This is a genomic window from Rhizobium sp. CCGE531, from assembly GCF_003627795.1.
GTDB lineage: Bacteria > Pseudomonadota > Alphaproteobacteria > Rhizobiales > Rhizobiaceae > Rhizobium.
Map to the genome: position 1 here is coordinate 726170 of NZ_CP032684.1, position 114559 is coordinate 840728.

General features: G+C 60.7%; 107 protein-coding genes, 1 tRNA gene and 1 pseudogene (2 of these 109 cut by a window edge). 83 read left to right on the forward strand and 26 right to left on the reverse strand.

The annotated features are described in order from the left end of the window. From secD to CCGE531_RS03615, 3 genes are all read right to left on the reverse strand, one after another. Positions 1-2433, reverse strand: partial view of a protein translocase subunit SecD gene (secD, locus tag CCGE531_RS03605; protein ID WP_120662958.1) — the 5' portion only. 126 nt of this gene lie to the left of the window's left edge; 2433 of the gene's 2559 nt are visible here — the first part of the coding sequence; the start codon lies at positions 2431-2433; its stop codon lies beyond the left edge, outside the window. A 93-nt stretch (positions 2434-2526) separates the two neighbouring features. Then, on the reverse strand, positions 2527-2946 hold the full coding sequence (locus tag CCGE531_RS03610; protein ID WP_120662959.1) for a hypothetical protein: 420 nt from the start codon (positions 2944-2946) through the stop codon (positions 2527-2529). 169 nt (positions 2947-3115) lie between these two features. Beyond that, entirely contained in the window at positions 3116-4612 is a 1497-nt protein-coding gene (locus CCGE531_RS03615) for a glycosyltransferase family 39 protein (protein WP_120662960.1), read from the reverse strand. Between the two features lie 725 nt (positions 4613-5337). On the opposite strand from CCGE531_RS03615, the gene CCGE531_RS03620 reads away from it, so the two are divergent. From CCGE531_RS03620 to CCGE531_RS03680, 13 genes are all read left to right on the forward strand, one after another. Next, on the forward strand, positions 5338-6984 hold the full coding sequence (locus CCGE531_RS03620) for a globin-coupled sensor protein (protein ID WP_120666447.1): 1647 nt from the start codon (positions 5338-5340) through the stop codon (positions 6982-6984). 62 nt (positions 6985-7046) lie between these two features. Then, on the forward strand, positions 7047-7343 hold the full coding sequence (locus tag CCGE531_RS03625) for an STAS domain-containing protein (RefSeq protein WP_120662961.1): 297 nt from the start codon (positions 7047-7049) through the stop codon (positions 7341-7343). Then, complete coding sequence (gene cheY1 / locus CCGE531_RS03630; RefSeq protein ID WP_004128526.1) at positions 7340-7705, forward strand: chemotaxis response regulator CheY1; 366 nt, start codon at positions 7340-7342, stop codon at positions 7703-7705. The genes CCGE531_RS03625 and cheY1 overlap by 4 nt, the downstream gene beginning before the upstream one ends. Before the next feature lie 16 nt (positions 7706-7721). After that, the gene (locus CCGE531_RS03635) at positions 7722-10007 is read left to right on the forward strand and encodes a chemotaxis protein CheA (RefSeq protein WP_120662962.1); all 2286 of its coding nucleotides are present in this window, start codon (positions 7722-7724) and stop codon (positions 10005-10007) included. Between the two features lie 4 nt (positions 10008-10011). Further along, on the forward strand, positions 10012-10479 hold the full coding sequence (locus CCGE531_RS03640) for a chemotaxis protein CheW (RefSeq protein WP_120662963.1): 468 nt from the start codon (positions 10012-10014) through the stop codon (positions 10477-10479). Beyond that, entirely contained in the window at positions 10476-11384 is a 909-nt protein-coding gene (cheR, locus tag CCGE531_RS03645) for a protein-glutamate O-methyltransferase CheR (protein WP_120662964.1), read from the forward strand. Before CCGE531_RS03640 ends, cheR begins: the two co-directional genes overlap by 4 nt. Beyond that, on the forward strand, positions 11381-12424 hold the full coding sequence (gene cheB, locus CCGE531_RS03650) for a protein-glutamate O-methylesterase CheB (RefSeq protein WP_120662965.1): 1044 nt from the start codon (positions 11381-11383) through the stop codon (positions 12422-12424). Before cheR ends, cheB begins: the two co-directional genes overlap by 4 nt. Further along, a complete protein-coding gene (locus tag CCGE531_RS03655) occupies positions 12424-12813 on the forward strand; it encodes a response regulator (protein WP_004128537.1) in 390 nt (129 codons plus the stop codon). Before cheB ends, CCGE531_RS03655 begins: the two co-directional genes overlap by 1 nt. Then, positions 12810-13364, forward strand: coding sequence for a chemoreceptor glutamine deamidase CheD (gene cheD / locus CCGE531_RS03660; RefSeq protein WP_120662966.1), 555 nt, complete (start codon positions 12810-12812; stop codon positions 13362-13364). Before CCGE531_RS03655 ends, cheD begins: the two co-directional genes overlap by 4 nt. A 16-nt stretch (positions 13365-13380) precedes the next feature. Then, the gene (locus CCGE531_RS03665; protein WP_120662967.1) at positions 13381-13770 is read left to right on the forward strand and encodes a hypothetical protein; all 390 of its coding nucleotides are present in this window, start codon (positions 13381-13383) and stop codon (positions 13768-13770) included. A 166-nt stretch (positions 13771-13936) separates the two neighbouring features. Next, positions 13937-15613, forward strand: a complete 1677-nt coding sequence (gene fliF, locus CCGE531_RS03670) for a flagellar basal-body MS-ring/collar protein FliF (protein ID WP_120662968.1) — start codon at positions 13937-13939, stop codon at positions 15611-15613. Between the two features lie 526 nt (positions 15614-16139). Next, a complete protein-coding gene (locus CCGE531_RS03675) occupies positions 16140-16877 on the forward strand; it encodes a LuxR family transcriptional regulator (protein WP_120662969.1) in 738 nt (245 codons plus the stop codon). A gap of 11 nt (positions 16878-16888) precedes the next feature. Next, positions 16889-17635: a helix-turn-helix transcriptional regulator gene (locus CCGE531_RS03680; protein ID WP_120662970.1), complete on the forward strand. Its 747-nt coding sequence runs from the start codon at positions 16889-16891 to the stop codon at positions 17633-17635. 53 nt (positions 17636-17688) lie between these two features. Here the strand turns inward: CCGE531_RS03680 and CCGE531_RS03685 are convergent, their stop codons facing one another. The 6 genes from CCGE531_RS03685 to motA form a co-directional block, all read right to left on the reverse strand. Beyond that, positions 17689-18129: a hypothetical protein gene (locus tag CCGE531_RS03685; RefSeq protein ID WP_120662971.1), complete on the reverse strand. Its 441-nt coding sequence runs from the start codon at positions 18127-18129 to the stop codon at positions 17689-17691. Positions 18130-18134: 5 nt separating this feature from the next. Beyond that, positions 18135-19214, reverse strand: coding sequence for a flagellar biosynthesis protein FlhB (flhB, locus tag CCGE531_RS03690; protein ID WP_120662972.1), 1080 nt, complete (start codon positions 19212-19214; stop codon positions 18135-18137). A gap of 93 nt (positions 19215-19307) precedes the next feature. Next, entirely contained in the window at positions 19308-20351 is a 1044-nt protein-coding gene (gene fliG / locus CCGE531_RS03695) for a flagellar motor switch protein FliG (protein WP_120666449.1), read from the reverse strand. Between the two features lie 48 nt (positions 20352-20399). Then, on the reverse strand, positions 20400-20930 hold the full coding sequence (gene fliN / locus CCGE531_RS03700; RefSeq protein WP_120662973.1) for a flagellar motor switch protein FliN: 531 nt from the start codon (positions 20928-20930) through the stop codon (positions 20400-20402). Positions 20931-20999: 69 nt separating this feature from the next. Then, complete coding sequence (locus tag CCGE531_RS03705; RefSeq protein WP_120662974.1) at positions 21000-21944, reverse strand: FliM/FliN family flagellar motor switch protein; 945 nt, start codon at positions 21942-21944, stop codon at positions 21000-21002. A gap of 5 nt (positions 21945-21949) precedes the next feature. Beyond that, positions 21950-22822, reverse strand: coding sequence for a flagellar motor stator protein MotA (gene motA, locus CCGE531_RS03710; protein WP_120662975.1), 873 nt, complete (start codon positions 22820-22822; stop codon positions 21950-21952). A 225-nt stretch (positions 22823-23047) separates the two neighbouring features. Between motA and flgF the strand changes: the two genes are divergently transcribed. From flgF to fliP, 13 genes are all read left to right on the forward strand, one after another. Beyond that, entirely contained in the window at positions 23048-23782 is a 735-nt protein-coding gene (gene flgF / locus CCGE531_RS03715) for a flagellar basal-body rod protein FlgF (RefSeq protein ID WP_120662976.1), read from the forward strand. Positions 23783-23793: 11 nt separating this feature from the next. After that, the gene (gene fliI / locus CCGE531_RS03720) at positions 23794-25179 is read left to right on the forward strand and encodes a flagellar protein export ATPase FliI (RefSeq protein WP_120666451.1); all 1386 of its coding nucleotides are present in this window, start codon (positions 23794-23796) and stop codon (positions 25177-25179) included. 85 nt (positions 25180-25264) lie between these two features. Next, a complete protein-coding gene (locus CCGE531_RS03725; RefSeq protein WP_120662977.1) occupies positions 25265-25810 on the forward strand; it encodes a flagellar protein in 546 nt (181 codons plus the stop codon). Between the two features lie 118 nt (positions 25811-25928). Continuing rightward, positions 25929-26321 carry a flagellar basal body rod protein FlgB gene (gene flgB, locus CCGE531_RS03730; protein ID WP_120662978.1) on the forward strand — a complete coding sequence of 131 codons (393 nt, stop codon included), beginning with the start codon at positions 25929-25931 and terminating at the stop codon, positions 26319-26321. A 16-nt stretch (positions 26322-26337) separates the two neighbouring features. Further along, positions 26338-26754 carry a flagellar basal body rod protein FlgC gene (gene flgC, locus CCGE531_RS03735; protein ID WP_120662979.1) on the forward strand — a complete coding sequence of 139 codons (417 nt, stop codon included), beginning with the start codon at positions 26338-26340 and terminating at the stop codon, positions 26752-26754. Further along, positions 26751-27101, forward strand: coding sequence for a flagellar hook-basal body complex protein FliE (locus CCGE531_RS03740; RefSeq protein ID WP_120662980.1), 351 nt, complete (start codon positions 26751-26753; stop codon positions 27099-27101). Before flgC ends, CCGE531_RS03740 begins: the two co-directional genes overlap by 4 nt. A gap of 97 nt (positions 27102-27198) precedes the next feature. Then, complete coding sequence (gene flgG, locus CCGE531_RS03745; protein WP_120662981.1) at positions 27199-27987, forward strand: flagellar basal-body rod protein FlgG; 789 nt, start codon at positions 27199-27201, stop codon at positions 27985-27987. A gap of 19 nt (positions 27988-28006) precedes the next feature. Beyond that, positions 28007-28507 carry a flagellar basal body P-ring formation chaperone FlgA gene (flgA, locus tag CCGE531_RS03750; RefSeq protein ID WP_120662982.1) on the forward strand — a complete coding sequence of 167 codons (501 nt, stop codon included), beginning with the start codon at positions 28007-28009 and terminating at the stop codon, positions 28505-28507. Then, positions 28504-29622, forward strand: coding sequence for a flagellar basal body P-ring protein FlgI (locus CCGE531_RS03755; RefSeq protein WP_120662983.1), 1119 nt, complete (start codon positions 28504-28506; stop codon positions 29620-29622). The genes flgA and CCGE531_RS03755 overlap by 4 nt, the downstream gene beginning before the upstream one ends. Continuing rightward, positions 29619-30170, forward strand: a complete 552-nt coding sequence (locus CCGE531_RS03760) for a MotE family protein (RefSeq protein WP_120662984.1) — start codon at positions 29619-29621, stop codon at positions 30168-30170. Before CCGE531_RS03755 ends, CCGE531_RS03760 begins: the two co-directional genes overlap by 4 nt. Beyond that, entirely contained in the window at positions 30167-30880 is a 714-nt protein-coding gene (gene flgH, locus CCGE531_RS03765) for a flagellar basal body L-ring protein FlgH (RefSeq protein WP_120662985.1), read from the forward strand. The genes CCGE531_RS03760 and flgH overlap by 4 nt, the downstream gene beginning before the upstream one ends. A gap of 157 nt (positions 30881-31037) precedes the next feature. Continuing rightward, positions 31038-31529, forward strand: coding sequence for a flagellar basal body-associated FliL family protein (locus CCGE531_RS03770; RefSeq protein WP_120662986.1), 492 nt, complete (start codon positions 31038-31040; stop codon positions 31527-31529). Beyond that, positions 31526-32284 (forward strand): flagellar type III secretion system pore protein FliP, encoded by a 759-nt coding sequence (gene fliP, locus CCGE531_RS03775; RefSeq protein WP_112343820.1) that lies wholly within the window; start codon positions 31526-31528, stop codon positions 32282-32284. The genes CCGE531_RS03770 and fliP overlap by 4 nt, the downstream gene beginning before the upstream one ends. A 72-nt stretch (positions 32285-32356) precedes the next feature. On the opposite strand, the gene CCGE531_RS03780 is transcribed toward fliP, so the two are convergent. Continuing rightward, positions 32357-34300, reverse strand: a complete 1944-nt coding sequence (locus CCGE531_RS03780; protein ID WP_120666453.1) for a glycosyl transferase — start codon at positions 34298-34300, stop codon at positions 32357-32359. Between the two features lie 334 nt (positions 34301-34634). Here CCGE531_RS03780 and CCGE531_RS03785 point away from each other — a divergent pair, with 334 nt between their 5' ends. Beyond that, positions 34635-35546 carry a flagellin gene (locus CCGE531_RS03785; protein WP_120662987.1) on the forward strand — a complete coding sequence of 304 codons (912 nt, stop codon included), beginning with the start codon at positions 34635-34637 and terminating at the stop codon, positions 35544-35546. A gap of 255 nt (positions 35547-35801) precedes the next feature. Continuing rightward, entirely contained in the window at positions 35802-36713 is a 912-nt protein-coding gene (locus CCGE531_RS03790; protein ID WP_120662988.1) for a flagellin, read from the forward strand. A 111-nt stretch (positions 36714-36824) separates the two neighbouring features. On the opposite strand, the gene CCGE531_RS03795 is transcribed toward CCGE531_RS03790, so the two are convergent. Further along, the gene (locus CCGE531_RS03795; RefSeq protein WP_120662989.1) at positions 36825-38087 is read right to left on the reverse strand and encodes a tetratricopeptide repeat-containing protein; all 1263 of its coding nucleotides are present in this window, start codon (positions 38085-38087) and stop codon (positions 36825-36827) included. Next, positions 38081-39568, reverse strand: coding sequence for a pyridoxal-dependent decarboxylase (locus CCGE531_RS03800; protein WP_120662990.1), 1488 nt, complete (start codon positions 39566-39568; stop codon positions 38081-38083). Before CCGE531_RS03800 ends, CCGE531_RS03795 begins: the two co-directional genes overlap by 7 nt. 340 nt (positions 39569-39908) lie before the next feature. Between CCGE531_RS03800 and CCGE531_RS03805 the strand changes: the two genes are divergently transcribed. The 24 genes from CCGE531_RS03805 to folD all read left to right on the forward strand — a co-directional run bounded on the left by CCGE531_RS03805 (position 39909) and on the right by folD (position 62785). Next, the gene (locus tag CCGE531_RS03805) at positions 39909-40829 is read left to right on the forward strand and encodes a flagellin (protein ID WP_120662991.1); all 921 of its coding nucleotides are present in this window, start codon (positions 39909-39911) and stop codon (positions 40827-40829) included. A 257-nt stretch (positions 40830-41086) separates the two neighbouring features. Then, entirely contained in the window at positions 41087-42067 is a 981-nt protein-coding gene (locus CCGE531_RS03810; protein WP_120662992.1) for a flagellin, read from the forward strand. Positions 42068-42323: 256 nt separating this feature from the next. Next, a complete protein-coding gene (locus CCGE531_RS03815) occupies positions 42324-42953 on the forward strand; it encodes a hypothetical protein (RefSeq protein ID WP_120662993.1) in 630 nt (209 codons plus the stop codon). Then, positions 42950-44380 (forward strand): MotB family protein, encoded by a 1431-nt coding sequence (locus CCGE531_RS03820; RefSeq protein WP_120662994.1) that lies wholly within the window; start codon positions 42950-42952, stop codon positions 44378-44380. The genes CCGE531_RS03815 and CCGE531_RS03820 overlap by 4 nt, the downstream gene beginning before the upstream one ends. A gap of 3 nt (positions 44381-44383) precedes the next feature. Then, positions 44384-45688 carry a chemotaxis protein MotC gene (gene motC, locus CCGE531_RS03825; protein ID WP_120662995.1) on the forward strand — a complete coding sequence of 435 codons (1305 nt, stop codon included), beginning with the start codon at positions 44384-44386 and terminating at the stop codon, positions 45686-45688. A gap of 2 nt (positions 45689-45690) precedes the next feature. Further along, positions 45691-47316, forward strand: a complete 1626-nt coding sequence (locus CCGE531_RS03830) for a flagellar hook-length control protein FliK (RefSeq protein WP_120662996.1) — start codon at positions 45691-45693, stop codon at positions 47314-47316. Continuing rightward, a complete protein-coding gene (locus CCGE531_RS03835) occupies positions 47228-47851 on the forward strand; it encodes a lytic transglycosylase domain-containing protein (protein ID WP_245458966.1) in 624 nt (207 codons plus the stop codon). Before CCGE531_RS03830 ends, CCGE531_RS03835 begins: the two co-directional genes overlap by 89 nt. Before the next feature lie 278 nt (positions 47852-48129). After that, positions 48130-48801 (forward strand): winged helix-turn-helix domain-containing protein, encoded by a 672-nt coding sequence (locus CCGE531_RS03840; RefSeq protein WP_120662997.1) that lies wholly within the window; start codon positions 48130-48132, stop codon positions 48799-48801. Between the two features lie 290 nt (positions 48802-49091). Then, positions 49092-49304 (forward strand): hypothetical protein, encoded by a 213-nt coding sequence (locus tag CCGE531_RS03845; RefSeq protein WP_162943843.1) that lies wholly within the window; start codon positions 49092-49094, stop codon positions 49302-49304. Positions 49305-49328: 24 nt separating this feature from the next. Next, positions 49329-50819 (forward strand): flagellar hook-associated protein FlgK, encoded by a 1491-nt coding sequence (flgK, locus tag CCGE531_RS03850; RefSeq protein ID WP_120662999.1) that lies wholly within the window; start codon positions 49329-49331, stop codon positions 50817-50819. Between the two features lie 3 nt (positions 50820-50822). Further along, positions 50823-51875, forward strand: coding sequence for a flagellar hook-associated family protein (locus CCGE531_RS03855; protein ID WP_120663000.1), 1053 nt, complete (start codon positions 50823-50825; stop codon positions 51873-51875). 37 nt (positions 51876-51912) lie between these two features. Continuing rightward, positions 51913-52260, forward strand: coding sequence for a flagellar biosynthesis regulator FlaF (flaF, locus tag CCGE531_RS03860; protein WP_120663001.1), 348 nt, complete (start codon positions 51913-51915; stop codon positions 52258-52260). Continuing rightward, a complete protein-coding gene (gene flbT, locus CCGE531_RS03865) occupies positions 52257-52709 on the forward strand; it encodes a flagellar biosynthesis repressor FlbT (RefSeq protein WP_120663002.1) in 453 nt (150 codons plus the stop codon). Before flaF ends, flbT begins: the two co-directional genes overlap by 4 nt. Then, a complete protein-coding gene (flgD, locus tag CCGE531_RS03870; protein WP_120663003.1) occupies positions 52697-53194 on the forward strand; it encodes a flagellar hook assembly protein FlgD in 498 nt (165 codons plus the stop codon). Before flbT ends, flgD begins: the two co-directional genes overlap by 13 nt. A 32-nt stretch (positions 53195-53226) precedes the next feature. After that, positions 53227-53493, forward strand: coding sequence for a flagellar biosynthesis protein FliQ (gene fliQ, locus CCGE531_RS03875; protein WP_004114921.1), 267 nt, complete (start codon positions 53227-53229; stop codon positions 53491-53493). A 150-nt stretch (positions 53494-53643) separates the two neighbouring features. Further along, a complete protein-coding gene (gene flhA, locus CCGE531_RS03880) occupies positions 53644-55731 on the forward strand; it encodes a flagellar biosynthesis protein FlhA (RefSeq protein ID WP_120663004.1) in 2088 nt (695 codons plus the stop codon). Beyond that, on the forward strand, positions 55728-56480 hold the full coding sequence (gene fliR, locus CCGE531_RS03885) for a flagellar biosynthetic protein FliR (protein WP_120663005.1): 753 nt from the start codon (positions 55728-55730) through the stop codon (positions 56478-56480). Before flhA ends, fliR begins: the two co-directional genes overlap by 4 nt. 101 nt (positions 56481-56581) lie before the next feature. Next, the gene (locus CCGE531_RS03890; protein ID WP_120663006.1) at positions 56582-57001 is read left to right on the forward strand and encodes a hypothetical protein; all 420 of its coding nucleotides are present in this window, start codon (positions 56582-56584) and stop codon (positions 56999-57001) included. 131 nt (positions 57002-57132) lie between these two features. Further along, complete coding sequence (locus CCGE531_RS03895; RefSeq protein ID WP_120663007.1) at positions 57133-57729, forward strand: rod-binding protein; 597 nt, start codon at positions 57133-57135, stop codon at positions 57727-57729. A gap of 14 nt (positions 57730-57743) precedes the next feature. After that, positions 57744-58112 carry a hypothetical protein gene (locus CCGE531_RS03900; protein WP_120666456.1) on the forward strand — a complete coding sequence of 123 codons (369 nt, stop codon included), beginning with the start codon at positions 57744-57746 and terminating at the stop codon, positions 58110-58112. After that, positions 58109-58636, forward strand: coding sequence for a hypothetical protein (locus CCGE531_RS03905; protein WP_120663008.1), 528 nt, complete (start codon positions 58109-58111; stop codon positions 58634-58636). The genes CCGE531_RS03900 and CCGE531_RS03905 overlap by 4 nt, the downstream gene beginning before the upstream one ends. Positions 58637-58879: 243 nt before the next feature. Further along, positions 58880-59719: a WecB/TagA/CpsF family glycosyltransferase gene (locus CCGE531_RS03910; RefSeq protein WP_120666458.1), complete on the forward strand. Its 840-nt coding sequence runs from the start codon at positions 58880-58882 to the stop codon at positions 59717-59719. A gap of 132 nt (positions 59720-59851) precedes the next feature. Next, complete coding sequence (locus CCGE531_RS03915) at positions 59852-61768, forward strand: succinoglycan biosynthesis transport protein (protein WP_120663009.1); 1917 nt, start codon at positions 59852-59854, stop codon at positions 61766-61768. A 117-nt stretch (positions 61769-61885) separates the two neighbouring features. Beyond that, a complete protein-coding gene (gene folD / locus CCGE531_RS03920; protein WP_120663010.1) occupies positions 61886-62785 on the forward strand; it encodes a bifunctional methylenetetrahydrofolate dehydrogenase/methenyltetrahydrofolate cyclohydrolase FolD in 900 nt (299 codons plus the stop codon). Positions 62786-62791: 6 nt separating this feature from the next. Here folD and CCGE531_RS03925 read toward each other — a convergent pair whose 3' ends face one another. Beyond that, positions 62792-63823 (reverse strand): substrate-binding domain-containing protein, encoded by a 1032-nt coding sequence (locus CCGE531_RS03925; RefSeq protein WP_120666460.1) that lies wholly within the window; start codon positions 63821-63823, stop codon positions 62792-62794. Positions 63824-64130: 307 nt separating this feature from the next. Here CCGE531_RS03925 and CCGE531_RS03930 point away from each other — a divergent pair, with 307 nt between their 5' ends. From CCGE531_RS03930 to CCGE531_RS03955, 6 genes are all read left to right on the forward strand, one after another. Continuing rightward, the gene (locus tag CCGE531_RS03930) at positions 64131-65492 is read left to right on the forward strand and encodes an ABC transporter substrate-binding protein (protein ID WP_120666462.1); all 1362 of its coding nucleotides are present in this window, start codon (positions 64131-64133) and stop codon (positions 65490-65492) included. A gap of 124 nt (positions 65493-65616) precedes the next feature. Next, on the forward strand, positions 65617-66633 hold the full coding sequence (locus CCGE531_RS03935) for a sugar ABC transporter permease (protein WP_120663011.1): 1017 nt from the start codon (positions 65617-65619) through the stop codon (positions 66631-66633). A gap of 1 nt (position 66634) precedes the next feature. After that, positions 66635-67789 (forward strand): carbohydrate ABC transporter permease, encoded by a 1155-nt coding sequence (locus CCGE531_RS03940; protein ID WP_120663012.1) that lies wholly within the window; start codon positions 66635-66637, stop codon positions 67787-67789. Between the two features lie 35 nt (positions 67790-67824). Beyond that, positions 67825-69477, forward strand: a complete 1653-nt coding sequence (locus CCGE531_RS03945; protein ID WP_120663013.1) for an alpha-glucosidase — start codon at positions 67825-67827, stop codon at positions 69475-69477. Positions 69478-69497: 20 nt separating this feature from the next. After that, a complete protein-coding gene (gene ugpC, locus CCGE531_RS03950; RefSeq protein ID WP_120663014.1) occupies positions 69498-70586 on the forward strand; it encodes a sn-glycerol-3-phosphate ABC transporter ATP-binding protein UgpC in 1089 nt (362 codons plus the stop codon). Positions 70587-70777: 191 nt separating this feature from the next. After that, on the forward strand, positions 70778-71131 hold the full coding sequence (locus CCGE531_RS03955; protein ID WP_120666463.1) for a hypothetical protein: 354 nt from the start codon (positions 70778-70780) through the stop codon (positions 71129-71131). A 47-nt stretch (positions 71132-71178) separates the two neighbouring features. On the opposite strand, the gene CCGE531_RS03960 is transcribed toward CCGE531_RS03955, so the two are convergent. Continuing rightward, positions 71179-71775, reverse strand: a complete 597-nt coding sequence (locus CCGE531_RS03960; RefSeq protein ID WP_120663015.1) for a TetR/AcrR family transcriptional regulator — start codon at positions 71773-71775, stop codon at positions 71179-71181. Between the two features lie 309 nt (positions 71776-72084). Here CCGE531_RS03960 and CCGE531_RS03965 point away from each other — a divergent pair, with 309 nt between their 5' ends. Continuing rightward, positions 72085-72903: a DUF3313 domain-containing protein gene (locus CCGE531_RS03965; protein WP_245458970.1), complete on the forward strand. Its 819-nt coding sequence runs from the start codon at positions 72085-72087 to the stop codon at positions 72901-72903. Positions 72904-72944: 41 nt separating this feature from the next. On the opposite strand, the gene edd is transcribed toward CCGE531_RS03965, so the two are convergent. The 5 genes from edd to CCGE531_RS03990 all read right to left on the reverse strand — a co-directional run bounded on the left by edd (position 72945) and on the right by CCGE531_RS03990 (position 80013). Further along, positions 72945-74768 (reverse strand): phosphogluconate dehydratase, encoded by a 1824-nt coding sequence (gene edd, locus CCGE531_RS03970; protein WP_120663017.1) that lies wholly within the window; start codon positions 74766-74768, stop codon positions 72945-72947. A gap of 177 nt (positions 74769-74945) precedes the next feature. Then, positions 74946-75644 carry a 6-phosphogluconolactonase gene (gene pgl / locus CCGE531_RS03975; protein WP_120663018.1) on the reverse strand — a complete coding sequence of 233 codons (699 nt, stop codon included), beginning with the start codon at positions 75642-75644 and terminating at the stop codon, positions 74946-74948. 15 nt (positions 75645-75659) lie between these two features. Further along, entirely contained in the window at positions 75660-77135 is a 1476-nt protein-coding gene (zwf, locus tag CCGE531_RS03980; protein WP_120663019.1) for a glucose-6-phosphate dehydrogenase, read from the reverse strand. Between the two features lie 131 nt (positions 77136-77266). Then, positions 77267-78565 carry an FAD-binding oxidoreductase gene (locus CCGE531_RS03985; RefSeq protein ID WP_120663020.1) on the reverse strand — a complete coding sequence of 433 codons (1299 nt, stop codon included), beginning with the start codon at positions 78563-78565 and terminating at the stop codon, positions 77267-77269. A gap of 11 nt (positions 78566-78576) precedes the next feature. Beyond that, positions 78577-80013, reverse strand: coding sequence for a glutamine synthetase family protein (locus tag CCGE531_RS03990; RefSeq protein ID WP_120663021.1), 1437 nt, complete (start codon positions 80011-80013; stop codon positions 78577-78579). 137 nt (positions 80014-80150) lie between these two features. Here CCGE531_RS03990 and CCGE531_RS03995 point away from each other — a divergent pair, with 137 nt between their 5' ends. The 4 genes from CCGE531_RS03995 (at position 80151) to CCGE531_RS04005 (ending at position 85086) form a co-directional block, all read left to right on the forward strand. Beyond that, positions 80151-81332, forward strand: coding sequence for an NAD(P)/FAD-dependent oxidoreductase (locus tag CCGE531_RS03995; RefSeq protein ID WP_120663022.1), 1182 nt, complete (start codon positions 80151-80153; stop codon positions 81330-81332). Positions 81333-81404: 72 nt separating this feature from the next. Continuing rightward, on the forward strand, positions 81405-81917 hold the full coding sequence (locus tag CCGE531_RS04000) for an ankyrin repeat domain-containing protein (protein WP_120666465.1): 513 nt from the start codon (positions 81405-81407) through the stop codon (positions 81915-81917). Positions 81918-82077: 160 nt separating this feature from the next. Next, positions 82078-82221, forward strand: a complete 144-nt coding sequence (locus tag CCGE531_RS34120; protein ID WP_162943844.1) for a hypothetical protein — start codon at positions 82078-82080, stop codon at positions 82219-82221. A 327-nt stretch (positions 82222-82548) separates the two neighbouring features. Continuing rightward, complete coding sequence (locus CCGE531_RS04005) at positions 82549-85086, forward strand: HAMP domain-containing methyl-accepting chemotaxis protein (protein ID WP_120663023.1); 2538 nt, start codon at positions 82549-82551, stop codon at positions 85084-85086. Here CCGE531_RS04005 and CCGE531_RS04010 read toward each other — a convergent pair. Continuing rightward, positions 85062-85319, reverse strand: a complete 258-nt coding sequence (locus CCGE531_RS04010) for a hypothetical protein (protein WP_120663024.1) — start codon at positions 85317-85319, stop codon at positions 85062-85064. The two genes, CCGE531_RS04005 and CCGE531_RS04010, sit on opposite strands and share 25 nt — an antisense overlap. 87 nt (positions 85320-85406) lie before the next feature. On the opposite strand from CCGE531_RS04010, the gene CCGE531_RS04015 reads away from it, so the two are divergent. The 5 genes from CCGE531_RS04015 to CCGE531_RS04035 all read left to right on the forward strand — a co-directional run bounded on the left by CCGE531_RS04015 (position 85407) and on the right by CCGE531_RS04035 (position 90669). Further along, complete coding sequence (locus CCGE531_RS04015; RefSeq protein WP_120663025.1) at positions 85407-86279, forward strand: LysR family transcriptional regulator; 873 nt, start codon at positions 85407-85409, stop codon at positions 86277-86279. A 193-nt stretch (positions 86280-86472) separates the two neighbouring features. Further along, positions 86473-87561 (forward strand): polyamine ABC transporter substrate-binding protein, encoded by a 1089-nt coding sequence (locus CCGE531_RS04020; protein ID WP_245459066.1) that lies wholly within the window; start codon positions 86473-86475, stop codon positions 87559-87561. A 232-nt stretch (positions 87562-87793) separates the two neighbouring features. Next, complete coding sequence (locus tag CCGE531_RS04025) at positions 87794-88936, forward strand: ABC transporter ATP-binding protein (protein ID WP_120663027.1); 1143 nt, start codon at positions 87794-87796, stop codon at positions 88934-88936. A gap of 2 nt (positions 88937-88938) precedes the next feature. Beyond that, positions 88939-89850, forward strand: a complete 912-nt coding sequence (locus tag CCGE531_RS04030) for an ABC transporter permease subunit (RefSeq protein ID WP_120663028.1) — start codon at positions 88939-88941, stop codon at positions 89848-89850. A gap of 3 nt (positions 89851-89853) precedes the next feature. Further along, positions 89854-90669 (forward strand): ABC transporter permease subunit, encoded by an 816-nt coding sequence (locus CCGE531_RS04035; protein WP_120663029.1) that lies wholly within the window; start codon positions 89854-89856, stop codon positions 90667-90669. Between the two features lie 30 nt (positions 90670-90699). Here CCGE531_RS04035 and CCGE531_RS04040 read toward each other — a convergent pair whose 3' ends face one another. Continuing rightward, complete coding sequence (locus tag CCGE531_RS04040; protein ID WP_120666467.1) at positions 90700-92604, reverse strand: AsmA-like C-terminal region-containing protein; 1905 nt, start codon at positions 92602-92604, stop codon at positions 90700-90702. Between the two features lie 166 nt (positions 92605-92770). On the opposite strand from CCGE531_RS04040, the gene CCGE531_RS04045 reads away from it, so the two are divergent. Continuing rightward, on the forward strand, positions 92771-94723 hold the full coding sequence (locus CCGE531_RS04045) for an acetoacetate--CoA ligase (protein ID WP_120663030.1): 1953 nt from the start codon (positions 92771-92773) through the stop codon (positions 94721-94723). A gap of 355 nt (positions 94724-95078) precedes the next feature. Beyond that, positions 95079-97004 (forward strand): DEAD/DEAH box helicase, encoded by a 1926-nt coding sequence (locus CCGE531_RS04050; protein ID WP_120666469.1) that lies wholly within the window; start codon positions 95079-95081, stop codon positions 97002-97004. Between the two features lie 88 nt (positions 97005-97092). Here the strand turns inward: CCGE531_RS04050 and CCGE531_RS04055 are convergent, their stop codons facing one another. Both CCGE531_RS04055 and CCGE531_RS35290 read right to left on the reverse strand, forming a co-directional pair. Beyond that, positions 97093-98115 (reverse strand): class I SAM-dependent methyltransferase, encoded by a 1023-nt coding sequence (locus CCGE531_RS04055; RefSeq protein ID WP_120663031.1) that lies wholly within the window; start codon positions 98113-98115, stop codon positions 97093-97095. Positions 98116-98254: 139 nt separating this feature from the next. Next, positions 98255-98365: pseudogene (locus tag CCGE531_RS35290) on the reverse strand (EamA/RhaT family transporter); the annotation flags it as partial. Between the two features lie 111 nt (positions 98366-98476). Between CCGE531_RS35290 and CCGE531_RS04065 the strand changes: the two are divergent. From CCGE531_RS04065 to CCGE531_RS04075, 3 genes are all read left to right on the forward strand, one after another. Beyond that, positions 98477-99289 (forward strand): sulfurtransferase/chromate resistance protein, encoded by an 813-nt coding sequence (locus CCGE531_RS04065; RefSeq protein ID WP_120663032.1) that lies wholly within the window; start codon positions 98477-98479, stop codon positions 99287-99289. Between the two features lie 6 nt (positions 99290-99295). Then, positions 99296-100699 carry a chromate efflux transporter gene (gene chrA / locus CCGE531_RS04070; RefSeq protein ID WP_120663033.1) on the forward strand — a complete coding sequence of 468 codons (1404 nt, stop codon included), beginning with the start codon at positions 99296-99298 and terminating at the stop codon, positions 100697-100699. A gap of 98 nt (positions 100700-100797) precedes the next feature. Further along, the gene (locus tag CCGE531_RS04075; RefSeq protein ID WP_120663034.1) at positions 100798-101196 is read left to right on the forward strand and encodes a GFA family protein; all 399 of its coding nucleotides are present in this window, start codon (positions 100798-100800) and stop codon (positions 101194-101196) included. Between the two features lie 20 nt (positions 101197-101216). Here CCGE531_RS04075 and CCGE531_RS04080 read toward each other — a convergent pair whose 3' ends face one another. Next, positions 101217-104864 (reverse strand): ATP-binding protein, encoded by a 3648-nt coding sequence (locus tag CCGE531_RS04080; protein ID WP_120663035.1) that lies wholly within the window; start codon positions 104862-104864, stop codon positions 101217-101219. 221 nt (positions 104865-105085) lie between these two features. Between CCGE531_RS04080 and CCGE531_RS04085 the strand changes: the two genes are divergently transcribed. Together CCGE531_RS04085 and CCGE531_RS04090 are read left to right on the forward strand one after the other, a co-directional pair. After that, on the forward strand, positions 105086-105532 hold the full coding sequence (locus CCGE531_RS04085; RefSeq protein WP_120663036.1) for a phasin: 447 nt from the start codon (positions 105086-105088) through the stop codon (positions 105530-105532). 217 nt (positions 105533-105749) lie between these two features. Further along, positions 105750-105826: transfer RNA gene (locus tag CCGE531_RS04090), tRNA-His, on the forward strand. Between the two features lie 50 nt (positions 105827-105876). Here CCGE531_RS04090 and CCGE531_RS34125 read toward each other — a convergent pair. Beyond that, positions 105877-106023 (reverse strand): hypothetical protein, encoded by a 147-nt coding sequence (locus CCGE531_RS34125; RefSeq protein WP_162943845.1) that lies wholly within the window; start codon positions 106021-106023, stop codon positions 105877-105879. A gap of 191 nt (positions 106024-106214) precedes the next feature. Between CCGE531_RS34125 and CCGE531_RS04095 the strand changes: the two genes are divergently transcribed. Beyond that, a complete protein-coding gene (locus tag CCGE531_RS04095; RefSeq protein ID WP_120663037.1) occupies positions 106215-106424 on the forward strand; it encodes a hypothetical protein in 210 nt (69 codons plus the stop codon). A 52-nt stretch (positions 106425-106476) separates the two neighbouring features. On the opposite strand, the gene CCGE531_RS04100 is transcribed toward CCGE531_RS04095, so the two are convergent. After that, positions 106477-107358, reverse strand: coding sequence for a LysR family transcriptional regulator (locus CCGE531_RS04100; protein ID WP_120663038.1), 882 nt, complete (start codon positions 107356-107358; stop codon positions 106477-106479). 125 nt (positions 107359-107483) lie between these two features. Here CCGE531_RS04100 and CCGE531_RS04105 point away from each other — a divergent pair, with 125 nt between their 5' ends. From CCGE531_RS04105 to CCGE531_RS04135, 7 genes are all read left to right on the forward strand, one after another. After that, positions 107484-108980, forward strand: coding sequence for a CoA-acylating methylmalonate-semialdehyde dehydrogenase (locus tag CCGE531_RS04105; RefSeq protein WP_120663039.1), 1497 nt, complete (start codon positions 107484-107486; stop codon positions 108978-108980). A gap of 144 nt (positions 108981-109124) precedes the next feature. After that, positions 109125-109472, forward strand: a complete 348-nt coding sequence (locus CCGE531_RS04110; RefSeq protein WP_120663040.1) for a VOC family protein — start codon at positions 109125-109127, stop codon at positions 109470-109472. Between the two features lie 229 nt (positions 109473-109701). Continuing rightward, positions 109702-110769: a DUF898 family protein gene (locus tag CCGE531_RS04115; RefSeq protein WP_120663041.1), complete on the forward strand. Its 1068-nt coding sequence runs from the start codon at positions 109702-109704 to the stop codon at positions 110767-110769. Then, positions 110741-111844 carry a M48 family metallopeptidase gene (locus tag CCGE531_RS04120; RefSeq protein WP_120663042.1) on the forward strand — a complete coding sequence of 368 codons (1104 nt, stop codon included), beginning with the start codon at positions 110741-110743 and terminating at the stop codon, positions 111842-111844. Before CCGE531_RS04115 ends, CCGE531_RS04120 begins: the two co-directional genes overlap by 29 nt. Positions 111845-111964: 120 nt before the next feature. Beyond that, a complete protein-coding gene (gene rirA / locus CCGE531_RS04125) occupies positions 111965-112453 on the forward strand; it encodes an iron-responsive transcriptional regulator RirA (protein WP_120663043.1) in 489 nt (162 codons plus the stop codon). A gap of 340 nt (positions 112454-112793) precedes the next feature. Next, positions 112794-114389: an ABC transporter substrate-binding protein gene (locus tag CCGE531_RS04130; protein ID WP_120663044.1), complete on the forward strand. Its 1596-nt coding sequence runs from the start codon at positions 112794-112796 to the stop codon at positions 114387-114389. 89 nt (positions 114390-114478) lie between these two features. Then, a protein-coding gene (locus CCGE531_RS04135; RefSeq protein ID WP_120663045.1) for an ABC transporter permease subunit crosses the window boundary here: on the forward strand, positions 114479-114559 show its 5' end (the start). It continues 924 nt past the right edge of the window; 81 of the gene's 1005 nt are visible here — the first part of the coding sequence; it begins with the start codon at positions 114479-114481; its stop codon lies beyond the right edge, outside the window.

Consider the following 114559-nt stretch of genomic DNA (forward strand, 5'->3'; position numbering starts at 1 on the left):
GATGAAGATCGACGAGGCGCCAGCGACAAGTATGCCGAACACCATCGGGATCGCGAAGCTGGAGACGGCGCTGCCGCCCCAGATCGCCATCGGCACCAGCGCCAGGAAGGCGGTGGCGTTGGTATAGAGGCTTCGCGCCAGGGTCTCGTTGATCGACTTGTCGATGATATCGCGCAGCGGCATCGACTTGTAGAGCCGCATGTTTTCACGCATGCGGTCATAGACCACCACCTTATCGTTCACCGAATAACCGACGAGCGTCAGGATCGCGGCGATGGCCGTCAGGTTGAAATCGAGGCCGGTGATCGCAAAGAAGCCGATTGCCTTGGTGATGTCGAGTACCAGCGTGACGATCGCGCCGACCGCGAACGGCCATTCGAAACGATACCAGATGTAGAACAGCATCGCCAGGCTGGCGATCACGACCGACAGGATGCCGGCCCAGGCAAGCTCGCCCGAGACCTTCGGACCGATGACATCGGTGCCTTCGATGGTCGCGCTCGGGTCGATCTTGATGATTTCTGCCTTGAGCTTGGTCACTGCCGCCGTCTGAGCCTCTTCGCCGCCGTCCTGGCGCTGGGCGCGGACAAGAAGGCTGTTATTATCGCCGAAGGACTGCAGTGAAATTTCGCCGAGGCCGAGCGTGTTCAGGCCCTCGCGGAACGTCGCCAGATCGGCCGCATCCTTGGTCTTCACCGACATCTGGATGCCGCCGCGGAAATCGACGCCGTAGTTGAGGCCCGGATGGATGAATAGCACCACCGAGGCGATCGACAGGATCGCCGAGACGGTGACGCCGAAGAAGCGGGCCTTCATGAACTGGATGTGCTTGTCATAGGGGCTGAAGGGGATCAGCGGCCTGATGTTGATCACCTTCAGCTTGCGGCGACGGGTGATGGCGATCATCACGACGCGCACGAAGGCGACGGAGGTGAACATCGAGATGATAAGGCCGAGACCCATGGTCACGGCAAAGCCGCGAACCGGGCCGGAGCCAAAATAGAACAGGATAGCGGCGGCGATCAGGGCTGTCATGTTGCCGTCGATAATCGTCGAATAGGCCTTCTTGAAGCCGTTATCGATGGCGGCGAAGGCGCCGCGGCCCTTGCGGGTTTCTTCGCGGATGCGCTCGTTGATGAGAACGTTGGCATCAACCGCAAGGCCGATACCGAGGACGACGCCGGCGATGCCGGGCAGTGTCAGCGTGGCGCCGACCAGCGTCAGGGCCGAGAAGGTCAGGATCGTGTGGATGAGCAGCGCAACATTCGCGAGAATCCCCCAGGCGCCGTAGAGCACGAAGATGAAGGCGGCAACCAAGGCGAAGCCGATCAGGCCGCTATAGATGCCTTTCTGGATCGCGTCGCTGCCGAGGTCGGCGCCGACGGTGCGCTCTTCGATGACCGTGAGCTTGGCGGGCAGGGCGCCGGCGCGCAGCAGGGCAGCAAGCGTGGTGGCGCTGTCTGCGGTGAAATTGCCGGAGATCTGGCCCGAACCGCCGGTGATCGCCTCGCTAATATTCGGTGCGCTCAACACCTTGTTGTCGAGGACGATGGCGAAGGGCTTGCCGACATTTTCGCGGGTGATTTCGGCAAAGCGGTTGGCGCCGGCGCTATCGAAGCGGAAGGTGACGAGCGGCTGGTGCGTGTTCGGATCGAAGCCGACGCGAGCGTCCGTCAGCCGGTCGCCGGACAATTCGATACGGTCGAGAACCGGATAGCTGGTGCCCCTATCGTCCTTGAGGATGGTGACGCCGGGGCCGGGATTGTTCGGATCGGCGTTGTCGGCAAGCAGGTGGAAGGACATCTTCGCGGTGGAGCCGAGAAGTTCGCGCAGGTGCGACGGGTCTTGCGCGCCCGGAAGCTGGACGAGAACGCGGTTCGGGCCGACGCGCTGGATGGTCGGCTCGGCGACGCCGACTTGGTCGACGCGCTTGCGGATGACTTCCAGGCTCTGCTGAACGGCGGAATCGACATTGGCGGAGATGCCCGCCTTCGAGAAGGACATCGCGATGGACGCGCCGTTCGGCGTGATGTTCAGGTCGGATTGTCCGGCCGAAAGGCCCGCGGTGATCGTATTGGCGAGCGTGTGCAGCTGCGTCACGGCATCGTTGCTCTGCGTGGCGTCATTGAGCGTCACGACGATCTGATCGCCGTTGCGGACGACCGAACGGACCTGGATATTCTTGTCGCGCAGTACGCGGCGTGCATCCTGCTGCAGCGACTGCAGCCGTCCGTTGGTCAGATCCTTCTCGTCGACTTCGAGCACGAGATAGGAACCGCCGCGAAGGTCGAGGCCGAGAGACACCTGGCTATGCGGCAACCAGGATGGGATTTTGCTGAGAGCCGCCGGCGGCAGCACATTCGGCAGGGCGATAAGAAGGCCAAGCAGGATGACGACTGTATAAAGCGCCACGAGCCATGGTGAGGTGCGCATGGGTATTATCCTTGAAAATACGCTGATGCCGGCGGTCGGGCCGCTGGCGGACTTAAGGTCATGTCGGAGATACGGCGCGTCCGCGCCGACAGCTTACGCGAAGTCGCTCGGAGGGCCGCGCGCGAAATAGGCGCTAAATGCCAGGGGTTCGAGCCGAGCAGCATCGCCGGGATGGCGTGGCTGCCAGGGCGTGGCCAGATAGCCGAGAGAGGGGAGGGGCGCGAGTATCGCCGGTCCGATATCATGCCAGGTGGCCTTCGGCGTTACCAGGCGGTCGGCAACGACGATGCCGCGCACCGGATCGCGCAGGGAAAGGTAGAGCGGTCGGCTATCCTTGCCGGAGGAGAGAGCATCCGCATCCGCGCGCGCGGCCAGATTGATGCCGCCACCGAGCGCCAGTCCGATATAGGCGAAAAACGCGACGAACAGCGAGGCGATCACGCGCGCTCCGGCGCGGTGCGTCCTGTCGTCTCTATCTTCGCTGTCGGCGGCGCCGAATTCGAGCGGGCTCAACGGTCGGAAATGCCTTTATTCCTTTGCCGGCGCGAACGCCGGCGGTTCGGTCATGATATCAGGACGCCTCGCGTCTTCATAGTGCGGCCTGTCATGATGCACTTGTGCGAACGGGTCAACCGTTGCGCTGGCGATTTCTTGCCGTCCTACGACAATGGTCTCCAAAGGCTCAGGGCTTGGGCGCAAGGCATGATGCTTCGACGCGATAGGCATGAAGCGTCTTGCCCTTCATGTCGCCGAACGGCGGCGACCAGCTCTTGATGAGGTCCACCTGGCTACCCGGACAGTCGAACGAGCCGTTGTCGATATACAGCACCGGCCCGGTCACATCGGCCGGCAGGGAGAAATTCTGCTCGTAGTAGTTATTGGGAAAACCGGCGAACTTGCGGGCATAGATCCGGAAGGGCTTGCCCTTCAACGTATAGTAAAGATCGGCGAGGATATCGCGATCCTCGGCCACGATGACCGGTGTCTTCGCCTCAGTCGCTATGTCGGCGATTTCCTGGCTGATGATGGTGCGGCCGACATAGCGCTTCATGACGAGATCGCCGTTCGGCAGCTTGATGTCATAGGCAAAGACCGTCATCACCGGGATGACGAAGGCGACGACGGCGCCGATGATCAGCGAGGTGCTCAATCCCTTCTTCGTCAGGCGGTAAAGCAGCCAGACCGCGAGTATGGTGCCGGCGGCATAGGCTGAGACCGCCCAGTTGGCATAGGCCTTGGCAAACAGGGCCTGCAGCGTGATCAGGGCCACGACGGGCACAGATAGCCAGAACAGCAGCTTTTCCCGGTCGTCGCTCTGTCCGCGGATCAGCCGCCATGTCGCCCACAGCAGGGCATAGAAGATGACCGGGCCGACGACGCCGAATTGCGCGCCGAAAAAGCCGAGCCCGTTGAGCACATGCTTCAAAAGGCCGTTGCTGCCACCATCCTTGCTCCATTGGGCAATGTTTTCGGTGTGCTTTATGGTCGCCGCATCATGAGCGAAGTTCCACCAGAGATTGGGGGAAACGACGATGGCGCCGACGATGGCGGCAATGGCAACGTCCCGCCAGGCGATGCGCGCCGAGCGCATTGTCAGCATGGCGATGCCGACCCCCGGCAAAAGGAAGAGCACCGAATATTTCGTCAGGAAGGCGATGCCAAGACTGGCGCCGAGGATGAAAGCCTCGAGCGCCGAAGACCGCTTGGTTAGGCCGAGAAAGGCCCAGACCGCGATCGTCACGAACAGGATCTGGATCGTGTCGGTCGATACCAGCACGGCCGAAAGCGAAGCGGCCGGAAGGGTGATGAAGATGACGCCGACCCACGGGGCAATCTCGCGTCCCTCCTCGCCGTCGATCAACCGCCGCGTGGTGCACATGAGCATCAGGGCGGTGGCGAGATGGAAGAGCGGCGCCGATATGCGGATCCAGAATGTCGAGTCCGACCCGGAGATCGTGTTGAAGAAACGGATCACCCAGGCGATCATCGGCGGCTTGGAATAGTAGCCGAAATCGAGATTCTGGCCCCAGAACCAATATTGCGCCTCGTCGACGAAGAGGTCGGTCCTGTTGACCAGCAGCATGAGGATACGCCAGAGCGTCCCTCCGAAGATGATCGCGAGGGCCACCTGCAGGGAAAGTTTCCGGGCAGTCGTTCGGGAATGGGTCGTGTCGAGCATTAACGGATGGGTCTCGGTGCCTGATCGTGAGGCTTAATACGGAACTATTGAGACCAAAGCTAGCTCCCGGTCATCCGGAAGACGGCGGCACACACCGACGTGGCCGCGAAGCGGCACGCATCCGATTTTGAAATCCGAGATCTGTTGCAGCGTGCCTAAAGGACGCGCGAAGCGGCTTTGCCGCGCGTCTCCTCGATGCGGCACAAAAGCATGAAGGCCGCAAGCGTCAGGCTGGCCATCAGCGAGGCGGTCAAACCAAGAACAATCATTGCTCTCTCCGTATCGACATCGAAGCTGTCTCTATCCCCTGAAGAGTAGGATATGAAGCTTGCTCGTGACTTGCGATCAGCGTCCTTACCGGTCGAAAAACTATATCTGAAAGTAATGCCTAATTTAGGATGAAATATTACCGAACGCCCCTTCTTCCGTCATTAACCTTCGGGCAAGGAATTAACCATAAATATTGAGCCTGAACGTCGGAATGGGAAAATTGTGACTCGTTCTCACCAGGCATGAAGCCGCCCCGTCGTACCGGGTCCGATCCGGTATTCATTTCATCAAACAGGTCCGCAGCAGACTTTGATGAACGAGCGAGCTTCAGCGCCGCGATCGATCGATCGAAGGCGATGACAGCCTTTCCTCGCCTCCTCATTGCGCCTGGCGCGGATCATCAGCGGTTTCGCCGGCGCTTGGGCGCGCGGCAGTTCGGCGGGGACGGGACGATATTGGCGCAGGATTCGCCATCAGATCAGGCAGGCAGGGCGCAGGCGGGCAGCCTTCGCGACCGCTTGCGTTTTGCTGGTCTCGATGCCGGACAGTGCGATACCTTGCGCCGCAACCGGCCGATGCTCGAGGCGCATCTGAAAGCCGGCCTGCGCGATCTCTTCCATCGTTTTCAGACGCACCCGGACGCGGCGCGCAATTTTTCCAGCGAAAATCAGCTCGAACGCCTTCAGGATCTGCAGTCCTCGCACTGGGATGTGCTGACGGACGCACGGTTCGACAGCCTCTACGCCGAACGCGTCAAGGTTCTTTCCGACAGCGAAAGCAAGATGGGTCTCGACCCGCGCTGGCATGTCGCGGGCCACGGCGTGATGCTGGAACACATTCTTGCCGGTCTCCTCGACGAAATGGGCGGTCGCGCCATCCTGCCCGGGGCCAAGCGCCGCGCCCGGGAGCTCGGCGAGCTCGTGACATCAGTCGTGCGCCTCGTCATGGTCGATGTCGAGATTGCGGTATCGCTGCGCTTCAACGAATTACGGGTCGGTCATCAGCGGGCGCTGGTCGAACAGCGGGCCGCCGATCGCGGCGAGGCGGCGGCGTTCATCGCCGAGCTCGCCAACGGCCTTGCCGATCGTGATCTGACGACCCGGATGACGACCGATTGTCCTGAAGCCTATGCCGAGGTCGCGGAAGCCTTGAACGCGGCGCTGGCGGACATCCAGCAACAGTTTTCGGCTTTGTCCGGCGGCGTACAGGCGGCGGAGGCGGCAAGCGACGCCCTTTCCCGTGCCTCAAACTCGCTGGCGGAAAAATCGTCCGAACAATCGCGTGCGCTTGCAGTCTCCGCGCGGCAGCTCGCGGAACTTGCCGAGCAGGTGCGCGGCAATGCGGCGAATACCCGCTCGGCCGAGCGGGTCACGGCATCGACCCGCGTGGCCGCGGAAGACAGCGGCCGGATCGTCGGCCAGGCGATCTCGGCCATGTCCGATATCGAGACATCAGCCGAAAAGATCGGCCAGATCATCGGCGTCATCGACGAGATTGCCTTCCAGACCAATCTGCTCGCCCTGAATGCCGGTATCGAGGCTGCCCGTGCCGGCGACAGCGGCCGTGGCTTTGCCGTCGTCGCGCAAGAGGTTCGCGCACTTGCGCAGCGTTCCGCCGATGCCGCGCGCGAGATCAAGGTTCTGGTGACGGGCACCAAGGCGCAGGTGGATGCCGGCGTCCAGATGGTCGGCCGCACCCAGGATGCGATCGGCAGCATCGTCCGCCAGGTGACCGATATCAACGAGGCGATCTCCGGGATTGCGGCGGCCAGTGACGAGCAGGTCGCCGGACTTAAGACGCTGACATCAGATATCGGCGGCTATAGCGAGCGTGCGGCAGCCGCCGGGAACGAGGCAAGCCGCTCCGAGGAAGGCGCCGATCATCTGCATAGCGTCGTCGTCGAGCTCGGCCGGACCATTCGCGAGTTCCGTATCGAGCGCGAGCGGCGCCACGCGGCATCTTCAGCGCCGGTGAAAGCCGCTCAGCAGCGACAGATTCCCACCCGCGATGAGCCCGGCATCGGGCGGGACGAGGACGAGATGGCGGATTTCGACTTCCCGCCTCGCAGAACCGCAGCGGGAGGCGAGCGCAATGCCTATTGATCTTTCAGTTTCATGCACATGCGGACCGGTTAGTCCGATTTCAGACAACGAGGAATGAAGCGATGCCGAGCAAGAAAGGCGAAAAGACAATCAGTCTGGCCGCGGTGCTGGACCTCAACGAGGCTTCTGCCCTTCGCGGCACGTTGATGGGGATGCGCGGCAGCAATGTCGCCATCGATGCGTCCAGCGTCGAAAGGATCGGGGCCTTGTGCGTTCAGGTCATCATGGCCGCCGCCAAGACCTGGGATGAGGACAAGCTCTCCTTCACCTTCTCCAAGGTGTCGGATGCATTTCAAAAAACAATGCAGGTGATCGGGGTGGATATCTCCCATCTGCTTGCCAAGGAGATCCGGCAATGAAGAAAAAAGTGCTGACCGTGGATGATTCACGAACCATCCGAAACATGCTTCTCGTCACCCTCAACAATGCGGGTTTCGAGACCATTCAGGCCGAAGACGGCGTCGAGGGCCTGGAAATTCTGGAAGAAGCCAATCCCGACGTCATCGTCACGGACATCAACATGCCGCGCCTCGATGGCTTCGGGTTCATCGAGGGCGTGCGCCGCAACGACAGATACCGCGCGGTTCCGATCCTCGTGCTGACGACCGAAAGCGATGCGGAGAAGAAGAACCGTGCCCGCCAGGCTGGTGCGACCGGCTGGATCGTCAAGCCGTTCGACCCCGCCAAGCTGATCGATGCCATCGAGCGCGTAACCGCCTAAACAGGATCCACCCCTCATGGATATGAACGAAATCAAAGAGATTTTCTTCCAGGAGTGCGAAGAGCAGCTCGCCGAACTGGAATCCGGTCTCCTGAAAATGAATGACGGCGACCGTGATCCGGAAACCGTCAATGCCGTGTTCCGCGCCGTTCATTCCATCAAGGGTGGGGCAGGTGCCTTCGGTCTGGATGACCTGGTCGCATTCGCCCACGTCTTCGAGACCACGCTTGATTGCGTTCGATCCAACAAGCTGGAGCCGACCCAGGATGTCCTGAAGGTCATGCTCAAGGCCGCCGACGTTCTGGCGGATCTCACCAATGCCGCACGCGATGGCGGCAGTGTCGATCAGGCCCGCAGCCGCGGCCTGGTCAAGGAACTGGAAGCGCTGGCAAATGGCAATCCGCCCGCGCCCTCTGCCGCGGTCGTCATCGAGGCCGCTCCCAAGCCCGCGACACCGGCTGCGACGGACGAAAGCGGTTTCCAGCCGATCCCCTTCAGCTTCGATGACGATTTCGGTGGTGATGAGCCGGCCGGCGACGGCGTGCCGGCGTATGAAGTCGACTTCATGCCGCGCTCCGAGCTCTACGCCAAGGGCAACGACGCGACGCTGCTGCTGCGAGACCTCGCGCGGCTGGGCGAAATGAATATCTTTTGCGACATGGACATGTTGCCGGGTCTTCCCGATCTCGATCCCGAAAGCGCCTATTTCAGATGGACGATCTCGATCAAGACGGACAAGGGCGAAGACGCCATTCGCACCGTCTTCGAATTTGCCGAATGGGATTGCGATCTCGATATCAGGCAGGCCGAAGGCGGCGCCGGCTCCTCTGGCAACGACGAATTGCCGATGGTGCCTGTACCCTTCGATCTCTCCGCCCTTGATGATGACGGCGCCGCACCGGCCGCCGGACAAGTGAAGGAGGCAGCGGCTCCGAAGAATGATGTCGCCGCCGCCGTGGCCGCCGCGGAAATCGCGAGCAACGTCACCCAGCTGGCCTCCGCTACGGCGCGCGTCGAAAAGAAGGAAGCTGCCCTTGCCGCCGCCGCTGCCGCCAATGCGGCCGCCGCGCAGAACAACGCCGCCGCCGCCGGCGTCGGCCAGACGATCCGCGTCGACCTCGACCGCGTCGATCGCCTGATCAACCTCGTCGGCGAGCTCGTCATCAACCAGGCGATGCTGTCCCAGAGCGTCATCGAGAACGATAACAACGGCGCATCCTCGATCAACATGGGTCTCGAAGAGCTGCAGCAGCTCACCCGCGAGATCCAGGACAGCGTCATGGCGATCCGCGCCCAGCCGGTGAAGCCCGTCTTCCAGCGCATGTCGCGCATCGTTCGCGAAATCGCCGACATGACCGGCAAGTCGATCCGCTTGATCACCGAAGGCGAAAACACCGAAGTCGACAAGACTGTTATCGACAAGCTGGCCGAACCGTTGACGCACATGATCCGCAATGCCGTCGACCACGGTATCGAAACGCCGGAAAAACGCGCGACGCTCGGCAAGAACCCGGAAGGCACGGTTCGCCTGACCGCGAAGCACCGTTCCGGCCGCATCCTGATCGAACTTGCCGACGATGGCGCCGGCATCAACCGCGAGAAGGTGCGCCAGAAGGCCATCGACAACGACCTGATCCCGGCCGACGCCAATCTTTCGGACGAAGAGATCGACAATCTGATCTTCCTGCCGGGTTTCTCGACCGCCGACAAGATCTCGGACATTTCCGGCCGTGGCGTCGGTATGGACGTGGTCAAGCGCTCGATCCAGGCACTCGGCGGCCGCATCAACATCAGCTCCAGGCCGGGGCAGGGCTCGGTCTTCACCATGAGCCTGCCGCTGACGCTCGCCGTCCTAGACGGCATGGTGGTGACGGTTGCCGGCCAGACCCTGGTCGTGCCGCTGACGGCGATCGTCGAGACGCTGCAGCCCGAGGCTTCCGCCATCCATTCCTTCGGCTCGAACCATCGCCTGATCTCGATCCGCAACAGTTTCTGCCCGCTGGTCGATGTCGGCCGCATCCTGAACTTCCGGGCCACCCAGGCCAATCCGGTCGAAGGCGTCGCGCTGCTGGTGGAATCGGAAGGCGGCGGACAGCGCGCCCTCATGGTCGATGCCATCCAGGGCCAGCGTCAGGTGGTCATCAAGAGCCTCGAGGCCAACTACACCCATGTGGCGGGCATTGCGGCCGCGACCATTCTCGGCGATGGCCGCGTGGCGCTGATCCTTGATGTTGATGCCGTGGTCGGCGCTTCGCGCGGCCAGTCGCTGAAGCCCGAAATGTCTTACGCAGCGGTGGGGTGAGTTTATGTCCTATGCCGTCAAGAACCTGACCCAGGGGGTCCGCGAGCTGATCGCCTTCCGCATCGGCGACCAGGAATTCTGCGTCGACATCATGTCGGTCCGCGAAATTCGCGGCTGGACGCCCGCGACGACCATGCCGCATGCGCCTGGCTATGTGCTCGGCGTCATCAATCTGCGCGGAGCGGTCTTGCCGATCATCGATCTCTCCGCGCGGCTCGGCATGAAGCGCACGGAGCCGACGGCGCGGCATGTCATCATCGTGGCCCAGGTCAAGCGCAAGGCGGTCGGTCTTCTCGTCGCCGCGGTGTCGGACATCCTGACGATCACCGACGACAGCATCCAGCCGACACCGGAAGTCTCCTCCGATCACGAGCGGCAGTTTGCGCGCGGCATCGTGGCGATCGATCGTCGGATGATCTGCCTGATCGAGTTGGAAGCCCTATTCCCTGAAAGCGAAAGCGAGGCTGCATGAGCATGATGGGAGCTATGGATTTCAAGGCGTCTCCGGACGAGGTGCTGGCAAGCGGCGAATATCCGCTGACGCGGCGCGACCTCATGGAAATCGCCGCCATGATCTATGCGGATGCGGGCATTTCGCTCAACGAGAGCAAGGCGTCGCTCGTCTATTCGCGACTGTCGAAGCATATCCGCGCGCTGGGTCTCGCCGGTTTCCGCGATTACTGCATGCTGGTTTCCTCGCCGGCGGGAAGTGCGGCCCGACGTGAGATGCTGTCGCATCTGACGACCAATTTCACGCGCTTTTTCCGCGAAAACCATCATTTCGATCATCTGCGCGACGAGGTTCTGCCGGGCCTCTTGGCGCGGGCCAAGGCCGGCGGCCGGGTGCGCATCTGGTCGGCCGCCTGCTCCGATGGGCAGGAGCCCTATTCGATAGCGTTGACCGTGCTGGGGCTGATGCCGAATGCCGCGGACTTCGATTTCAAGATCCTGGCGACGGATATCGATCCCAAGATCCTCGGGCTTGCCCGCGCCGGCGCCTATGATGACACCGCGGTCGAAACGATCTCGCCCGCCATGCGCAAGCAATGGTTCCAGGAGGTCAATGTCCAGGGCAGGCGCAAATTCCAGATCGACGATCGCGTCAAGCGGCTGATCACCTTCAACGAGCTGAACCTGCTGGCGCAATGGCCCTTCAAGGGCATGTTCGACGTCATCTTCTGCCGCAACGTCGTCATCTATTTCGACGAGCCGACACAGACGAAGATCTGGTCGCGCTTTGCCGGCCAGCTGCATGACAGCGGCCATCTTTATATCGGTCATTCCGAGCGGGTCTCCGGCGACGCGAAGCACGTCTTCGACAATATCGGCATCACCACCTATCGCTATCTCGGCAAGAACGCGGGGAGGAAGCCATGAGTGCAGCTGCCCGTGTTCTTGTGGTCGACGACTCCCCGACCATGCGCGGCCTGATCACGGCCGTATTGCGCGCCGACCCGGAAGTCGACGTCGTCGGCCAGGCCGGTGACGCGCTTGAGGCGCGCGCCGCGATCAAGGCGCTCAATCCCGACGTCGTCACCCTCGACATCGAGATGCCGAACATGAACGGCCTCGAATTCCTCGAAAAGATCATGACGCTGAGGCCCATGCCCGTCATCATGGTCTCCACGATGACGCATCGCGGTGCCGATGCGACGCTCGCAGCCCTCGAGATCGGCGCATTCGACTGCGTCGGAAAGCCTTCGCCGGGCGAGCCGCATCCTTTCGGCGACCTGGCGGATAAGGTAAAGGCGGCGGCCCGCTCCCAGCGGCAATATGTCAAGCCGGCCGCCCAGCGCGTGCCGCCCCCGGCCGTTTCGGATTTCCGCGTGGGACGCAAGATCGTCGCTATCGGCTCCTCCACCGGCGGTGTCGAGGCACTGATCAATGTGCTGCAGAAATTCCCGGCCAACTGCCCGCCGACAGTCATCACGCAGCATATGCCGCCGACCTTCACGCGCAGTTTCGCGGAACGGCTGAACCGGCTCTGCGCGCCTGTTGTCCAGGAGGCGACCGATGGCGCGCGGCTGGAAATCGGCAAGATCTATCTGGCGCCGGGCGGCGAAAGGCACCTGCGGGTTGCCAACGCCTCTGCGCCCCATTGCCGTCTTGTAGACGGCGGGCCGGTGAACGGACATCGCCCTTCCGTCGACGTGCTCTTTGATTCGGTTGCCGAATTGGCAGGCCGCAATTCCGTCGGCGTAATCCTGACCGGTATGGGGCGCGATGGCGCCGCCGGTCTCCTCAAGATGCGCCACGCCGGTGCGCGCACCATCGGCCAGAACGAAAAGACCTGCGTGGTCTACGGCATGCCGAGGGTCGCCCACGAGCTTGGCGCCGTCGAACACCAGTTTCCGCTGAACGCCATTGGCGAGGAAATTTTGAAGATAACAGCCGCCCGAAAGGAAGGGAGCGAATAATGTCTCTAGCGGAGAAAATCAAAGTTCTGATCGTCGACGATCAGGTCACCAGCCGCCTGTTGCTGAGCGATGCTCTGACGCAGCTCGGCTTCAAGCAGATCACGGCCGCCGGCGACGGTGAGCAGGGAATGAAGATCATGGAGCAGCAGCCGCACCATCTGGTCATCTCCGATTTCAACATGCCGAAAATGGACGGGCTCGGTCTGCTGCAGGCAGTCCGGACAAACCCGACGACGAAGAAGGCGGCCTTCATCATCCTGACGGCGCAAGGCGACCGCGCGCTGGTCCAGAAGGCGGCGCAGCTCGGGGCCAACAACGTGCTTGCCAAGCCCTTCACCATCGAGAAGATGAAAGCCGCCATCGAGGCTGTCTTCGGAGCGCTGAAATGATCGTCGAGGGTGCTGCCCGTCGCGTGCATATCATTCAGGGCGAGTACAAGGTCATCAGCGATCCCGAAGTGGTGCTGACGACCATCCTCGGCTCTTGCGTGGCGGCTTGCCTGCGCGATCCCATCGCCGGCGTCGGCGGGATGAACCATTTCCTCCTCCCGGGAATGGCCAGCTCGCCGATGAGTGGCGGCGATGCGACGCGTTACGGCGTGCACCTGATGGAGCTTCTGATCAACGGCCTCTTGAAGAAGGGCGCACGGCGCGATCGGCTGGAGGCAAAAATCTTCGGCGGTGCCAAGACGATCGCGACCTTCTCCAATGTCGGCGAGCAGAATGCTGTTTTCGCCATGCAGTTTTTGAAAGACGAAGGCATACCGGTCGTCAGCTCCAGCACGGGCGGCGAGCATGGACGCAAGATCGAATTTTGGCCGATCTCCGGAAGAGCCAGGCAATACCCGCTGACCGGTGCGGAAACGCAGAAGACCGTTGCGCTGGAACAGCGTCCGGTCGTGGCTCCCAAGCCGGTCGACAATACGATCGAATTTTTCTGATCAGCGAGGCTTCCGCATGACCCCCTTCCAGCGCATTGAAACGGCAGCCAACGAGGAGACGCTTCCCGCCATCCTCCTGCGGGTCGTTTCCGAATTGCATGATGTCGCCTATCTGATCGAACGCATCGAGCCGCAGCTGCTCGATATCAGCGACGCCAACATGATGGCCTCGCCGGAGGCGATGAAGGTTGTTCAGGGCATCGACCTTGCGGTGCAGAAGACCCGCGGCATCGCCGAATTCATCGACACGATCGCCGGAACCATGCCCGAGGGCTGGACGGTCGATCTGGCAACGGCATTGAGCCTGGTCAAGCTGACGGAGATGCAAAAGGCGCTTGGCGGCGGCGGTTTCCACGCACATTCTCAGCCCATGGCGAAGGCTGCCGGCGATTTTGATTTCTTCTGATCCGGCCGGCGGCAATGGATACTGTTTTTCTTATATAATCCGCATCGTTTCCTACGACTTTTTCCTGGTTTTTCCAGCCGGACGAAACGCTCGCACAAGTTTCGATTTCTATTTTCGCCGCAGGGTGCAAAGCCATCAGGTCTTTGACGAATCGTGCGAGAACAGAATGAATCTGTTAAATCAATTAGTTCCCCTGCTTCGGAATATTCAGAATCTCGGGAGAACGCGGCTGATGATCCTGGGAGGTGTCGGCGCTGTCTCCATGCTGCTGATCCTTTTTGCGGCCCTTTACGTCAATAAGCCCGCGCAGGAGACGCTTTATGTCGGCCTGGATGCGACCGATCTCAACCAGATCAGCATCGCTCTCGCAGAGGCAAAGATCAATTTCCAGGTCGGCACTGACGGCACGAGCCTGACCGTTCCGGCCGGCATGACCGGCAAGGCCCGCGCCCTGCTCGCCGAGCGCGGCCTCCCCAATAGCGGCAAGGCCGGTTACGAGCTGTTCGATAATGTCGGTTCGCTTGGCCTGACTTCCTTCATGCAGGAAGTCACCCGCGTGCGCGCACTCGAGGGTGAAATCGGCCGCACCATTACCTCGATCGCCGGCATCAGCGCCGCCCGCGTCCATATCGTCATGCAGGACGTCGGCAATTTCCGGAAGGCGGATCAGAAGCCGACGGCGTCCGTCATGATCCGCGCCAGCGCGGAAGCGGCCCGCAAATCCGCGGCGGCTATCCGCCACCTTGTCGCCTCCGCCGTTCCGGGCCTGGAGGTCGATGACGTCACGATCCTCGACTCGACGGGGCAGCTGCTTGCATCGGGTGATGACGCGAGCAATGGCGCCCTGAGCCGCAATCTCGGCATCGTGCAGAATGTACAGAGCGAAGTCGAATCCAACATCAACAAGGCGCTCGCACCTTTCCTCGGCACGGACAACTTCCGCTCGAGCGTCACGGCGCAGCTCAACACCGACAGTCAGCAGGTGCAGGAAACCACCTACGATCCGGACTCGAAAGTCGAACGCTCGGTCCGCACGGTGAAGGAAGCGCAGAAGTCGCAGCAGAACCAGCCCGACACCGCCGCAACCGTGGAACAGAATATTCCGCAGGCGGCCCCGCAATCCGGCGGCAAGACGCCGACGTCGAACGACCAGTCCGACAAGCGCGAAGAGCAGACCAACTACGAAATCAACAGCAAGATGACGGCGACGACGCGCAACAGCTACAAGATCGAAAAGCTGTCCGTCGCGGTGGTGGTCAACAAGGGCCGCATTGCGAAGATGCTCGGCGAAGGCGCGGATCAGGCCAAAGTCGATGCCTATATCGCCGAGATGCAGAAGATCGTCGCGACGGCCGCTGGCGTCGACACGGCGCGCGGCGACATGGTCACAGTCAACGCAATGGATTTCCTCGACAACCAGCTGCTTGAAGATACATCTTCCAGCTTCAGCATCACGGACATGCTGAGCCGCAACATGGCCGGCATCATCAATTCGCTCGCCTTCGTCGCGGTCGCCTTCCTCATCGTCTGGATGGGCTTCCGTCCGCTGATCCGCTCGCTCGGCGGCTCCGCAAATGGCACGGCATTGCCGGAAGCGGCCGGGCTGGAATTGCCGGACTTCGCGCCTGCCGTGGGTGGTCCCGGCGCGGCGCTGATGGACGGCTTCGGCTCGGACTTCGGCTTCGACGGCACCGACGATATGCTGACGATGGGCGACGATGGCGGCACCTTCAACCGTCGCGTCAAGGAAGGGCCGGAGCGTCGCCTGTCGCGCATGGTGGAAATCAGCGAAGAGCGCGCCGCAAAGATCCTCAGAAAATGGGCTGTCGACCAAGCGGCCTGAACAAAGGACCGGGAGATCTCCCGGTCCTTTTTCGTTACAGCAACGGCGGCGCGTTAATCTTGCCGATATTTGCCGTTTCAACTGTGATCAATTAGCCGCTTCCAAGTAAATTGACGCGTTCGTAAGATGGAATTTCCCCGGATATCCAGTTGCTGGGTAGAAAGAATCGACTTACAAACGGCATGCCTATTGCGTAATAGCCGTGTATTGGGAGCCAATTGGCCCTGGTTTTCCGCGTTTCGCATGTTTAAAGCGTCTGCAGATTCCGGAGCGCGGAAAAATCAGTTCATGCTTCGTGGATCGAGTTGGCGGCGGTCCATGCCAGCACGATTGCCGACGTGAAATTCAGAGATGGGTGCGCTCATCTCCCCGCTTCCGCCGGGATGTATTTGTGTCGCGGTAGAGAATATCCGGCTTGGACGCTTATGGAGAATCCTTGTCGATTTTCCGGTGTGACCTGCCGGTTTCTGATGAAACAATGCTCTCGTTGACGGCCTATCGCCCAACAGTGGCAGGAAATGCAAGTATGGACATGCAGATATCGCAGGCGAGCAGAGGCGATAGGGATGTGCGACCAGCCGTGCCTGCCGGAGCCATGTCACGCGAGCAGCTCGTTCCGCACCTGAATGCCGTTTCGGGCCCGGCCTATCTACAGGCCGGCCTGCATGCGTTGGCCAGCTATGCCGGCGCCTCCCACTATCTGCTCGTGCGCTCCGATCTTATCCAGGAAAGCGGCCTCGACTTCGTCATTGCCTCCGATTGGCCCTTTGATCTCGTCAGGCGCCTGGCGGCCGAACTGACCAGCGGTTATAGCCGCATCGGCGAGCTGGAAAAATGCCTGTCGTTGTTTCAGCCGAACGTCGCGCTCTTGCCAGACGACGTCACCCTGCCTGATGGCGTCGGCCGGCAATATCATGCCCTGAGCTTCAATGTCGGGCGTACGCGTTTCTCTCTGCTGTTGCTGGCGCGTGAAGCAGCGATGCTTTCATCGGAGCGGTTGCGCGATGTCGGCCTGCTGTCGGGCTATCTCGCGAGCTCCACCCGGTGCGCCGAAGGCAAGCCGGAGCGCGATTTCGATCTGACCGAGCGCGAGCTGGAATGCCTGTCCTGGATCGCCGAGGGCAAGACGAGCGACGAGATTGCCATGATTCTCGGGATCTCGCGCAACACCATCAACAATTACATCACCAGCGTCATGCGCAAGACCGCCACCAAGACCCGCTCGGAGGCCATCGCCTTCGCGGTGCGAAACAATCTCGTTTAAGGGCTTACCGGATGCGCTATCAGCCAGACAGGACGACGGATAGGCCGAACGAATCGCGGCTTAGCCGTTCCGGCAGGATTTCTGGCCGCTCCGATCTCTTTCCGAAGCTGGTGTCGATGCAGAAGCTGATCGATGCGCAGCATTTCGCCGTCTATCGCCTTCATGGCTCCGGCCTGCCGCACAAGCAGCGGCTGGTATGCGAACTCGACAACTGGGGCTCGGCCAATTCCGTCGTCGGCAAATCCTTCGTGGAAGCCTATGGCGAGGCCATGATCGAGCATATCGACAAATCGCTGCTTCCGCTCATGTGGAATGGGCGCGATAGCGACAGCACGGCCGAGACGCCGGACTTTGCCGTTTTCACGCAGCGCTTGAAGCCGCATCTTCTGCCCTTCGCCGGCGTGGCTTTTCCGGTGCGGCTGGGCGCGGTCGGCAACGGCTATATCGTCTTCACGGCGAAGTTCATGGATCTTGCGAGCGACATGATCATCGAGCTGCATGGCCGCAGCTGCCAGATCATGATGGAGCTTCTGTCGCTGGATGAGCGCCGCTCGCAGACCACCGAAGCATTGAGCGAGCGTGAGATTGCCTGCCTGCAGCTTGCCGGTGACGGGCGCATCAGCGAGGAAATTGCCGAAAAGCTGGGATTATCGGTCCATACCGTCAATGCCTATCTCGGATCGGCGACGATCAAGCTCGACAGCGTCAACCGGATCCAGGCAATCGCAAAGGCGATCCGCTTCGGCTACATAAGCTGACATTGCAGCGCCTCGGCGAATCATCTCTGCAAATTTCGAAATGGTGAATCTCTTCAGATTGCGTAGGCCGCTTCGCCGCGAATGACGTAGCACGCTTCTTTCAGGCTGCGTGCGAGCAGCGCCGTGTTCTCGTCCGGATCGGCTGATGCCCTGTCGAAGGCGATGTGATTGATCTCGATGCCGGCATAGTGCTCTGTCAGCGCCAGCTTGGCGTAGATGGTGACGCCCTGTGGCTTGATTTCCAGGTCGAGCGTGACCTCCGCCGGCCCGCCCCAATCGAGCTTGTAGTCACCGCCAAGCCCGAAATTGATGGTGCCTGGAAGGAAGTAGAGCTCGGCGGCCGAGGCTACGAGGTCACCGAGATTGCCGTATCGTTCGAAGCGCAGCAGCGAGATCAGGTCAGCTGCGTCGAGAAGGCGCAGCTCGCTGGCGACGGGGCTGATGGCTTCGGCTAGTATTTGTTCGCGCTGGGCAGAGTAGGGGCATTTTTTCATTTGGTTTATCGTACCCGTTTTCTATTCGACTGCGCGGCGTAGATCCGATGGATGAGCTCGGCGACAGCCTTGTAAAATACTGACGGTATGACGCTATCAACCGAGACTTGCGCAAACATGGAGCGCGCGAGCGGCGGATCTTCGAAAACGGGAATATTGTTTGCCTCGGCTATCTCTCTGATCTTCAAGGCAATCAGATCCTGGCCCTTGGCGACGACGACAGGCGCATCGTTTTCCGCTTGCACATAGCGCAGCGCAACGGCGAAGTGAGTCGGGTTGGCGATGACGAGGGTGGCGCGGGGCACCTGCTTCATCATGCGGCGGCGGGCGCGGTCGCGTGCGACCGAGCGCTGGCGCGATTTAACGATGGGGTCGCCCTGGGACTGCTTGTGTTCGTCCTTGACCTCCTGCTTGGTCATTTTCAGCTGGTCGAACCAGTGGTAGCGGCTCCACAGCAGGTCGGCGATGCCGACGATCGCGGTTGCCATCAGCACGATGACGAGGATCCGCTGAACCACCGTCGACAGGCGCACGAAGATGGTCTGCGGATCGGAAACCATCGAATCGATTGCGTGGAAGAACTGGCCGCGCAACACGAAAAACATGACGATGCTGACGAGCACGATCTTTGCGAGCGATTTGCCGAATTCCACCAGGCCGGTCGCGCTGAAGATGCGCTTGAAACCCGACGCGGGCGATATGCGCGAAAACTGCGGCCGGATTCGCTCAAGGACAGGTGTGGGCAGATTCTGGAATATCGAGGCGCCGACGCCGAAGACGAGGAACAGCACCACGGCGGGCAACACCATGTTTCCGGCCTCCCAGCCTATGCGGGTAAACAGGGAGATGGCGTCGGGACCCGTATCGAGCCGCCATTGATCCGGCTTTTCGAAAAGATCGCGCAATACCTCGCCCATGCGGCCCATGCGCGCCGGCAGGAAGAAGGTGACGTAGATGACCGTTGCCAGCATGGAGGCAAAGAGCGTCGCCTCCCTGGATTGGGGCACATTGCCCTTCTCGATGGTATCGCGGAGTTTCTTCTCCGTCGGTCGTTCTGTTTTACTGTCCTTGTCTTCGTCAGCCAAAGCAGCCGCCCTTTGCGAAACTGAAAGGGGCCGCGCATCATACGCGGCCCGGTTCTGAACAGTTTAAGACGATTTAGCTGAGTCGCGCCGAGGTCACGCTGCTTCTTCCACAGGCGTATTTTCCTTGGGCTTGAGCTCGATCTGGCCGGAATTGGCAAGCCGGATGGCTTCCTGGGCGATGGCGCGCCGGGCAATGGCGATTTCGCGCGGATTGATGCCGGTATTGCCCATCTGCAGATCGGATTCGATCATGCGGCGCTGACGCGGGCTGATCGAGGACAGAACGACCTCGCGAATCTCGTTGCCGGATCCCCGCAGCGCCATCGTCAGAATGTCGGAGGCGATGTCGTTGAGCAGCAGCACGCGGCTCGGCTGCGGCATGCGCATGAGATCGTCGAAGAGGAAGATCTTCGGGCGGACCTTCTCGACCGATTCCTTGTTGATCGATTCCAGCGAGGTCAACAGGGTATCGACCTGCGGCTTGTCGAGCTCGTTCATCAGGTCGGCGACCTTCGCGGAGCCGGACGTGCTGCGTTCGGCATCGATCTCGGCCATCAGTCCGAGCACGCGGTTATCAATGATCTGGGCGGCCTTGGGGCTGACGTCCTTGATATTGACGGTGCGGTTCATGACATCGGCGCGCTGGGCTTCGGGAAGCTGCAGCAGGATCTTCGCGCCGAAGGCCGAAGGCATCATGGACAGCACGTAGGCGATGGTCTGCGGATGCTCCCGCAGGAAGAACTTGGCGACGAAGACCGGGTCGGCTTCGCCCAGGCGATCCCAGATGGACGTCTCATAGGCCTGGAACGCGGTGCGTCGGCCGAGCAGGCTGTCCACCTCGTCGGGCGTAAGGCCCTCCTCGAGAATGCTCTCGATGGCCTTGGCGTTGTCCATGAGACCGGCGCCCTCGGTGAAGAGGTCTTCGAATTCCGCCACGAGCTGCGCGAGCTCGTCCGGCGGAATGAGCCTCAGCGATTGCGCCGAGGCAATGATCATCTGCAACTCGTTCTGCGTGAAATATTTGAGCAGCCGTCCAGCTACCTGCTTTCCCATTGCGAGAAGGACGGCCGCTGCTTTTTCAGTCTGAGTCAACGGTTTCTCGGCTAGTGCGCCGCTGAAATCGTCAAAGTCCATCATGGTCTTCATCTCCATCCCGCAGGGGGAGTGGGCTCATCCTGAGCCGGTTCAGCTTTTCTTCGTGTTGTAGATTTCCGTGAGCTTGATACCGAACCTGGTGTCATCATGTTCCAGAACGGTAATTTCGCCCCGGCCGATCTTGCGGCCGTTCACTGTGATCTCGACGGGTTCGCCGATCTTCTTGTCGAGCGCGATGATTGCGCCCTCGGTCAGATTCATCAGGCCCGACACCTGCATGCGGCTGCTGCCGAGCACGATCTGGACGTCGATCGGGATATCCATGATCAGGTCGAGATTGGCCGTCAGTGCGCTGCCGGGGGCCGCAGGCGCCGCGGAAACGCCGCCGAAGTCACCATCATCGAAGGCGGGACCGGAATTGTCGTCGCCGAAATCGCCAAAGGTAGAAAGGTCGGTGCTCGTTTCCGCGCCGAACGTATCGGCGTCGAAATCAGGCAGGTCGCCGTCGCTATCCTTCTTCAGAACGCCGCGAAGACCGTCGATGGCCTCGTCCAGGGCGGCGTCGCTGCTTGAAACTTCCAGCGATTCCTCGCTGCTTTGCTGTATCGTCTTCGTAGCCATGAAATCACTATTCCAGTTGAAACTTGCCTCAAGCTGCCGTGGGTGGACGATCGACCACCCGCCAGCCGGTCAATTCATCAGGTGCCGAAGAAGCTCGTCGTCGGAATTGACGTTATCCTTGACGCGCACCGTATAATTTTCGCCAGAACGGCCGAATTCGCAGATGTAGAGATCCTTGCTGTTGGCGCTGACCTCGACCCGGACCTCGTCGGTATCCATGAAGGGGATGACATCGCCGACCGCGAGCTTGGAAATGGTGTCGAGCGTCAGTGACTGCAGCCGGACGCGTGCCTCCAGAGTCACCTGCGAGCGGCGTACCTGCTCGCTGAGCTGATCGGACCACGCCTGGGAGGCGGTCGTCGGGTTCTTGGCGCGCGGCGCGCTGACGACGGTGCGCAGCAGATCGCATTGCGGCACGATAATGACGATGTGGGAAATCGATTTGCCGAGCGAGATCGCCATGGTGATCGCGGCCGCGAAATCATTGCCCTCGTCGCCGACGGTTTTCGGGCGATCCTCGACGTTGTAGGGCGGGTCGAGATAGGGTTCGAAGCCGCCGGGCGCATTGACGGCCGAGCGCAGCACATTGGCGATCTTGTCGAACATCATGACGGAGAGGTCGAGCTCGATCACGGAAAGCGGCCGGGCGACGGCGGCTTCCATGTCTTCCGGGCGGGCGCCCAGCATGTGTTCCATCAGCGTCATGATGAAACCGGCGCCGCAGCCGAGGACGAATTTCGGCGCCCAGTTGCGCAGCGAGCCGTTTACGAGGGCATGGTTGCCGCCCAGTCCGGCGATCAGGTCGCTCATCGGACCGGACTGACAGCCGGCATAGGCGATATTGACATCCAGACCGGTCTCGCTCTTGACGATGTCGGGCAGGAATTCGGCATAGACTTGGGTGAAGGTGGCGCCGAGCTTGGCAAGCGCTGCCTGATCGCCGAGATTGCCGGTGAGCCTGGCAAAGAGGGTGCGGTCCATCGTCTGTGCCTTATACGCGGGTTGCTGGCTCATGATCGTCAGGCTGCCTTGCTTTCACCGCCGGGGTTCATCATTTCCTGCTCGACGGCGTCGATCGAGGGACGCTCGTAGGAGGAGATGGTCTTGCGGCCGTATTCGAGCGCGACCTGTGGCACCGATCCGTTCATGTAGGCGAGCAGCGTCTGCTTCACGATCACGTAGAGGCGATGCTGCTTGTTGCGCACGACCTTGATCTGCGAAACCAGCGGCGCGCAGACCGAATAGGACAGGATGATGCCGAGGAAGGTGCCGACCAGCGCCGAGCCGATGAGATGGCCGAGCACTTCGGGCGATTCGTTGATGTGGCTCATCGCCTTGATGACGCCGAGAACGGCGGCGACGATACCGATCGCCGGGAAGGAATCGCCCATGATCGTGATCGCGTGATAAGGCTTCATCTTGTCGTGCTGCATCGTCTCGAGCTCTTCGTCCATCAGCGCCTCGATCTCGTGCGAGCGGGCGTTGCCGATGATGATGAGGCGGACATAATCGCAGATGAAAGCCGTCAGATCCTTGTTCTTCAGAACCGTCGGCGCGGCCTTGAAGATCGTCGATTCATCCGGATTGTCGATATGGGCCTCGATCTCGTTGCGCGACTTGGTGCGTAGGTCGCGCATCAGGGCATAGAGCGCGCCGAGCGTGTCGAGATAATCGCGCTCCTTCGGCACCTTGTGGCTGAAGGCTTCTCCGAGCGCTTTGCCCGAATCCTTCACCACTTTCATCGGATTAGCCATGATGAAGCCACCGAGACCGGCGCCTGCGATAATGACAAATTCGAAGGGCTGGAACAGTGCCCCCACGTCTCCGCCCATGGCCATGAAGCTGCCTATGATGCAGCCGCAGGTCACTACAAATCCGATAATAATATTCATCGCCGGTCCACACACCTGAACGTTGCTTCATATGATGAACTAGGGGAGCTGCCTTGCGTGAGGCTGTTCGATGGGCCTGCGGAAGCGCTTTTTGCCTTGTCAGCTTCGCACAAGCCAAGCCCTGCAGGATGACGGCTAAGGGCATCCATGCCCCGCTAACGAAATGTAGGAGCGCCGGTGGCGTTTCCTTTCCCGTTATTCTCCAATGTCCGGAGGGCGTTGAAAATGCAGTCTGGTATCTATGTCGCGCTATCGTCCCAGATGGCGCTCGAGCGGCGCCTGACCACGATCGCCGATAATTTGGCCAATGTGAACACGACGGGCTTCCGCGGCACGGAGGTCAAGTTCGATCAGGTCCTCAGCAATACCCAAAACAAGCTCAACGCCAAGGTCGCCTTCGTCTCGCAAGGCAATGATTACCTCTCCACCGACAATGGCGAACTTCAAAATACCGGCAATCTCTTCGATTTCGCGGTCAAGGGCGACGCCTATTTCGGCCTCAACACGCCGGCAGGCCTGGTGATCACGCGCGACGGCCGTTTCACCATGACCGACAGCGGTGCGCTGGTCTCCACGCGCGGCTTTCCCGTGCTCGATCCCGGCGGGGCCCCGATCCAGCTCGATCCGGCGGGCGGCGCCCCGACCGTTGCATCGAACGGCGTGATCACGCAGAACGGCCGGAGCATGGGTCAGATCGGCCTCTATAGCGCTGATGTCGGCAAGGGCTTCCTGCGCTACGAAAACAGCGGCATCCTGCCGACCGATACGCCTCAGCCGGTGATCGACCGTTCGAATATTGGCATCGCCCAGGGCTACCTGGAAAACTCCAATGTCAACGGCATGCGGGAAATGACCAACCTGATCGAGGTCAGCCGCGCCTTCGACAATATCAGCACGCTCACCAGCAGCAGTGAGGGCACGCTCACCGACGCCATCAAGACCCTCGGCGGCAGCCAGTAAAGAGGCGGATGATGGTCGAGGATCGGTTGCCGGAAGGCGCATTGTCGCCGAAGCTTTCGCATATGGCCGTTCTGGCGGGCCAATATGCGATGGCGGAGAATGCCGTGGCCCATGGCGGCCATGTGCGCACCATCGCCGCCGGGCACTACACCGTCGCGGGCCTTTCCAGGCAGGTGCGTCTCGGCGATTTCGTCGCGCATCGTTCCCAGACCGGCATTCACCTCGGCGAAGTCGTCCGCGTCGAGCCGGAACTCACCTATGTCTGTCCGATCGAACCGGGCGAGCCGATCGGCATTCAGGACACCATCATCCGCAAGGGCGCCTTCCGTATTGCGCCCGACGAAAGCTGGTGCGGCCGCACGATCAATTCGCTGGGCGAACCGATCGACGGGCTCGGGCCGCTGACGGCGGGTCTGGAATCGCGCTCGATCTCGAATACCGCCCCGCCGTCGATGACGCGCAAGCGCGTCGAAACCGGGTTCAAGACCGGCGTGCGCGCTATCGATATCTTCTCGCCGCTCTGCCTCGGTCAGCGCCTCGGCATCTTCGCCGGCTCCGGCGTCGGCAAATCGACGCTGTTGTCGATGCTGGCGAGAGCCGAAGCCTTCGACAAGGTGGTGATCGCGCTCGTCGGCGAGCGCGGCCGCGAGGTGCGCGAATTCATCGAGGATACGCTGGGTTCGCACATGCAGAAATCGGTGGCGGTCGTCGCGACGAGCGATGAAAGCCCGATGCTGCGCAAGATGGCGCCGCTTTCGGCCATCACCATCGCCGAGCATTTCCGCGACCAGGGCGACAATGTGCTGCTGATCGTCGATAGCGTCACCCGTTTCGCCCATGCCATCCGCGAGGTGGCGACCGCATCCGGCGAGCCGCCGATCGCGCGCGGCTATCCGGCTTCGGTCTTCACCGAGCTGCCGCGCCTTCTCGAGCGCGCCGGCCCGGGACCGGAGGGCACCGGCACGATCACCGCCATCATTTCGATCCTTGTCGATGGCGACAATCACAACGATCCGATCGCCGATTCCACCCGCGGCATTCTCGACGGCCACATCGTTCTCCAGCGCAGCCTTGCCGAGGAAGGTCGCTACCCGCCGATCGATCCGCTCGCATCCGTATCGCGTCTCGCCCGCAAGGCCTGGACATCCGATCAGGAAAAACTGGTTTCGCGGCTGAAGGCCCTTGTCCACCGCTACGAGGAGACGCGCGATCTGCGCCTGATCGGCGGCTATCGCCAGGGCAGCGACGCCGATCTCGATATCGCGGTGCGCCAGGTGCCGATCATCTACGACATTCTGAAGCAGACGCCGGGCGAAGAGCCGTCGGCGGATGCCTTCACCGATCTTGCCACCGCTCTCAGGAACGCCTCGGGCGGCGTTCCGGTCAGGGGCAAGTGATGATCGCCAGGACGCTTAGCTCGATTGTTCCTTGCCCGCATCCGGCCGGGCATTGCCGAATTTCGTGCCGGAAGAGGGGCCAGAAGTGAGAGAATCCGACGCAGACGATCCGGTCGCCCCGCCGAAGCAGGCAAGAAAGCGAACCGTTGCGGACAAGGCGCTGGCCTTTACGGGGCTGGCGCTTGCCGGCGCCTCGGCCTTCTTTCCCTGGTACGTGTTTCTCAATCCGGACAAGTTCGGCATCCACGTGGCTGAAGGCGATCACACGCGCGATCTGCCGAATTGGCCCGGCCGCGAGATCGTCAGCGTCTCGCCGCTCGCCATGGTCAACAAAAACCCAAGCGCGCCGAAGGATCTTATTCCCGATCCGCTGACGACGGCGACGGTCAGCAATGCCGGCCGCGAGGACGACAAGGGGGAACCGGCCGACCAGCAGCCATTCCCCGGCAAGTCACCGTTCCACCTGCTGCACGTCGCAAATGGCCGCGCGCTCATCGAGGATGATACCGGCATGTATGTCGTGCGGGTCGGATCGGTTCTGCCCGACAACAGCCAGCTGGCTTCGATCGAACAACGAGACGGAAAGTGGGTCATCGTCACGTCGGCGGGCGATGTCTACGGCAACAATTGAAAGACCCGCAAACGCCGGGATTTCAGGCATTTCGAAGACCTTTACAGGAACGCATTTCCCGCAAGTCCCACGCAAGATTATCCCGCTAGGTTTCAAGTGTAAGAACGGAGAGAAGGCCATGCAACCCATACAGCTCTTTGACCTGGCCTCGCGGCAAGCCGAGTGGCTCCAGGTGCGTCAGGAGGTTGTTGCCGGCAATATCGCCAATGCCAATACGCCGAAATATCGCGCCAAGGATGTGACGCCGTTCCAGGCCGTTCTGGATAATCAGAACGCCAACATGGTCCGGACCGATCCCGCGCATCTTTCGGGCAATGAATTCAGCACGAGCGGCAACGTCAACGTCGATGAGGCGCCGCTCAGTCAGGAAATTGGCGTCCAGGAATCGGGTAACACCGTCGGCCTGGAAGACGAGCTCGCCAAGGCCGGTGACATCAAGCGCCAATACAGCTTGAACACCGCGCTTATAGGCTCCTTTCATCGCATGATGTTGATGGCCGTAAAACAATAGATGAAGTGAAGATGTCATGGACCCCTTATCAGCCGCATTGAAAATTGCAGGCTCCGGCCTGGAGGCTCAATCGACTCGTCTGCGAATCGTCTCCGAAAATATCGCCAACGCCCGTTCGACGGGCGATACGCCCGGCGCCGATCCCTACCGGCGCAAGACGGTGACCTTCGGCGCGGAAATGGATCGCGCCAACGGCCTCACCACGGTTGGTGTCAAGAAACTCGGTGAAGACACGGGCAAGTTCGTCGAAGAATACGACCCCGACAACCCGGCGGCGGATCAGAAGGGCTACGTCAAGATGCCCAATGTCAATGTCCTCGTCGAGATGGCCGATATGCGCGAAGCCAATCGCTCCTACGAGGCCAATCTGCAGACGGTCCGGCAGGCCCGTGATCTCATCTCCTCCACTATTGATCTCCTGAAGAACCAATGATCGACACGATTAAGAATGTAGCCTCCCTCTCGGCGACCCGCGGCCTCGGCAGCATCGCCACGGATCTGACCTCCGCCGCCTCCAGCGCGATGAACGCCTCGCCGGCCGTCGCCATGGGAGCGGATGCCGGAATGAGCTTCGCGTCGGTCATGTCGAACGTCGCGAAGGATTCCGTCAATTCGCTGAAGGAAGCGGAAAACGCCTCCTTTGCCGGTATCAAGGGCACGATGAGCACCCGCGAGGTGGTCGACAAGGTCATGCAGGCCGACCAGACCCTGCAGACCGCGATCGCTTTGCGCGACAAGGTTGTCTCAGCGTTTCTCGATATCACGAAGATGCAGATATAGGCCGGGTCTGCCCGTTCTAATTACCTGATTTGGCGAGTGTCTTTCAAAAGCCCTTCCGCGGCTTCGAAGGTTCCGCCCTAGATCCAAGGACGAAAGCATGAGAGCGCTCGCAATCGCCGCGACGGGCATGGACGCCCAGCAGACCAATCTCGAAGTCATCGCGAACAACATCGCGAACATCAATACGACGGGTTACAAGCGCTCGCGCGCCGAGTTCTCCGACCTTCTCTACCAGACGGAGCGTGCCAAGGGCATTGCCAACAGGCCGAACCAGGCGGTGGTGCCGGAAGGCGCCAATATCGGTCTCGGCGTGCAGACGACCGCGGTCCGCAACATCCAGATCCAGGGCCAGCTTTCGCAGACCCAGAACGATCTCGACGTCGCGCTCGTCGGCCGTGGCTGGTTCCAGATCAAGATGGCCGACGGCACGACCGCCTATACCCGCGCCGGCTCCTTCAACAAGAGCGACACAGGCCAGATCGTCACGCCGGATGGCAATGTGCTGCAACCGGGCATCACCGTCCCGAACAATGCCAGCAGCCTCACCATCAACCAGTCCGGCCAGGTGTCCGCGATCATCGGCACCGCGACGACGCCGACCGTGCTCGGCCAGCTGCAGATCGCCAATTTCGTCAACGAAGCGGGCCTGCAGCCGATGGGAAGCAACCTCTTCGTTCAAACGCCGGCTTCCGGCGATCCGGTTGTTTCCGATCCGAACGAGAACGGCTTCGCCTACATGAAGCAACATTACCTGGAATCGTCGAACGTCGATCCTGTCAAGGAAATCACCGATCTGATCACGGCGCAGCGCGCCTATGAGATGAATTCCAAGGTCATCACGACGGCCGACGAAATGGCGCAGATCGTCAGCAAGAACCTGAAGTAACGAGAGGGACGGGCCGAACATGAGGTTTCGCCGGATGAAAAGCTTGGCAATGGCATGGTTCGCCGCGGCGAGCCTTTCCGTCGTATTTGCTTCGGCCATGCCCGTCTGGGCTGTGAGCGCCGATGGTTCCGCGCTCGGTACCGCCGTGGTGCCGACCGAGACGATCTATCCAGGCGATATCATCGGCAGCGGTCAGCTCGAAGAGGTCGAGGTCACCAACCCCAACCTGAGCGGCGACTATGCCAAGCGGCTTCGCGATGTCACGGGGTTGGTATCGAAGCGGACGCTTCTTCCCGGCCGCACGATTTCCATTTCCGCCCTGCGCCAGCCCTATGCCGTGACGCGCGGTTCCAATGTTCGCCTGGTGATGAGCATGGGCAGCATGACCATCACGGCGGCGGGCACGCCGCTGGATGATGGCGCCGTCGGCGACAGTGTGCGCGCCCGCAACATGGACTCGGGCATCATCGTCAACGGCACGGTTCTCCAGAACGGTACGATCCGCGTGGTCGCGAAATGAAACGGCTTCGTCAACTTCTCGCAGTCCTCCTCGCATTGCCAAGCCTGATCGTCGCCGATCCGGCCGCGGCGATGCAATCGCGCATCAAGGACATCGCGTCGCTGCAATCCGGCCGCGACAACCAGCTTATCGGCTATGGTCTGATCGTCGGCCTCCAAGGGACCGGCGACGGCCTGCGTTCCTCGCCGTTTACCGAGCAATCCATGCGCGCCATGCTGCAGAACCTCGGCATCTCGACCCAGGGCGGTCAATCCGCCGCGAAGAATACGGCCGCCGTCATGGTGACGGCGAACCTGCCGCCCTTTGCAAGCCCGGGCAGCCGCATCGACGTGACGGTGAGTTCGCTCGGCGATGCGACGTCGCTGCGCGGCGGCACGCTGATCATGACCTCGCTGAGCGGCGCGGACGGGCAGATCTATGCCGTGGCGCAAGGCTCAGTCATCGTCTCCGGCTTCCAGGCGCAGGGCGCCGCCGCAACGGTGACCGAGGGCGTTACGACGGCAGGCCGCGTGCCCGGCGGCGCGATCATCGAGCGCGAGCTGCCGTCCCGCTTCAAGGATTCGGTCAACCTGGTCCTGCAGCTGCGCAATCCGGACTTCTCCACCTCGATCCGCATTGCTGACACGGTCAATACCTGGGCGACCTCGCGTTTCGGTGCCCCGATCGCGGAGGCGAAGGACTCGCAGGAAGTGACGGTCGCCAAGCCTAAGATGGCGGATCTGACGCGGCTGATGGCCGATATCGAAAACCTCAACGTCCAGACCGATACGCCGGCCAAGGTCGTCATCAACGAGCGCACCGGAACGATCGTCATCGGCGCCGATGTCCGCGTCTCGCCCGTCGCCGTCAGCTATGGAACGCTGACCGTGCAGGTGAGCGAGAATCCGCAGGTGATCCAGCCGGAACCCTTCTCGAACGGGGAGACGGCCATACAGGACCAGACCGACATTACCGCCACCAAGAGCGGCGGCCGGGTCGCGGTGCTGGAAGGGCCTGACCTGAAGACGCTGGTCTCCGGCCTCAACAATATCGGCGTCAAGCCGGACGGCATCATCGCCATCCTGCAAGGCATCAAGTCGGCCGGCGCCCTGCAAGCGGAGCTCGTGTTGCAATGATCTCGATCGTCAGCTCCAGAAAAATGCTGATCTCCTTCGGTCTTTCGGCCATCGCGGCAGCGGGCGTCCTGCTGTTGTCGCTCGGCGTCGGCGTGGCGCAGCAGGCACCGAAGCCCGTCGTCGATCCGGCATCCAGCCAGGACGAGATCCGGCAGTTCTGCACCAACATCGCCGATCCGGCCCGCGACCAGCGCTACCTGCTGCAGAAGCAAGAGCTGGAAAAGCTGCAGGCCGACGTCGATCAGCGCATCGCCACCATGGACAAGCGCAAGGCTGAATACGAGGACTGGCTGAAACGCCGCGACGATTTCCTCAAGACGGCGAATCTCGGCCTAGTCGATATCTACAAGAACATGAAACCGGATGCGGCGGCGGCGAGCCTCAACGACGTCAAGACCACGACAGCCGCCGCGATCATCATGAAGCTCTCGGCGCGCCAATCGAGCCTCATCCTTGCGGAAATGGATGCGAAGAAGGCGGCCGTCATCACCAATATCATCGCCAGCGCATCCGACCCGAATACATCGAAGTCGAAGGACCCCTCATGAACACGCGTCTTACGGCCGCCTGCGCAATCGTCGTCTTTCTCGCCGGTTGCCAGTCGCAGGCCCTCAGGGAAATCGGCAGGGCGCCTGCCATGAGTCCGATCGGCAGCGGCCTGCAATATGCGCAGACGCCGCAGATGCTGCAATATCCCAAGCGGCCGCACCAGGTCGCGCAGGGTTACTCGCTCTGGAACGATTCGCAGGCCGCCTTGTTCAAGGATTCGCGCGCGCTCAATGTCGGCGACATCCTGACGGTCACGATCAAGATCGACGACAAGGCGAACTGGGACAACGAGACCAACCGCAGCCGCGTGAACAAGAGCGATATGGGCTGGAACGTCACCGCCAAGATCTTTGGCTGGCAGCCGAGCACGAATGCGAACGCTACCTCCGGCTCCGACACCAGCACCGACGGCAAAGGCAAGATGCAGCGCTCCGAGCAGATCAACCTTCTGGTCGCTGCTGTCGTAACCGGCATTCTCGAAAACGGCAACCTGATGATCAGCGGCTCGCAGGAAGTCCGCATGAACCAGGAAATCCGCATTCTCAACGTCGCCGGTATCGTGCGTCCGCAGGACGTCACCGCGGATAACACCATTTCCTACGACAAGATCGCCGAAGCGCGCATCTCCTATGGCGGACGCGGTCGTCTGACGGAAATACAGCAGCCGCCGAGAGGCCAGCAGGCCGTGGACCTGCTGTCGCCGCTCTGACCGCTGACGGTATCGGCTAGCGCCGGATGATTTTAGGTCCATTCGACCTGAAATCTGAATCCGCGCTGGAATCAAATAGATAGAGCATGATGTCGTCCGAAAGCCGCTGACACTTTTTCGGCATCATGCTCCAGTAGAAAACGGACGGACAGGGACCATGGCAGCCACAGACGAACCGGCAAAGGGCAAGGGATCGCCGTTGATCATGACGGTCGTCGGGCTGCTGGTGCTCACCGTTCTTGGCGGCGGCGGCGGCTGGATGGTTGGAACCGTCGTCGCGCCGAGGATCAAGGCTGCTACCGCCGCCGTGCAATCGACGGTGCAGGTCGCCGGCGGCAGCAAGCAGGCGGCCGCCGCGGCACAGGCGAACGGCATCGTAGCGCTCGATCCGATCACCGCCAATCTTGCCTATCCCTCGCAGAGCTGGGTAAGGCTGGAGCTCGCCTTGATTTTCAAGGGGCCTGTCGATGCTCAGCTCGCCCAGGCGATCCATCAGGATATCCTTGCTTATATCCGCACGGTTTCCCTGCAGCAGATCGAGGGTGCGCGGGGCCTGCAATATCTTCGGGATGACATTCAGGAGCGTGTTGACCTACGCTCGGAAGGACGAGTATCGAAAGTTATGTTCAGAACTTTCGTGATTGAATGATTCGATTAATACTTGCCCTATCTATATTAGTGATTTCTGTATTGTCGCCTGAACTGGCGATGGCGCAGCAATTGTCGCAACAGCTTCCCACCGATCTTCTGAACGCGCCGGTCAACGGCTCGGTCGCCGCCTGGATCATCCGCACGTTCGGGCTCCTGACGATCCTGTCGATCGCGCCCGGCATCCTGATCATGGTGACGAGCTTTCCGCGCTTCATCATCGCGTTTTCGATCCTGCGCACCGGCATGGGCCTTTCGTCGACGCCGTCGAACATGATCCTGCTGAGTCTCGCCCTGTTCATGACCTTTTATGTCATGTCGCCGACTTTCGATCAGGCGTGGAAGGATGGCGTGCAGCCGCTGCTTGCCAATCAGATTTCCGAAGCCGACGCCGTGCAGCGCATTGCCGAGCCGTTCCGCACCTTCATGTCGAACAATACGCGCGACAAGGACCTGAAGCTTTTCGTCGATCTGGCGCAGGAGCGCGGCCAGACGACCGTGGTCGACAACAAGATCGATTATCGCGTCCTGATCCCGGCCTTCATGATCTCGGAGATTCGCCGCGGCTTCGAAATCGGCTTCCTTGTGGTACTGCCGTTTCTGGTGATCGACCTGATCGTGTCGACCATCGTGATGGCCATGGGCATGATGATGCTGCCGCCGACCTCGATCTCGCTGCCGTTCAAGATTCTCTTCTTCGTGCTGATCGACGGCTGGAACCTGCTGGTCGGCAGCCTGGTTCGCTCTTTCCACTGAAAAGACATGCGAGAATGAAAAGACAGGCGTGAAGCGATCGCCGGAGGTTTCCGCTCCGACGATCGCCGAGCGTCACTCGGCCGCGATCGCCGCCGAATTCTGGTCTTCTTCCATAAACGCTTCCGTGCGCGCTGGCAGCGCCGGCACATCCATATGGTCGGGTTCGAGCCCCTGCTTGGCCCGCGTCGCCATCATCTCGAAGGCGGTTTCCAGATGGTGCGTGAAGCGCTCCGCGTCGAAAAGCGGCTGGATGTAGCGATTGGCGGCGAGGGTTTCCTTGAACTGCGCGATACGCTCCGGCTGGCCGGCGAGCTCTACCGCCATGTCCTCATAGGCCTTGATGTCATCGGCCACCAGTTCCGGCAGACCGATGGCGTTCAGAAGGCTTTCGCTGACGCGAGAGGCGAAATTGGTGCCCTTCACGGTGAGAACCGGCAGACCGCCCCAGAGCTGCTCCGACGTGGTCGTGTGGCCGTTGACCGGGAAAGTGTCGAGGCCGAGATCGGCCAGCTGCTGGCGATCGATGTGATCCTCGTAGCGAATACGTGTGGTGAAGACGACGCGCTTGCGGTTGATGCCGTGGGCTTCCAGGCGCGACCAGATGTTGGCCTCCGCCCGAGGACCGTTGCAGAGCAGCCAGAGCACGCTGTTCTTGCTGCGCTTCAGGATGTTGCTCCACACGTCCATCATCTGCGAGGTGATCTTGCGGTTGCCGTTGAACGAGGCGAAGACGAAGGCGTCTTCGGGCAGCCCATGCTGCGCGCGGGTCGTCGGCCGCGGCTTCGGGCGATATAGCGGATCGTTCGGCTGATAGCACTCGGGCAGGCGGCAGAACTTCTCGTGGAAATGCGGCTTCGAATGATCCGGCAGCACATATTGATCGCCGATGATGTAGTCGAGGTCGATATTGACGACAGAGCCGGGAAAACCGAGCCAGGAAACATGGATCGGTGCTGCCATATGGTTGAGGATAGGCGCGCGGCTTCCTTTGGTGTGCCCCTTGAGATCGACAAGAATGTCGATATTCCGGGCGCGGATCGCCTCTGCCGCGCCCTGGTCGGACAGACCGCGAACGTCGACCATCGTTCCCCACTTCTGATGGTCGAACCCCTGTTCCTTCTGGGAAACGAGATCGGAATGGTCGAAGAGGGTGATCTCGAACCGATCCCTGTCGTGCAGCTCCAGGGTCCGCTGTATCAACTTCATCGTCGCGTGGCCAGGCCAGAAATCGGACGAGAGATAGCCGACGCGGATCTTGTTGCTCCAGGCGTGTGGCAACTTGCGACGAGCCTCGGCATGGCCGGCGGGCAGGGGTTTGGTGTCGTGGACCGCATGCTTGTTAATTGCTTCGTCGCCACACCAATGCAGGTGGAAGAAGGGGTTGTCCGGGATCACGTAGTCGAGATTGCCCTTTGCCAGGGCCGCTGAAATCGGCGCCATGTACCTGTCGACGGCAGCGAGATCGGATATTTCGCGAGCAAAGATCAGATGGAGAATGCGAGTGACGATACTGTCGGGATGTTTCTTGAACAGCGTCGTAACGAGGTGTCGGTTGCTTTCGTCATAGAGATCGTCGGTGAGCAGTTTCGCTGCCATGAGCCGATGCTTGAGCTCCGGTCCTTCGACCAGTACCGTCTTGAAGCCGGTCAGGAGCTCTTTCTGCTGTCGGCTCAGGAAAATGCGAACGAGGATGAAGGCAAGCTCTGGGTCCTTGAACGCCATTGGAAGGATCAGGCTTCCCACGGCAAGAGCCTGTTCGTCATTGCCGCAATCGTTGTGCAGCAACAGGGCTTCGCGAAGATAGTCGTCGCGCTGCGGCTTTTGCCGGCCCGCCAGCTCATAGGCGCTCGCCGCATCCGATCTGAACCCGAGCTTGAGCAGTGTTTTTGCCAGCAACGCATAGATCTTGGGCGATCTGTCGACGTTAAGCAACTCGTTCAGCGTTTCGAGTGCGCGTGTATATTGCCCCTTTTGATAGAAGCCGGACGCCGTCACAAAGGCATTTTTCGTATTCACGAGCAAGAACTCCAAGCGATATGTTGACCGGCTCCCGATTAAGGTCGAGGGCCCGGCATCATGGATTCGCCTGATGATCCCTCACGTAGCTTGCCTGAAACCGAAGCAACGATTGAAAACGCCTTTACGCATTTTTAGCCACGTTCAGGACATGCGGTTCCCGACGGCCCCGCGTTTAAGAAATTGGCAAGCAATGGGTGCGACCTTCCTCGCAACATGACGGGTTTGGTCCTCCAGGAAAATGGATCGAGGGGCATGAAGCTGCTCCGTCATCGCCGGTATTTCCAGTCCGGTATGTCCTCCTTTCGTATCCAGTTTCCAGGGGACACACTCAATGACCAGCATTATCACCAACAACTCCGCAATGGCCGCTCTCCAGACGCTGAAGAGCATCAGCGGCAACCTGCAACAGACGCAGAGCCACGTATCGTCCGGCCTGCGCATCTCCAAGGCTTCCGACAACGCCGCTTACTGGTCGATCGCCACCAGCATGAAGTCCGACAACAGCGCCATCGGCGCCGTTTCCGACGCTCTCGGCCTCGGCGCCGCCAAGGTTGACACGGCATCGACCGCTGTCACCAGCGCGATCGACATCGTCGGCCAGATCAAGAACAAGCTTGCCACCGCCATGGAAGGTTCGGTTGACAAGAAGTCTGTTCAGGAAGAAATCGGCCAGCTGCAGCAGCAGCTGCAGAGCGTCGCCCAGTCGGCTTCGTTCAACGGCGAAAACTGGGTCATGGCTCAGAGCGGCGACTCCGCTTCGGTCGTCTCGTCCTTCATCCGCGGCACCAACGGCAGCGTTTCGGTCAGCACGACCTCTTACGCCTTCGACTCCAGCGCAACCGGCAACGTTCTGTTCGGCTCAAGCGGTGGCACGATCGACACGACTTCGGGCATCCTGGGTACGTCGGATGGTTCGGTTGGCGCTTCGGTCTTCAGCCTCGACATCTCCAGCATGACTGGCGGCCAGATCTCCAGCGCCCTGAACATGGTTCAGACCGCTCTGAACTCCATGACCAGCATGGGTTCGAAGCTGGGTTCGATCTCCAGCCGCATCGACCTGCAGACGAGCTTCGCTTCCTCGCTCTCCAACTCGATCCAGTCGGGCGTCGGCAAGCTGGTTGACGCCAACATGGAACAGGAATCGAGCAAGCTGTCCGCTCTGCAGACGCAGCAGCAGCTGGCCGTCCAGTCCCTGTCGATCGCCAACTCCTCGACCCAGTCGATCCTCTCCCTCTTCCGTTAATAGGAAGCACCGGCGCTCCGCGTTGGTCGAAAATCCTAAACAACAAGTTAACCGCGCCTATCTAAGGCGCGGTTTTTTTTATATTTTCTGGCTCAAAGCGGTTCAGCTTTTCTTAACCATATTGCTGTTTCTTAGGACCATCGAAGCGGCGAGTTAACCTTAACGATTTTGGTTAATAGGCATGATGCTGAATGCCGTTACCGGTTTTAGGTCCGGAATGTCCCTTATTTAACCACTGCCAAAGGGGCAAATATCATGACGAGCATTCTTACCAACAACGCCGCAATGGCTGCTCTCCAGACGCTGCGCAGCATCGGCTCCAACCTGCAGCAGACGCAGAGCGCCGTGTCTTCCGGCCTGCGCATCTCCAAGGCTTCCGACAACGCCGCTTACTGGTCGATCGCCACCAGCATGAAGTCCGACAACAGCGCCATCGGCGCCGTTTCCGACGCTCTCGGCCTCGGCGCCGCCAAGGTTGACACTGCAACCACCGCCGTCACCAGCGCCATCGACATCGTCGGCCAGATCAAGAACAAGCTCGTCACCGCCATGGAAGCGTCGGTCGACAAGAAGTCTGTTCAGGAAGAAATCGGCCAGCTGCAGCAGCAGCTGCAGAGCGTCGCCCAGTCGGCTTCGTTCAACGGCGAAAACTGGGTCATGGCTCAGAGCGGCGACTCCGCTTCGGTCGTCTCCTCCTTCATCCGCGGCACCAACGGCACCGTTTCGGTCAGCACGACATCTTACGCCTTCGACTCCAGCGCAACCGGCAACGTTCTGTTCGGCTCAGCCAGCGGCGCGATCGACACGACTTCGGGCATCCTGGGTACGTCGGATAGTACGGTTGGCGCTTCGGTCTTCAGCCTCGATATCTCCAACATGACTGGCGGCCAGATCTCCAGCGCCCTGAACATGGTTCAGACCGCTCTGAACTCCATGACCAGCATGAACTCCCGCCTCGGCTCGATCTCCGGCCGCATCGACCTGCAGACGAGCTTCGCTTCCTCGCTCTCCAACTCGATCCAGTCGGGCGTCGGCAAGCTGGTTGACGCCAACATGGAACAGGAATCGAGCAGGCTGTCCGCTCTGCAGACGCAGCAGCAGCTGGCCGTCCAGTCCCTGTCGATCGCCAACTCCTCGACCCAGTCGATCCTCTCCCTCTTCCGTTAATAGGAAGCACCGGCGCATCGCGCCGGATGACAGCAAGAGACAAGACCTTCGCCGCGCCTTCCCCGGAAGGCGCGGTTTTCTTTTTGGCCCGGCGCATCGGTGCCGACCGGCTCAGGACGCCTTTGCCAGGGTCGCGGCAGCCCTTTGCCTGACGGCATCGACGAAGCCATCGAACAGTTTGCGCATGGCGACCTGCTTGTAGGGATAGATGATCGGATCATCCATGTCGTGGACCACCATTGCGACATCGAGCTCGAACACCAGCAGACGTCCGTCGGGAAGTTCCGCGCAGTCGATGCCGAAATAGTCGAGCTGGATATAGCGGCAAAGGGCTGCGAAGCTTTCCTTGTGGCGCACGGCGAAATCCTGATCGAAATTTTCCATCCATGCCTGCTCGACGGCGCGTTTTGCCGCGCTCTGCGCCATGCCGGCGCTCAGATAATGCACGATCCAATGGTCTGAGAGCGCCATGTGGCTTGCGAAAGCCTTGCCGTCGATGAACACGACGCGCTGCTTGTTGTAGAGGCCGTCAGTACCGCGAAAATCGATGAAGGGCGCGACGTAGAGTTCCGGAACGGGCTGGGCCTCCAGAAAGGCGGCAAGCTCGGCGGAGTCGGTGATGCGTTCCATGCCGTTGCCGGCATGCGTGCTGATCGGGCGCACGACGAGCGGGTAGGCGAGGCCGGGAGCGCAATCGTCCAGTCGCCTCGCGCGCGCTGCGACTGCCGTAAGATCGGCGTGCGATACGCGGTAGGTAAAGGGCGAGAGGATGGAGGGCTCATTCGCCAACATGCTGCTGACGCCGTCGCGCGTCAGCCTGGCGATCAGTTCCGGATTGCAATTCATCACCGGACCGTCGAATTTGGCAAGCAGCGCCTGCATATGGGCGAGCAGAGGGGCGTTTTCGGTCGATTCGCCAATCGCCATGAAGGCGACGTCATGGTCCGGCAGATCAGCGAGCACGGATGTCTCCAGGTCGACATAGCGCAGCCACAGTACGCAGTCGCTGCCCGCCAGCAGAAAATCCAGCGGTGTATTGGCCATGAAATCGCCCTCGGTGACGAAAGCCAGCAGCCGTGGTCCCGCTCCATCGCCATGAACTATGCAGAAGTCACGGCGCATCTGCACGGCGCTCTTCAGGATCTGGCGGGCCTCGTCGCCACGGGCGAGGGTTTGAAGGATGATCGCCATGTCCAACAGCGCGGCGGCGTCGGTTGGATCCGCCGTCACGCGTTGCATGAGCTCGCTCCAGAGCGGGGCGACGTCGTGGCCGGCATAGACGAGCGAGACTATTCTCTGCATGCCGAGAATTCGAGCGCCGACCGGCATGTTCAGTGGGGCCGGATCGGCCATGGGGGCTTTGGTCATCAGCATTGCGGAAGATCCTGTTGGGAGCCGATTGTCAAAACGCTCCGAACGAGCGCGTCGATATCCGTCTGTCGCGTACGGTGGTTTACGATCGCCGCGCGGATTGCCGGCTGACCGTTCAGATGGGTCAGGGACGGAGCGACCCGGCCTTCGGCGTGGAGACGCTCGACGATCTGGGAATTGACGGATGCCGGCATTGTTCCGTCGGCTCCGACATAGGCGAAGCAGACGATGTTGAGGGCGACGGGCGCGAGCAATTTCAGCGCAGGCTCCTGCTCGATCCGTCGCGCAAGCTCGCGTGCCAGCATGCAGTTGGCGCTCATTGCCTCCCCCAACGCTTTGACGCCATAAGTTTTGAGCGTGAACCAGGTCTTCAGCGCCCTGAAGCCACGCGAAAGATCCGGGCCGTAGTCGCAGGGCCACCAATCTCCGCCTGCAAGCCCGGTCGCCGCCCGGCTGAGATAGGCGGCATCCGAAGCAAAGGTTTGCCGCTGCCACTCGCTGTGGCGCACTAGGAGGAAGCCGGCATCATAGGGTACCTGGCCCCACTTGTGGAAATCGAAAGCAAGCGAATCGCAGGTTTCGATCCCCGCAAACAAAGGTGCGAGCTCGTCGTTAAGAATGCCAAGCGCGCCGAGCGCGCCGTCGACGTGAAAATGAAGATCATAGGTGTCGGCAATGCCGCGCAAGGCGGCGAGATCGTCGACGGCGCCGGTGTTGACCGTTCCCGCGCTGCCGATGAGGAGGAATGGCATGAAGCCGTCCTGTCTGTCGCGCAGGATCACCTGCTCCAGCGCATCAAGATCGATCCGGCCAAGGGCGTCGACCGGAATGCGCCGCAGCTGATTGCTGCCGATGCCGGACATTTCGAAGGCGCGCGGAACGCAACCATGCACCTCGCTCGACGCATAGGCGACCAGAGGGGATTCGTCGGACAGGCCGGTTGCGCGCACATTACGGCCGAGCTTGCGGCATCTGGCGATTTGCACCGCAACGAAATTGGCCTGCGATGCGCCGGTCAGGAATATGCCGCCGGCCGTTTCCGGGAAGGAGAAGATCTGGCGCGTCCAGCGGACGATCTGGCGCTCGACCTCGATCGGCATGTGGTCGCGTCCGCCGAGATTGGCATTAAGCCCGCCGGCCAGCATTTCGGCCAGCATGCCGGCGACGGTGCCTCCGCCCTGGACCCAGCCCATGAAGCCGGGATGGGTGTTGCCGCTGCCGTAGGGCAGGACGTTTTCCCGGAAGATGGCATGGACTTCAGCCAGATCACTGGCCTCCACGGGCAACGGCGCATCGAACAAGGCACGGGCGGAGGCGGGAGCATGTTGCCAAACCGGCTTCGTGCCGAGCGTCTCGAGATGATCGAGCATGTCGTCAAGCATCTGGTGACCCTGTTTGCGCAGGGCCTGCCAGTCGTCCGGGTCGAGGCTTGTTCGCTCATGGCGATCAACTGCCGCTCGTCCGGCGTCCTGCAAACTGAACATCTCAACCTCGTCTATGGCCGGCCGCATCGACGCTGCCGTCGGAATGCCCGTGAAGGGTGATCGGCCGCTTCCCATCCGACATCGGACGGATCGCCGCCATGCTACGACGTCCAAGGTGGCGCGAGGCTGACTTGCGAGCCTGCCGGTCATCATCAGCATGAATTCGTTAACTTTTGCTGGCGGCGTTAACCTTTTATTAACCCTAATGCTGTCAGTTGCAGCTAACGCAACGGTTGGTTAACCACTCCTAAGAGGCGGTTAACAAGCATGAGGCTGATTGCCGTTCCCGGCCGCAGACCGGAATGTCCCTTCCAAATTCAGCCACAAGGGGCACCATCCAATGACCAGCATTCTCACCAACGACGCGGCAATGTCCGCGCTTCAAACCCTGCGCGGCATCAACACGAACCTGCAGGATACGCAAAGCCGCGTTTCCTCGGGCTATCGCGTCGCCAAGGCAGCCGACAATGCCGCCTATTGGTCGATCGCGACCACCATGCGCTCGGACAACAGCGCGCTTTCCGCCGTGTCGGACGCATTGGGCCTGGGTGCCGCCAAGGTCGATACGGCCTATACGGCGATGGACAATTCCATCAAGGTCGTTCAGCAGATCAAGGACAAACTCGTCGCGGCAACTGAGAACAGCGTCTCCAAGGCGGACGTTCAAGAAGAAGTCACTCAGCTGCAGCAGCAGTTGGAAAGCATCGCGCAGTCCGCGTCCTTCTCGGGCCAGAACTGGATGTATGCAGCCAATGGCGCCTCCGCCTCCGTCGTTTCCTCTTTCGTGCGCAACAATGACGGAACGGTCGCAGTCAACAGCACCAGTTACAGCTTCGATACCGGTTCGCAAGGCAACGTCATGTTCGGCGCGACCGGCGGTGGCACGATCGATACCAGCTCTGGTATTCTCGGCACTGAGCAGAACATCAACGGCACATCCTATTCCGTCTTCAGCCTCGATATCACCAACATGACGAGCGGCGATATCGGCAATGCGATGAACCTCGTGCAGGGCGCCCTCAACGCCATGACAAGCACGGCCTCGCAGCTCGGCTCGCTTTCGACCCGCATCGATCTGCAGACCAGCTTCGTTTCCACGCTGCGCGATACGATCGATTCCGGCGTCGGCAAGCTCGTCGATGCGAATATGGAAGAGGAGTCGAGCAGGCTGTCGGCCTTGCAGACGCAGCAGCAATTGGCCATCCAGTCGCTGCAGATCGCCAACACCAGCGCGCAGAACGTTCTGTCCCTCTTCAAGTGAGCCTTGACCGGAGCTTGCGTTAGGACGGCGCGGCGGCATTTCCCTCTTGCCGCCGCGCATAAGCTTTTGTTAACGTTGCTACTGATTGATTTGCAATCTTTGCGCAGGGTCCGGCCTTCGATCGTCTTCGGAACGATAGCCGGGCATTGCTTTAGCGACGGGCCGCGCTGGGATATCTCCCGCTGGTGGGCATGAGGCCAATCGTTGCTACCGGATCGGCCCGGTTTGCCAGTTCCAATGGAATGACGGATTCTCAGATGAGCAATGTGACGACGAATCATGCTGCGTCCGCGGCGCTGACCGTGTTACGCGGAATCAACAAAGATCTCGGTGTCGTGCAGCATCAGGTCTCGTCCGCTTACCGCATCGAGACGGCGAGCGACGATCCGACCTACTGGTCGATGGCGACCACCATGCGCTCCGACCGGAGCAGCCTTTCCACGATCACGGATGCGCTGGGCCTCGGCTCCTCCAAGGTCGACATCGCCTCCACCGCCATGGATACGGTCGTCAACCTTTTGACCCAGATCCAGTCGAAACTGGTTTCGGCAAAGGAGTCGGGCACCAACAAGGATGCGATCAACTCCGATATTCAGCAGCTTAAGAATCAGCTGCAATCCGTTACCCAATCGGCGTCCTTCTCCGGCGAGAACTGGCTCTACAACACCGACCAGCAGCCCAGCACGCAGCATTCCGTGATCAGCAATTTCACGCGCGGCGCCGGCAGCCAGATCAGCCTCACGACGATCGGTTACGACAGTTCGCAGACCCTGATGATCGATACCGCCGATCCGAGCCGGGGATTGCTGACGAAGAATATCGACGCGAGCACGTTCGACACATCGAGCAGCGGCAGCCCCACGGCCCGTAACTACTATCTCCTGGCCGCCGATAGCGGCACGACGCCGACGGGCGGAACGGAGATCGCCATATCGAGCAGCACGACGGACAACGAGCTGACCGACATGCTCAATGTCACCAACTCGCTCCTGAAGTCCGCGACCTCGGCGGATTCGACGCTGGGTCTGATGAAGTCGAACATCGACGATCAGTCGGACTATATTTCCAAGCTCAGCGACGCCATCAAGAGCAGCGTCGGCGATCTCGTCGACACGAATATGGAAGAGGCGTCGGTGCGGCAGAATGCCCTGCAGACAGCCCAGCAGATGGGCATTCAGGCGTTGTCGATCGCCAACAGCATGGCAAGCAAGGTGCTGATTCTTCTTCAGGGGAAATGACGGGCGGGCGGCCCGGCTCGATAGGCCCTCGACCGGCAGGGCCGCCGCATTCATCTTCGCACAAGTTTGACTGCCTACGGTCCTTCGCAGTGGCATGGTTGCGCAATGTGCCGGTAACGTCAGTCGTTTCCGGAAAGCGTAGCCCGAGGACGGAAACCGGAAGCGTGATGATCGACGTTTTGAGAATGGGAATGGAGCTGCCCTCAGCCGGCATAGACGTGCTGCGTCTTTCCGATGCGAATGGGGAGATGCGCGCTTGAGCCTCGCCCTATCCCGATACCTCAAGGATTTCAGCGCTGAACAGGCCCCGCCGCCTGTAGACGATACAGCGTTTGCGGAGATGATGGAGTTTCCCGAAAGTCCGATCGAGCCGCCTGTCGATATCGAGGCCGAGCGCCGGGCCGCCTATGCGGAAGGACATGAGGCCGCAACGCGGGAGCTGTCGCAGAAACATCAGGCCGAGCTCGATGCCATGGCCGGTTCGTTTCGAGCCGAAACGGAGGCTTTGCGGACGCGCTACGAAGAGCAGGCGGCCGAGAAGATCGCGGCCGGTGTGACGCGCGTGGCCACGATGCTCGGGCAGGCGATCAGCGCGGAAACGGCGGCCATCCTTGCGCCGATCATGACCGAAACGCTGACAGCCAAGGCCGTTGCCGACCTCGCCGATCTGGTCAGGAGCGCGATTCTCGACGGCAGTGCCGGATCGATCTCCGTCAGCGGCCCGCATCGCCTCTTCGAGGCCCTGCGGGCACATCTCGGTGACGACGGCGCCCTGTTGCGTCACGTCGAGACGCCGGACGTCGATCTCACCGTCACCATCGGCGAGAGCGTTCTCGTGACCCGAATGTCAGCCTGGGCCGCTGGTCTGAAAGAGATATTGAAATGAGCGACGGCGATCAAAATCACGGCAAGCACGAGATCATCATCGTCAAGCGCCACGGCGGCGGCGATCATGATGCAGGCCATGGCGGTGCATGGAAGATCGCCTATGCCGACTTCATGACAGCCATGATGGCTTTCTTCCTGGTGATGTGGCTGGTAAACGCCGCCAACGAGGAGACGAAGGCATCTGTCGCCTCCTATTTCAATCCCATCAAGCTTGCCGACGAAAAGCCGACCGAGAAGGGGCTCAAGAAGCCCGTCGACCAGGCTAACGGTGAAAAGAACCAGCAAAAGTCGGAAAAACCGCAGGACAAGCCGAACGACGGCAAATCCGCCAAGACCGGCGAGGACCTGACATCGACCTCGGGCGACCAGACGAACTATTCCGAAGCCGATTTCTTCGAGAATCCCTATTCGGTCCTGGCTGAAATCGCACAGGAAGTCGGTCAGCAGGCCAATGTCAGCGCCAAGGGCGAGGGCGGTGCCGCCCAGTCCGGCCCTGCCACGGGCGCGGACGGCGGTCAGGCCTACCGCGATCCCTTCGATCCTGATTTCTGGACCAAGCAGGTTCGGGTTTCCAGCGCCTCGAAGAAAGCGAATGAGGAACAGTCCGCCAAGTCGGATCAAAAGGACAAGGGCGAAGTTATCGCGCTGTCGAAGGCAACGGCCGCCGATACCGGCCAGCCGGCCGAGCAGCCGCAGACGCCTGAACAGCAGCCGACCGTGAGCGCGCAGCAGGCGACCGGCAAACAGCAGGAAAAGCAGACGCAGGCCCAGCAAATCGCCAAGGCTTCCGGGCAAAGCGACGCGTCCATGCCTGAAGACAATGCCGCCCTGACTCAGGGCAAGGACGTGACGCCGACGAAGGCGCAGCAGCAGGAGGCCAAGGATCTGCAGCAGGCGATCCAGGCCGAGATCAACGGCGTTGCCGGGCAGCTCGCCGAGGGGCTGCAGGTCACCGCGGCCGAAGGCGGCGTGCTGGTCACGATTTCCGATCAGAGCAATGATCCGATGTTCAATATCGGCTCGGCCGTTCCGCGCCGGGAGATGGTGCTGGCGATGGAGAAGATCGGCAAGATCCTGGCCGAGCGCAAGGGATCGCTTCTGATCCGGGGCCACACGGACGGGCGCCCCTATATGGTCGGCGGCCGCAACGACAACTGGCGCCTGTCGCTCGATCGCGCCCAGAGCGCCTACTATATGCTGACCAGTAGCGGGCTGGACGAGAAACGGATCGCGCAGGTTTCCGGCTTCGCGGACCGACGGCTGAAGCTGCCCGAGGATCCTTTCAACGATGCCAATCGCCGTATCGAGATCCTGATTGCCAATCCTTCAGACCAAGCCGTGAAGCAAGGGGCCAGCCCGGATGTGCAGAGCCCGGCCAAGCCCGCTTCGGGGAAGGGCAAATCAGGCCAAGGCAAACAGGGCTAGTCCATGGCGCGCAAACAGCATCGTCGTCACCTCGCGCTCACACTCACCCTCGGCATGCTGATGCCGGCGGCTGCGAGTGCCGAGGGGCAGGACAGCCTGCCGCTCTACAAGATGCTGCGCTCGCTTGAATTCGTCCAGGATTCCGTCGCGGCGGGCGACAGCTCCGCCGGAGAGATGCAGCGCTTCCTGCTCGCCACCATCGACGAACGCCTGCGCAATGCGGATAAAGCCGTGTTCGAGGACAACCGCAATGTCGATGCCGCCCTGATCTACGCCATGAGCGGCGGCAACCCCGAAACGCTCGAATATCTGATGTCGCGCGACCTCAACGGCAATTTCGACAATCGCGTCGCGGATGTCCTGAGAAAATATCTGAACGGCAAGGGGCTGCTGGTCGTCAACACGCTTGCCGACATCGCCAGGGAATATCGCGACAAGCCGATCGGTCCCTATCTCTCGCTCGTTGCCGGCAATGTCATGTCCGGCAAGAACGCCAAGGCCGCCCTGCAACTTTACGATTGGGCGCGTTTGATGGCCCCCGGTACGATCGTCGAGGAATCGGCGCTGCGTCGCTCGCTGGCTTTGTGCGCAGATGCGGGAACTGTGCCGGCCGGGCTCGACTATGCGCGGCGCTATACGAGGCGCTTTCTGCATTCGCCCTACGCCAGTCAGTTTGCCGATCTTTTCGTGCAGCTTGTGGTGGATCACGATTCCGACGTCAAGCAGCAGGACATTGTCGATATCCTGTCCTTCATGGACCCTCCCAGGCAAAGGGAGATCTATCTGCGCATGGCGCGCCGGGCCGCGATCGCCGGCAAGGCCGATCTCGCCGCGCTGGCGGCCAACCGCGCCCAGGCGATCTCCACCGACGGCGGCGACGCCTTCGGCGCGCTGGCGAATTTCTATGGTGGGGTGGCGGGCATATCCACGCCGGAACTGAAGTCGGCGATCAACGATCTCAATCAGATGCCGGCGGGCGAGCTGAACGCGCGCGATCGTGCCCTGCGCGATGCAGCAAAGGCGGTGGCGCAGGAGATATTGCGTGTCCCCGATCCTGCAAGCCTCGGGCAAGCCAATGTTTCTAACCTGTCCAACCAACAGAATACTGAACACGATGCTGCTGTGACGAAGCAATCGGGAGGCCAATCTCCCGGCACGGCGGGTGTTGAGCAGGGGGCCTCGGCGAACGCGGCTCCCGCCCCGGAGGGAGGACGGCAGGAGGCCGGTTCTTCGTTCAATGCATTCGTCACGACGAGCCGCTCGAAGCTGGATGCCATCGACGGCCTGTTGAAGCAGGAAAGTCATTGATCATGAACGACATCGGTGTATCCAGCGCCTCATCCGGGGCGGATATTCTTGCTGCCGCCAAGGGCGCCCGCTCCGCGAAGCAGGACGACGGCAAGGGCTTTATCGATGCGCTGACCAGTTCGCTCGGCAACGGGCGCAAGCCCTCCGGCCCGAACGCCGGGACGGACGCGACGGCGAACGCAAACACGACAGCCGGTGGCGATGCGGATGAAGATACGAGTGCCGTAAAGACGGCAGCGAGCAACCCCGCGTCGATAACCCTAGCCATCGATGAAGGCGCCAACGCTGGGGTTGGGATGATCGATACGTCCGGAGCCAATCTCACAGACCTCGCCGGCCTGACCAAGGGGACAAAGCCTTCCCAGGGTGCCGGTGCAGCCACGCTCTCGAAATCGCTGATAGAGCTGCAGAAGGCGGTATCGGCAGCGGCGAAAGGCGACGCGGTTCCCGCGGAAGGCGATCAGACGGCGGCAGTCGCCGACCCGGTTATGCCGGCTGTCGATACGAGCAAGGCACCGGCACAATCGACCACGCTCGATCAGCTTGCCGAGCTCGCGCAGCAATTGGCCGACGTCACGGCGACCGACGGTCGAACCACGCCGGTGAAGGGCGATGGAAAAACACCTGTCGTGAAAGGCGGGAAGGACGCGCAGTCGACGGATGATAGTAAGTCTGCGCCGACGCAAGACAATCAGGCGACGACTACGATTTCCGATGCCCTATCGCTGCTGAACGTTCCGCAGCCCGTCGTTGCCGCGCAGCCGGTTGTTGCCGCGCAGGCGGGCACGGCGCTGGCGGGCAAGGCGACCGACGATGCGAAAATCCAGGGAATGCCGCTCGGCAACGCGGCTGTCACGGATGATGCATCGGATGCGACGGTGACGCTGCCCGACGGCGGCAAGGGATCGGATGCCGCGCAGACCTTCCGCCTGACGCGGTCGGATGGTCGCGGCAGCGCGCTCGACCTGTCGATCAGCAAGAGCGGAGATGATGCGGCGGACGTGAAAGTGGCGGCTTCCGCGGGCGGCGATACCCCGGCGATTACAGTCTTGGATTCCCGCCGCTATCTGGGGTTTGCCACCAACTCCAATTCGGCGCTCGTCGCCGGGGCACTGGCGGGCGATCGCGAATGGTCGGCCGCGTTGCAGCCGGGTTCGGCGCTTTCCAATGCCGCAACCCTGTCCAGCACGGGCAAGGTCGTCAACACGCTCAAGATCCAACTGCGCCCCGATAATCTCGGCGATGTCACGGCCACCATGCGGCTTTCGGGAGGTCAGCTGAGCGTCGACCTGAAAGTGCAGACGGGTGAGGCCTACAGGCAGCTTCATGCCGATCAGAGCCACATGGTCGAGGCACTGCGCGCCCAAGGCTACCAGGTGGACAATATCACCGTCACCCTGGCCTCCAACGCGGATCAGCAGTCGGATAGCGGCCGCAATTCCGGATCGAACCAGCAACAATCCCTGTTGAACCAGGGACAAGGGGGCGACGCGCGTCCCAGGGGCCAGAACTATTCGGGACAGCAGTCAGATGGAAACAATGGCAATCGCAGTTCGGGTGAGCGCGGTGTTGAAGACGGCGCTGCTGGTGGCGTTCAGCGTTCTGGTTCTGGGGCGGTTTACCTCTGAGGCGCTCGCGTCGGGCAATCCGGCACCGCCCGACAACGGTGCCGCGGGCCTTTGCGAACGTGAAATCCAGTCTGCTGCCGTGAAATATGGGATACCGGAAGGAATTCTCTATTCGGTCGGCCTGACGGAGACGGGACGCAAGGGATCGCTCTATCCCTATGCTCTCAATGTCGAGGGGCGGCCGATCTTCCCGCCATCGGAGGGCGCCGCCCTGCAGATATTCGCCGCGGCCCGGCAGAACGGCGCAAAGCTTATCGACGTCGGCTGCATGCAGATCAACCAGTATTTTCACGGTGAAAATTTTGCTTCCGTCGACGCGATGTTCGATCCCCGCAGCAACGTCGAGTATGCCGCGAAGTTTCTCCGCAATCTGCACGACAGGCATGAGACCTGGACGATGGCGGTAGCTAGATACCACGCCGGCCCGAACAATGACCCCGCCCAGAAGGTCTATGTCTGCCGCGTGATCGCCAATCTGGTTGCCACCGGCTACGGGAAATGGACGCCCAACGCGGCGACTTTCTGTCAAAACTAAGCTATCTGAAGTTGCATCGCGCTTCCGGTTAGCCAGCGCTAACTCAAAGGAAGCAATTGACTGCCGTTGATTAGCCAGAAATGCGCTTGTTAATGAAATGCTAACAAACAGTTTTTTATCGGTGCAAAACACAAGGTACCCACTACATCTAGTGCAAATCGCACCTCCAAAGTTAATCAATTATTAATTTCCGTCACTCATTTCCGACAGTTGTTCGTGATTCGCCCGATTCGTACCCATAGTTCATCGAAACACCACACTGATTCGGAGGCGGACGAATGATCGTAGTGGTTGATGAGCGAGAGCTCGTTAAGGACGGATATACATCACTGTTTGGACGCGAGGGCATCCCTTCCACAGGGTTCGATCCACGCGAATTCGGCGAATGGGTATCAACGGCGGCAGAGGGCGATATTGCTGCAGTTGAAGCCTTTCTGATCGGGCAGGGCCAGCATGTGCTCGAGCTTCCCAGGGCGATTCGCGATCGGACCACGGCGCCTGTGATCGCGGTCAGCGACCAGCCCTCGCTGGAAGCCACGCTTGCACTCTTCGATTGCGGCGTCGACGATGTCGTGCGCAAGCCAGTGCATCCTCGGGAGATCCTGGCCAGGGCCGCGGCGATCCGCCGTAGGCTGAAGGCGATCAACAACTATACCGATATCGGCCCGATTCGCGTCTTCGCGGACGGTCGTGATCCGGAAGTCAACGGTTCCGTGTTCGCCTTGCCGCGCCGAGAGCGCCGCATCCTCGAATACCTGATCGCCAATCGCGGCCGCCGGGTGACGAAGACGCAGATCTTCAACGCCATCTACGGTATCTTCGACGAAGAAGTCGAAGAAAACGTGGTTGAAAGCCATATTTCGAAACTGCGCAAGAAACTGCGCAAGAAGCTCGGTTTCGATCCGGTCGATTCCAAGCGCTTCCTCGGCTATTGCATCGACTGGAGCTGATGTCTCCAATCGGCATCCGCGATGCTAAATTCATGAATAGGCCCGAGAATCACTCGATTCTCGGGCCTATCCTTTTGTACCGTGCCGGATCGTCGCCGGCGCTATAGGTGCGTCGTTCCTTACGATTTTCGCCTGTGTCGGCCGACGATGAACCCGCAATGCGGCGCTTGCAGATGAGCTTTTCGCGATGATCGGTTTTTCGTCCTCTCAGACAGCTTCACGCAAGGCCCGCCACCTACTCTCAGTCGTATGAAGAATAACGAGGATTCCAGATGAGGAATTTCGGCAGCATGAAGACCGCATTTGCGGAAGTGGATGCACGGGCAGCTCGCCTGGGCGCTGCTTTTGAAGATGTTGCCGGTGTGATGCCGTCTCATCATGCCGGGGTGGCTGTCTCGCATATTCCAGCCGCCGGTCCCGATCTCCGCTGCAACTTCGCCGGCCTCGCTCCGACAGGCTATTCCGACACTTCCGGCGCGCCATCGGCCATTCTGCGGCGCTAAAACGAATAGGGTATCGAGTCAGTCATGTCGCTCACAACAGCTCTCAATAACGCGCAGGCAATATTCAACAATACCGGCACGCAGAGCAGCGTCGTGTCGAACAATATCTCCAACGCTAGCAATACGAATTATTCGCGTCGGCAGGCGATGGTGACCACCGACATGGCCGGCGCCCAGGTGGTGAAGATCGACCGCAGCAGTGAGCCGGCGCTGCAGAAGGCCTATCTCGGCTCTTCGTCATCGGATTCGGCGCAGCAGCTGCTTTTGAACGCCTACGGCAACCTGCAGTCGGCCACGCTCGGCGGTAACGACAATGAAATCGCTCCGGCGACCCTTCTTTCGGCGTTCCAGAAGGCGATGCAGACTTATTCCGGTTCTCCGTCCAGCACCACGGCGGCGCAGTCGGCGGTCAACGCGGCCCAGAGCCTGGTTACGTCGCTGAACAATGCGACGACTGCGGTGCAGAGTGCACGAACCGATGCCGACAAGCAGATCAGCTCCGACGTCGATTCACTGAACAGCCTGCTGAAGCAGTTCCAGGAAGCAAACGATACGGTGCAATCGGCGACGACGACCGCCGGACCGACGTCCAGCGCCCTTGCCGATGCCCTCGACCAGCGCGATTCGATCCTGAACCAGATCTCGAAGATTGTCGGCGTGACGGCGGTAACGCGCGGCAATAACGATATGGCGCTCTACACCACGAGCGGAACGACCCTGTTCGAAACCATTCCGCGCACGGTGACGTTTCAGCCGACGAATTCCTATACGGCCAGCACGGTCGGCAACAATGTCTATATCGACGGCGTCTCGCTGACCCCCGGCCAGAGTGCGAGCACCACCGCGCAGGGCAGCCTTCAGGCGGGGCTGCAGGTTCGGGACGATGTCGCGCCGACCTACCAGAAGCAGCTCGATGAGATCGCGCGCGGCCTGGTGACGACGTTCGCGGAAACGAACAGCAATCCCGCAAAGCCGACCCTGCCCGGCCTGTTTACCTGGAGCGGTGGCAGCGTTCCGACCGGTGCTACCGCTGTCACCGGCCTGGCCGGCTCGATAACCGTTAATCCGAAGTTAATCACGTCTCAAGGCGGCGATCCGACATTGCTGCGTGATGGTGGTATTAACAACAATGCCGCGACTGGAGAAACGGGTTACACGAAGAATACCAGCGGCGGCAGCGGCTATTCCACCCAGCTGGATGCCTTTATCACTGCCATGAATACGAAGATGAATTTCGATGCCACGGCCGGCTCCGATACCAGGGCCAGCCTCATGGACTATGCATCGAGTTCCATCGGCTGGCTTGAAGGGCAGCGCAGCACGGCGACGACCGCGGCCGAAAACACATCCGCGGCACTATCGCGCTCTTCGGGCGCTTATTCGAATGCGACCGGCGTCAACCTCGACGAAGAACTGACTCTGATGATGAATATCGAACAGTCCTATAAGGCTGGAACGAAGATATTGAACGCAGTCAACGAGATGCTTCAATCTGTATTGGATCTTAAGAGCTAAGCCATGAAACTTTCCTTCATTTCGAGCACGGCCATTCAGAATTCCATGCGTCAGACGATCCGTCAGGCGCAGAACGAGATGACCAGCGCTTCAACGGAAGCAACCACGGGCGTTTATGCCGACATCGGGGTTTCGTTGGGCAGCAGCACCTCACTTAACGTGAACCTGACGCGGGAGGTGTCCCGCATCGACTCCATTCTCAGCAGCAATTCCATTGCAAACCAGCGGATGACGTCGTCGCAGACGGCGCTGAGCGATATGGGTAGCCAGGCGCAAAAACTGATGGATCAGCTGGTGGCGCTTCGCGGCAATACGGATGGCAGCAGCGTCGCGCTGACGCAGTCGACGGCGACTTCGACGCTGTCGAGCGTCGTTGCTTCCGCCAATGTGATGGTCAACGGCGAATATCTCTTTGCCGGCACCAATACCGATGTTCAGCCGATGACGAATAATTCCGCCACGACGAACACGGCAATCCAGACCGCACTATCAGCCTATATGGCTGCTCAGACCCCGCCAGTAGCGTCGACAAGCAATCTGACGGGTGCCCAGATGAAGGACTTCATCACCACCAAGGTGGAGCCGATGTTTACCTCAGATAGCAGCTGGGCAAGCTGGTCGAGCGCGTCGGACCAGAATATGACGAGCCGCATCAGCAATTCGGAAGTGGTGGAGACGTCGACGAACTCGAATTCTTCCGGCATTCGCTATCTGGCACTTGCAACCAGCGTCACCAATGCGCTGATGAAGACGACGCCGGCCTTGAGTTCGGACGCGCTGAATGCGGTGACCGATCAGGCCATCAGCTATTCGCGGCAGGCTGTCGACGGCTTGAACAGCCAGGCAAGTCAGCTTGGCCTGTCGCAGTCGCGCCTCTCGGATGCGAACACGATGCTGAACGCCCAGAAGACCATACTCAACACCAGCATCGGGGATCTGACGGGAGTCGACCCTTACGAGGCGTCGACCAAAGTCAACAGCCTCGAAACCCAGCTCCAGACGGCTTATACTATTGTCTCCAAGATCCAGCAGCTAAGCCTTGTAAATTACCTTTGATGATCAAAGGGAAGTAATGACCAGGAAGGATGCGTGAATGTATCAGTTCTCATATGCGGAAGTCATGCAGGATGCGGTGGCCGACGCCAAGGAAAGAGAACGGCAAGTTCTGGACCGGTCGATAGCTCTCCTCTCCGCGGCCCGTGATGCGGCGAAATACGGCCGCGAAGCGATCGAGGCGCTCTTCTATACGCGACGCGTATGGGTCAGCTTCGTGGAGGACCTCAAAAGTCCGGAGAATCAGCTCAATGTCGAACTGCGTGCCAACCTTATCTCGATCGCCATCTGGATTTTGAAGGAATGCGATCGAATCCAGCGGCGCCAGTCGGAAAATTATCAAGGCATCATCGATGTCACCACCATCATCAGGGATGGACTTAAATGAAAAGTACGCTTCGCATATCGCTCAAAGCCGGGGAAAAGATCTTTATCAACGGGGCCGTCCTGCGCGTCGATCGCAAGGTCGCCCTGGAATTCCTGAATGATGTGACATTCCTGCTTGAGAACCATGTACTCCAGCCGGAAGATGCGACGACGCCGCTGCGCCAGCTCTATTTCATCGCGCAGATGATCCTCGTCAATCCGGAGGGCAAGGAGCAGTCGACGGCTATGTTCCGCAAGTCGATCGTCATGCTGCTTTCGTGCTTCCACAATGATGAAGTGCTGGCCGAGCTGAAACGCATCGACGGTCTCGTCGCAACCGGCCGCGCCTTCGATGCGTTGAAGGCGATCCGCGGTCTCTATCCGGTCGAGGACAATATCCTGAACAATCAGGAAATGCCGGCGGCGACGATCGAGCATATCCGTCGGGAGATCGCTCCATGGCAGCGGTAGGCGCCGTTGACAACACAAGCAACTCTTCCGCCACTGCCTCGAAAAATTCTGCTACCGCATCGACGAGCGCCAACCTGAACTATAACGACTTCCTGCAACTCCTCATTGCGCAGATGAAGAACCAGGACCCGACCTCGCCGATGGATGCGAGCCAGCAGATTTCGCAGCTGGCGAGCTTCTCCCAGGTCGAGCAGCAGATCCAGACGAATTCTCATCTGGAAACTGTGCTTCAGAACCAATGGATTTCGCAGGCGACCGACTATATCGGCAAGCAGATCATGAGTGCCGACGGTAAGACCACGGGCACGATCAAGGAAGTAACCGTCTATACGGACGGTGTTATCGCCGAGACCAATGCCGGCGACAAGATCCTGATTCAGGCCGGCGTGACGATCGCTCCCGCGGGCACGACCATTGATACGCCGCCCGCTTCGACGGATACTAGCAACACCGATTCGTCGAATACGGGTTCGACCGGCAGCTAATGAGTAGCTGCTGAACAAGGGATGACGTTGCCATGAATGAAGCCGATGCGTTGGATATCTTCCAGGCGGCGATCTGGACGGTGCTGGTGGCTTCCGGTCCGGCGGTTCTAGCCGCCATGGTCGTTGGTCTGGTGATTGCCTTGATCCAGGCATTGACCCAGGTACAGGAAGCGACATTGACCTTCGTGCCGAAGATCGTCGCCGTCATGGTGACGATCGGCGTCACGGCTCCCTTCGTCGGTTCGCAGATTTCGATCTTCACCAATCTCGTCTTCTCGCGTATCCAGTCCGGGTTCTAAACATCGGGTCCGATGGCCGAAACGGCTTTCGGATCATGAGCTTTGCCGGCATAAGCCATGCTCGCGCAAGCTTCGGCTTTTAAATCTCGGTTCCAATAGGGCAAGCGGTTCAGCCGTTTGCCTCCTCTCATGAAGAGACGGAACCGGTCGATGGCACAACCACCCGCAATAGCACTTCCCAAAGCCAATCCCAGCGTGCGTGATATCGGCTTCGCGCTCGGTATCATGGTCATCCTGTGCGTGCTGTTCCTGCCGATCCCGCCATTCCTGATCGACCTCGGGCTGGCCTTCTCGATCGCTCTCTCGGTCCTCATCCTCATGGTGGCGCTCTGGATCAAGAAGCCGCTGGAATTCTCGTCCTTCCCGACGATCCTGCTGATCGCCACCATGACGCGCCTGTCGCTGAACATCGCGACCACGCGCGTCATCCTTTCACACGGCTATGAAGGGCATGATGCTGCCGGCGGCGTCATCGCGGGCTTCTCCAGCCTGGTGATGTCGGGCGATTTCGTCATCGGTCTGATCGTCTTCCTGATCCTCATCACCATCAATTTCATCGTCATCACCAAGGGTGCGACGCGTATCGCGGAAGTCGGCGCCCGCTTCACCCTGGATGCCATCCCCGGCAAGCAGATGGCGATCGATGCCGATCTTTCGGCCGGCCTGATCGATGAAAAGGAGGCGCAGCGCCGCCGCCGCGAGCTGGAGGAGGAAAGCTCCTTCTTCGGCGCGATGGACGGTGCTTCGAAGTTCGTTCGCGGCGACGCGGTTGCCGGCCTCCTGATCACCTGCATCAACGTCTTCGGCGGCATCATCATCGGCTATTTCCGGCACAGCATGCCGATCGGCCAGGCCGCGGACGTTTTCGTCAAGCTCTCGGTCGGCGACGGTCTGGTGTCGCAGATGCCGGCGCTCATCGTCTCTCTTGCCGCCGGCCTCCTCGTTTCGCGCGGCGGTACGGCCGGTTCGACCGACCAGGCCGTCGTCAGTCAGCTGAGCGGCTATCCGCGCGCGCTCGCCGTCTCGGCGGTCCTCATGGGCATCCTGGCCGTCATGCCCGGCCTGCCCTTCCTGCCCTTCGTTTTCCTCGGTGGTCTGATGGCGGCCGGCGCCTGGTTCATCCCGCGCCAGATCGAGGCCGAAAACAAGCTTCGCCGCGATGCCGAAGAGCAGAAGGTGATGCAGACGAAGGAAATGGAAAAGGATTCGGTCAAGTCGGTTCTGAAGACCGCCGAGATCGAACTGGCGCTCGGCAAGATCGTCTCCACCCGCCTGCTCGGCGCGCATCAGGAGTTGGCCTTCCGCGTCGGCAAGATGCGCAAGAAATTCGCGACGCAATACGGCTTCGTCGTGCCTGAAATCAAGGTGATCGACGATATGGCGATTGCCGACAAGTCCTATCAGATCCGCATCCACGGCACGACCATCGCCTCCAACGTGCTGCGCGTTGGCGAAGTGCTCGTCGTCACCGGCTCGGGCCGCAAGCCGACCGTGCCCGGCGACGAGATTCGCGAACCCGCTTTCGGCATGCCCGCCGTTTCCGTTCTTGAGGCATTTACCGACGATCTGAAGCGCGAGGGCTTCCAGCCGATCGACAACGTGTCCGTCGTGCTCACCCATATGAGCGAGGTCATCCGCAACAACCTGCCGGCGCTTCTCTCCTACAAGGACGTGAAGATCCTGATCGAGCGCCTCGATCCGGAATACAAGAAGCTCGCCGACGAGATCTGCTCGTCGCACATGTCCTATTCGGGCCTGCAGGCGGTGCTGAAGCTGCTGCTCGCCGAGCGTGTTTCGATCCGCAACCTGCACCTCATTCTTGAAGCCGTCGCCGAACTCGCGCCGCATGTGCGCAAGACGGAGCAGATCGTCGAACACGTGCGCGTGCGCATGGCGCAGCAGCTCTGTGGCGATCTGGCCGACAATGGCGTGCTGCGCGTGTTGCGTCTTGGCAGCAAATGGGACCTGATCTTCCATCAGGCGCTGAAGCGCGACCAGAAGGGCGAAATCGTCGAATTCGACATCGATCCGCGCAGCCTGGAAGAATTCAGCGAGCAGGCGGGCAAAGTTATCCGTGAATATATGGATCGCGGCATGCCCTTCGTTCTTGTCACGTCGCCGGAAACGCGCTCCTATGTGCGCATGATCATCGAACGCCTGTTCGCGACGCTTCCGGTCCTGTCGCATGTGGAACTGGCCAAGGGGATCGAGATCAAGATTCTAGGTTCGATTTCATGATAACAGATCCCCAGGGGACCATTCTGGCGCTGTTCGTCGCCTTCTGCCGCATCGGCGGCTGCATGATGGTTCTCCCGGGATTTTCATCGGGTCGTATCCCGCCGCAGATCAGGCTGCTTCTTTCCGTGGCCCTGTCGATGGCGATTTTGCCGTTGCTCTGGAACACGATCTATCCCCAGGTATCGAAGGGCGACGCGAGTTTTATCGGCCTCATCTTCACCGAAACGGTCATCGGATTGATGTATGGCATGATGGCGCGGATTTATACGCTGGGGCTGCAATTCGCCGGCGCAAGCATATCGATGCTGATCGGCTTTAACGCGCCGGGCGGCGCGGATATCGTCGAAGAGTCAAGCGAGACGTCGCTCACGAGCCTCATCAGCTTTTGCGGGCTGATGATGCTCTTCATCCTCGATTTTCATCATTATATCCTGCAGGCGCTGGTCGATTCCTATTCCGTCGTTCCCCTGGGTGGTCATATCGAGCCGCGTGCCGCGTTGATCTCGATCACGGATACGCTGGAGACCACCTTCTTCATCATGCTGCGGCTGGCAAGCCCCTTCCTGCTCTATGGCCTGATGTTCCAGATTTCGATCGGTTTCATCAACAAGCTGGCGCCGCAGATCCCGATCTATTTCATTTCCACGCCATATCTGCTGATGGGAGGGCTGTTTATGCTCTATCTCAGCATCGCGGCATTGGTCAGCCAGTTTTCCAGTGCGTTTCTCACCGTCTTCAATGGGCACTAGAGCATGATGCCGAAAAGCGGAAGCTCAAGCCCGCGGGCGGCGAGATGATGAGGTCCGATTCGGACGCATCCGGGACCGGGCAGCCGGTGGGTAGGTAGGCGATGGCGGAAAAAAAACGTTCTGAAAAACTGAAGCGCCTGGTCGCGGTGCAGCGCCATCTGGAGCGGATAGCGGAAAACGAGCTTGCCGATACGACCCGCCAGCGCGCGGAAGTCACGGAATCGATGGAGCGGGTCATGGTTGCGATCGGCTCGGTCGATCCCGTGCACATGGCATTCTCGATCCACTATGCCGAACGCTACGGCCGTCTGATGATCAAGGATCAGCAGCTGGAAAGCATCCAGAGACTCATCCAGATGAAGGTCCAGCAGGAGCGCACCAAGGCCGACCGGCTCGAAGAGCATATGAAGGATGCCCGCGAGCTCGAAACGCGGGAGGCCGACGACAATGCGGTCTACGACATCATCGATCAGCGCTTAGCCGCCGCAACGCCAGCCTCCAGCAAGGTTCAAAAACCATAATCGCCGCGATCATGGAACAGGATGCGCATCGTTGGGTTGCCGGCCTGTTCCGAAGTTTTGATTCGATGCCCTGATTCGATTGCCGCACTGCGTGTGGCTTCAGGGTGTGCGATAGCAGAAGGAGACGTGACGTGGCTATTTCGCCTCCAAGTGATTTGGTCCTCGATGTCGTCAAGGCCGCCAATCCGGCCGATGTCGAGGCTGCGCAGGCCAAGCTTGCCGCCAACCGGGCCGCCTTTGCCGCCACGAGCCTCGCCGAGAACGGCACCGGCTTCGGCGCGACGGTGGATGCGATGAACAGCGCGGCCACCCAGGCAGGCCTTGCCAATGCCAACACGCATGTGGCCGGGACGAAGGTGCCGCAGGCCTATCGCAAGTTCGAAGCGATGGTGCTGCAGAATTTCGTGAAGAACATGCTGCCGAGCAGCGAGACGCTCTACGGCAAGGGTTCGGCCGGCGAGATCTGGAAAGGCATGATGGCCGAGCAAGTGGGCAATACGCTCGCCAAGAGTGGCGGCGTCGGCATTGCCGAGAAGATGTATAAGGAACAGGTCGACAAGATGCGCAATACCGGTGCCATCAACGCCGCGACCGATGAAAACGACAAGAAGATGGCTCTGAGCGCGGTTGCCGATTTTCAGCGCAAGACGCTCGCCGCCGCGGATGCCGATAATGACGGCAATGCCAGCATCACCAATCAGAATAATTTGACGTCCCAGAAAGCATGAGCGAGGTAGCAAACATGGAAATGATGTCGCAGGACTATCGGATCAAGTCTGTCCTTGGCCGCCTGGAGATGATTATCGACAATGAGAACAACCGGATCGGCACCGACCCGGAATTCGATCTCAAGGTATCGAACACCCATAAGAGCCGCTGCCTCTATGAGTTGTCGATGCTGTTTCGCGATACCGAGCCGGCCGATCTTGCCGCCGCGCATATCGAGCAGCTGCACGATCTGAAGAAGAAGCTCGTTCTGAACGCCCGCCGCGTCGAAGCCCATCTCGAGGCCGTGCGCGCCGTTGCCGACATTCTGAAGAACGCCGTGCAGAACGCCGATGCGGACGGCACCTATTCGCAGGAGCAATTCCGCGTCCGTGAGGCCGGATGATCAAGCTCGTTCTCACCGGCCTGTGGGTCTGCGCCGTGACATTGGCCTCGGTCTATTTTTCGGTGCAGGTGGCGACGGCGCCCGCGATCAGCCCTGACGACGCCAAGAAGGCGCAGCAGGAACTGATCAAGGGCGAATCGATCAACGTTCCCGTCATCGCCAACGGCCAGGTGACCGGCTATTTCCTGACGCGCATCTCCTTCATGATGGAGAAGGGCAAGGCGAATGCGCTTCAGATACCCCTGCCGGAACTGACGACGGACGAACTCTTTTCGCTGCTGATCGGCAACAAGGCGATCGACATTGCCCACACGCAGAACTTCGACGTTGCCGCCTTTCGCAGCGACCTGAAGAAGCGGATGAACGAGCGGCTCGGCGGCGACTATGTCGCCGACGTGCTGATCGAACAGCTTGACTATCTCTCCAAGGAAGAAACCCATGGTGGGGAGAGCATCGGCAGGAAAACGGTCAAGCCGGTCAAGATCGTGCAGGACGCGGCGAAGGATAAGGTGCCGCTGGAGTAGTGGCGTCCTGGCCTTGCGGGTGCCGCTCCATTCAAAGGCTGCAGGGCCGGCGATACCATTAATGAATTCTTGATTGTTTCCGATAAATCCCACTTTCCATCCTAACGGAAAGTTGGATTTATCTTGCTATAAACTCCTCCCAGTGACGCCTCGTAGTCGCCGCACCGATGAACGGTGAGAGGCATGAGCCTTGTTATTCCCGGCATCATGCGCATTTGCGATGTCGGGCAGGAGGTTGTTGGATTGAACCAGGTTGCCGATTTTGCCGCCGCAGCGTCACGCCGCATGATCTTCGATCTGCCGGTCTGCGATCTCGATTGGGACGATGCCCTGACCTTCGTCAATGAGCTTGCATCCCTGCCGGTCGGACAGACCGCGATCTCCTTCGTGAATGCCCATAACATGCTGGTGATGCTGCGTGACGAAAACTATCGCAACGTCCTCGAGCGCAATCTGGTGCTCCCGGATGGTGTTGGCCTCGATATCGCTTCGCGCGCCGCTCATGGTGAGCCGTTCCCGGCAAACTTGAACGGCACGGATTTCGTGCCGGCGCTGCTGACGTTCATGGAGCGGCCGAAGCGGATCGGCCTGTTGGGCGGCAAGCGCTCGGTTGTCGAAAATGCGGCGGAGAAATTTCGCCGGCATGCGCCGTGGCACGAGTTCATTGTCGTTTCCGATGGTTTCTTCGATCCCGCGAGAAGCAACGCCGTTGCCGCGGAAATCGGCCGGCAGAAGATCGATGTGCTGATCGTCGGCATGGGAACGCCTTTGCAGGAAAAGTGGGTCGCCGAACATGTCGGACCGCAGCATGCGCGGTTGGTGTTGACCGTCGGCGCGCTGTTCGACTTCGTGTCCGGAACCGTGCCGCGAGCTCCCTCGCTCGTGCGCGCGGTGCGCAGCGAGTGGTTGTTCCGTCTGGTTCTTGAGCCGGGCAGGCTGTGGCGACGCTATGTTCTGGGCGTGCCGCTTTTCCTCTATCAGGTCATCAGGCATCAGTTCGGCCGCGAGGGGCGTGTCCTTCACGCTGAACCGCAACAGCTGCCGCAGCGGCGTATCGCCCCTCCGGATAAATTAGCAAGTTAGAGCAATTTCAAGAAAAGTGCTAAGCCGTGCCGGTATTCGCGGGGCGCGGCGTTAACTCTTTCTTTGGCATGAAAGTTTAGAGTGGGTTAACCATTGCATTGGTCTCCGACCATGTGCGCGAGATAGCCCGCCATGTTTGAAAGCAAAGCCAGGCCCGGATTTTACCCAGACGATGCGGAAACCTTCGAGGTGTCGCGCGGGCCGGGCCGGCACGTCTCTCCCCGTCGGGGCGAAGATGGCTTGCGCCGCACAGCCCATTTGCGAGCCGCCAATTCGGACGACCCGCGCGATACTGAGCTGCGCGCCATTCTGCGCAGGGCGCTTGATGGCGATCCTTATCCGGTCTCGGGGCGAGGGGGACTGGTGGGCGCGGGGCCATCGGACTATCGGCCCGCCTTGGCTCATATCCAAGACGCCCAGATGTTCCGCCACGCGGAACACGAACAGACGCGGGAACCGGCATCCGAGCCCGTGCCCGATCTGCTGGAATTCGTGCCCGACCTGCTCGAAGCAGTGCCGGAACTTCCCTCGCAGACTGCGATCCCCAATCTTGCCGAGCATCGGCCTCGTGCCGGCCGCTGGTCTCCCGGTATCCGCTCTCTCGGTTTCGTCATTATAGCCGCCTTGGCGGGAGCGGCCGTCCCGACAATGCTCGCGTCGCCGCCGCTCTATATGTCGCAGGCCGTCCTGCATGCGGAAGGCGAGGGCGGCGGACGGCAGACATTGCTCGACGTCGCGGCGAAACGTGCCGTCGCGCCATCCGTGCTGTCCGACGTCGTCGCCAGAATGAAGCTCGACCACGATCCGGAATTTACCGGCAGTCGGGCGGGCGCCCTCGGTGTTGCCGCCGAGCTCCTGTCCGGCAGCGGCAACGCCTCCGATGCGCCCTCGCGCGCCCAGGCGACCCTTCGCAAGAGCATTGCCGTCGGCATCGACGGCCAGACAGGTCTGCTGCGATTGACCGTGATGAGCGGCGATCCCGCCAGATCGGCCGATATTGCCAATCGTCTGGCTGGCGCCACCCTCTACGATGCCGCCGTCGCAAAGGCGGCCGGCACGTCGCTCGGGCTCGAGACGGCAGCCGATCGCAGCCGCAAGGAATTCGATCGCGCATCTGCGGCTCTGGCCGAGTTCAAGGCACGACATGGCGAGGACAAGATCGCGGCGGCGCTGGCGCTTCAGCAGCAGCGTCAGCAGTTGGACGGTGAAATAAAGGCGGCCGAGCTGACAGTGCGCGCGGCCAGGTCCCGCCTTGCGTCGGTCAAGTCGGCCACGCCGGCCTCCGTGCTGAGCGGCGCCTTGCCGGGCGATCTAGCCTCCGCCGGACTCGACGACCTGCGCAGCCGCTATAGTGCCGCCAAGGCCCAGCTTTCGCAGCTCGGTCCGCGCCATCCCCGCTTGCTTGCGCAGCAGGCAACGGTTGACGATCTTGCCGCCAACATGCGCAGCCAACTGCAGCGGCTTGTCGTCAGTAGCGATGCGGATGTGAAGGCGGCCGTCGAAAAGCAGAGGGCTCTCTCGGCTGAGATGACGGCCCTCAGCCAGAAAAACATCGATGTCGATGTCATCAGCCTCGCGCAGTTGCAGGATGCAGCTGCCGTCGCGAAGAGCCGCTATGAGGCCGATCAGCAGAATGCCACCCTGTCAGTGCCGGAGGCCAAACAGCCGTTGACGCTGATTTCGCAAGCCGTCGCGTCGGCTCTGCCGCTGGACGATCATCTCGCGAGCAACCAGGCAATCAGTTTCCTGGCCGCCCTTGGCATGGCACTTGGCGCGATATTTCTGCGCAGGTGGCTTGCCGGTGCTGAAGCTGCGGAAGACTACATGGCTGACGACGGCGTCATGCCGGCCATGCCTTCTTTCCATCGGGATAGCGACATGTCGCTTCCGCCTTTGCCCGCCATCGCGCTTGAACCGCCGGCGGCTGTTCCCGAAATCGGAAGCGGGCCTGACGTTGCGGATGAATGGGTCCGCATTCAGCGCGAGCTTGCGTCCTTGCGTGCCAAGGTCGAGATCTATGCGGTGCGCAGGCATCAGGAACACGGCTGACCGCCACTTGGTTTTCCCTTGCAATTACCGCTTTCAGACACCATAGGGCGTTAGCAGGCAATTATGCCGGGCCGATGGTCTGTAGATTGCCACCGAATTCATGATCGGGAGACGAGCGTGACGACAGTGATCGACGGGAAGAAGGCGGCGGCTTCGGTGATCGAAGCTGTGAAGGTTGCGGCGGCGGGGCTTGAGGCTGAGAGCGGCTTGAAGACCGGGCTTGCGGTCGTCATCGTCGGCGATGATCCGGCCAGCCATGCCTATGTGAATTCCAAGAGCAAGATGGCCAAGGAATGCGGCTTCAAGTCGGTCCAGCAGACGCTGCCGGCCGAGACCACGCAGGAAGCGCTTGCTGGTTTGGTACGGTCGCTGAACGACGATCCGTCGATCCACGGTATTCTCGTGCAGCTGCCGCTGCCGAAGCATCTGGATTCCGATGCGATCATCCAGTCGATCCGGCCGGACAAGGATGTCGACGGCCTGCATGTCGTCAATGCCGGCAAGCTGGCAACCGGCGATCTTGAGACAGGGCTGATCTCCTGCACGCCGGCCGGCGCCATGCTGCTGGTGCGCTCGATCCATGGCGAGGACCTGTCGGGGCTTACCGCTGTGGTCATCGGCCGTTCCAACCTGTTCGGCAAGCCGATGGCGCAATTGCTGCTCAATGCCAATGCGACTGTCACGACGGCGCATTCGAGGACGAAGGATCTGCGGTCCGTGGCGCGGGGCGCCGATATCCTTGTGGCCGCCGTCGGCCGGCCTGAGATGGTGAAGGCCGACTGGGTGAAGCCGGGCGCGACGGTCATCGATGTCGGCATCAACCGCATCGATGCACCTGAGCGCGGCGAGGGCAAGAGCCGGCTGGTGGGCGATGTCGCCTATGCCGAGGCCTCCGATGTCGCTGCCGCCATCACGCCGGTTCCGGGCGGTGTCGGCCCGATGACGATCGCCATGCTGATGGCCAATACCGTCATTGCAGCCCACCGCGCCGCAGGAAAGAAACCGCCGAAGTTTTGAACCAAATCAATCGGCCGGCGCGACGCCGGTCGATGCGCGCACGATCAATTCGGCCTTCCATAGTTCCTGGGCCGGAAACGTCTCCGTATGCTTGATTTCGCCGATCAGTCGCTCGGCGATGCGCACGCCCGCAGCACGCAGCGACGAGCGGGTCGTCGTCAGCGGCACGGTGAAGCTTTCCGGCTTCAAAAGCGTCAGCACGTCGTCATGGGCGATGAGTGAAATATCCTCACCCAGCTTGAGCCTAGCCTGGTTGATGGCGCGAACGGCGCCAAGCGCCAGCACGGTACTGGAGCAGAGCACCGCCGTCGGACGCTTTTCCTTCTCCATCTGCAGGATGCGTTCCATGGCGAACAGGCCCTGCTCGTCGGTCATCGGCGAGTGGCTGGTGCAGGCCTCATCGAGCGCCAGGCCACGTTCGGCAAGGGCCGCTTCCATGCCGTTCTTCCGGCGAATGGCGAAGTCGAGATAGATCGGGCCGTTCAACAGGGCGAAGCGCCGATGTCCGAGCTGCAGCAACAGCTTCGTGGCATCATAGAAGGCGGCTTCGTTGTCGATGTCGAGGAAGGGATAATCCGGTTCGGAGCCGATCGAGCGTCCATGCACGAGGAAAGGCATGGACAGAGACTTCAGCATTTCCAGGCGCGGATCATGGCCACGCATATAATTGACGAAGAGAGCATCGACATTACCGCTGGCCGCGAGCCGTCTTAACGCGCCGACCTCATCATTCGGATCCGCGGGCGTCAGCACGAAATGGAAATCGTGCCGCAGGGCCTCTTCGCCGAGACCGGTCAGGAACTCCGAGAAATGCGCGTCGGAGGAATTGCCGGGTGAAGTCGGCATGACAAGCCCGATCGAGCCCGCCTTGCCGGTCGCAAGTCTTTGAGCTGCCTTATTGGGACGATAGCCGGTTTCCCGAACCGCTTTGAGAACGCGCTCGCGTGTCTCGCGATTAACCTCCGGATATCCGTTCAATGCCCGGCTGACTGTCGTCTGCGACAGCCCGAGCATTTGCGATAGCTGCTTCAGATTCACGAATTTCGGCTCCTCCAATTCCAGACTGCTCGGCTGCCAGCACACCTCCCGAATATCGCCAGCATCCAAAGCGCTTTTAATATGTAGCAGGCGATGCGCTCGAGACAAGATAAATAGCAAAATATCGCCTCCTATTTTATGCTGCAGCGCGAGATATGCCGTGAATATTAGCCCGAAATTGAAAATCGCTTGACTTTCTCCCGCTCCCAATGGATGAGAGATGTAGCCAAAGCGCTTTGAGGAATGGGGCGCGCAGCACAAAATTGTGTTTGGGCTCATGGGTTTCGTTATTTGGGAGGACAACCGCATGAAAAAGATGTTTCTGATGACCGTCGCTGCCGCCGCCTTGGTGGCCGGTACGGCGATGGCGGCCGATCTGAAGTTCCAGCCCGGCCAGGACTCCAAGTTCAACTGGAAGAGCTATGACGACTTCAAGACGGCGCATGCCGACCTGAAGGGCGAGACGCTGACCATCTTCGGCCCCTGGCGCGGCGAGGACGAAGCCCTTTTCACCAGCGTCTTGAACTACTTCACCGAAGCGACCGGCGTGAACGCCAAATATTCGTCCTCGGAAAATTACGAGCAGCAGATCGTCATCGATACGCAGGCCGGTTCGCCGCCGAACGTCGCCATCCTCCCGCAGCCGGGCCTTCTCGCCAACCTCGCCAGCAAGGGCTATCTGACGCCGCTCGGCGATGATCTCGCGAGCTGGGTCAAGACGAACTACGGCGCCGGCGACAGCTGGGTCGGCTACGGCACCTACAAGGGCAAGGACGGCAAGGATGCCTTCTATGCCTTCCCCTACAAAGCCGACCTGAAGTCGCTGGTCTGGTATGTGCCCGAGAATTTCGAGGAAGCCGGCTACAAGGTTCCGACAACGATGGAGGACCTGCTCAAGCTGTCCGACCAGATCGTCAAGGATGGCGGCACGCCCTGGTGCATCGGTCTCGGTTCGGGCGGTGCGACCGGCTGGCCGGCGACCGACTGGGTCGAAGACCTGATGCTGCGCATGAACGCGCCGCAGGACTATGATCATTGGGTCGATAACTCGCTGAAGTTCAACGATCCGAAGGTCGTCTCGGTCGTCGAGGAATTCGGCAAGTTCGCCAAGAACGCGAAATATGTCGCCGGCGGCGTGGCCGCCGTGGCTTCGACCGACTTCCGCGACAGCCCGAAGGGCCTCTTCACGGTTCCGCCGAAGTGCTACATGCACAAGCAGGCATCCTTCATCCCGTCCTTCTTCCCGGAAGGCACCAAGCTCGGCCAGGATGCGGACTTCTTCTACTTCCCGCCCTTCGCCGCGCATCCGGAACTCGGCAAGCCGGTTCTCGGCGCAGGCACGCTGGCAGCCGTTACCAAGGATTCGAAGGCTGCGCGCGCTTTCATCCAGTTCCTGCAGACGCCGATCGCCCAGGAGGTCTGGATGGCGCAGTCCGGCTTCCTGACGCCGTACAAGGCCGTCAATACCGCGGCTTACGCCAACGACACCCTGCGCAAGGAAGGCGAGACCCTGACTTCGGCGACCACCTTCCGCTTTGACGGTTCCGACCTGATGCCGGGCAAGATCGGCGCGGGCTCGTTCTGGACCGGTATGGTGGACTTTGTCGGCGGCAAGTCTGCCCAGGACGTTGCCGACGGTGTTCAGAAGTCCTGGGACGCCATCAAGTAAGACATCATAGTCCAGCGCCGCCGGTCAAAGCCGGCGGCGCCAAACAACATATAACGGCGCGCCCCTATGCGCGGCCGATGCCGGACTGATGGACTTAAAGCAGGTAAATTCGGGGAGGGAATGGATGTTTTCGCAGATCGTATCGGCGATTGGCGCCATGATATTCGGCGTTGCCATTTGCGCCGCTTATTTCTGGTTCTCCAACAAGCTCTTGGACTTGATCTTCCCGGCAAGGGAAGGAGATGACGTCCATCGGGCGGCCGTCAACCTTCGACGCCGCGGTCTCATCCGCCCCTGGCTGTTCCTGGGGCCGGCGCTGTTCCTGTTGGTCGTCTATCTCGTCTATCCCGTCGTGGCGACGTTCATCCTGTCCTTCTATGGACCGGACGGCAGCAAATTCGTCGGCGGCGCCAACTATCTCTGGGCGCTCAACGACACCGAATTCCGCCAATCGATCTTCAACAACATCCTCTGGCTTGCCGTCGTGCCGGCCGCCTGCACCTTCTTCGGCCTTGTCATCGCCGTCATGACCGACCGCATCTGGTGGGGCAATATCGCCAAGGCGGTCATCTTCATGCCGATGGCGATCTCCTTTGTCGGCGCCTCGGTCATCTGGAAGTTCATTTACGAATATCGTGGCGGCACCGACACGCAGATCGGCCTCCTGAATGCGATCGTCAAGCTTTTCGGCGGCACGCCGGAGGTCTGGATCACCATTCCGTTCTGGAACAACTTCTTCCTGATGGTGATGCTGATCTGGATCCAGACCGGCTTTGCCATGGTCATCCTCTCGGCGGCCCTGCGCGGCATTCCGGAAGAAACCATCGAAGCCGCCGTCATCGATGGCGCCAATGGCTGGCAGATCTTCTGGAAGATCATGGTGCCGCAGGTATGGGGCACGATCGCCACGGTCTGGACCACCATCACCATCCTCGTCCTCAAGGTTTTCGATATCGTGCTCACCATGACCAACGGTCAGTGGAACACGATGGTCCTTGCAAACCTGATGTTCAACTGGTTGTTCCGCGGCGGCGGCGATTCCGGCCGAAGTGCCGTCATAGCGCTCGTCATCATGGTCGCGGTGACGCCGATCATGATCTGGAACATCCGTCGTGCAAACGCAGAAACGAAGGGGCGCTGACATGATTGGAAATCTCGGTCGTATCGGTCCCGCCCGCATCTTCGTTCATGCCGCGGTGCTGCTCATCGTCCTCCTCTGGCTGCTGCCGACGCTCGGCATCTTCGTCACTGCGCTGCGCGACAGGGATCAGATCGTCGCTTCCGGCTGGTGGACGGCGTTTGCCGGTTCCTCGCGCACCACGGCCGCCCGTCTCGACGGGCCGGACAAGGCAAAGCCCGATGGCGCGAATTTCGTGATATCAGGCGCGCTTACTGTTGAAGGCGGCGGCAAGATCCAGTCCTTCGGTCTGCGCGTGCAGGAGCCGGCGGCCTACAAGGCCGGCTCGCCTGCGCAACTGGAGAACGGCGAGACCCTCACCATCAACGCCGACGGCAGCTACCGCTATCAGAAGAGCGGCGCGTTTGAAGCCGATGCGCGCGCCAAGCGGGTCTATTTGACCGTCGCCACGCCGCCGCAATTCACCCTCGACAACTACCGCGGCGTGCTCGGCGGCGAGGGCATCGGCCAGTCCTTCATCAACTCGCTGACGGTGACGATCCCGGCGACGGTCATTCCGATCCTGATCGCCGCCTTTGCGGCCTATGCGCTGGCCTGGATGGAGTTTCCCGGACGCGCGATCCTGATCGCGCTCGTCGTGGGCCTGATCGTCGTGCCGCTGCAGATGTCACTGATCCCGCTCCTGCGTATCTATAACGAGATCGGCCAGATCTTCGGCGTACCGTCGAAGACCTATCCGGGCATCTGGATGGCGCATACGGCCTTCGGCCTGCCGCTCGCCATCTATCTGCTGCGCAATTATATTTCCGGCCTACCCAAGGAGATCATCGAATCCGCCCGCGTCGACGGCGCCAGCGATTTCGATATCTTCGTCAAGATCATCCTGCCGCTGTCGTTCCCGGCGCTTGCCTCCTTCGCGATCTTCCAGTTCCTCTGGGTATGGAACGACCTCTTGATCGCCATGGTGTTCCTCGGCACCGATAAGGACCACCTGGTCCTGACAGCCGCTCTCAACGCGCTGCTCGGCTCGCGCGGCGGCAATTGGGAGATTCTGACGGCATCGGCCTTTGTCACCATCATTATTCCGCTCCTCGTCTTCTTCGGTCTGCAGCGCTATCTCGTGCGCGGTCTGCTTGCCGGGTCGGTGAAGGGGGGCTGATACAAAAACACATACTCACACAGGACCCATTCAGCATGAGCATTGCTCTTCAATCGGCTTCGGAAGTTGACAAGGACTGGTGGCGCGGCGCGGTGATCTATCAGATCTATCCGCGCTCCTATCAGGACTCCAACGGCGACGGCATCGGCGACCTCAAGGGTATCGCCGTCCGTCTGCCGCATGTCGCAGCACTCGGTGTCGACGCGATCTGGATTTCGCCGTTCTTCACCTCGCCGATGCGTGATTTCGGCTACGACGTCTCCAATTACGAAGACGTCGACCCGATCTTCGGCTCGCTGGCCGATTTCGATGCGATGATGACGGAAGCCCATCGCCTCGGCATCAAGGTGATGATCGATCTGGTGCTGTCACATAGCTCGGATCGTCATCCTTGGTTCGTCGAAAGCCGTTCGGGCAAGAACAATCCCAAGGCTGACTGGTACGTCTGGGCCGACGCCAAGCCGGATGGCACGCCGCCCAGCAACTGGCTGTCGATCTTCGGCGGCTCGGCCTGGGCGTGGGATCCGACCCGCATGCAATATTACCTGCACAATTTCCTGACCTCGCAGCCGGATATGAACCTGCACAATCCCGAAGTGCAGGAGCGCTTGCTTGATGTCGTGCGTTTCTGGCTCGACCGCGGTGTCGATGGCTTCCGCCTCGATACGATCAACTTCTACTTCCACGACAAGGAACTGCGCGACAATCCGGCGCTGGAGCCCGCGCGCCGCAACGCCTCCACCGCGCCGGCGGTCAATCCCTATAATTTTCAGGAGCATCTCTACGACAAGAACCGTCCCGAGAACCTGGAATTCCTGAAGCGTTTCCGTGCCGTGCTCGACGAATATCCGGCCATCGCCGCCGTCGGCGAAGTCGGCGACAGCCAGCGCGGCCTTGAGATCGTCGGAGAGTACACCTCCGGCGGCGACAAGATGCATATGTGCTACGCCTTCGAATTCCTGTCGCCGGACGCGCTGTCGCCAGATCGCGTCGAGGAGGTCATGAAGGATTTTGCAGCGGCCGCTCCCGAGGGTTGGGCCTGCTGGGCGTTCTCCAATCATGACGTCGTGCGCCATATCAGCCGCTGGGGCAATCTGGTCGCCGATCGCGATGCCTTCGCCAAGCTTTATGCGGCGCTGCTGCTGACCCTGCGCGGTTCCGTCTGCCTCTATCAGGGCGAGGAACTGGCGCTCACGGAAGCCGATCTCGCCTATCAGGACCTGCAGGATCCTTACGGCATTCAATTCTGGCCGGAGTTCAAGGGCCGCGATGGCTGCCGCACGCCCATGGTCTGGGACAGCCAGGTTACGCAGGGCGGCTTTTCCACCGTCAAGCCCTGGCTGCCGGTGCCGGTCGAGCACATCCTGCGCGCCGTCAGCGTCCAGCAGGGCGATGAGACTTCGGTGCTGGAACAGTACCGCCGCTTCCTCGCCTTCCGCAAACAGCATCCGGCCTTCGCCAAGGGCGAGATCGCGTTCTGGGAGCCGCAGGGCGACGTGCTCGTCTACAGCCGCACTTATGCCGGCGAGACCATTCTTTGCGCCTTCAACATGAGCCCTGTCGAAGCGATGGTGGCTCTGCCTGACGGGAACTGGCAGGTGTTGACGGGACACGGCTTCACCAGCAACAACTACGGCAACAAGATCGATATTCCGGCCTGGAGCGCTTATTTCGCGCGTCTTGCCTGACCTTTGGGAGGAGGAGCATAATGACGGGACTTGTTCTGAAGGATATCAAGAAATCCTACGGCAGCGTGCATGTGCTGCACGGCATCGATCTGGAGATCAACGAGGGCGAGTTCATCGTCTTCGTCGGTCCGTCCGGCTGCGGCAAATCCACCTTGCTGCGCATGATCGCCGGCCTCGAGAGCATCACCTCAGGCGATATGATGATCGCCGGGCAGAAGGTGAACGAGGTGCCGCCCTCCCGGCGCGGCATCGCCATGGTCTTCCAGTCCTATGCGCTCTATCCGCATATGACCGTCTACGACAACATGGCCTTCGGCATGCGCATTGCCGGCGAAAGCAAGCAGGAGATCGACCGCCGCGTGCGCGGGGCGGCGGCAAGCCTGCAGCTCACGCAGTATCTCGCGCGTCTGCCGAAAGCACTTTCGGGCGGTCAGCGCCAGCGCGTCGCCATCGGCCGCGCCATCTGCCGCAATCCGAAGGTCTTCCTGTTCGACGAGCCGCTGTCGAACCTCGACGCGGCCCTGCGCGTCGCGACCCGCATCGAGATCGCCAAGCTCAGCGACTCCATGCCCGATACGACGATGATCTACGTCACCCACGACCAGGTGGAGGCCATGACGCTTGCCGATCGCATCGTCGTGCTGTCGGCCGGCCGCGTGGAGCAGGTCGGCGCCCCCCTCGAACTCTACGAGCGCCCGGCCAACCTGTTCGTCGCAAAGTTCATCGGCTCGCCGGCCATGAACATCATCCCCGCCACCGTCACCGAGGCCGGCGCGACGACGACCGTGACGCTGACGGGCGGCAAGTCGGTGACGCTCGACATTCAGACGGCAGCCTCCGAGAAGGGCAAGACGGCAAGCTTCGGCGTGCGTCCGGAAGACCTGCGTATCGCGACCGGTGACGACTATCTTTTCGAAGGCGAGGTTTCCATCGTCGAGGCGCTCGGGGAGGTGACGCAGCTCTATATCGAAGGCCTGGTCGATGGCGAGCCGATCATCGTCAAGATCCCCGGTATCGCCGATATCCACCGGGGCCAGAAGATGCGCTTCGCCGCCGACCGGCAGAAGCCGCATCTCTTCGATGCCGAGGGCCATTCCTATCGCAAGTAGGCGCTCATGGGACGACGCCGGCTCAAGCAAAGGTGAACAACAAAATTCAACTTGGGCTGGCGCGTTCAAACCTTCTGTTAAATACCCGCTGATAGTCTCGTCTTTGTAATATACCCCAGGGATTTACTAAGATGGCCGCTTTCGGCAGAGCTAATTCAGGTCAGCATTTCCTCAACAAGGAAGAATCCTTCATGTATGACCGCGAAGCGCGGTTCCGCATGGAGGATACGATGAACGCGGCGCGGCTCGAATACACCGAAAAAGGTGTGATGAACCTTGCGTCCCGCCGTTGCGATATTATCCGCATCTCGCAGAGCAGCGCGGTTCTCGCGATCCTCACCCAATATAATCTACCGAAGCAATTCTATCTGGATATTCCCGATGCCCGCATCACCAAGGTTGGCTGCGTGCTCATGAAGGTATTCCCCAACAATACGGTGGAAGTCCGTTTCCTGCGGCTCCTCACGGATAAGGAAATGAACAAGATCTTCGTCTACAGCACGCATCCGGCCCACAAAAACCGCGTGCTCGACATCAAGGCTTGATCAACGACCACAAGAGGCAGGTTTGAGCGATCCATGCGGCTGACGGATCAGATTTCCGTTCGCCATTTCCGGAGAGCATCCTCAAGATACTCAAGCAGCGGCAGCCTGCCATTTTCCTGTAGCCATTTGTCGACCGACAGGCGAAGCGGGCTCACTGCGATCATCGAAACCAGCCGTAGACCGTCCCGGTCCCTCGTCGGAAACAGTTCGCACAGGGCTTGATAGGCGATTTGTTCGAGCTGCAGGGAGTTACCTCGCGTACGGGCGCGCAGGGTTTCGCTTTGACGTAAAAGCCTGGCCGTCTCAAGAAGCTGTGGTGCTTCCGCCTCGAGGCGGGTCACAAGTCCCAGGGTTGCTTGATGAACCACCTCGACCGGTCGCCCGGCTGAAGCATTCTCCATGATGCCCACCCGAAGCGCGTCCATGTATCCGCGCTGATGCGCCAGAAGAATGTCGTCCTTGCTTTTGAAGTAATAGAAGAAGGTCCGGCGGGAAATGCCGGCCGCTGCCGCAATCTCGTCGATCGTCGTTTCCTGATATCCCTTCGCAAGAAAGGATTTCATTCCGGCTTCCGCTATGCGTTGAAATGTAAGGCGCCGCTTGCGCTCGCGCAGGCCTTCCGGCTTTGAGGTTGCATCTTGCATCGGGCCATTCTGGCATGAGTCGCAACGCCACTCAAATCATGGACATGCCTTCTGGCTTCCTTCTTAGAGATCTCAATTCACGGTAAAATAATTCTTTCGCTTCGCCTCCCGATTGCCGCAAAGTGGCCAACATTAATTTTTACACCAAGTGCGATATTTAATGTTGATGCTGAATGTTCATAACCGGGTGCAGGAGCACAAACATCGATGCCAGCCAATGCAATCTCAAATCATGATGGAAATAGGGCCTATGGTCCATGTGTCGCCGAAAGTCGTCGGAGGCCCGATATCTGGTCGACGGCTCTTCTATTGAGCCTGCTGACGGGCTGCGCCGCCGCGCCGCTGGATCGCGCGGGATCCTTGCGGTCCTATGACGGCCTGACCCGATCGAACGGGCTGGTCGCCCGCTCGCTTCTTCGGGTGAGCAGGGATGATATTCTTGCGGCGAAGACCATAAAGATCATTCCGACTGCTTTTTCGATGCGGGCTGAAAGCGCCGCTTTCACGCCCGAGCAACGCAACCTCGTCACCAATGCCGTGGACAGGGCGCTTTGCTCCGGATTGAGCGAACGCTTCGTCGTCGTCGGCCTGTCCGAGCCGGCGGATCTGACCATCCGCGCCGTCGTGACGCAAGTCAAAGCGACGAATGCGACTGCCGTCGGCATCTCGAAAGTCGCGTCCGTGGGCAAGAGCCTATTGTTGCCGAATGTGCCCGTGCCCGTCCCCCGCATTCCGATCGGCATGGGCAGCCTCTCCCTCGAGGCGGAGGCTCTCAACCCCCAGGGCGTGCAGAGGGCTGTCATGATCTGGGGACGTGGCGCAAACGCATTTCTCGATTCGGGAACGGTTGCCAGGGAAGGGGATGCCTATAGCCTTGCCGTCAAATTCGGCGGCGATTTCAGCAAGATGCTGGTCAAGGGCAAGACGCCGTTCGGAGCAACGCCTTCGATGCCATCCAAAGCGAAGCTTGCCGCGCTCGTCGGCCGCACACCGAAATATGAAGCCTGCAAAGTATTCGGCAAGTCGCCGGGTGTGAAGGGCTTCGTGGGAGCCCGCCTTGGTCTTCCGCCCGCATGGACGGACAAGGCTCCGGCGAATACGGAAAAAACGGCATCGAAGGCCCCGTAATCAGCCTTCGATGCAGTCTTGCCTATATTCGGCGGAAAACCTTAATGGCGGAACAGGACGCTCGCGCCCTGATCCGCCGGCCCTGCGGCGTGGCGGAAGGGGGCGAAGAGTTCCCGGCCCATGCCGAATTCGTTCTCCGAGAGATCGGCGACGACAGGCTCGCGCTCTGCCATGTCGGCGGCATCGACGAGGACTTCCAGCGTGCCGGCGATCGCATCGATGCGGATGATGTCACCTTCCCTGATGCGGGCGATCGGGCCGCCGTCGATGGCTTCCGGCGTCACATGGATGGCGGCCGGAACTTTGCCCGATGCGCCGGACATGCGTCCGTCCGTCAAAAGCGCTACGTGGAAACCGCGATCCTGCAGCACGCCGAGCGCCGGTGTCAGCTTGTGCAGTTCCGGCATGCCGTTGGCCTTCGGTCCCTGGAAACGGACGACGGCGACGAAATCGCGGTTCAGCTTGCCGTCCTTGAAGGCCTGCTGCATCTCCAGCTGATCATGGAAGATCACGGCCGGCGCTTCAACGATGTGACGCTCCGGCTTGACGGCGGAAATCTTGATGACCGCCTTGCCGATATTGCCGCGCAGCATCTTCAGGCCGCCACTGTTCTGGAAAGGGGTCTCGATGCTTGCCAGCACCTTCGGATCGGCGCTCTTTTCCGGTGCCGGCTCGCGCTGGACATTGCCGTCGGCGCCGAGCTTGATGTCGATGGAGTAGCCGCTGAGGCCCTGGCCGTAAACGGTGCGCACGTCGTCGTGCAGCAGCCCCTGTTTCAAGAGCTCCTTGATGAGGAAGCCCATGCCGCCGGCGGCGTGGAAATGGTTCACGTCGGCAAGGCCGTTCGGGTAGACGCGGGCAAGCAGCGGGATGATGTCGGAGAGCTCGGAAATATCCTGCCAAGTGAGCACGATGCCGGCCGCGCGCGCCATGGCGACGAGATGCATCGTATGGTTCGTCGAACCGCCCGTCGCGTGCAGGCCGACGACGCCGTTGACGATCGAGCGCTCGTCGATCATCTCGCCGGCCGGCGTGAACTCATTGCCCATGGCGGTAATCGCGAGCGCGCGCTTGGCCGCCTCGCGCGTCAGGGCTTCGCGCAGCGGCGTGCCGGGATTGACGAAGGAGGCGCCCGGCATATGGAAGCCCATGATTTCCATCAGCATCTGGTTCGAATTGGCCGTGCCGTAGAAGGTGCACGTGCCCGGGCCGTGATAGGATTTCGATTCCGCCTCGAGAAGTTCGGCGCGGCCGACCTTGCCCTCGGCATAGAGCTGGCGCACGCGCGACTTCTCGTCATTGGCCAGGCCAGACGTCATCGGTCCGGCCGGGATGAAGACGGCCGGCAGGTGGCCGAAGGAGAGGGCAGCGATGACGAGGCCGGGCACGATCTTGTCGCAGACGCCGAGGAAGACGGCCGCATCGAACATGTTGTGCGACAGGCCGACGGCGGCCGACATGGCAATCAGATCGCGTGAGAAGAGCGAAAGTTCCATGCCCGGCTGCCCTTGCGTGACGCCGTCGCACATGGCCGGCACGCCGCCGGCAACCTGGGCGATGCCGCCCGCTTGGGCCGCTGCTTCACGGATGATAGCCGGATAGGTTTCGAAGGGCTGATGTGCCGAGAGCATGTCGTTATAGGATGTGATGATCCCGAGATTGGGCACGTGGTCTCCCGCCAGTGCTTCCTTCTCGGAGGGGGAACAGATGGCGAAGCCATGCGCAAGATTGGCGCAGCCGAGCACGGAGCGCTGTGCGCCCTTTGTTGCAGCGTTGCGCAGGCGGTCCAGATAGCGCTCGCGTGTCGGCTTCGAGCGCTCGACGATACGTGCGGTAATCTTGGAAATGCGGGCGTCAGCGGCCATGGTCGATCTGCCTCCGTCTGTTTTGCGCAGTGCCCGTAAGATCTGCTCGATCTGTCCTGGTAGAGGGCTTGGCGCGGGGTCCAAAAGTCCATGCGTTGCCGATACGCCCAGAAGGGCGCATGGCGCAGCACATGTTGCTGTGTCTTTCAGGGTTCGATGACGAGCCTGCCGGCTGTGTCAGGGAGCCCAGTAAATCTCGACCGGAGAGGCCGCTCGGCGCAGCATGGCGCGGATCGGCATCTCGGTTTCTTCGCCCGACGCTTCGGCTTTGGCCAAAACGTCCTTCTTGCCTTCTCCCTCGATATGGAGCACCAGCAATCGGGCATCCTGAAGGCTGGAGAAGGTGAACGTCAGCCGCGGCTCACCCGCACCTTCCGCTTCCATCGTGATGATGCCGCGCGGGGTGTTCGGATCAAGTGCGGTTGCGAGATTGCTGCCGCCCGGAAAGAAGGAAGCCGTGTGGCCGTCATTGCCCATGCCGAGGATGGCGACATCGAAGGGATGGCCGACGGCATTGGTCTTTTCCGTGGCGATGGCGGCGGCCTCCTCGACGGAAGCCGCAGCCTGATAGAGCGGAAGGAAGCTGGCGGCTGCCGCCTTGTCCTTCAGCAGGTTTTCCTGAACGAGCAGGTGGTTCGAGCGCGGATTGTCCGCCGGCACGAACCGTTCGTCGACGAGGGTAACCGTCACCTTGCTCCAGTCGATCGAGCGCGATGACAGCACCTGGAAGAAGGCCTTCGGCGTCGAACCGCCGGAGACCGCGATGCTTGCGGAGCCGCGCGCGGCGATGCCAGCCGAGAGGGTCTCGGCCACCTTGTCCGCGAGCTTGCCGGCGAGTTCGGCACCATTGGCAAAAGCATGCATGTTCGCTGTCATCGTTATCGTCCCGGATTAGATATCGTCGTGCCAGGTGCGGCCGTCACGCTCGATGAGCGCGATAGCCTGGCTCGGACCCCAGGTGCCGGCCGTATAGCCCTGCACCTGCTGGCCGGCTTCTTCCCAACCCTTGAGGATCGGATCCACCCACTTCCACGCGGCTTCCACTTCGTCGCGGCGCATGAACAGCGTCTGGTTGGAGCGGATGACGTCCATCAGCAGACGCTCGTAGGCGTCCGGGTTGCGGACGTTGAAGGCCGACGCGAAGCTCATGTCGAGCGAGACGTTGCGCAGGCGCATGCCGCCCGGACCCGGGTCCTTGATCATCAGCGACTGCTTGACGCCTTCGTCCGGCTGCAGGCGGATGATCAGCTGGTTGGCGACGATGCGGCCGGCGGCCTGATCGAAGATGGTGTGCGGAATGTGCTTGAAGGTGATGACGATCTCCGACACGCGGCCGGCAAGGCGCTTGCCCGTGCGGATGTAAAAGGGAACGCCCGCCCAGCGCCAGTTGCCGATCTCGGCCTTGATGGCGACGAAGGTTTCGGTGTTGGAGACGCCGCCTTCCAGCTCGTCGAGATAGCCCTTGACCGGGCCGCCAGCCGAAGCGCCGGCGCGGTACTGGCCGCGAACGGTCGCCTGCTCGACGTTGGAAGCGTCGATCGGCTTCAGCGCGCGCAGAACCTTCAGCTTCTCATCGCGAACGGCTTCGGAATCCATGGAGGAGGGGATTTCCATCGCGGTCAAGCAAAGCAGCTGCAGAATATGGTTCTGCACCATGTCGCGGAGCGCGCCGGCGGTGTCGTAGTAGCCGGCGCGGCCTTCGAGACCAACCGATTCCGCCACCGTGATCTGCACATGGTCGATATGGTTGGCGTTCCACAGCGGCTCGTAGAGAGCGTTGGCAAAGCGCAGCGCCATCAGGTTCTGCACTGTTTCCTTGCCGAGATAGTGGTCGATGCGGAAGATCTGCTCTTCCTTGAAGACCTTGCCGATCGTGTCGTTCAGCTGCAGCGCCGAAGCGAGGTCGCGGCCGATCGGCTTTTCGACGACGATGCGGGTCGACTTGGTGATCAGCTTGTGTTCGTGGATCTTCTGCGAGATGTCGCCGAAGATGCCCGGAGCGACGGCGAGGTAGAAGGCGCGCACGCGCTCCTTGCCCTCGTCGAGGATCTTCTTGAGCTGGTCCCAGCCGGCGTCGCTGCGTGCATCGACGGGCACGTAGAACAGGCGAGCCAGGAACTTCTTGACTTCGGCCTCGTCATATTCGCCCTTCTTCAGGTGCTCCTTGAGGGCGGCATCGGCGAACTTGCGGTATTCTTCATTGGAAAGCGCGCTGCGCGAAGCACCGATTACGCGCGTTGGCTCGGAAAACTGACCTTCGACCTGACGATGGTAAAGAGCGGGCAGGAGCTTGCGTTCGGCAAGGTCGCCGCTGCCGCCGAAAACGACATAATCAAATGGTTCAACGGGAATGATTTGGCTGCTCATGAGCTATCTCTCAATCGGTCTTGGTTGAGGCCCCTTTTAATCTAATCGATTTAAAAAGGCCAGTGTGCATCGCAAAATTCAGACTCGGTTTTTAGAGCGGATTGCCGGCGGAAGAAATCATCTTCCGGTTTTCAAAACCTGTCGCGCAACGCAAACCACGAGAGCGCCAGGAACAGCAGAGGCGCCCGCATGCGCGCACCGCCGGGGAATGACGGAATGTTCAGCTCCTTGAAGAGATGAAGCTCATCCGCATTCCCGAGAACCGTTTTCGCATAGAGTTTACCGCAATAGTTTGACAGCATCACCCCATGGCCGGAATAGCCGCCGATCGAGGTCACGCCCGGCATGACCTCGCGCACGAAGGGCTGGCGCGGCATGGTGATGCCGACCGATCCGCCCCAGGCATAGTCGATCTTGATGTCGTTCAGATCCGGATAGATTTCCGTGATCTGCCGGCGGATGTGCTGCGTTATGTCGCGCGGATTGTCCGATGTATAGGCTTCGCGCCCGCCGAACAGCAGGCGCCCATCCTTGGATTTGCGGAAATAGCGCACGACGAACCGCGAATCGGCCACCGCCTCATTGCCAGGAAGAACCTGCGGGAAGCGGTCGAGCGGTTGGGTCGCGCCGATGAAGGAGCGGATCGGCATGACGTGGCTCGCGGTCACCGGCTCGAGGTTGCCGATATAGCCGTTGCAGGCGATCAGCACCCGGTCGGCGGTGATCTCTCCGCCATCCGTTTCGATGACCGTCTTGCCGCTTGCTTGCCGGAAGGTCTTCGCCTTGGTCATTTCGAAGAGGGAGGCGCCGGCTTCGGCGGCGACCCGGGCAAGGCCGATAAGCAGCTTCAAGGGATGGATATGGCCTGTGCCCATATCCCGGACGCCGTAAAGATAGAACTGCGAACCGAGCCGTTCCTGGGTTTCGGCCTGGTCCATGAATCTCATATGCGGATAGCCATAGCGCGTCGCCGCGATCTCCGCATTGTCCATGTAGTCGCGCTTGTAGCCGCGCTTGTGCGTGACGTTCATCTGGCCGGGTAGGAAGTCGATGTCGATGCCCTGCTCGGAAGCGAAGTCGAGAAGGTGGTGCTTGGCATCCTCGGCAAGGTCGAAGAGAGCCTTCGAGCGCTCGTAGCCGATCTTCTCTTCCATCTCTTCCGGCCACCAGCGCTGGCCGGTGCCGAGCTGGCCGCCATTGCGGCCGGAGGCACCGTCGCCGAAGCGGTTGGCGTCGATCAGAACGACGTCGACACCGCCCTTGGCAAGGTAATAGGCGGCCTGCAGGCCGGTATAGCCGCCGCCGATGATCGCGACGTCGGCGCGGCGCGAACCGTCAAGCCTTGGATAGCTCGCACGCGGGCCGACGGTCGCCTGGTAGAAGGAAAGGCCTGGCGCAATGGGGCTCTGCCATGTTTCCTGCAGCGTCATGGGCAGCTCCCTCACACGTTGAGCAGAAGGAATTCCCGCTCCCACGGGCTGATCACCTGCATGAAGGTCTCGAATTCGCCGCGCTTGACGCCGGCATAGATGTCGATGAAGTCCTTGCCGAGGACCTCCTCGAAGGCCGGCTCGTCTTCCAGCAGCGCGATGGCTTCCAAAAGGCCGCGCGGCAGATCGATCGATCCCTCATTGGCCGAATCCTCGGTCGGTGCCGTCGGCTCCACCTTCTTCATGATGCCGAGCAGGCCGGAGGCGAGCGAGGCGGCAAGCGCCAGATAGGGATTGGCGTCGGAACTCGGCAGCCGGTTTTCGACGCGTCGCGCCTGCGGATCGGAAACGGGAACGCGGAAGGCCGTGGTGCGGTTGTCGTAGCCCCAGGCATTGTTGACCGGGCAGGACATGTTCGGCGCCAGCCGCCGATAGGAATTCACATAGGGCGCCAGCATGGCGAGCGCATTCGGCACGTAGCGCTGCATGCCGCCGATGAAATAGAAGAATTCCTGTGACGGGCTGCCGTCAGGATTGGTGAAGACGTTCTTGCCGGTCTCGATGTTCACGACCGACTGGTGGATATGCATCGCCGAGCCTGCCTGGCTCTGCATCGGCTTGGCCATGAAGGTCGCGTAGATGCCATGCTTCAGCGCCGCCTCGCGAATGGTGCGCTTGAACATGAATACCTGGTCGGCAAGCTCGATCGGATCGCCGTGGCGCAGGTTGATTTCGAGCTGCGCCGGACCCTCTTCATGGATCAGCGTGTCGATCTCGAGACCCTGCTTCTCCGAGAAATGGTAGATATCGTCGATCAGTTCGTCGAACTCGTTGATGCCGGCGATCGAATAGCCCTGGCCGCCAAGGATCGAGCGGCCGGAGCGGCCCTTCGGCGGATGCAGCGGATAGTCGGGATCGTCGTTCTTGGCGACCAGGTAGAATTCGATTTCGGGTGCGACCACCGGTTTCCAGCCGCGCTCGCAATAGAGCCCCATGATCCGCTTCAGCAGGTTGCGCGGCGTATAGGACACCGCGTGCCCTTCGGAATTGACGATATCGCAGATTACCTGCGCCGTCGGATCGCTCTCCCAGGGCACGACCGAAAGCGTCGAAAGATCGGGCACCAGCTTCAGGTCGCTGTCGCGCGGCTCGTAGCGGAAGCTCTCCGTCTCCTCCGGATATTCGCCCGAAATCGTGTGGCGGTAGATCGCCGAGGGCAGCGCCAGCGATGTATTGGAGGTGAATTTCGAGGTCGGCATCATCTTGCCGCGCGGCACGCCGGCAAGGTCCGGGGTGATGCATTCTATGTCCTCGATCCCGCGTGCCCGCAGCCATTGGGCTGCCTCTTTCCAGTTTGCCACGCCGCGTGCCGATCTCAGACTGGGAGGAACCGTAGGGATTTTCGAGACAGGTACGGAAGCTTTCAGCGGGGTCTTTCTCGCGGGCATAAAACACCGTATTTGCGTTGGTCGGAGACCGCATCATAACTGCAGTTTGCCAATTGGCGAGGGGGAAAACCGCTCGGACTTTCGCCGTATGATGGAAAAGGAACGACAGAGCGCGGCGAAGAATGAAGGGCTGAAGCGTGGTTGGCAGATATGATGTAATCGTCCTCGGCGCGGGCGCGGCAGGCATGATGTGCGCCATCCGCGCCGGCCAGCGCGGGCGCTCCGTCGTCGTGCTCGATCATGCCGCCGCACCCGGCGAAAAGATCCGTATTTCCGGCGGCGGCCGCTGCAACTTCACCAATATCAATGCCGGTCCGAGGAACTTCCTGTCCGCCAATCCGCATTTCGCCAAATCGGCGCTGGCGCGCTTCACGCCCAGGGATTTCCTGGCCATGGTCGAGCGCCATAGCATTGCCTGGCATGAGAAGACGCTCGGCCAGCTCTTCTGCGATAACAGCGCCAAGGACATCATCCGCATGTTGACGGACGAGATGCGCGCTGCGGGTGTGCAGCTTCGGCTGCGAACCGAGATCGGCGGCATTGAGCAAAGTGCTGGCGGCTATCGCATCGACACCTCGGAAGGCATTCTCGAAGCATCCTCGCTGGTCGTCGCGACGGGCGGCAAGTCGATTCCCAAGATGGGGGCCACCGGCTTTGCCTATCGCATCGCCGAGCAATTCGGATTGCCGCTCGTTGAGACCCGACCGGGCCTCGTGCCGCTGACGCTCGATCCGCAATTGCTTCAGCGCCTGGCGCCGCTGTCGGGCATTGCCGCGCCTGCCGAGATCCGCCACGGCAAGACAGCCTTCCGCGAGGCCCTGCTCTTCACCCATCGCGGCCTCAGCGGTCCCGCCATCCTGCAGATTTCCTCCTATTGGCGGGAAGGGGAGGACATTACCGTCGTGCTCGAGCCCGATATCGACCTGTTTGAGCTTCTCAAGAAGGCCAAGCAGGCGAATGGCCGGCAATCCGCGCAGACAGCCCTTGCCGAGATCCTGCCGAAACGGCTGGCGCAGCATTTCGTCGAGAGCGAAGGCATATCGGGCAATATGGCCGATCAGTCCGACAAGCGCCTGCAGCAGCTCGCGGTCGCTATCCAGTCCTGGCCGGTCAAGCCGTCGGGGTCCGAAGGTTATCGCACGGCGGAGGTGACGTTGGGCGGCATCGACACGGCCTGCCTCGATTCGCGAACGATGCAGGTGAAAACCGTCCCCGGCCTCTTCTTCATCGGCGAATGTGTGGACGTCACGGGTTGGCTCGGCGGCTATAATTTCCAGTGGGCCTGGGCCTCCGGCCATGTCGCCGGCGAGGCGGCCTGAATTGACCTTGCCAACAGGCCGCGAAACGGGCAAATAGCACCTTCGGCGCGAAAATAAATGATGGAGACAATCATGACGTTCAAGGCCTTGGTATTCCGCGGCGCAGTTCTTTCAGGCATCGTTGCGGCCGTGACGATGTCGCTTGGCATGCTTGTCGTCACGGCATCGGATGTCAGTGCCGCTTCGGCGCAATGCAAGAAGCTGGACCCGAACGGCAAGGATATGGGCGGCGATACGAATTTCGCCCTTGCGGTCCGCGACAAGAAAGCCGATGTCGTCAAGCAGATGCTGGCCTGCGGCGCCAAGCTGGACATGAAGACGACGGAGGGGTGGTATCCGCTACATACCGCCGCCTATTACGGCCCCGCCGACATGATCGATTTCCTGGTCTCGAAGGGCGCCGACGTCAATGCGCGCGGCGATTACGATGGCTGGACGCCGTTGCACATGGCGAGCCAGCAGGATGATCCGGCCGTCGTCAAAGCGTTGTTGAAGGATGGCGCCGACAAGACCATCAAATCCGCTTCCGGCAAGACTGCCGCCGAAATGGCGACCGATCCCGCCATTGCGGCCTTGCTGAAGTAGCGCGCGCTGCGGTCGCACGATCTCTGGCCGATAATCGAGGGTGCGACCCTAACCTCTGGTTTTAGCGTTTTCTTTTCCTATATCTATATTCTCTATATTGCCTGTTGCGGGAACGGCGTTTTGCCGGTTATCGTGTCAGTGCGAAAATGGGAATGTAGTCATGAACAGAACAAAGCGTCGCGCTCGCGCCATCGCAATCGCTCAGACCCAAGACAACGCCAAGCTCTTGGCGGCAAGACTTCTGATGTTGGCGACCGGCGTGACAGCCGTCTGCATCGCCTACCTTACCGTACGCGGCTTCTGATCTTTCAGCCGCTTCGTTATTCTTGGCCGTCGCCGGAACGACGGCCTGTGCTCGCGTACAAATATAGGCTTTGCCATCCGCTTTTCAGCGGTTGATTGTATGTTACAAGCCCATACAACGCCCTTATCTGAAAATTAATCAATCAGACCCACAATTCCCGACGATTTCATGGGGCGCTCTACTGCATGATAGAGCCGAAGCAATGATTGCTTCCCGACATTATACTCGGTAGCCCCGCCTGCGGATATTTCAAGAACGATGGTTATACATCCGGTCAGCGCCGAGGTGGCGTCGACGGGGAGCGGCATGTGAGAGGTCTGAGCCACTATGTTCATTGATAAGATATTGTCGCGTTTCAAGATCAAGACGAAGGTCCTCATATTCGTCCTGCCGTTCGTCATCAGTATTTCCGCCGTCGGCCTCACCGGGCTTTACGCGTCGGGACTGCTCCAGGGGCGCATGGAGATCTCCAACAGCGTGTTGCAGTCGCTGACCGGCTTCAAGAACCTCTACGGCTCCATGGACGACTTCCTGCGCATTACCAATGCGCAGCAGCGCGACAAACTCTACGAGTATATCAAGTCTCAGCAGGGTGTGCTGAACGCGACGCTCGGCCAGCTCGGTGCGGATGCGGATGGTCGTGACGATCTGACTGAAGCCACGGCCAAGACCGCTGACATGGCAAATCTCGTGGGCCGGCTATGGACGCTGCACGAGCAGGAAGTCTCGCTGCGCAAGACGATCGACGACGCGCAGAGGGCTTTGATCAGTGCCCGCTTCAACGTCAATTTCAACAGCCAGCAGCTGGAAGACCGGATGCGCCAGGACCAGGCGGACGCGACCTCCACGCTCCGTTCCGCCGACCGCCTGCTGAAGGGCGGCGATATGCTGGCCTCCGTTGCCGAAGACTTCAACAAGGCCGCGACGCCGGCCGACAAGGTCAAGCTCCTGAAGGACCGGCTGACGGACCTGAACAAGGCGCAGCGCTCCATCGATCTTGCATTGCCGCAGAACCAGAAGAGCGTCGTTCAGTCGCTGGTCGGCACGATCAAGGATCTTGCCGCCTTCACGGAAAGTACCGATGTGCCGACCGACGACACCATCACCAGCATCGGCCGGCTGCTGTCGCGCTTCCGTCAGACCTCGACCTATACGCAGCTGGCGGCAACGCAGATGATGCGCCAGGCCACCACGACCTTCGTATCGCTCGATGCCCGCGTCGCCCAGACCAATTCGGTCCTGCAGGACACGCGCCGCCTCGAGGACTCGGTCTATTCGCTGCAGCTCGTTCTGGCGGATTTCAACGCTAACACGAATAAGGACAATCTCGTCCGCCTGCGTCAGGAAATCTCCAAGCTGGGCGGCGATATCGATACGCTGAACCAGAGCGCCAAGAGCATGGATTTCGCCAGCGACATCGATGCAGCCATTCGCCCGGGGATCAAGTCGATGGACGAAGCCGGCGGCAAGCTGGTCGACACCATCACGCAGCGCATCGGCGAATATGCGAGCGCCCGCCAGCAGCTCGATCAAGTCTGGAGCCAGCTCACAGCCTTCGCCGAAACGCAGAAGCAGAGCGCGGGCACCGAGCGCAATCAGGCGAATTACATCTCCATCCTGGCAACCGCCCTAGGCATCATCCTCTCGGTTGCCGGCGGCATCGCGCTCGTCCTGACGCTGCAGCGCCCGATCGGCCAGATCACCGCCGCCATGCGCCGCATCGCCGACGGCATGCTGGAAACAGCGATTTCCGGCGAGCAGCGCCGTGATGAAATCGGCGACATGGCCCGCGCCCTCGGCATCTTCAAGGACAACGCCATCTCGAAGATCCGCATCGAGGAGCAGAGCGACGAGGAGCGTACCGCCGCGGAACACGAGCGCCAGCGCAACGACGCCGAAAAGCGCGAGCTCGATCGCCAGATCGACTATGCCGTCAGCGAGCTTGCGGCCGGCCTCGGCCGCCTCGCCCAGGGCGACATCTCCTCGACCATAGAAACGCCTTTCATCGGCCGTCTCGAGCAGCTCCGTCAGGACTTCAACAGCTCGCTCTCGCGTCTTCAGGAAACGCTGAGCCAGGTGCGCGACAATGTCGAGATGATCCAGAGCAACGGCAACCAGATGGCCGCCTCCGCCGAGGATTTGTCGAAGCGTACAGAGCAGCAGGCTGCTTCGCTGGAGCAGACCGCTGCCGCCGTCGACCAAATCACCAACACGGTCCGCTCCTCCGCCGAACGTGCCAAGGATGCGGATGCGATCGTGCGCGAGGCCAAGCGCAGCGCCGATGACAGCTCCGTCGTCGTCGGCAACGCCATCGATGCGATGTCGCGCATCGAGGACGCTTCCCGCCGGATCGAGCAGATCATCGGCGTCATCGACGAGATCGCCTTCCAGACCAATCTTCTGGCGCTCAATGCCGGCATCGAGGCCGCCCGCGCCGGCGATGCCGGTAAAGGTTTCGCTGTTGTCGCCATGGAGGTGCGCGAGCTGGCACAGCGTTCTGCCGCTGCCGCCAAGGAAATCAAGGGGCTGATTAACAAGTCGACCGAGGAGGTCGCCTCCGGTTCGCAGTTCGTGCAGGAGGCCGGCTCGGTGCTGGCGCAAATCAGCAGCCAGATCGTGACGATCAGCCAGCATGTGGAAATGATCGCCCATGCCAGCCACGATCAGGCGAGCGCCCTGCAGGAGGTCAATTCCTCGGTCAATCACATGGACCAGATGACGCAGCAGAATGCCGGCATGGTAGAGGAAACCACGGCCGCAAGCCGCGAGCTGGCCTCCGAAGCCGACGCCCTGTTGCACCTGATCCAGCAGTTCAAGATCGAGGCCGGATACAGCGCGAGCTATATCCGGGAACAAGCAGCCTGACCGCTGCAACTGTTGCTATCACAGGCGGATCGGCCAAGTTCTGGCCGGTCCGCCTTTTCCGTTGGCTTGTGATGGGCGCTTGACGCGGAGATCATCCGTCCGATCCATAGGAAGAGGCGCGGCGTCTCGCGCCCGTAGTCGAGGTAGAAGAGATCCTCCTTCTGGCGCCATTGCTCTTCGCGCGCCCGGCTTTGTATTTCGATGGCCTTGGCCAAAGCGATGCTATCCATCATGAGATGTCTCCTGGTTTGAGGCATCCCTTTAACTACACATGAGAATTTGCTTTATAAACAGCCGTTTTCGCCATATGTTTTTCAATTATGAAAAACACGACATGGGATTCCTACCGGCTCTTTCTTGATGTCGCCCGCGGCGGTGGCCTGACGGGGGCGGTCGCTTCGAGCGGCCTGAGCCCGGCAACGATCGGCCGGCGGATGCTGGAGCTGGAGGGGCAGATCGGCCGCCAGCTCTTCGAACGCAGCCAGGCCGGCTACACGCTGACCGGCGATGGTCAGGCGCTGTTCGATCAGCTGCTGGAGATGGAAGCCGCCGCCCGCAAGGTCGACAACTGGCAGCGCGATGCCCAGGGCATGTCCGTCGTCCGCATCGCTGCCGGCACATGGGTCGGCTGGTTGCTCAGCCAGAACATGCCGACGATCTGTTCGGAGCGGGACGGATTCCGCATCGATTTGCATCTCGGCGAGCGTCGCGCCAGCCTTGCCCATCGCGAGAGCGATATCGGCATCCGTGCCTTCGAGCCGGAGGAGACCAATCTCGCGGCCATCAAGACCGGTGATGTCGCCTATGCCGCCTATCAGGCCCGCAATATGCGCTTTGCAGGCCCGCAGCGCTGGATCGCGGTGGCGGAGGAGGAGGCGGTGTCGGCCTATCTGCGCTGGCCCTATCAAAACAGGCGGGAGGAGATCGCCTTCACGGTCAGCCGCCCGCGCTCTCTTCATGATCTTGTGCTTGCGGGGTCGGGCATTGCGGTTCTGCCCTGCTTCGTCGGCGATCAGGAGCCGAGGCTGGAACGGGTTGGCGAGGAAATCCCGTCTCTCCGTCACCGGCAATGGATCGTCATGAACAATGCCGATCGCCACCGCAGGGAAATCCGCACCGTGGTCGACCGCATGGCCAAGCTATTGAAAAGCCACGCCGAGCTTTTTGCGGGAAAGCGCCCGACCTATGCATAAGGTATTGCCGGGAAGGCTGCTTTCCTCTGCGCGGATGTGTCTTGCGGACGACGGACGGCAAAAATGCGAAAGAGTGCGAGCCCACGCTTTTCCCCTTGTCGCCTTCTGATTTCCTTTCTAGTCTAACGGGAAAAACAGAGGGTTGGGTGTCGCCTGGATGCCCTTGAACAAAACAGGAGAGACTATGAAGTCCATGTTCGCACGGCTTGCAGCAACGGCGTTCGCGGTGGTTTCGCTGGCAACGGTCGCTCAGGCAGAAGACAAAGTCGTCAATATCTACAACTGGTCGGATTACATCGATAATTCGATCCTGTCGGATTTCACCAAGGAAACCGGCATCAAGGTCGTCTACGACACGTTCGACCAGAACGAGACCTTGGAAACCAAGCTGCTCGCGGGCAAGACCGGCTACGACGTCGTCGTCCCGACGGCCTATTTCCTGCAGCGCCAGATCAAGGCCGGCGTCTTCCAGAAGCTCGACAAGTCCAAACTGCCTAATATCTCCAACATGTGGGATACGGTGCAGCAGCGCATCGCCACCTACGATCCCGGCAACCAGTACGCCATCGACTATATGTGGGGTACCAGCGGCGTCGGCTACAACGTCGACAAGGTGAAGCAGATCCTCGGATCCGATGAGGCGCCCGACATCGACGTGATCTTCGATCCCAAGCTCGCCGCCAAGTTCAAGGATTGCGGCATCTACATGCTGGATTCGCCGACCGACGTCATTCCGGCGGCCCTGCGCTATCTGGGCCTCGACCCGAATTCGACCAAGCAGGAAGACTTCAAGAAGGCCGAAGAGCTTTTGACGTCGATCCGGCCGTTCGTGCGCAAGTTCCACTCCTCCGAATACATCAATGCGCTCGCTAACGGCGATATCTGCATCGCCTTCGGCTATTCCGGCGACGTGCTGCAGGCACGCAACCGCGCCACGGAGGCCAAGAACGGCGTCAACATCAGCTATTCGATCCCCAAAAAGGGCGCGCAGATGTGGTTCGACGTCATGGCGATCCCCGCGGATGCGCCGCATGTCGAAGAAGCGCATATCTTCCTCAACTACATCATGAAGCCGGAAGTCATCGCCAAGGCGAGCGACACGACCACCTATGCCAACGGCAACAAGGCATCTCAGCAGTTCGTGAGCAAGGACGTGCTGGAAGATCCGGCCGTCTATCCGACCGATGCGGTTCGCGAGAAGCTGTTCACCCTGACCCCATGGGACGCGAAAACCCAGCGCGTGGCAACGCGCTCGTGGACAAAGGTCACCACTGGCCAATAACTCGAAGCGGCCCGGACGGCAACGTCCGGGCCTTTCCTTATGAGGATAAGGTTAGGAATCACGAGCGCGCCGGATGGGGAAGAGCTGGTGCCAAAGCATTTCCAGGAAAAGTGCGCAGCGGTTTTCCGTCCGGAATGCGGAAAGAAACAAAAGGATGGAGCATTTCCGCGATTCGAAGAAAAGTGGAAATGCTCCAGGAAAGCCCACAAGGGCATCCATTTGGGGATAGATAATGAAGTCACTCGGTAATATCCGGCGTTCCTTTGCTCCTTGGACCGACCCTTCGGCCAAGCCTTACATTTCCTTCAAGAACGTGACGAAGAAGTTCGGTGATTTCACCGCCGTCGATAATCTCTCCCTGAATATCTACAACCGCGAATTCTTTGCTCTTCTGGGCGCTTCGGGCTGCGGCAAGTCCACGCTGCTGCGCATGCTCGCCGGCTTCGAGCAGCCGACGACGGGCGAGATCGTGCTCGATGGCCAGGATCTTGCCGGCACACCGCCCTATCGCCGCCCCGTCAACATGATGTTCCAGTCCTATGCGCTGTTTCCGCATATGTCGGTGGAGAAGAACATAGCCTTCGGCCTGCGCCAGGACGGCATGCCGAAGGCGGAGATCGACGATCGCGTCGCGCAGATGCTGAAGCTCGTCAAGCTGGAGCAGTTCGCCAAGCGCAAGCCCAATCAGCTGTCCGGCGGCCAGCGCCAGCGTGTGGCGCTGGCCCGCTCGCTTGCCAAGCGCCCGAAGGTGCTGCTGCTCGACGAACCGCTCGGCGCGCTCGACAAGAAGCTGCGAGAAGAGACGCAGTTCGAACTCATGGATCTGCAGCAGAGCCTGGGACTGACCTTCGTCGTCGTGACCCACGATCAGGAGGAAGCGATGACCATGGCCGACCGCATCGCGGTCATGAGCCACGGCAAGGTGGTGCAGGTGGCAACCCCGGCCGAGATCTATGAGGCGCCCAATTGCCGCTTCGTCGCCGACTTCATCGGCGATGTGAACATTCTCGACGGCAACGTCACCTCGGCGCAATCGGGCATCGTCGAGATATCGGTCGATTCGGGCTTCGCGGTGCGCACCGCCGCTGGCGACATGCCGTCGACGGGAAGCCGCGCCAGCCTTGCGATCCGTCCGGAGAAGCTTCGGGTGTCGCCGCGCCCGCCCGCCAACGCATCCCTCAATGCCGCCGAAGGCGAGATCTGGGATATCGCCTATCTCGGCGACATGACCGTTTTCCACGTCAAGCTGAAGAGCGGGCAAGTGGTCAAGGCCTCGTCGCTGAACGCCGTGCGCGCGGTGGAAGAACCTTTCGCCTACGACCAGAACGTCTGGGTCTCCTTCGACGAAAATGCCGGCGTCTTGCTGAAGGATTGATCATGAGAGCGCTCGGTTCCCTAATCTATCAGCGCCTCGTCATCGTCGTTCCCTATGCCTGGTTGCTGATCTTCTTCCTTGCGCCCTTCCTCATCGTCTTCCGCATCTCGCTGTCGACGAAGGCGCTGTCGGTTCCGCCCTATGATCCATCGTTTGCCTGGAGCGACAGCTTCGGCGACTGGTGGGACAAGCTGCAGACCATGTCGTTCGACAACTACGTATGGCTGACCGGCGATCCGCTCTACATGAACGCCTACATTCAGAGCCTTCAGATCGCCGGCATCTCGACGCTGCTGACGCTGATCATCGCCTATCCCATTGCCTACGGCATGGCGCAGGCGCCGCGCACGATCCGCCCCACCCTGTTGATGCTGGTCATCCTGCCCTTCTGGACGAGCTTCCTGATCCGCGTCTATTCCTGGATGTCGATCCTCAGCACGACGGGTCTCTTGAACCAGTTGCTGATGGGGCTTGGTATCATCCACCAGCCGCTTGTCATCCTGAACACCAACACCGCCGTCTATATCGGCATGGTCTATTCCTATCTGCCCTTCATGATTTTGCCGCTCTATGCCGCGCTGGAGAAGATGGATGGCACGTTGATCGAGGCGGCGCAGGATCTCGGCTGCACGCCGATCGGCGCTTTCTGGCGTGTCACCTTTCGGCTCTCCATTCCGGGCGTCATTGCCGGCTGCATGCTGGTCTTCATCCCGGCCGTCGGCGAATTCGTCATTCCAGATCTGCTCGGCGGCTCGGAGACATTGATGATCGGCAAGGTGCTCTGGACGGAATTCTACAGCAACACCGACTGGCCGCTGGCATCGGCGGTGGCGACCATCCTCCTTCTGGTGCTGGTGGTGCCCATCGTCTTTTTCCAGCATTTCCAGGCCAAGGCCGACGAGAAGGGGAGATAGTCGATGTTCCGCTGGTCCCGTTTCAACATCGTTTCGGTCACGCTCGGTCTGGCCTTCCTCTATCTGCCGATCCTGCTGCTGGTTATCTACTCCTTCAACCGGTCCCGGTTGGTCACCGTCTGGGGCGGTTTCTCGACGCAATGGTATGTGCACCTGTTCAGCAACGACACCATGCTGAGCGCCGCATGGTTGACGGTGCGCATCGCACTCCTGTCGGCGACCATCGCCACAGTGCTTGGTACCATGGCAGCCTTGACCCTTGTACGCTACACGCGGTTCCGCGGCCGCATCCTGTTTTCCGGCATGATCTATGCGCCGCTGGTCATGCCTGATGTCATCACCGGCCTGTCATTGTTGCTGCTTTTCGTCACCTCTGGTGTCGATCGTGGCTTCTGGACGATCGTCATGGCGCATACGACGCTGACCATGTGCTTCGTCGCCGTCGTCGTGCAGTCGCGCCTGCTGACTTTCGATCGATCGATCGAGGAAGCAGCGCTGGATCTGGGCGCGCCGCCGGTGCGCACCTTTTTCGAGATCACGCTGCCGATCATTGCGCCCGCCGTCTTTTCGGGCTGGGTGCTGGCCCTGACGCTGTCGCTCGACGATCTGGTGATCGCGACCTTCGCATCCGGCGCCGGCGCCAAGACGCTGCCGATGTTGATCTACAGCCAGGTCAAGCTTGGGGTCACGCCGGAGATCAACGCCATCTGCACCATCCTGATCTGCGTCGTCGCAGTCGGCGTCATCTGCGCCTCGATCGTCACCAAGCGCCGCGAAGTGCAGCGGCAGAGGGACGAGCAGGCCGCCGCCGCGGCCTGAGGCGCGACGGTCGAAAAACAATCCTGGAGATTACTGCTGCTGCAGCGGCTGTGCCGGCTTCTGCAGCAGCGTCGCGACCGGCGAAACCACCGGGTTCGGCCAGCTGCCCCCGATGAAGAAGGGCAGCATAGGCAACTCATCCGCATCGGAGGGCGCTGTCGCTTCGATCGCGCCCGAAAGCGCCAGGCCATTGGTGCGGAAAGGAACGATGCCGTTGAACGTGATCGTTTCGTTGCGTCCGGCAATCGCTGCGTTCTTCACTTCGGCGGACCCCTTCGCAAAACTTGCGTCGACATTGATGCTGTCGAAGTCGAAGGATGCGTCGGCGATGTCGCTTATCCGGAAAAAGGTTTTTTCCGCCGCAAGCGTCCGGAAGCTGGAAATATCGAATTCGCGGAAGGTCCCAGCCGACGAACGGAAATGCAGCGTGCCGGCCACATCGCTGAGCGTCGCAACCCAGATCGGCTTGGAGGTGCTGAGCGAGAGATCCAGCGAGCCAGACGACGGCATCGGCAGCGGACCTATCAGCTTCAGGCGGGTGAAGAGACCGCCGAAATCCGCGTTTCGGATCGAAATCTGCAGTTTGCCGCCGCCGTCGAAGTCTCCAGGGGCAACCTCCAGATGCGCGGTCAGCGAACCGTTCTCGAAACCACTGTCGCCGATATCGAACTTCGCCTTGCCGCCCGCCACCAGCAGGCTGGCGCCGATATTTTCGAACTGGAAGGGACCGAGCGCCGCCTTGTTCGACGACAGGCGCATGTCGAGGTCGAGCCGCTGCAGCGGGTTGCCGTTGAGGAGCGCATCGATGGCGGTCTCGGCGGCAAGGCGCATGGAGAAGGCGGCCAGGAACGGATTGAGGTTCATCTGGTCGAAGGCGAGCGTGCCGGAGATCTTCGGCTTGCCTGCGGTCGTATAGTTCAGATCCATGATGCCGGACGCGGTGGAATCATTGACCTTGAAACTGAGATTGTTGAAGCGCAGGCCTTTTTCGATCGCCGCAATGTCGGCGCTGAGCGAAACATTCTTGAGGGCATCCGCCGCCGGCAGGCGCTGTCCGCTCCAAGCCAGGAAAGAAGGTACATCCGGGACGCTGAGCTCCAGATTGCCCGCAAACGCTGAAAAGTCCGACAGGCTGGTGGCGCCGGAATAGGTCCAGCTGATCAGCGCCGAGGTGAAGCTCGTCTTGGCGTCGACATTCTTGCCGGCAAAGAACAGCAGCGGCTGCGTCGAATCGAAATTGAGCTTGATGTCCTGGCCGTTGAAGCGCGCGAGGATGACGGCGGCCATCGCCTGCGAGAGCCGCGGCCATGAAATGTCGGCGTTGACGCCATTCAGCCTGTAGATGTTGCCGCTGCGCTCATCGGTCATTTCGACGCTGCCATCCTCGATGGTCAGCATACCGATGGCTGCGTCCTGATCCTTCGGTATCGATATGCCCTGGCCTGAGGACGCTTCCGCCTGGGCGATCGCCTTGGAAAGACGGCCTTCATTCGTCCAGTCGATCAGGCCGTTATCGTCGCGGCGGATATAGAGGATCGGGCGCAGGAAATGAAATTCATGAAAACGCGTATGGCCGCGAATGGCCGACCAGAGCGAGAAATCAGCGGAAAGACTGTCGACATGGCCCAGAACCTTGCCGTTCCGCGTCGGCTCGCGGATGGTCACGCCATTGAGCGTGACGCGCGCCGTCGGCCAGAATTCCAGCGTCGGATCGCCATCGATCTGGGCGCGATATCCCGTCCATTCCGACAGCGCCTTCTCGATGCCGGAGCGCACCAGCCCGCTGGAAATCAGGAAAGGCGCGGTCGCTCTGAAGACAGCGAACACAATGAGAATCGTGAGAAGAATGATGCCGGTCGTGCGGACGACGGCAGGCAGCCAGCGCGAAGCCGATCGCATCGTCAACCACCATTTATTATTTTTCGAAGCTCTCATGATCCCGTGGAGACTCGCGAACTGATAGGGATAATCTGCCTGCGTCTGCCGGATATAGGAAATGTTTGTCGGATGCAAACATCACATACTGGCAATACCCACAGCACCGTGATTTTATAATGCGCTGCAGCATCGCTATATAGAGCGAAAAGCGGGAGAGAGAAATATGCAGGATCAGCAGCCGCTCTGGACGCCGTCGGAGGAATTTCGTCGCCGGAGCCCGATGTTTGCCTTCATGGAGCAATGCAACCGGCGTTTTGGCCTTGCGATGTCGGATTTTGCCGGGCTTCACGCCTGGTCCATTGCCGAGCGCGAAAGCTTCTGGACGGAGGTCTGGGATTTCTGCGGCTTGAAGGGCAAGCGCGGCGAGCGGGCGCTGATCGATGGCGATCTCATGCTCGAAGCGCGCTTCTTTCCCGATGCCGAGCTGAATTTCGCCGAAAACCTGCTGTCGAGGAGCGGCGAGGGCGATGCGCTGGTGTTCTGGGGCGAGGACAAGGTGCGCGATCGCTGGTCGTGGGATCGGCTGGCCGCGATGGTCTCGCGCCTGCAGCAGGCCTACCGCGCCCACGGCATCGGCAAGGGAGATCGGGTGGCGGCCATGATGCCGAACATGCCCGAGACGATCGCTTGCATGCTGGCGGCCGCATCGATCGGCGCCATCTGGTCTTCCTGTTCTCCGGATTTTGGCGAGCAGGGCGTCATGGATCGTTTCGGCCAGATCGAGCCGAAGCTCTTCATCGCCTGCAGCGGCTATTGGTATGGCGGCAAGCTGCAGGACGTCACCGCGAAGGTTAGCGCCATCGCACAGCGCCTAAAGGCGCCCACCGTCATCGTGCCCTATGCCGGCAATGCCGATGCGGTCGTGGCGGCGACGCCGGGCGCGCAAATCCTCGATGATCTCATCGCGCCCTTCGAGGCGAAAGCGGTGGAGTTCGAGCCCGTCTCCTTCTCCCATCCGCTGTTCATCCTGTTTTCCTCCGGCACCACAGGCGTCCCGAAATGCATCGTGCATTCCACCGGCGGCGCGCTGCTGCAGCTCATCAAGGAGCACCGCCTGCATTGTGGCGTCGTGCCTGGCGAAAAGGTCTTCTACTTCACCACCTGCGGCTGGATGATGTGGAACTGGCTGGTGACGGGCCTTGCCGCTGGCGCGACCCTTTGCCTCTACGATGGATCGCCCTTCGCTCCCGATGGCAACATCCTGTTCGACTATGCGCAGGAAGAGAAATTCGCGGTCTTCGGTACCTCTGCCAAATATATCGACGCGGTCCACAAGAGCGGCCTCACGCCGAAGACGTCCCACGACCTTTCGAGCCTGCGGCTGATGACCTCCACCGGTTCGCCGCTGTCGCCCGAGGGGTTCACCTTCGTCTATGAGGGCATCAAGGACGATATCCAGCTGGCCTCGATTTCCGGCGGCACCGATATCGTCTCCTGCTTCGTGCTCGGCAATCCGCTACAGCCCGTCTGGCGCGGCGAGATCCAGGGGGCGGGTCTCGGCCTTGCCGTCGATGTCTGGAACGACGAAGGCAAGCCGGTGCGTGGCGAGAAGGGCGAACTCGTCTGCACCAAGGCCTTTCCCTCCATGCCCGTCATGTTCTGGAACGATCCGGAGCGCGCCAAATATCGCGCGGCCTATTTCGAGCGCTTCGACAATATCTGGTGCCATGGCGATTTCGCCGAATGGACTGTTCATGGCGGCCTCGTCATCCATGGCCGCTCGGATGCGACGCTCAATCCCGGCGGCGTTCGCATCGGCACGGCCGAGATCTACAATCAGGTCGAGCAGATCCCCGAAGTTCTGGAAGCGCTCTGCATCGGTCAGGATTGGGACGACGATGTCCGCGTCGTGCTCTTCGTCCGTCTTGCCGCGGGCGTTTCCCTGACGGAGGATCTCGTCAAGGCGATGAAGACCCGCATCCGCACCGGCGCTTCGCCGCGTCACGTGCCGGCCAAGATCATCGCCGTTACGGATATTCCGCGCACGAAATCCGGCAAGATTGTCGAGCTCGCGGTGCGCGAGGTGGTGCATGGCCGGCCCGTCAAGAACAAGGAGGCGCTCGCCAATCCGGAAGCGCTGGATCTCTTTGCAGGGCTGGAAGAACTCAAAAGCTGAGGCGGTCCCTAAAACTGAGGGGCAAACGATGACCCTTCTTTGGTAACCCCGCGTTAAGAAAGCTTGGTCAAAGGTAAAGGCCAACTTGAGACCGTTCGCATGAGCTGGAGCGGATTGGAGCCGCCCTTGGCTCCCGAGACATGAAGTTCACCGACTCGAGCTTGCTTTCGACAGCATAAACTTCAAAGGCAGCGCGATTCGCTGCCTTTTTTTCGTTTCGCCACGCGCGAAGATGCGTCTGCTCTGTACATTGGCGCCTTGAGCAAGTATGTGCACGCCTGAAGAAGAGGCTCGCGACGTGCGAGCCACGATGATCGCCGCCCGCTGGCGTGCGAAGAATTCCGAAAGACAGATGATGACGGATTTCGAAGGCATCGCTCCTGCGATTGCCCAGGCTTTGGCGAAGCGTGGTTATGAAACGCTGACGCCGGTGCAGAAGGCCATGCTCGATCCGGGCCTGGCCGGCAAGGATGCGCTTGTCTCGGCCCAGACCGGCTCGGGCAAGACGGTTGCCTTCGGCCTGGCGCTGGCGCCTGGCCTGCTCGATGGTGCCGAACGCTTCGGCCGCGCCGGCGCTCCCCTGGCGCTGGCGATCGCGCCGACCCGCGAACTGGCGCTGCAGGTTCAGCGCGAGCTGGAATGGCTCTACGGCCTGACGGGGGCGACGATCGCCTCCTGCGTCGGCGGCATGGACATGCGCACCGAGCGGCGGACGCTGGAACGCGGCGCCCATATCGTCGTCGGCACGCCCGGTCGCCTCTGCGATCACATTCGCCGCAACTCGCTCGACATTTCCGAACTGCGCGCCGTCGTGCTCGATGAAGCCGACGAAATGCTCGATCTCGGCTTTCGCGAGGATCTGGAATTCATTCTGGAAGCCGCGCCGGCCGAGCGCCGCACCCTGATGTTTTCCGCAACCGTGCCGCGTTCGATCGCCAAGCTTGCTGAGAACTATCAGCGCGATGCCGTCCGCATCGCCACCACTTCCGAAGCCAAACAGCATGTCGATATCGACTATCGCGCGCTGACCGTGGTGCCGAGCGACAGGGAAAATGCCATCATCAACGTGCTGCGCTACTATGAAGCGCGCAACGCCATCGTCTTCTGCTCGACGCGTGCCGCCGTCAATCATCTGACGGCGCGGTTCAACAATCGCGGCTTTTCGGTCGTCGCCCTGTCGGGCGAGCTCAGCCAGAATGAACGCACGCACGCCCTGCAGGCAATGCGCGACGGCCGCGCCCGCGTCTGCATCGCCACCGACGTCGCCGCCCGCGGCATCGACTTGCCTGGGCTGGAACTGGTCATTCATGCGGATCTGCCGACCAATCCGGATACGTTGCTGCATCGCAGTGGCCGCACCGGTCGCGCCGGCAACAAGGGCGTCAGCGCCCTCATCGTACCGCTCAGCGCCCGCCGTCGCACCGAACGCCTGCTGGAAGCCGCGCGCATTCGCGCCACCTGGGCGAAGCCGCCGTCGGCCGACGAAGTGAGCGAGCGCGACGATGAGCGTCTTCTCGCCGATCCGGTCTTTGCCGGGCCGCTTGCCGAAGACGAACAGTTGATCGTGCAGCAATTGCTGGAGCGCCATGGCGCCGAGCAGGTCGCCGCCGCATTCCTGCGGCAGTATCGGACCGGCCACTCCGCGCCCGAGGAGCTGCAGGACGTGCCGGCCGAAGGCGAGCGCAGGAAGCCCCGCCGCGACGATTTTCCCGTCACCCCCCGCGATGACAGCGCATCCGGCGGACGGAACGACTTCACCGATGGTGTCTGGGTGTCGCTCTCCGTGGGACGCAAGCAGAATGCCGAGCCGCGCTGGCTGATCCCCATGCTTTGCCGCAACGGCAACCTGACCAAGCGCGACATCGGCGCCATCAAGATGCAGCCCGAGGAAACCTTCGTCGAACTCTCACAGGAAGGCGCCGAGCGCTTCCTTTCGGCGATCGGCCCGGACAAGACGCTGGAGCGCGGCATCCGCGTGAAGCCGCTCGACGGAGTACCGGATTTTTCGCAGTCCAGACGGGAAGGGACTTTCGAGAAAAGGAAACCCTTCGCCGACAAGGGCGGCCGTCCGCAGGAGGGCGGCAAGCCGAAATGGAAGTCCGATCGCAAGCCGGAACGGGCGCATGCGGGCGAAGGCACAGTTTCCGAACGTTCGGACAAGAAGCCCTGGGCGAAAAAGCCCGGCAAGCCGAACTTCGCCAAGAATGATGGCGGCCCTCCCAAGGGCGGCAAGCCGAATTCCAGGGCCGCGCGCAAGGCTACGCGGGCTCAGGGGGATTAATTTCTGTCACCGGGCTCGAGGGGGCGGCAGCCCCCTTGTCGCCATCTCCGCATCTCCGGGCAAGCGAAGACCGGTATTCCAGGCACCGCTACTCGAAGAAGATCAAGCTCGCCGGCGATGGTGGTAATGGCTTTACCCTCACGTTTTGAAAACCGGCACGCCTAGCCATCTCGGCCAGATCCTTCTGCGTGTAGGCTTCGCCTCTTGGCGTGCTGGCCAGCATTTCCCACGAGAACGCGGCTGGGAAGGGTGGCGAGACGAGATCGTCGTTCGGCACGAAGTCCACAGCAACCACCTTGCCGCCGGCGCTCAGGCTTGCCCGGCTCTTCGTAAGCAATCCGGCGCAGGTTTCCAGGTCGAAGTGATGCAGGAAATTCGGCAGCAGGATAAGATCATAGTCCGTGCCCCAGTCGACTTCGAATGCGCTGCCGGGAATGACCTTGTAGCGTTCAGCGACGCCAAATTGCCGCGCATTATGTTTGGCCAATTCCAGAACGGAGCCCCAATCGACCGCAACGATCTCGGCCGAAGGAAAGGTCTTCGCCATCTCGATCCCGAAAAGCCCATGCCCTGCGGCGATATCAAGTATCTTCCTTGGCTGCATGGGCAAGTTGGCCATTTCGGCGGCGAGGCTGATCGCGCTGCCGCCCGTGAACGAGCCCATGCCGCGAGCAAATTTCACCCACACCGGATTGTCCGGAGACATGTTTGCCAATCCAATGGATCCGCCGTTGCGGACATAGGAAGTCGGATCGTCCAGGATCTGCTTGAGGATTTCCGGTGCGGCCAGGAATTCGATGGCCGCGCCCATATAGGCTGGCGAATGCCGGTCGAGGAAGGCTCGGCTGGATGGGGTCATAGCATATTGATCGCCTGCTTTCGTGAGAAAGCCGTTCACAACGAGATAGTCGCACAGAATGCGCACGCCTCGTTCGGCTGCATTTGTTGCAACTGCCAAGGATGCTGCATTGCTGCCGTCACCAATCAAGGTAAAAAGATCGAGTTCTATAGCGGCTACGATGGCGGCCGTCTTGCGGCACGCAAACATCGCATCGACCACTAGATTGGGCGAAACTTCACCCACGCCTGCTTCTACTGCCGCCGATGACATTGGATCCCCCTTTATATGTCCAATGACCGACCGGAATAGTCGGTCGCAACGATGAACTATCTCACAAAAGGCGACCGAGTTTAAGTTTGTCATCGCTAATACTGAAGCGATACATCGAATATTCCTGGCTAGCAGTGCGGGCGAAGTCATGCGTCAGCGGTGGTGGCGCTTGGTTGCCCTGCCTGATGGCGCAGATGCCGAACAGCATCGAGGCCGTCAGGATATGGATGTAGAGACTTTGATGAACCGGCTTGACATTTGCAGCACGTCAAGCAGATGATTATCCATGGGGTTGCGATCACCCCACGAGGCTACGGCTGAAGAATCGCGTCCTGGAACCCGAGCCAACGGAGGACGCGCTATGCCGTCATTTCTGGAAATTACACCCGACAAGCTGAACCGTATTATCGGCACGCCCAACCTGCCGACGATCATCGACGTCCGCAACGACGAGGATTTCGCTGCCGATCCCCGTCTTATTCCCGGCTCTATCCGTCGCGACTATCGAACGGTCACCGACTGGGCAAACGAACTGGCTGGGACAGCCATCGTCCTCTGTCAGAAAGGACAGAAACTCGCTCACGGAGTTGCCGCCTATCTCCGTATCTCCGGAAAGGAGGCGGAGGTTCTCGAAGGTGGTTTCGAGGCATGGCGGAGCGCGAAAGGCGTGCTGATCCCCGAGGAGAAACTACCCCCTCGCGATGACAAGGGGCGGACCGTATGGGTAACAAGGGCACGACCGAAGATCGATCGCATCGCTTGCCCGTGGCTGATCCGGCGCTTCGTCGATCCGTCAGCGATCTTCCTGTTCGTTCCGGCGGTCGAAGTTTCGGCTGTCGCTGATCGTTTCAAGGCAACGCCATTCGATATCGAGGATGTCTTCTGGAGCCACCGCGGCGAGTTGTGCACCTTCGATGTCATGGTCGAAGAGTTCGGCCTTAGCACCGAGCCCCTTCTTCACCTTGCCACCATCGTTCGTGGCGCAGACACAGCTCGGCCCGAATTGGCATCTGAAGCATCCGGACTGCTTGCAGCTTCGCTCGGGCTTTCGCGGATGTTCAACGACGACTTGGAGCAATTGGAAGCCGGCATGACATTGTATGATGCCTTCTATCGTTGGTGCCGCGACGCGACGGAAGAGACGCACAACTGGCCTAACCCGAGGAAGGTATGAGAGACCATGACCGACCTCATAAAGGATACGGCCGCGCGACCAAGCGCGGCTGAACAGGATATCGTTCCCCTCAGTGAAGCCATAAAGGTCTGGACCCGTGTGGCCGCCCTAAGCTTCGGCGGACCGGCCGGACAAATCGCCGTCATGCACCGCATCGTCGTTGACGAGAAGAAATGGGTAGGAGAGCATAGGTTCCTTCATGCTCTGAACTACTGCATGTTGCTGCCGGGGCCTGAAGCGCATCAGCTTGCCATCTATATCGGCTGGCTACTGAACAGGACCCTAGGCGGCATGATCGCGGGCATTCTGTTCGTCCTGCCAGGCTTCCTTGCGATCCTCGCACTCAGTTACGTCTACGTCCTGTTCGGGAACGTGACTTTCATTGAAGGGATGTTCTTCGGGCTCAAGTGCGCCGTGCTCGCGGTTGTCATCCAGGCCGTCTTCCGCATCGGTAGCCGGGCCCTCAAAAGCAGGGCTATGGTCGCATTGGCAGCCGTTGCTTTCGTCGCAATCTTTTTCCTGCACGTTCCGTTTCCGCTCATCATCGTTGGGGCAGGACTTATCGGCTACCTCGCCTCTCGCGGAGGGGTCGCTGCTTTCAAGATAGGTGGCGGACACAAGTCGGACTCCGGGACAATTCTGGAGGATAGGGACTCCGTTCTTGGCGAGGAGATCCCTTTGCACGCTCGACCGAACCTCGCTTGGTCTCTGACGACTTCTGGTGTCTTAGCGGCCGCGTGGCTCGTTCCGGTTGCGGCCCTCCTGATTACGCTCGGTCCCGATAACGTCTTCTCAAAAATCGGGATATTCTTCAGCGAGATGGCAATCGTGACCTTTGGGGGCGCCTATGCCGTGCTGGCATATGTTGCGCAGGAGGCAGTACAGCAGTTGGGCTGGCTGCGGCCGGGCGAGATGCTGGATGGTCTGGGAATGGCGGAAACGACCCCTGGACCGCTGATCATGGTCACGCAGTTCGTTGGGTTTCTGGCGGGTTATCGTAATCCGGGCATCCTCGGGCCTCTTGCGGCAGCAACCTTTGCCGCTGTGCTGACAACATGGGTCACGTTCCTGCCGAGCTTCCTTTGGATTTTCGCGGGCGCGCCGTTCATCGAGAAGATGCGCGGGAATGTTGCGCTGACCGGTGCCATGTCGGCGATAACGGCGGCTGTGGTCGGCGTCATTCTCAATCTCGCGATTTGGTTCGGGCTCCATGTGCTGTTCGGCAAGACCACAAGCTTCACCTATGGTTCGTGGACGATGGATGTGCCCGTTCTGCTCTCCCTTTCATTGCCCTCGCTGGTGCTGACCTTGCTTGCCGCCATCGCCATCTTTCGCCTGAAGATGTCGGTGATATCGACCCTATTGGCATCTGCCGCTTTGGGCGTTGGCTGGACCGTCTTCATTTCCTAACGGAAGCGGGGCTCATATCTCCCTGGGCATTTGCCGGAATTACATGACTGAGGCAGAATGCCGCCTTCGGCCAGACAGCGGAATGGAGCGGCGTACCCATGCTGATCGGCTCATGTCATTGCGGCAAGGCGGGCTGGACACTCGAAGGCGATCCGGGCTCGATTACGGCCTGCAACTGCACGCTCTGCCGGCGCTACGGCGCGCTGTGGGCTTATGATTACGAAGGGGAGCGGATTTCCGTCACCGGGCAGACCGCCTCCTATACCCGCGCGGAGAAGCAGTCGTCCCTCGAAATATTGTTCTGCCCGTCCTGCGCCTGCGTCTTGAGTTGGCGGGGCCTGCGGCTGCAGCAGGATGGCCGCCGGCGCATGACGGTCAACCTGCGGCTGGCGCCGCCGGATCTCGTCGCTGACCTGCCGATCGATCATTTCGACGGCCTGGACACGTATGAAGATCTTCCGTCCAAGGGGCGGTGCGTGCGCGATCTCTGGTTTTGATGTCAGGCTGACGATCTCTCTCAGTTCGCCAGCACCCTCTGCGACGGGAAGGTGATCTCGACCAGCGTGCCCTCGTTTGGGGCCGAGTTGATCGAGAAGGTTGCCCGGTTGGCGTCGACCATGGCCTTTGTCAGTGGCAGGCCGAGGCCGGTGCCGTCGCCGCGCTTGCGGGCATTGGTGGCCACCTGCCGGAAAGGTTTCATCGCCTGCTCGAGCTCCGAGCGCGTCATGCCGACGCCGGTATCCCTGATGCGCATCACGACGTTGCCATTGCCCTCATAGGCAGTCGACACGACGATCTGGCCGCCCGACGGCGTGAAGCGGATGGCGTTGGAGAGGATGTTGAGCGCGATCTGCTTGATCGAGCGCAGGTCGGCGACGACATTCGGCACGGATTGCGACAGCGCCGTGCGGATGATGACGCGCTGGCTGTTGGCCTGCGGCTGCACCAGCGACACCGCTTCGGTGATCGCCTCGTTGAGACCGACGGAAGCGAAATCCAGGTCCATCTCGCCAGCCTCGATCTTGGAGATATCGAGGAGATCGTTGACGATGTCGAGCACATGGCGCCCGGAGCGGCCGATATCGGTCGCATATTCGACGTAGCGCGAATGGCCGATCGGCCCGAAGCGTTCGCCGGCCATCATGTCGGAAAAGCCGATGATGGCATTGAGCGGCGTACGGATTTCATGGCTGACGCGGGCGAGGAAGTCCGTCTTGTGGGCATTGGCGGTTTCGGCGGCACGTTTGGCGTTGCGCAGTTCCTCTTCGGTGCGCTTCCATTGCGTGATGTCGCGGATGACGGCACAGTAGCCGTTCGAGGAATTCAGCCGGCCCATGGTCATGAAGAGCGGCACGAAGCCGCCGGACGCCTCGCGGCCGATCACTTCGCGGCCGTCATTGAGCACGCTGGCGACGCCATGGCCCGAAAGGCCGCCGAGATAATCGAGCACCGCCTTCTGGCTCTCATGGGCAAACAGCATGACGAAGGGTTTGCCGCGCGTTTCCTGGTCGTCGTAGTTGAAGAGGGCGCTGGCCGACCGGTTCATCGAGCGGATCTCACCGTCCTGGCCGATGATGATCACGCCATCCGTTGCCGTCTCCAGCGTCGAGCGCAGCTCCTCGATCTCCACCTGCAGCTTCGCGACCTTCTCGACGATGCGATCCGGGCGTGCCTCTTCGGGAACGGACTGCGGTGACGGTGCCGGCGGCTCGCTTCTTTCCACCGGCATCAGCGCCAGCATCAATGCCGTGCCGTCTTCCCAGCGGATCGACTGCAGCCGTGCCGTGACCGGCACCAGCGCGTCGTCGGCGCGCACGACCATCATCGTGCCGGGCTGTTCGGTCTTGCCCTCCAGATCGTTGCGCTGCAGCAGCGCGTCCAGCCCGCCGATCTGCTCGAGATCGTCGAGGTTCTCATAGCCGGTCAGCCGCAGGAACTCCGGATTGCCGTGGATCAGGCGATCGCCGGCATGGATAAGGATCGCGAGCGGCAGCTGATCGACGATCTCGGAAGACAGGCCCGTGCGCATCTTCACGCGTGGCGGAATAGCGGTGTTCAGGACGTCAAGCGGATCGAAATCTTCCTCCGGCTCGGCGGAAGCGGCCGGGTTTTCGGCGTGAGCACTGTTGCCCGTTTCAAGGCTATCGTCATCCGTGGCCTCGACCAGCTTCACGACCGGTTTGGATGCATCCTCTTCAGCGCCCGAGGCCGTTGTCTGTTCGTCCTGGACGTGGTCGTTTCCATCAGTCGGCTCGGCCACATCGGACAGGATCTCGTCGGCCGCATTCGGCTGCGGGGCAATATCGGCATCGTCCTCGTGCTGCTCGTCGTGCGGTTGCTCCGTGGGCGGCTCCGTGCGTTTGCCAAAGGGCTCAAGCTGTCGCGCGATCTCCCGGAAGGCGGCCTGCTCGCTGAGCGAAAGGCCGGCTTGCGTCAAGGTTCGGCGTTCATGCAGGCGAACCACCTTGTCCGATTCACGCCGGTTCGGCGTTTCCGATATCCGCAGGGCAGGCGGTTCGTGGTGCTCGGCGGCAACATCTCCCGCCGCTTCATGCGCCAAGCTCTCCACCTCTTCCATCGCCACCGGAGCCTCGGGCTCGGAAGCCGTCGGCTCCTGCGGAACCACCTCCGCTTCCGCTGACGGATCGGCGAGGCCGTCCCCTTTGCCGAGACCCATTTTGCCGAGACCCATGCCGCGTTTCATCGGGTCGTCGATCGCGTCTGCCATGCGCACGACGCCAAAGCCTCTGAAACCGTCGAATTCGCGGCTGCGCGTATAGGTCGGCAGGGCGGCGAGATCGACCGGCACCATCAGGCTTGTGCCTTCCACCGGCCAATAGATCGTCCGGCCAGACCATGTATCGCGCCGCGCCAGCAATTCCGCGATCTTGCGGTCCGGGTCGAGATTGAAGCGCTGGGCGACATCGACGAAGGCCGCGCCCGCGATCTCGGCCGCATGGGGACCGACCGCATCGGCGAATTCGCGGGAAACTTCGCTGAACCGGCCCGCCGCATCGATCTTCCAGACGAAGCGTGTGGCGCGCCCATTGCGGTGGAAGGCGAAGCCCTCGGCAGGATGATCTTCGGAGGCCGAGCTTTCCGATGGAGCCTCCTCAACATGCACGGGGACATGCCTGGCAGGCTCTTCGTCGTTGGTTGCGGCTTGTTCCCGCGGCTCCCCGGCATGAAGGGCCGCTTCGCCATCCGCCTCGTTTGCGCCATTCGTCAGCACCTGCGCGTGCATATCCTCGCCCGTGCCTTCCGCATGCGGCGTCGCTTCCTGCTGCTCGTCCGAGCGATCTTCCGGCGGCTCGTCCAGTTCTTCGATATCAGCCACGGCCTCGATGACATCGCCGAAGGGCACTTCCTCGGCAGGCTTTGCGGCTTCATCCGCCGCCGCTTCGAGCTCCTCACGCACCCCTTCCGTCTGCGGTTCAATTGCGGCGGATAGGGTCGAGCCAGCTTTTTCGTTGCGGTCCTCCGCCGGATCGAGGCGGCCCATGATGGCCTCGACGACAAATAGCAGATGCAGGGCCGGAATTTCTGATAGCTTGCCGATGGCGGCGGGCAAATAGCCATGACCGGTCGAGATCGGCCGCTTGATCAGCCGATCCGGCTGGGCGCCGGCCATGGTCGTCAGCATCCGCGCCGTCTGCGGCGTCACGCCGAGTGCGCTGAAACCAGCGGATGCGGCAATGACTTCGCCGTCGCGGCCGATGACGGCCATGTGCGTATCGGGATCGTCGAACCCGTCGATCATGCGCCTGGCGCATTCGGCTGACGCCAGCGGCTTCGATGAGACCGGAGAAGAAAACAGCACAGCCTCTTCGCCGGCTTGGATGCGGATAAGCTCGACGGCCGCGTTGACCACTGCTCGTTGGAAGCCCGAGGCCATGCGGATCAGGAAGGTGCGCTGGTCGCCGACCGCGCCGAGGCCGCGCGCCGTTGCGTCGACCTGGCGGAACGAGACGTCGCCGGGCTTCGGCCCTTGTTCGACAAAATCATAGATGATGTCATAGCCGAAGAGGTTGGCGCCGGCGCCATTGGCCCAGAGCACGCGATCCATGCCGGTTGAGAACATAACCATGGCTTCACCGCGCGCGAAACGCTCCCGAACGCGCGGATGCACGGCAATGTCAATGAATGGATATTGAATTGCGGGCATTTTCCAACCTGTTTTGCGGGCGTGACCGCCTCTCTTGCTTTAACGGTTTATTAATAACGGCGCCCCGCTTTTCGGTCCAGCGAAGGGCTCATTTTTCGACCGGAAAGGTTAACGCCTTGTGCGTCGCACAAATATGTTGCACCGCACAATTTTTTATATTATATAGACCTCACACAGTTCACGGCGGGCGCCTCAGAGAGGCCCCTTTTAGGAGCGTAATCATGGCTACTGTAAAGAAAGACGACGTTTTTTCAACGGCTGCATTCGATCCGTCCAAGTTCTCCGAAACCTTCCGCGACTTCGCTGAAAAGGGCGCTGCCCAGTCCAAGGACGCCTTCGCAAAGCTGAAGGCTGCGACCGAGGAAGCTGGCAAGACGGTTGAGGCAACCGTGCAGACCGCACAGTCCGGTTCCGTGGAAATCGGCCTCAAGGCGATCGACGTTCTGCGCACCAATGCCGAAAGCTCGCTCGCCCACATGGAAGCCCTGCTTCGCGTCAAGTCGGTTGCCGAACTCTTCGAACTTCAGACCGCCTTCATCCGCAAGCAGGCCGAAGTCACCGTCGAGCAGGCCAAGTCCATCCAGGACACCACCAAGAAGGTTGCCGAAAAGCTGGCAAAGCCTGCCAAGGACGCCGCTGAAAAGGCAATGGCCTCCTTCAAGGCCTAATCATTTCCAATAAGCCTCCCAAGGCACGAACGTCCCGTTCCCAGGTGAAAACCTGGGGCGGGACTTTTCATTTCGGACGCGGCCCGCCTGGGCCAGCATCTGGCGGCGGATCTTCGTTGGATATCTGCAAGCTTTTTTATGTTGCGGGGAGATAGGACTTGAAATAATTTCAAAGTCCTCGTATGTGACCCCCGATGACGCGGCGACGCGATCATGTGCGGTTGTAGCTCAGTTGGTTAGAGCGCAGGTTTGTGGCACCTGAGGTCGGAGGTTCGAGACCCCCCAACCGTACCATTTTCTCCACAATTCATCTTATGCATGGCTGACCCATCAGCTAGCTAAGCCTATTTCTTGTCTTCAGGCTTCTTCGACACGTGGCCCGGCGATATCGGATCGCTGGCGGGAAAAGTCTCTTCCAGCGCTTCCTCCAGGTAATCGTCCTGTTCCTTGCGCTCTTTCTCGCTCAGTTTCTGCTGCTTCTTGTCGTTCATCGTCCTGGCTCCTCGACCTCTCCCCGAAATACTAGGCTTCGCCCCGTCTTTGTCCAGCATCAAGGGGGTGAGCAACCGGGAACCCAAGCGGCGAATGCCACAGTGTTTCGGCCGCATGCCGAAATTATCTTGGAACCGTCCGCATCGCTCGTCGTTGTGTCCGTATCGGCAACGAGACGAAAGGAGCGGGCATGTCTGTACCGAACGAGCCGATCCCCGAGTCGCCTCCGATACCGGAGCCGGGCTGGATGCCGAAGCCGCCGGTCGAAGAGCCGGAGCCCGACAGGCTGCCGGATGAGATTCCTGTTCCCAACCCGGATGAGAACGAGGAGCCGCCCAAGCATTCCGCTGTTCAGGCACTGCCACACGCGCCGTCATGGTGGACCAGTTTGGTGCCGTGAGGTTGCCGAGGCACGGCGCTGCGAGCCGTGGGCGCGATTCCGCTGGCCCGTATTACAAGAACATCCGCCGCTCTTCGCTCACCAGCTCCTGGAGGAAATCCGCAACCGTGCGCACGCGCACGAGGTCGCGAGCGCTTTCATGATAGGTCGTCCAGTAGGCCCGCTTGATGGAGACATCTGGCACGATGCGGTTGAGTTCCGGAAATTGCCTGGCGATGTAATCGTGCAGGATGCCGATGCCGGCGCCGGAGCGGACCGCTTCCGTCTGGCCGATGGCCGTGGAGATTTCGAAGGAGGCGTCCCAGCTGCGCATGATTTCGCCGGAGAAATTCAGCGACGCCGTGAAGATCAGGTCTTCGACATAGCCGATGCGAGGATGCAGCTTCAGCGCCTCGACGCTGTCGGGCAATCCGGCCTGCTCCAGATAGGCTTTCGAGGCGTAGAGACCGAGCGAGTAGTCCGTCAGCTTGGATGAGACCAGCCGACCCTGCTCGGGGCGCTCCAGCGTGATCGCGATATCGGCCTCGCGCTGGGACAGTGAAAAGGAGCGGGGAACGGGCACGAGCTGGATGCGCAGCTCGGGATAGCGGGCGATCAGCCGCCCGAGCCGCGGCGCGAGAAAGGAAACCCCGAAGCCATCGGGCGCCCCGATCCGCACCGTGCCTGTTATGGCGCTGTCGAGATGGCCGACGCTCGCCTGCGCGCGCAGCATCTCGGTTTCCATGCGTTCCGCCGCGTGCAGAAAAATCTCGCCTTCCGCCGTCAGGTCGCAGCCATTGGTGCGGCGCACCAGCAACCGCGTCTTCAGCCGTTCCTCCAGCGTCGTCACACGCCGGGAAAGGGTCGCATGGTTGACACCCAGCCGCTTCGAGGCCGCCAGGATCTGCCCGGTCCGTGCGACGGCGAGAAACATGCGGACATCATCCCAATCCATTCACACATCCAATTTGCACATCTAGGACTTTAGTTTTTGCACAACGGTTGCTTATAACAGCTCATTGATTTGTGCAAATTGAAGTGCGATCCTGTCACCATTGCAGAAAACGAGGAGGCACATCCATGCGTGAGATCGGTCATTTCATCGGCGGCAAGCACGTCGCCGGCACCAGCGGGCGCATCAGCAAGGTCTACAACCCGGCAACCGGCGAAATGCAGGCGACCGTCGCGCTCGCCAGCGTCGAGGAACTCCGCGCCGCGGTTGAAAATGCCAAGGCCGCGCAGCCGAAATGGGCGGCCACCAATCCGCAGCGCCGCGCCCGCGTCTTCTTCAAGTTCGTCGAGCTTCTGAACAAGAACATGGATGAGCTTGCCACCCTGCTCTCCAAGGAGCACGGCAAGACGGTCGAAGATTCCAAGGGCGACGTCATTCGCGGCCTGGAAGTCTGCGAATTCGTCTGCGGCATCCCGCACCTGCAGAAGGGCGAGTTCACCGAAGGCGCAGGCCCGGCGATCGACATGTACTCCATCCGCCAGCCGGTCGGCGTCGGCGCGGGCATCACGCCGTTCAACTTCCCGGCCATGATCCCGATGTGGATGTTCGCCCCGGCGATCGCCTGCGGCAACGCCTTCATCCTGAAGCCGTCCGAGCGTGATCCGTCCGTGCCGCTCCGCCTCGCCGAATTGATGATCGAAGCCGGTCTGCCGGCAGGCATCCTCAACGTCGTCAATGGCGACAAGGCCGCTGTCGACGCCATCCTGGCCGATCCGGATATCGCTGCCGTTTCCTTTGTCGGCTCCACGCCGATCGCCCGCTACGTCTATGGCACGGCTGCCATGAGCGGCAAGCGCGCCCAGTGCTTCGGCGGCGCCAAGAACCACATGATCATCATGCCCGACGCCGACATGGACCAGGCCGTCAACGCGCTGATGGGCGCCGGCTACGGTTCGGCCGGCGAGCGCTGCATGGCGGTATCGGTCGCGGTGCCTGTCGGCGACGACACGGCCAACCGCCTCGTCGAGAAGCTGGTGCCGAAGATCGAATCCCTGCGCATCGGCCCCTACACCGACGACAAGGCCGATCTCGGCCCGCTCGTCACCAAGGATGCCTATAATCGCGTCAACGGCCTGATCAATCGCGGCGTCGAGGAAGGCGCAAAGCTCGTCGTCGACGGCCGCGGCTTCAAGCTGCAGGGCTATGAAGACGGCTACTTCGTCGGCGGCACGCTGTTCGACCACGTCAAGCCTGATATGGACATCTACAAGACCGAGATCTTCGGGCCGGTTCTCTCGGTCGTTCGCGCCAAGAACTACGAGGAAGCGCTCGAGCTGCCGATGAAGCACGAATACGGCAACGGCGTCGCCATCTACACCCGTGACGGCGATGCGGCCCGCGATTTCGCCTCGCGCATCAACATCGGCATGATCGGCGTCAACGTTCCGATCCCGGTTCCGCTTGCCTATCACTCCTTCGGCGGCTGGAAGGCTTCGAGCTTCGGCGATCTCAACCAGCACGGCACGGACTCCATCAAGTTCTGGACGCGCACGAAGACGATCACCGCCCGCTGGCCCTCCGGCATCAAGGACGGTGCCGAATTCGTCATGCCGACGATGAAATAAGTGCTGCAATTTTGAGCTGATATCGACCGCCGCCCGGCACGCTCCGGGCGGCGGTTTTTTATTGCGCTTGTTTTCGCTAAACTGATCTTGTCTGCGCTTTTGTTTTGCTTTAGAACAAAACAAGAACAATGGGAGGACTGCTTGATGTCCGCGACCTATCAGATCGATTATCTTGAATTTCCGTCGAAAGATGGCTTGAAGACCCGCCGCTTCTTCGAGGAGGCCTTCGAGTGGAGCTTTGTCAGCTACGGGCCGACCTACCACGTGATCGAAGCGGCCGGGATCGATGCCGGCATAGACGGTGATGCGGGGGAGGCAGCCGGCGCGCCGTTACCCGTGGTGCGCACGACCGATCTGGAAGCGGCTCAGCGAGCGGTCGAATTCGCTGGCGGCGTCATAACCCGTTCAGCCTTCGATTTTCCGGGTGGCCGCCGGTTCCATTTTTGCGAGCCGGGCGGCTGCGAAATGGCCGTCTGGGTTTCCGCGCCCTGAATATCCAAGCCGGAATGTCATTAGGGTTGCATCTCCCTGGACTATTTGCTCCGTGGCAAGGTCAAATGCCACCGAGGGATATTTTTCCGTTGATCGGCGCTCGATTTCCTGCTTTCAAATGCAACGGTAAGGCGAGTGATGTGTCGCGCAACACATCTCCGGGCGGCTCGTGTTCATATGGCATGCTTCTGGGAAAAGCTCGTCCTCTCGTGGGGTAGGGGATTACTACATGGCAGTTGTTGAGCAAAACTATCCGTTGGGCGGAAGGCCCTCTTTCCAGAGGGCTTCCTTCACGGGCAACGCCTCGGAATATTTCGGCATCTGGATCGTCAATATTCTGCTGACGATCGTCACCCTGGGCATCTATTCCGCCTGGGCAAAGGTGCGACGCAACCGGTACTTCTACGGCAATACGGTCATTCTGGGCCATAGCTTTGAGTATCATGCCAGAGGCAAGCAGATACTGATTGGACGGTTGATCGTTTTCGGCTTTCTGATCGCGGTGAATATTCTTTCTCATCTGGCGCCGCTGGCGCTGCTGGCGCTTTGGCCTGTCATGCTGGTCGTGTTTCCGTGGTTCCTCATGCGTGGACTGAGGTTCAATGCGCGCGTGACGAGCTACCGCAATGTGCGCTTCGATTTCGTCGGCACCTATGGCGGCGCGTTCAAGGCGATCTTTTTTGGTGCCATCATAACGGTGATATCTGTCGGGCTGCTGTCTCCAATCGCGAGCCGCTGGTTCTACAAATATATCTTCGACAATCTGCGCTATGGCGATCGACCGTTCTCCACCGAGCCGCGATTGGGCGCGCTCTACGAGGCGTTCGTTACCGTAATCGCGATCATGATCGCGGGCATCGTGATTTTGGTGCTTTTCGGTGGTGTCGTGACCGGTTTCGGCGGTATTTCGATGGGCCGGGGAATGGGTAGCATCAGCCTGTGGCATTGGATGATTGTGCTTATTTTCCCGATTTACATAGTCGCTGGCCTCTACTATCGCGCGGCGGTGCGCAACATCATCTGGTCGGCTGCAATGGTAGATCGTCGCCATCAGCTGAGAAGCGATCTCGGTCGCCGGCGCTATGCGTGGATCGCGATTTCCAATGTCGTGGTCACCCTGGTCACTTTCGGATTGATGCGCCCTTGGGCGGCGGTGCGCCTGCATCGGTTTCTTGCCGAACATACCGTTGTCCATGTCGACGGCGAGATCGGCGTCGTCTTCGACCAGATCCGCTCGACCGGCAGTGCGGTCAGCGCGGAATATCTCGATGTCGACGGATTCGACTTTGGCTTCTGATCCGGAAGCGATAGTGGCTGGCATCTGGCATCCGCCGCATTCCAGCCGGGAGGTTCCTGCCCGGCTGCTGGATGTCGGCGGCTCGCTCATCGTGCTGTCGGACGAGGAGGGGGATGAGGGCAGGCGGCTCGCCTGGGGTATCCTCTCCGACATCGAGGTCAGCCAGCGCGTCGGTTCCATTCCACGTCGTATCGTGTTCGGCAACCAATCGGTTTTCGAAACCCGTGATAATGAGGCCGTCGATACCTATCTGCGAAGTCGTGGCGAAGGGCGCAGTAGCTCCATTCATGGGCTGGAGATCGTTCGTCCCCGGCTGATCGCCTTTGCCTTGGCGACGATTGTCCTCGCCTCGATCATCTATCGTTATGCCCTGCCGATTCTGGTGGAACTTGCTGTCGTGGTGACGCCGCCCGTGGTGCCGGAAATGATGTCGGCGGGAACGTTAAAGACACTGGATAAAGTGACTTTCGGCCCGAGCAAGCTGCCGGAGGCCCAGCAGGCGGGAATCCGGGAGGATTTCGCCAGGGTGGCTGCGCATGCGGAAGGCGGCGCTGACCACTACCACTTGAATTTCCGCGATGGCGGCCTCATTGGCCCCAACGCGTTTGCGCTGCCGGACGACAATCTGGTTCTCACCGATCAGCTTGTTGGGCTCGCCGGCGGCGACAAGGAAGTGATCACCGCCGTCCTTGGCCATGAGATCGGTCATGTCGAATACAAGCACAGCCTGCGCCAACTCTACCGCGCCGCAGGCGTCGCTGGCCTTGCGCTGCTGATTGCCGGTGACGTCGGTTCCGGCGTTCAGGACGTCTTGACGCAGGGCGGCGGCCTCCTTGCGCTTTCCTACTCCCGCGAGGCCGAGGCGCAGGCAGATCGCCGCTCCGTGGAGCTGATGCAGGCGGCTGGCATGGACCCGACGGCGCTATCGCGTTTCTTCGATACCCTCGAAACGAAACTCGACGATCATGGCAGCACGAGCATGTTGTCGACCCATCCGGGCACGCCGGAGCGCAAGCAGGCAATCCTTGATTATGCCAGGGAGTTGCAGGAAAAAAGGGCGAAGCCGAACGGTTGAGGAACTGAGGCTCTCGAAATAACGTGAATATGAATTTCATATTTTGGAATTGTTCAAAACTAAGAAAGCCACTATATACGGGGCCAGCCCCCTAAGCAGCCTTGATTCCAGGAGATCGGCATGCGTTTGACGAAACAGACCAATTACGCGGTGCGCATGCTGATGTATTGCGCCGCCAATGATGGCCATCTGAGCCGCATCCCGGAGATCGCCAGGGCATACAGCGTTTCCGAGCTGTTCCTCTTCAAGATCCTGCAGCCGCTGACGAAGGCAGGTCTGGTCGAAACCGTGCGTGGCCGCAATGGCGGCGTGCGTCTTGGCAAGCCGGCAACCGATATCAGCCTTTTCGACGTCGTTCGCGTCACCGAAGACAGTTTCGCCATGGCGGAATGCTTCGAGGATGGCGTGGTGGAATGTCCGCTGGTCGATAGCTGCGGCCTCAATTCCGCACTGCGCAAGGCCCTGAACGCCTTCTTCGATGTTTTGGCCGAATATTCCATCGACGACCTGGTCAAGGCACGGCCGCAGATCAATTTCCTGCTCGGCCTGACCGACGCGGACCATAAGGCGATCACAAGGAAGCCTGCGATCGCCGCGCCGGCCGCCTGATCATTCGTCCCGACTTCGATCATCTTTGTCCGCAGCTGCCGCCGGTAGCTGCGGATTTTCGTTTATATTGCCTCCTATACGGGCAATAAACGGTTAGCGGATTGCGAGAAGAAAATATCAAATCGTTCTGAATATGCTAAAACCGTGCAAAACTTTGCCAGAATATTACCAATTCAAAGGTCTTTTCGTCCAAAAATTTCCAAACTCTACAAATTGGAAAAATTTTAGGCGGCGCTTGTTGCTTTCAAACTTAAAATAAAGTTCCATCGGCCCGATCCGGATGGGAACCTCTGGTGGTGTCCACGGCTTCAGAAGAATAACAAACCTGGGAAACGATATCATGAAAAAGATTTCTGTCCTGCTGGCAGTGACAGCCTTGACTTCTGTCATGGCGACGTCCGCCTGGTCGAAAACGCTTGTCTATTGCTCGGAAGGTTCGCCGGAAGGTTTCGATCCCGGCATCTATACCGCCGGCACCACATTTGATGCTTCCTCGCGTACGGTTTATAGCCGTCTTGTCGAGTTCAAGCACGGCAGCACCGAGGTCGAGCCCGGCGTTGCCGAGAGCTGGACCGTTTCCCCCGACGGCAAGGAATACACCTTCAAGCTCCGCAAGGGCGTGAAGTTCCAGACGACCGATTTCTTCACCCCGACGCGTGATCTCAATGCCGATGACGTCATCTTCTCGATCGGCCGTCAGCTCGGTACGGACAGTCCGTGGGCCAAGTATGTTGCCGGCGGTTCCTATGAATATGCCGACGGCATGGGCTTCCCGAAGCTCATCAAGTCGATCGACAAGGTTGATGACCTCACCGTCAAGTTCGTCCTGAACCGTCCGGAAGCTCCCTTCCTCGCCGACCTGGCCATGGACTTCGCCTCGATCCTGTCGAAGGAATATGCAGACAAGCTGCAGGCCGACAAGAAGATGGAGCAGATGAACCAGCAGCCGCTCGGCACCGGCGCGTTCACCTTCGTCGCCTACCAGCCGGATGCCGTCATCCGCTACAAGGCGAACGAAGCCTACTTCAAGGGCAAGGAAAAGATCGACGATCTTGTCTTCGCGATCACGCCGGATGCATCCGTCCGCGCGCAGAAGCTGAAGTCCGGCGAATGCAACCTCATGCCCTACCCGAACGCAGCCGACATCAAGGATCTGAAGGCTGACAAGAACCTCAAGGTTCTCGAACAGGCCGGCCTGAACGTTTCCTACCTCGCCTACAACACGCTGGTTGCGCCGTTCGACAAGGTCGAAGTACGCAAGGCAATCAACATGGCCGTCAACAAGCAGGCCATCGTTGACGCCGTCTTCCAGGGTTCGGCTAAGGTTGCGACCAACCCGATCCCGCCGACCATGTGGTCCTACAAAAAGGACATGAAGGACGACGCCTACAATCCGGACGAAGCCAAGAAGCTGCTTGAAAAGGCTGGCGTCAAGGATCTCAGCATGAAGATCTGGGCAATGCCGGTTTCGCGTCCGTACATGCTGAACGCGCGTCGTGCCGCCGAGCTGATGCAGGCAGACCTCGCCAAGATCGGCGTCAAGGTCGAAATCGTCACCTATGACTGGGCCCAGTACCTGAAGCTCTCCTCCGCCAAGGACCGCGACGGTGCGGCTATCCTCGGCTGGACCGGCGACAACGGCGATCCGGACAACTTCCTTGACACGCTGCTCGGCTGCGATGCCGTCGGCGGCAACAACCGCGCGCAGTGGTGCAACAAGGAATTCGACACTCTCGTGAAGAAGGCCAAGCAGACCGCCGACGTCAAGGAGCGCAGCAAGCTCTACGAAGAGGCTCAGGTCGTCTTCAAGCGCGAAGCTCCCTGGATGACCATCGACCATTCGGAAGAGTTCATCCCGATGACGAAGAATGTCTCCGGCTACTTCCAGGATCCGGTCGGCGTTCATCGCTTCGACGGCGTCGACATCGCCGAATAACCAAAAATCTGTGAGAATGTCCGGCGACGGCCGGGCGACCCGGCGGTCAGGCACTCTGTCTGACCGCCGGAAAAATTTGGACAACTGTCATGTTGCGATTTCTTTTCAGCCGCCTTGCGGTGCTGATTCCGACATTCCTCGGCGTATCGATCGTCGCCTTTTCTTTCATC

Bases quoted from the DNA above. Each gene is read 5' to 3' on its own strand.
- CCGE531_RS03890 (WP_120663006.1), top strand. From the start codon at position 56,582: ATGGCGGAAAAAAAACGTTCTGAAAAACTGAAGCGCCTGGTCGCGGTG.
- fliP (WP_112343820.1), top strand. From the start codon at position 31,526: ATGATTCGATTAATACTTGCCCTATCTATATTAGTGATTTCTGTATTG.
- CCGE531_RS03990 (WP_120663021.1), bottom strand. From the start codon at position 80,013: ATGCCCGCGAGAAAGACCCCGCTGAAAGCTTCCGTACCTGTCTCGAAA.
- CCGE531_RS03665 (WP_120662967.1), top strand. From the start codon at position 13,381: ATGACCCCCTTCCAGCGCATTGAAACGGCAGCCAACGAGGAGACGCTT.
- CCGE531_RS04115 (WP_120663041.1), top strand. From the start codon at position 109,702: ATGGCAGTTGTTGAGCAAAACTATCCGTTGGGCGGAAGGCCCTCTTTC.
- CCGE531_RS03760 (WP_120662984.1), top strand. From the start codon at position 29,619: ATGATCTCGATCGTCAGCTCCAGAAAAATGCTGATCTCCTTCGGTCTT.
- CCGE531_RS03625 (WP_120662961.1), top strand. From the start codon at position 7,047: ATGCCGAGCAAGAAAGGCGAAAAGACAATCAGTCTGGCCGCGGTGCTG.
- CCGE531_RS03635 (WP_120662962.1), top strand. From the start codon at position 7,722: ATGGATATGAACGAAATCAAAGAGATTTTCTTCCAGGAGTGCGAAGAG.
- CCGE531_RS04065 (WP_120663032.1), top strand. From the start codon at position 98,477: ATGCCGTCATTTCTGGAAATTACACCCGACAAGCTGAACCGTATTATC.
- CCGE531_RS04025 (WP_120663027.1), top strand. From the start codon at position 87,794: ATGAAGTCACTCGGTAATATCCGGCGTTCCTTTGCTCCTTGGACCGAC.
- CCGE531_RS03755 (WP_120662983.1), top strand. From the start codon at position 28,504: ATGAAACGGCTTCGTCAACTTCTCGCAGTCCTCCTCGCATTGCCAAGC.
- CCGE531_RS03795 (WP_120662989.1), bottom strand. From the start codon at position 38,087: ATGCTGATGACCAAAGCCCCCATGGCCGATCCGGCCCCACTGAACATG.
- chrA (WP_120663033.1), top strand. From the start codon at position 99,296: ATGACCGACCTCATAAAGGATACGGCCGCGCGACCAAGCGCGGCTGAA.
- zwf (WP_120663019.1), bottom strand. From the start codon at position 77,135: ATGAGCAGCCAAATCATTCCCGTTGAACCATTTGATTATGTCGTTTTC.
- CCGE531_RS03835 (WP_245458966.1), top strand. From the start codon at position 47,228: ATGGCAATCGCAGTTCGGGTGAGCGCGGTGTTGAAGACGGCGCTGCTG.
- flbT (WP_120663002.1), top strand. From the start codon at position 52,257: ATGAAAAGTACGCTTCGCATATCGCTCAAAGCCGGGGAAAAGATCTTT.
- CCGE531_RS04095 (WP_120663037.1), top strand. From the start codon at position 106,215: ATGTCTGTACCGAACGAGCCGATCCCCGAGTCGCCTCCGATACCGGAG.
- CCGE531_RS03805 (WP_120662991.1), top strand. From the start codon at position 39,909: ATGACCAGCATTCTCACCAACGACGCGGCAATGTCCGCGCTTCAAACC.
- CCGE531_RS03845 (WP_162943843.1), top strand. From the start codon at position 49,092: ATGAAGACCGCATTTGCGGAAGTGGATGCACGGGCAGCTCGCCTGGGC.
- ugpC (WP_120663014.1), top strand. From the start codon at position 69,498: ATGACGGGACTTGTTCTGAAGGATATCAAGAAATCCTACGGCAGCGTG.
- fliG (WP_120666449.1), bottom strand. From the start codon at position 20,351: ATGATGGACTTTGACGATTTCAGCGGCGCACTAGCCGAGAAACCGTTG.
- CCGE531_RS03785 (WP_120662987.1), top strand. From the start codon at position 34,635: ATGACCAGCATTATCACCAACAACTCCGCAATGGCCGCTCTCCAGACG.
- motC (WP_120662995.1), top strand. From the start codon at position 44,384: ATGGCGCGCAAACAGCATCGTCGTCACCTCGCGCTCACACTCACCCTC.
- flgB (WP_120662978.1), top strand. From the start codon at position 25,929: ATGCAACCCATACAGCTCTTTGACCTGGCCTCGCGGCAAGCCGAGTGG.
- flgF (WP_120662976.1), top strand. From the start codon at position 23,048: ATGCAGTCTGGTATCTATGTCGCGCTATCGTCCCAGATGGCGCTCGAG.
- CCGE531_RS04110 (WP_120663040.1), top strand. From the start codon at position 109,125: ATGTCCGCGACCTATCAGATCGATTATCTTGAATTTCCGTCGAAAGAT.
- CCGE531_RS04085 (WP_120663036.1), top strand. From the start codon at position 105,086: ATGGCTACTGTAAAGAAAGACGACGTTTTTTCAACGGCTGCATTCGAT.
- cheR (WP_120662964.1), top strand. From the start codon at position 10,476: ATGAGCATGATGGGAGCTATGGATTTCAAGGCGTCTCCGGACGAGGTG.
- CCGE531_RS03770 (WP_120662986.1), top strand. From the start codon at position 31,038: ATGGCAGCCACAGACGAACCGGCAAAGGGCAAGGGATCGCCGTTGATC.
- CCGE531_RS04105 (WP_120663039.1), top strand. From the start codon at position 107,484: ATGCGTGAGATCGGTCATTTCATCGGCGGCAAGCACGTCGCCGGCACC.
- CCGE531_RS04100 (WP_120663038.1), bottom strand. From the start codon at position 107,358: ATGGATTGGGATGATGTCCGCATGTTTCTCGCCGTCGCACGGACCGGG.
- CCGE531_RS03840 (WP_120662997.1), top strand. From the start codon at position 48,130: ATGATCGTAGTGGTTGATGAGCGAGAGCTCGTTAAGGACGGATATACA.
- CCGE531_RS03685 (WP_120662971.1), bottom strand. From the start codon at position 18,129: ATGAAAAAATGCCCCTACTCTGCCCAGCGCGAACAAATACTAGCCGAA.
- CCGE531_RS03655 (WP_004128537.1), top strand. From the start codon at position 12,424: ATGTCTCTAGCGGAGAAAATCAAAGTTCTGATCGTCGACGATCAGGTC.
- CCGE531_RS04050 (WP_120666469.1), top strand. From the start codon at position 95,079: ATGACGGATTTCGAAGGCATCGCTCCTGCGATTGCCCAGGCTTTGGCG.
- CCGE531_RS04055 (WP_120663031.1), bottom strand. From the start codon at position 98,115: ATGTCATCGGCGGCAGTAGAAGCAGGCGTGGGTGAAGTTTCGCCCAAT.
- fliI (WP_120666451.1), top strand. From the start codon at position 23,794: ATGGTCGAGGATCGGTTGCCGGAAGGCGCATTGTCGCCGAAGCTTTCG.
- CCGE531_RS03810 (WP_120662992.1), top strand. From the start codon at position 41,087: ATGAGCAATGTGACGACGAATCATGCTGCGTCCGCGGCGCTGACCGTG.
- edd (WP_120663017.1), bottom strand. From the start codon at position 74,768: ATGGCCGCTGACGCCCGCATTTCCAAGATTACCGCACGTATCGTCGAG.
- CCGE531_RS03915 (WP_120663009.1), top strand. From the start codon at position 59,852: ATGTTTGAAAGCAAAGCCAGGCCCGGATTTTACCCAGACGATGCGGAA.
- CCGE531_RS04015 (WP_120663025.1), top strand. From the start codon at position 85,407: ATGAAAAACACGACATGGGATTCCTACCGGCTCTTTCTTGATGTCGCC.
- CCGE531_RS04000 (WP_120666465.1), top strand. From the start codon at position 81,405: ATGACGTTCAAGGCCTTGGTATTCCGCGGCGCAGTTCTTTCAGGCATC.
- pgl (WP_120663018.1), bottom strand. From the start codon at position 75,644: ATGACAGCGAACATGCATGCTTTTGCCAATGGTGCCGAACTCGCCGGC.
- cheY1 (WP_004128526.1), top strand. From the start codon at position 7,340: ATGAAGAAAAAAGTGCTGACCGTGGATGATTCACGAACCATCCGAAAC.
- CCGE531_RS34125 (WP_162943845.1), bottom strand. From the start codon at position 106,023: ATGAACGACAAGAAGCAGCAGAAACTGAGCGAGAAAGAGCGCAAGGAA.
- CCGE531_RS04075 (WP_120663034.1), top strand. From the start codon at position 100,798: ATGCTGATCGGCTCATGTCATTGCGGCAAGGCGGGCTGGACACTCGAA.
- cheB (WP_120662965.1), top strand. From the start codon at position 11,381: ATGAGTGCAGCTGCCCGTGTTCTTGTGGTCGACGACTCCCCGACCATG.
- flaF (WP_120663001.1), top strand. From the start codon at position 51,913: ATGTATCAGTTCTCATATGCGGAAGTCATGCAGGATGCGGTGGCCGAC.
- CCGE531_RS03940 (WP_120663012.1), top strand. From the start codon at position 66,635: ATGATTGGAAATCTCGGTCGTATCGGTCCCGCCCGCATCTTCGTTCAT.
- CCGE531_RS04040 (WP_120666467.1), bottom strand. From the start codon at position 92,604: ATGAGAGCTTCGAAAAATAATAAATGGTGGTTGACGATGCGATCGGCT.
- CCGE531_RS04010 (WP_120663024.1), bottom strand. From the start codon at position 85,319: ATGATGGATAGCATCGCTTTGGCCAAGGCCATCGAAATACAAAGCCGG.
- CCGE531_RS03960 (WP_120663015.1), bottom strand. From the start codon at position 71,775: ATGCAAGATGCAACCTCAAAGCCGGAAGGCCTGCGCGAGCGCAAGCGG.
- CCGE531_RS03985 (WP_120663020.1), bottom strand. From the start codon at position 78,565: ATGACGCTGCAGGAAACATGGCAGAGCCCCATTGCGCCAGGCCTTTCC.
- CCGE531_RS03935 (WP_120663011.1), top strand. From the start codon at position 65,617: ATGTTTTCGCAGATCGTATCGGCGATTGGCGCCATGATATTCGGCGTT.
- CCGE531_RS04130 (WP_120663044.1), top strand. From the start codon at position 112,794: ATGAAAAAGATTTCTGTCCTGCTGGCAGTGACAGCCTTGACTTCTGTC.
- CCGE531_RS03800 (WP_120662990.1), bottom strand. From the start codon at position 39,568: ATGTTCAGTTTGCAGGACGCCGGACGAGCGGCAGTTGATCGCCATGAG.
- flhA (WP_120663004.1), top strand. From the start codon at position 53,644: ATGGCACAACCACCCGCAATAGCACTTCCCAAAGCCAATCCCAGCGTG.
- CCGE531_RS03945 (WP_120663013.1), top strand. From the start codon at position 67,825: ATGAGCATTGCTCTTCAATCGGCTTCGGAAGTTGACAAGGACTGGTGG.
- CCGE531_RS03905 (WP_120663008.1), top strand. From the start codon at position 58,109: ATGATCAAGCTCGTTCTCACCGGCCTGTGGGTCTGCGCCGTGACATTG.
- CCGE531_RS04045 (WP_120663030.1), top strand. From the start codon at position 92,771: ATGCAGGATCAGCAGCCGCTCTGGACGCCGTCGGAGGAATTTCGTCGC.
- CCGE531_RS03930 (WP_120666462.1), top strand. From the start codon at position 64,131: ATGAAAAAGATGTTTCTGATGACCGTCGCTGCCGCCGCCTTGGTGGCC.
- CCGE531_RS03900 (WP_120666456.1), top strand. From the start codon at position 57,744: ATGGAAATGATGTCGCAGGACTATCGGATCAAGTCTGTCCTTGGCCGC.
- CCGE531_RS03680 (WP_120662970.1), top strand. From the start codon at position 16,889: ATGCGCTATCAGCCAGACAGGACGACGGATAGGCCGAACGAATCGCGG.
- CCGE531_RS03955 (WP_120666463.1), top strand. From the start codon at position 70,778: ATGTATGACCGCGAAGCGCGGTTCCGCATGGAGGATACGATGAACGCG.
- CCGE531_RS03790 (WP_120662988.1), top strand. From the start codon at position 35,802: ATGACGAGCATTCTTACCAACAACGCCGCAATGGCTGCTCTCCAGACG.
- flgH (WP_120662985.1), top strand. From the start codon at position 30,167: ATGAACACGCGTCTTACGGCCGCCTGCGCAATCGTCGTCTTTCTCGCC.
- CCGE531_RS03615 (WP_120662960.1), bottom strand. From the start codon at position 4,612: ATGCTCGACACGACCCATTCCCGAACGACTGCCCGGAAACTTTCCCTG.
- CCGE531_RS03675 (WP_120662969.1), top strand. From the start codon at position 16,140: ATGGACATGCAGATATCGCAGGCGAGCAGAGGCGATAGGGATGTGCGA.
- fliF (WP_120662968.1), top strand. From the start codon at position 13,937: ATGAATCTGTTAAATCAATTAGTTCCCCTGCTTCGGAATATTCAGAAT.
- cheD (WP_120662966.1), top strand. From the start codon at position 12,810: ATGATCGTCGAGGGTGCTGCCCGTCGCGTGCATATCATTCAGGGCGAG.
- CCGE531_RS04020 (WP_245459066.1), top strand. From the start codon at position 86,473: ATGTTCGCACGGCTTGCAGCAACGGCGTTCGCGGTGGTTTCGCTGGCA.
- fliN (WP_120662973.1), bottom strand. From the start codon at position 20,930: ATGGCTACGAAGACGATACAGCAAAGCAGCGAGGAATCGCTGGAAGTT.
- rirA (WP_120663043.1), top strand. From the start codon at position 111,965: ATGCGTTTGACGAAACAGACCAATTACGCGGTGCGCATGCTGATGTAT.
- fliQ (WP_004114921.1), top strand. From the start codon at position 53,227: ATGAATGAAGCCGATGCGTTGGATATCTTCCAGGCGGCGATCTGGACG.
- CCGE531_RS04080 (WP_120663035.1), bottom strand. From the start codon at position 104,864: ATGCCCGCAATTCAATATCCATTCATTGACATTGCCGTGCATCCGCGC.
- flgD (WP_120663003.1), top strand. From the start codon at position 52,697: ATGGCAGCGGTAGGCGCCGTTGACAACACAAGCAACTCTTCCGCCACT.
- CCGE531_RS04005 (WP_120663023.1), top strand. From the start codon at position 82,549: ATGTTCATTGATAAGATATTGTCGCGTTTCAAGATCAAGACGAAGGTC.
- CCGE531_RS03830 (WP_120662996.1), top strand. From the start codon at position 45,691: ATGAACGACATCGGTGTATCCAGCGCCTCATCCGGGGCGGATATTCTT.
- CCGE531_RS04120 (WP_120663042.1), top strand. From the start codon at position 110,741: ATGTCGACGGATTCGACTTTGGCTTCTGATCCGGAAGCGATAGTGGCT.
- flgC (WP_120662979.1), top strand. From the start codon at position 26,338: ATGGACCCCTTATCAGCCGCATTGAAAATTGCAGGCTCCGGCCTGGAG.
- CCGE531_RS03705 (WP_120662974.1), bottom strand. From the start codon at position 21,944: ATGAGCCAGCAACCCGCGTATAAGGCACAGACGATGGACCGCACCCTC.
- CCGE531_RS03640 (WP_120662963.1), top strand. From the start codon at position 10,012: ATGTCCTATGCCGTCAAGAACCTGACCCAGGGGGTCCGCGAGCTGATC.
- CCGE531_RS03740 (WP_120662980.1), top strand. From the start codon at position 26,751: ATGATCGACACGATTAAGAATGTAGCCTCCCTCTCGGCGACCCGCGGC.
- flgK (WP_120662999.1), top strand. From the start codon at position 49,329: ATGTCGCTCACAACAGCTCTCAATAACGCGCAGGCAATATTCAACAAT.
- CCGE531_RS03820 (WP_120662994.1), top strand. From the start codon at position 42,950: ATGAGCGACGGCGATCAAAATCACGGCAAGCACGAGATCATCATCGTC.
- CCGE531_RS04030 (WP_120663028.1), top strand. From the start codon at position 88,939: ATGAGAGCGCTCGGTTCCCTAATCTATCAGCGCCTCGTCATCGTCGTT.
- CCGE531_RS03855 (WP_120663000.1), top strand. From the start codon at position 50,823: ATGAAACTTTCCTTCATTTCGAGCACGGCCATTCAGAATTCCATGCGT.
- CCGE531_RS04035 (WP_120663029.1), top strand. From the start codon at position 89,854: ATGTTCCGCTGGTCCCGTTTCAACATCGTTTCGGTCACGCTCGGTCTG.
- flgG (WP_120662981.1), top strand. From the start codon at position 27,199: ATGAGAGCGCTCGCAATCGCCGCGACGGGCATGGACGCCCAGCAGACC.
- fliR (WP_120663005.1), top strand. From the start codon at position 55,728: ATGATAACAGATCCCCAGGGGACCATTCTGGCGCTGTTCGTCGCCTTC.
- motA (WP_120662975.1), bottom strand. From the start codon at position 22,822: ATGAATATTATTATCGGATTTGTAGTGACCTGCGGCTGCATCATAGGC.
- CCGE531_RS34120 (WP_162943844.1), top strand. From the start codon at position 82,078: ATGAACAGAACAAAGCGTCGCGCTCGCGCCATCGCAATCGCTCAGACC.
- flgA (WP_120662982.1), top strand. From the start codon at position 28,007: ATGAGGTTTCGCCGGATGAAAAGCTTGGCAATGGCATGGTTCGCCGCG.